The following is a 115343-nucleotide window of genomic DNA, read 5'->3' on the forward strand; positions in this document are numbered from 1 at the left end:
GCAGTCGGTGATTAAGCTATTAAGCGCCCGGTTCATCGAGCACGAATCGATCTACTCGCAACCGCCCCCGGACCCGCGTCGGCAGAATCAGCCCGGACCGGTGGCGCCGCCGTACAGCGGGTGGGCCGGTACATCGGTGCCGGCGGCCTACGGCGGCGGGCCGCCCAGCGGTCCCCCGCCCGGCCCGCCCGCCCCGCCGCGGCAGGGTGGTCCCGGCGAACCCCGTCGGCGGACCCCCGGCGCCGTCCTCGTCACCAGGATCGTCGCCGTCGCGCTGGCCGCCATCGTGCTGATCGGCTGCGGTGTCGGCTGGGCACTGACCGGCAGGTTGCAGTCGAACAGCGGGACGTCCGACGCCGCCGGCAACGCCGGCAACGGCGGGGTGATCTCCGAGGAGGGCATGACGTTCCTCCTCGTCGGCTCGGACGCCAGGACCGACGCCGACGGCAACCCGCTCAGCGCTGAGGAACTGCGTCAGGTCGGCACCGAGGACGACGGCGGCGGCATCAACACCGACACGATCATGCTGGTGCACATCCCGCAGGGCGGCGGCAAGGCGACCGCTGTCTCGCTGCCGCGGGACACCTGGATCGGCCCGGCGGTGATGGACAAGGTCGTCGGGCCGTACGCCGACGGCACCGAGGGCGCCTACAACCCCAACAAGATCAACTCCTTCTACTCGACCGCCAAGGCCTACACCGAGGAGAAGCTCGTCAACCAGGGCGTCAGCGACCGCGCGCAGATCGAGCGGGAGTCCAACGAGGCCGGCCGGACGATGCTGATCCGGGTGGTCCAGGCCTTCACCGGGATGAAGATCGACCACTACGCCGAGGTCAACCTGCTGGGCTTCTACCTGCTGTCCAACGCCATCGGCGGAGTCCCGGTGTGCCTGAACGCCGCCGTCAACGACCCGTGGTCGGGGGCGAACTTCGCCGCCGGCCAGCAGGAGGTCCAGGGCACCGCTGCGTTGGCCTTCGTCCGCCAGCGGCACGGCCTGCCGCAGGGCGACCTGGACCGGGTGCGGCGTCAGCAGGCCTTCCTGGCCGGTGCCGCCGACAAGATCCTGTCGGTGGGAACGCTGACCAACCCGTCCACGCTCAACGATCTGGTCGGGGCCATCGACCGGTCGGTGATCTTCGACAAGGGGTTCTCGGTGCTCAGCTTCGCCGAGCAGCTCACCAACCTGTCGTCGGGCAACATCAACTTCGAGACGCTGCCGACCACCGGTCCGGAGACCTCGACGAATGCCGATGCGCTGGCCACCGATCCGGAGCAGGTCAAGGCCTTCTTCGCCGCGATCGCCGGCGGTTCCGGGGCGTCGGCGCCGGGCACGACGGCGCCGGCCACCACGGTCGATCCGGCCTCGATCACGGTTGACGTGCAGGACGGCACCGTGGCAGACGGAGTGACCGCCCGCGCCGCGGACATCATCAACAGCGCCGGTTTCGCCCTCGGCTCGCTGGGTGTCGTCGCCGGGACGTCGTCCGGCAACGAGACCCAGACGACGGAGGTGCGCTACCCCGCCGATGCGCTGGGTGCGGCGCAGCAGGTCAAGAAGGCCTTCGGCGTGGGGACGCTGGTACCCGACGACGCCATCGACAGCGGGCACGTGCTGGTGGTGGTGGGCAAGGATCTGGACGTCCCGTCCGGGTTGCGGGCGCCCGGCGCAGCGCTGGCTCCGGCCGCCGCTCAGGCTCCGGCCGCCGCTCTGGCTCAGGCCGGCGCTGCTGTGGCCCCGGCCGGTGTGGGTGTCGCCGCGCAGGCGCCGGATGTGCAGCAGTCGTCGACCGTCGCTGCGTGCGTGAACTGATGACGACTCCATCCCCGGCCGGCGGGATCACCGCGGCCGTGCTCGGTCCGCTGCTGGCCGGAGACCCGCATCGGCCGCGGCTGATCTGGCACGGCGCCGGTCGCACCGAGCTGTCCACGGCGACGTTGGCGAACTGGTCGGCCAAGACGGCCGGCTTCCTGATCGACGAGCTCGGCGCTCACCCGAGCGACACCGTCGTCTGGCGGGTGCGGCGCTCCTGGCAGGGCGTGCCGTTGCTGCTCGGTTCGTGGTGGGCGGGCATGGTCGTCACCGACCTGTACGACCGGGCCGCCGAGTCGGAAGCCGCAGCGGCGTTCATCGACGAGGACGACGAGTCCGGCGCCGACGAGGTGATCGTCGCGTCGTCGCACCCGTTCGGGGTGGGCAAGGGCGCACTGCCGGAGTTCTACCGGCACGTCTCGGACGCGATCCTGCCCCAGGCCGACCGCTTCATCCCGCACCGGCCGGGCGCCGACGCCGATTCCGTCGCGGTTGTGACGAACGACGGCAGCGTCACCATCACGGAGTTGCTCGACCGCACCGCCCGGGCCGCGGAGGCGATCGGGCCGGCGGGGCGGGTGCTGAGCACCGTCGACCTCACGCTCCCGGACCGGGTGTGCAGTGCACTGCTGGGAGCGCTGGCAGCGGACGGCTCGCTGATCCAGGTCACCCACGAGGCCGCCGCGGATGCAGACGCGCTGGCCCGGATCGCCGCCGACGAGGGTGCCACCGTCACCTTCGGGGTTGACGTGGCCGGACTCCCCCGGCTGGGCTGATCCCCGCTGGGATCGTTCCTGCTGGGCTCAGTCCTGCTGGGCTGATTCCCCCGGGGCGCCCCCGCGCTCTGCCCGGCCAGCGCCCAGTGCCACTCCAGCAGGGAAAATCCGCCGCCAGGACGCGGTTTGCCCTGCACAAACGTCACTCGACCGCGTCACTCGGCCGCCGCCACTCGAGCGCGTCACTCGAGCCGTTCTACCGCGGCCACTCGAACGCCGGGACGCCACAGACGGCCGAGGCGTCAGCGCAGCAGGGAGCGCGCCATCACGAGCCGCTGGACCTGGTTGGTGCCCTCGTAGATCTGGGTGATCTTCGCGTCGCGCATCATGCGCTCCACCGGGAAGTCGCGGGTGTAGCCGGCGCCGCCCAGCAGCTGCACGGCATCGACGGTCACCTTCATCGCGACATCGGACGCCTGGCACTTGGCGGCGGCGGACAGGAAGGTCTTGTTCGCGTCACCGCGCTCGGTGGCGGCGGCCGCCTGGTAGACCAGCGTGCGCGCACCCTCGATCGCCATCGCCATGTCGGCGATCATGAACTGCAGGCCCTGGAATTCGGCGAGCTTCTTGCCGAACTGCTTGCGCTCCTTGACGTATGACACCGCGACGTCGAGCGCGCCCTGCGCGATACCGACCGCCTGCGCGCCGATCGTCGGTCGGGTGTGGTCCAGTGTCGCCATCGCGGTGCGGAATCCGGTTCCCGGTTCGCCGATGATGCGGTTGCCGGGGATCCGGCAGTTCTCGAAGTGGATCTCCCGGGTCGGTGACCCCTTGATGCCGAGCTTGCGTTCCTTAGTGCCCACCACGAAGCCCGGGTCGTCGGCATGGACGACGAAGGCGGAGATCCCGTCGGCGGGCCGCCGCGCTGCCGGGTCGGTGACGGCCATGACGGTGTACCACTTGGACACTCCGCCGTTCGTGATCCAGCTCTTGGAACCGTTCAGCACAAACTCGTCGCCGTCTGCGACCGCTTTGGTGCGCATCGCGGCGGCGTCCGAACCGGCCTCCCGCTCGGACAGTGCGTAGGAAATCATCGCCTCGCCGGACGCCACCGACGGCAGCACGAGCCGCTTGAGCTCGTCGGACCCGGACAGGATGATCGGCATCGACCCCAGCTTGTTCACGGCGGGAATCAGCGACGACGACGCGCAGACCCGCGCAACCTCTTCGATGACGATCACCGTGGCGACGGCATCCGCGCCCGCCCCGTCGTACTGCTCGGAGATGTGCACGGCCTGGAACCCGGAGGCGTTCAACGCCTTCAGCGCTTCCACCGGGAATCGCTCGTTCTCGTCGACATCGGCTGCGTGCGGGGCGATCTCGGCCTCGGCGATCTCCCTGATCGCCTCCCGTACCGCCTGGTGGTCTTCGGTGAGGGTGAACAGGTTGGTCGTCACGGCAGATCCTTTGAAGCTCGGGCGGGCGCGGTCCGCGGTGGTGGAACGTGCGATACAGGGGGCTGCGTCGCACTGTGCCGTCGAGCACAGGCGGTCCGGTCAAGCCCGTGCAGTGATGCGACAGCGGGTGATGCAACAGCGGGTGATGCAACAGCGGGTGATGCAACTGCGGTGTGCACGAGCGGGTGATGCCTGTGCGGTGATGCAACTCGACGCCGCCCGGCGTCAGCGCCCGCCGGACACCGGGCGAGTGTTACCCGCGAGTAACAAGTTGATCGTAGCCCCGACCGCAACAGAACGGCCGCCCCGGACGGGCCGGTGTGCAGACCCGGCTGATGGCCGGTTCGCTCGAGAGGGGCCGGCGTGCACACCGCGGCTAATGGCCGGTTCGCTCCCGGAGGCCGTCGTGCTTGGCCAGCACGGCGGCCTGCAGGTCGCCGGCGAAATCGGTCAATTGCCGAGTCAGTTTCTGCCCCAGCGCATCCGGTGAACTGGCCAATACCCGCACGGCCAGCAGACCGGCGTTCCGGGCGCCGCCGATCGACACGCAGGCGACCGGGATCCCGGCCGGCATCTGCACGATCGACAGCAATGAATCCATTCCGTCGAGGGTGGCCAACGGAACAGGCACGCCGATCACCGGCAGCACCGTCGCCGATGCGACCATCCCCGGCAAGTGCGCGGCGCCGCCGGCTCCGGCGATGATCACCCGCAGACCGCGAACGGCGGCCGACGCCGCGTAATCCAGCATCCGTTGCGGCGTCCGGTGCGCCGACACCACACCGACCTCGTACCGAACGCCGAACTCGTCCAGCAGGCCGCCCGCCGCCGACATCACCGGCCAGTCGGAATCGGAACCCATGATCAGACCGACGACCGGAGATTCGCCTCCGGCCGGCGCTGAACCTTGTGACGTCACGGCGAGGACTCTCCCACGACCGCCGGCTCGGCAACGCCACCCGCGCCAACACCACCCGCGCCAACACCATCCGAGTCGACGCTGTCCACACCGGCGTTGTTCACGCCCGAACGATCGTCACCCTGATCGGTGTCCCGCCCGGGACCGCCGGGCAGGTCGGCATCCGCGACCAGCACCTCGACGCGGTCCGGCTCACCGTGGATGGAGTAGCCGTCCTGCCACCTCCCGTCACCCAACCAGGCCGCCGCGAGCCGGGCCTTGCGGCGCAGTTCGCCCAGATCCGAGCCGATGACGTTGACGTGGCCCAGCTTGCGACCCGGCCGGAAGGCCTTGCCGTACAGGTGCACCTTGACCTCAGGGAACCGGGCGGCCAGATGGTGGACCCGCTCGTCCATCCCCATCGCCGGTCGACTGTCCGCCGAGGGATCCCCGGTGGGCGGGTCGATCGACGAGCCTCCCAGCACGTTTCCCATCACGGTGAACGGCGCGATCTTGTCGGTGCGGCCCAGTGGGTAGTCCAGAACGGCCCGCAGATGCTGTTCGAACTGGCTGGTCACCGATCCGTCCATCGTCCAGTGACCGGAATTGTGCGGGCGCATGGCAAGTTCGTTGACCATCAGGCCGTCCGGCGCCGACGGGGTGGGTGCCACCTGGAACAGCTCGACCGCCAGCACACCGACCACTCCCAGGTCGGCGGCGATCCGCAGCGCCAGTCCGGTCGCCGCGGCGGCGGTGTCGTCGTCCAAGCCCGCCGCGGGAGCGATCACCTCGACGCAGATCCCCTGCTGCTGAACCGTTTCCACCACCGGCCAGGCAGCTGCCTGGCCGAACGGCGAGCGGGCGATCACTGCCGCCAGTTCCCGCTGGAGCGGCACGAACGCCTCCAGCAGCAGGGTGCCGGTGGTGGGCAACGACTCGCCGGCGATGCTCTCCGCGGAGTCGACGACCCAGACGCCCCGGCCGTCGTACCCGCCGCGGGCGGTTTTCACGACCACCGGCCAGCCCTGGTCCGCGCCGAAGGCGGTGACGGCATCGCGGACTGCGTCGGCCGATCCGTCCGGCTCCACCACGACAAAAGCGGGAACCGGGATGCCGAGTTCGGCCAGCTTCGCGCGCATCAGGGCCTTGTCCTGCGCGTACTGGAGCGCGTCCGCCCCCGGGTACACCGCATGACCATCGGCCGCGAGCGCCCGGATGTGCTCGCCGGGCACGTGTTCGTGATCGAAGGTGACGACGTCGCAGTCCTGGGCGAACGCCCGCAGGGCTTCGAGGTCGGTGTGCTCGCCGAGCATCACGTCCGGGGTGACCAACGCAGCGCAGTCGTCCGCCGAGACCGACAGCACGCGCAACGACTGGCCGAGCGGGATCGCCGCCTGATGCGTCATCCGCGCCAGTTGCCCGCCGCCCACCATTCCGACTCTGGGCATTCCAGTCCGCGGGTCCACGACGACGAATGGTAATCGGCCCGCGGCGCCGGTCGATCCGCCCGGCGGCTCAGCCCGCGGCGCCGGTCGATCCGCTTGGCGGCCGGGCGGGTGGTCAGCGGGTCAGCAGCAGATGAGTGGCCGCTGGGTAGCGGGGGCAGCCGAGTGGTCGCAGAAGGTCCTCCGAGCGCCGGTTTGGCGCCGCGGTGATCATTCCGGTCCGCGGGCCGGAAAACCGGCCCACTCGGTGCGGAACGATCACCGCGGCGGCTACAGGCGCCCATCCCCGACGCCTGATCACCCTCCCCGGGTTCTCCCCACGGCGTCCCCTCTTACGCCGTGGGTAGTCCTGTCAGTGCGGCGCTGCCCTGAGTGCCGCGCGCCGCGTCATCGGCCTAGCTCCTGGATCAACGCCACCCCGGGCGACTGGGCATCCGGCAGGCTCTCGATCCAGACCCGCGGCACCGGGCCGAGGAACGGTTCGGTCTTGGCCAGCCGATCGCCGATCATCCCGGCCAGCAGTTGCGACTTGCGGGCGAGCATCGGCTCCCGCTCGGTCAGCACGACCGCCATGTGGTCGGCCAGCCGCGCGAGGGTCTGCTCACCGTCGAAAACCGTCCGCATCGCATCGCCGGCGAGCAGCAACGGGGTCACCCTGTCCCAGCCGATCCGGCCGGTCAGGTCGACGCTCACCACGACGAGCGCGTGGCTGGTGGAGACGGAGGTGCCGGCGACGTCGGCGCCGCGGTAGACCTCGCCGAGCCGGATTCTGAGGTAATCCATGGAAACGAGCCCGGTCAGCGGGTCGAACACCGAGGGTGTCGGCGCCATCATCCGATCGGCCCAACCGAGCGAGGTCGCACGCTGCAGCACATCCGCAGCGGCGCCCTGCATCACCAGGATCAGGCCGTCGATATCCGCCAAGGTCTCGCCGAGCGAGATGCCCGCGGAGGCCCGCGCCGCGCCCAGTCGCTCGGCGGCCGGCCACAGGAACTCACCGCGGACGCAGGCGTCGCACAGTGCCTCGACCGCCGGGTCGAACCAGTCGGAGGCGAAGCTCCAGCCCGCACTGCTCGACTGTTCGAACCACCTGCGCTGCAGATCAGGGCTGGTCATCGGGGTTGTGCTCGGGATGAAGTCCATCGCCGGGAGCCTCCCCCTTCTACTGGTCGGACAGTGCAAGAACGTCTCTCGAACGCAGCACGGGCGAGGCCACCGGCGCGTTCTGTAGATGAGACGTCGCTCTTCCGTGTCCATCACGCGGTTGTCCAAAAGAAATTCTCCGACTTTGCGTGACGGCGGTCCGCCCGTCGGAGGTGGGCACCCACCATTAGGCCGTTCAGGGCATAGCGGCGAAGACTGTGGGACCAGGTGGGGGCCTGAAGGCCGGGTTGTGGTCCACAATGACCGGGCGACGTTCTGTGACGACGACGCGGCGATGTCGGCATGACGGAGGTTCACACCGCGGGCGGCCGAACAACAGTGTCGTCAGCGGCGGAACTGCAGCAACCGGGGTGGCGTGACGGCGCGGGGGCCGTGTCGTCAACCAAGGGGCAGAGCAGTGCAGTTGACGGCACCACCGGCGCCTGAACCAGCGAGACGACGCAGCGACACGGAACCAGGCAAGTTCAGGAAGAACCGACAGGGGAGAGTGCAGTGCCGGATCAGGACGCTGACGAGTACGTCGTCAGCGACCCCGAACTGATCACCCGGGTCCGCACCGGGGACAGGGAGGCGTTCGGCGAGCTGTACCGCCGGCACTCGGGTCCGGCCACTGTGTTGTCCCGCCAGTTCGCCCGCTCCCCCTCCGAGTCCGACGACCTGGTGTCCGAGTCGTTCGCCCGGGTGCTCGACAATCTGCTGGCCGGCAAGGGCCCCGACACCGCGTTCCGGGCGTACCTGTTCACCACCATCCGCAACACCGCGTACGACAAGACGCGCAAGGACAAGCGGCTCCACTTCACCGACGACATGAGCACGCATGACGTCGCCGTCCTGGGAGCCGACCCGGTGTTGGCCAGGATGGAGAACGGGCTGGTGGCCACGGCGTTCGCCCAGTTGCCGGAGCGCTGGCAGGCGGTGCTCTGGCACACCCAGGTGGAGGGCGAATCACCGGCGACGGTCGGCGCGATGCTGGGGATGGCGCCGGGCGCGGTGTCGTCGTTGGCGTTCCGGGCACGGGAGGGACTCCGCGAGGCCTACCTCCAGGCTCACCTGGCCGAGACGGCGGCCGATCGGTGCCGGTCCACTGTGGAGCGGCTCGGCGCCTGGACCCGCGGTGGCCTGTCGAAGCGCGAGAAGGCCCAGGTGGACGCGCATCTCGAGGAGTGCGATCGCTGCCGGGCGCTCGGCGTCGAGCTCAACGAGGTCAACCACGGGCTGCGCGGACTGCTCGCGCCGCTGCTGCTGGGCGGAGCCGCGGCCGGCTATGTCGCCACTCTGGGCCCGGTCGCCCCGCTGGCCGCGCCCGGTGCGCTGCTGGCCGGCGGCGCCGGCTCGGTGGCAACCGCCAGCGGGGCGGCGGGCGGAACCTCGGTCGCCGGTACCGGCGCGGGAGCAGGGGCCGGAGCGGCAGCAGGGACTGGTGTCGCGGGGAGTGTCGGTTCGGTCGGCGCGGGGGCAGGAGCGGCCGGGGCCGGAGCAGCGGGAGCGGCCGGAGGCGGCACAGCGGTCGGTGCGGGCGCCGCAGGAACAGCGGGAGCCGCCGCCGCCAGTGGCGTCGCGGCGTCTGCTGCGGGCACGACTGCCGCCGGCGCTGCCGCGGCAGCGGCTGCCGCGGGCGCAACGACCGTCGGGATGTCCGCGGTCGCGCACGCATCGGGGACCGGGACTGCCACCGGAACCGGAGCCGGCATCGCTGCCGGAACCGGCGGGGCAGCAGGAACCGGAAGCGTCGCCGGCGGTGCCGTCGGCGTCGGCGCGGGAGCGGGCGGAGCGGGTGCGGCAGGCGCCGGCGTGGCCGGCGCAGGTGCGGCCGGGGCCGGGGCGACTGCGGCCGGGGCAACAGCAGTCGGAGCAACAGCAGTCGGAGCAACAGCAGTCGGAGCAACGGCAGCCACCGGCGCGGCCGCGGTCGGCGGTGCGGCCGCGGTCGGCGGTGCGGCGGCGGTCGGCGGTGCGGCGGCGGCGGCCGGTGGAGCAGCAGCGGTCGGCGGCGCGGCCGCAGTAGGAGGCGCGGCCGCACTGGGCGGTGTCGCAGCCGTGGGAGGCGCGGCCGCGTTGGGCGGCGCGGCCGCAGTCGGCGGTATCTCGGGTGTGCTGGCAGGCGTCAGCGTCGGCGGACTGGTGGCGGCAGGGGCCGCTGTGGTCGTCGCCGGCGTCACCGCCGTCGCCCTGATTGCGAACTCGCCCACGAACACCACCGACACGGCGGCGGGCACCAGCGAGTCCAGCGTCACGGAATCGAGCGCAGCGGGGACGACCGGCGGCACTCCCGCCGGCGAGTTCCAGCTCCCCCCGACTCAGGGCGGAACGATCTTCATCCCAGGCGGCGACGTCCTGACGAACGCGCCGTCGGAGACGAGCCAGGCGGGCATCGTCGAGAACCTGCTGACCACCGCCGTCCCGACTCTGGCCGCCCAGACGACCGCCGACCTGATCGCACCCGTCCTGACCACCGAGCCGCCTGTCCCCGAGGTTCCGGTTCCGCCCGTGGAGATTGCGCCGCTCACCGAGGCGCCGATCGAACCGCCGGCGCCCCCCAGCACCGAGTCGTTACCCGCGCCGACCACTGATCTGCCGATCGTTCTGCCGACCGACCCACCGGTGGTTCCCAGCTCGGATACGCCGGTCGAGCCGACCACCCCGGAACCGACCACGCAGGAGCCGACCACTCCGGAACCGACCACGCAGGAGCCGACCACCCCGGAACCGACCACGCAGGAGCCGACCACCCCGGAACCGACCACGCAGGAGCCGACCACCCCGGAACCGCCGCCGCCTCCCAACCTCTCGCTCTCGGAGCTGACCGCTTCCCCGTTGACCGCCGGCGAGGTGGGATCAGCGACGGTGACGATCGCGAACACCGGTGGTCAGCCGTCCGATCCGCAGACGATCGACCTCCGGCCGCCGGCCGGTGTGCAGGTCACCGACGCGAACGTCACGCTTCAGTCGCCGGGTCTGCGTCGCGCGACCGCCGGGCTGCTCCGGGCCGGCTCGGTGGCCTGCGCAGAAGGTCTCTGCACCGTCGGGCTTCCGGCCGTTCCGACCGGCGGCACGGTCACAGTGACACTCACCATCAGCGTGCCGGTCACGGGCAGCAACGGAGACCTCGTCATCACCGTGGGTGGTCAGGACAGGACACTGGCGCTCGCTGTGCCGGCTGCTCCCGCGGACGTCCGGATCGCCGGTCCCAACCGCTCGGCTGCGACGGCCGGTGGTGCGGGCGGGTTCGTGGTGACCGTACGCAACGTCGGCGGAACAGCGGCCACCGCCCAGGATGTGCGGGTCGCGACGCCCGAGGGCGTCACCGTCACGGGGATCGAGGCCGAGGGTTGGCCGGCCTGTGCGGCCGTCGCGGACTGCACCCTGGAGAGCGTCGATCCGGGCGACAGCTTCCGGATGACCGTCAGGGTGGCCGTGGCGTTCGACGCCGTCGAGGTGCCCGACGGCGTCACCGTTGCCGTCGGCGGCAGTTCGTTGTCGTTCACGCTCCCGATCAAGCAACCCATCACGGCATTCACCACGGCGAGCGGGCCACTGGTCGCGGACGGCAGCAGCCAACAGTTGTCCCTCGGCGCCACCACCATCGCAGAGGTGAGCGGTGCGGAGATCACCTTCACCGCAGAACCGGGCACGGTGACGCTCGCCGGCGACGGCTGCTCCGGCGGCGGGCAAACACTGACCTGCACGCTGGACGACAGTCCGATCCCGCTGATCGTGTTGGTCCCGTCCGGACTCCGGTCCGGTGACCTGCCGGTGACGGCGACGGATTCCGTGGGGCGGGAGATCCCCGTCCGGGGCTCCGGCGGCGCCGTTCGGATCGTCCAGCCGGCCAAGGTCACGGTGTCCGAGCTCACCGTCGCCGACCCGCTCGTCGCCGGCGGGCAGGGCCGGCTGACGGCCTCGGTCACCAATTCCGGCGGAGTGGATGCCCGGGACCAAACCGTGGACATCGGCCTGCCGCGCGGGGTCGGCGTCGAACGCGTGCTGGCCGGCGGCACCCAGATCTGCGGTCCAGGCAGCTGCTCCCTCGACGTGGTGCCGGCCGGAAAGACCGTGCCCCTGGAGATCCTCGTTCGGGTATCTCCGACGGCCGACCCCGGAACCGCCCGGCTAGAGGTCGGCGGATCCGCCGATGCGCTGGCTGTTGCCATCGATGCCGGGGTGGACGCCCTGCTGGGATCATCAGCCGGTCCGTTGATCGCCGACGGCGAGCCCAGGCAGGTCACGTTCCGCCAGCGGACCGTGAACGGTGACCCGGACCCGGGGACGCTGACGCTGACGGCCGGCGGGGACGTCACCTTCGGTGCAGGAGGCGACTGCGCACCCTCCGGACCGCAGGTCATCACGTGCGAGGGTCGCACCTTCACCGTGCCCGTCATCGTGGGCGTCGGTCAGGCCGCGGGTCAGCTTCCGGTGACCGTCGCCGACTACTACCAGAACAACGTCCCCCTCGTCGGCGCCGCTGAGGGCGATCTGACGGTGCAGACCCGACCGGCGCGGCTGCAATTCTCCGAGGTCGACAACGTGGACCCGGTCCCGGCCGCCGGCAGCGGAGCCGTCCGCTTCTCCGTTCGCAACACCGGCGGAACCGCCTCGGCCGCACAGGATCTCGCCGTCGTACCGTCGGCCGGACTCACGGTCGCCGCTGTCGCCGTGGCCGGGTCATCGCCCTGCGCCGGGAACGGCAGCTGCCCGTTACCGGAGATCCCGCCGGCCGGCTCGCTCGATGTGGAGATCCAGTTCGCCGTCTCGCCCACCGCAGGACCGGGCCCGCTGACCATCGCGATCAGCGCGGGCGACGCCGAACTCACCGCCACCATCGGGGTCCGCAGCGGCATCGCATCGGTCAGCGCGCAGTACTCCGCGGCCCTCGTCCCCGGCGCAACCACCACCGTTCCGGTGACCGTCGGACCGGTGGACGGGGTGACGGATACCGGGCCGATCGCCATCACCGCGCCCGACGGCGGGCTCAGCTTCGAGTCGACCGCGGGCTGCTCCCCGGCACCGGCCGGAGCCGTGTGCACCGGGTCGTCGTTCGACCTGGCGATTGCGGTGCCCCTGGATCAGCGCCCCGGTGCAATCAGGTTGACCGCCGCCGACGTCGGAGGGCGCACCGTCGACGTGACGGGCCCGTCCGGCAAGCCCCTGCAGGTGGCAGCCCGTCGCCTGGTGCTCTCAGAGATCGACGTGCAGCAGCCGTACGGGAGCCCCACGGTGCTGCGGGTGGCGGTGCACAACCCGGCACCGGTCGCGTCCGCGGACATGCCGATCGATGTCACGGTGAGCGCCGGGGTCCGGCTGCTCGGCGTCAGGTCGACCGGGCAGGACCGTTGCTCGCCCCTGCTGACCACGTGCTGGCTCGCAGCCGTGCCCGCCGGTGGGTCGACGACCGTCGACCTCCTGCTGGGCGCCCGCCGCGACACCCAGGCGACCGTCGACGTCACGATCGACGACAGCACCCGGTCCGTGACCTACGAAGCCCGCGGGGACCACCGGCCGGACGCGGTCCCGGCAACGGATTCGACCACGGAACCGGCCGCTCCCGCCCCGGATCCACTCCCGGACGCGGTGCTGCCAACGGACCTGATCGAGCCCGCGATTCCTGCCGATGACGGGCTGCCGGCCGATGAAGCGCCCGCCGGCGACACCCCGCCCGGCACCGTTCCGGACACCACCGACCCCGACACCTCCGTGCTGGCGGGATCGCCGGACGAGGCGACGCCGACCACCACCCCCGGCAACCAGTCGGCGGACGTCACGAGCGACGACCCGGGTGCCCCGGCAGAGGGCGCCGGCACGACGGACCCGTCGGTGGCCGACACGAGCCCGGCCACGACCGGCACGACGGACACGACCGGTCCGGTCGAGCCGACACCGACAGAGCCCACGTTGACGGACGTCCCGACGGCGGACGTCCCGACGACAGAAGCCCCGCCGACCGATCCCGAAGCCGGAACGCCGACCGATCCGGCCAGCACCGACAGCGAGAGCACGACAACAGCACCGGAGCCGTCTGCAAACGAGGGCGACGTCGCCGGGACGGTCGAGTCTCCGAGCCCGACACCGACCGAGGACAGCCCGACCGCGGACAGCCCGACCGCGGACAGCCCGACCGAACCGAGCTCGACCGAGCCGACGTCAACCGAAACCACGCCGGCAACCGAAACCACGCCGGCGGCCGAGCCGGCCGTGGCCGATCTCGTGCTGTCCGAACCGTGGGTCACCCAGAGCCTGGTGCCGGGTGGCGACTCCGGTGAGATCCGGTTCACGGTGTTCAACGCGGGTGATGGGTCCTCGCCGGAACAGCCGCTGACCCCGGTGCTGCCGTCGGGCGTCACCGTGCTCGAGTTCCGCGTGGACGGCGAGCCCGGCGGGCAGCCGGTGTCCCAGCTGCCGCCGATCGCACCGGGCAGTGCGGTCACGGTGGTGCTCACCCTTGCGGTCGAGAGTGACGCCGTTGCCGGCCCGGCGACGCTGTCGCTGGACGGCCGGGACCAGTTCTGGACCGTGCCGGTCGAGGCACTGCCGGCCCCGACCCGTTCCACCGGCTGAGCGTCGACCGGACCACGACGCGCGCCGCACCGCCGGGTTGCTCGGCGGAGAGTATTGCCACGGTGAACGACGTGTTACGCCGACAGCGGGCAACGCGCCCCTAGAATCGATCAGGTGAGTCTGATCGACACCGTCCGCCGGTACCTGCCGGTCAAGTACCGCGAGCTGGCCAAGTTCCTCGTGGTCGGCGGCACGGCCTATGTGGTCGACGTCGGGCTGTTCACGGTGCTGTCGCACACCGTGCTGTCGAACAAGGTCATCACCGCGAAGGCGATCTCCGTCATCATCGCGACGATCCTGAGCTACATCCTCAACCGCGAATGGTCCTTCAGCCGGCGCGGCGGTCGCGAGAAGCACCACGAAGCCATGCTGTTCTTCCTGGTCAACGGCATCGCGATGGCCCTGAACCTGGTGCCGCTGGCGCTGTCCCAGTACGTCTTCGGCTTCAACACCACCAACTACTCCTCGCTGACGGTCTCGATCACGAACTTCATCTCGGCGAACGTCATCGGAACGATCCTGGGGATGGCGTTCCGCTTCTGGGCGTACCGCAAGTGGGTGTTCCCGGAGGAACTCGCCGAGCATCCCGGTCTGCTGGACGAGGCCGAGGTGCTGGCGGAGATGCATGTGGAGGCAGAGAGGCGGCAGCACGCCGAAGCCGGCGGCACGCACCCGCAGTCGACACCCCCGGTGCCCGCGGCCGGGCCGGAAGGTCCGAACACGATCGCCTCGAGACCGGTCGTCTCACAGCCTGTTCATTCCCAGCCTGTGATCTCACAGCCTGTGATCTCACAGCCCGTCGGCTCACAGGCGGTCGAAGCGCAGGCGACAGCCGAGCTACCGACCAACCGCCGGAGCGCCTGACCGCGACGTGTCGTTCGGTGCGCCGTCCCCCGCGCCTGTTGCGCCGTCCCCCGCGCCTGGTGCGCCGTCCCCCGCGCCTGGTGCGCCGTCCCCCGGCCCTGGTGCGCCGTCCCCCGTTCCCGGAGCGCCGTCCCCCGTTTCCGGTACGGTTCCTGAGCCCGTGCCGGTGGTCCCCGGTGAGGCCGTCGCAGCATCGGTCCCGGCAGGCGCCGCCGGGCGCTGACCGACCGCGAGGAAGATCGCGAAGATCGGTGGGGCGGCCCTGCGCAGCTCGAGCCGGCCGCCGTCCGCTTCGATGAAGGCCCTGGCAAGGCCCAGACCGATGCCCGTGGACGACGCCGTCGAGACCCCGCGGTCGAAGACGTGTGCGACGAGCGCCTCCGGAATGCCGTCGCCCTCGTCGCTCACCTCCAGCACCACCATTGCGCCGGTCCCCCGAGCCGTCGACCGCACGGTGATCCCCACGGCGCCGGCGCCGTGCAGCAGGGAGTTCTCGACGAGCACACCGATGGCCTCGCGCAGCCGACCCGGCGTCGCGTGCACGACGACGTCCCGTGGGCAGCGCACCGCGAGCGTCCGGTTCGCCGCCGCGAGGCGCGGCCCCCACTCGGCGTCGATCTCGGCCAGCTCGTCGAACAGCATCACCTCGCCGGCCCCCGCCGCACGCTCCGAACGGGCGTTCGCCAGCAAGTCGTCGACGACGGCCACCAGCCGGTCGGTCTGCTCGAGGGCCTCGCCGACCTCCTCGACGACCAACGGGTCCGGGTGTTCGGCAAGCTCCTCCAGGCGCAGCCGCAGACCCGTCAGCCGGGTCCTGAGCTGGTGCGAGATGTCGCCGGCCAGGTCGCGTTCGCGGGAGATCAACGCGGCGATGTCCTGGGCCGACGAGTCGAGCACGTCGGCCACCCGGTCCAGCTCCGGGACGCCGTAGCGGCGTCGGAACGTCCGGAAATCTCCCGAACCGAGCCGCGCCGCGCGCCTGGCGACGTCGGTGAGCGGGGTGACCAGCCGCCCCGCGGTCAGCACTGCGACTCCGGTGCCGACCACCACCGACAGCAACACCGCGAGCGCGACCAGCGCCAACGCCGTCCACTGCTCACCGCGCAGGTACGTCTCGGGCACCGACAGCCGCAGCGATCCCCCACCCGCCATCGCCAACTGCTCGCTGTAGACCTCGTCGGTCTGCAGCGTGCCGATGGATTGATCGATCCGGCCGGTCATCCTGATCTCCAGCCGGCCACCTTCCGGGACGGCCGCCGCGAGCTGCCCCAGGTCGACCTCGGAGGAGCCCGACTGGTTGGCGATGGACGCGGCGATGGACTGCAACCTGCTCGAGAGCTCGCGGTGCGACAGGTCGTCCACCACCCGCCAGGAGACGATCGAGAGCGGCACCCCCAGGGTCAGCACCGTCGCGGCGATCACCAGCAGGATGGAGACCAGCACGCGCCTGCGCATCCCGGGACCTCAGTCCGTTTCGAAGCGGAAGCCGATGCCGCGCACGGTGGAGATGCGCTGCTCAGCGAGATGCGCCGAACCGCCGGATCCCGGCTCCTGACCGGAGAGCTTCCGGCGCAGCCAGGACATGTGCATGTCGAGCGTCTTCGACGTCTTCATCGAGGGGTCGTTCCACACCTCGGAGAGGATCTCTTCGCGGGTCACCACCTGCCCGGCACGGCTCATCATGACCCGGAGCAGTTCGTACTCCTTGTTCGACAGCGTGACCTCGACGCCGTCGACCTCCACCCGCCGCGAACCGGTCTCCACCCGAACGCCGCCGATGTCCATCAGGGCCGGGATCCGCCGCCGCTGCAGGGCCCGCACCCTGGCCAGCAATTCGGCCATCCGGAACGGCTTGGCGACATAGTCGTCGGCGCCCGCGTCGAGCCCGACGACGAAGTCCGCCTCATCGGTTCTGGCGGTCAACATCAGGACGGGCACATCCCGGCCCGACGATCTGATCCGGCGGCACACCTCGAGCCCGTCGAGGTCCGGCAGACCGAGGTCGAGGATCACCAGGGTGATGTCGCTGCCCGAGCCGCTGAAGGCGGCGATGGCGGCGGCGCCGGTCTGGACGGGCTGAACCCGGTAGCCCTCGCGGTGCAACGCCCGCGCCAGGGGGTGCGCGATCGCCGGATCGTCCTCGACCAGCAGCACCATCGTCACCCGGACCACCTTACGGGCGGAGCCGACGCCGAGAGGTCAGCACCCGCAACGGGGACTGACTACAGAAACGGGGTATACAGTCACGTTCAGTAACCTTCGGTTCAAGACAGGATGTGGATCATGAAGAGATCGGTCCGGAGATCGATGGTCGTCCTGCTGGCCATGATCGCCCTCCTGGCGACGTCCACACCGGCCAGCGCGGGTACCTTCACCGACGGATATTTCTTCGGTCCCAAGTACCATTTCGGTGACGTGAACAAGGGCTTCATCTTCAACGACATCGGCGTCGAACTCCGCTACGACGACACGACCTTCAAATACAATGGCGCGAGCGGCTTCGGATCCATTGAAAGGGGAACCAAAGCGGTTCGCGTACAAATTGATTTCGTCAGACTCGGTCGAGTTTCCGGCGGCGTCCTGGCCGAGAATTTGCGGGCCGTCAATTCAGGGACAGGCACGACCGCAATTTCGTCGACAGTGAAATACACGCCGGTGACGAATTCAGGGTGCGCACAACCCACCCGTCTGTGGACGCGCGTCGGGTATTCGGTTCGATGGTCGGACGGCAAATTGAGTAAATGGACCGAACTCGGCCCACCGAGCGACACGCTTGTCTGCACAGGCTGACCGCACCGACCGCTCCATCCCGGGCTCCCTGCCCGTTCCACGACCATCCTCTTTACCTGGCGGGAGGGTGACCGGAAACACCCGACTGCCGGCTGGCGATCGCATCGGCGGGGAGCGCCGCCCGGCACGGTATCCGGCCGACCCCTGTCATGGCCGGACTGGGGTCCGGAAAGAACCGGTTCCTCCGCGCCGATCCGCGGGCAAGGAATGCGGCGACCGAACCCGAACCGACCCGACCGCAGTTCGGTCGGCGCGGCGGCCCAACAGGGTCCGGGCACGCAAAAGCCGGCAGGCCGTGGCCTGCCGGCTGTCGCGACAGCTCAGTCCCAGTCGCTGTTCTCGTCGATCGGGATGACGTCCCGGTGCACGGTCAGCGCCCAGATCAGGTATCCGTCGAGCGCGATCGTCACAACGCTCAGGACGGGGTAGTAGGGCATCCAGAACACATTCAGTAGGGCACTGACTGCCAGAACGGCAACACCGATTGCCCGCGCCCAAACAGAACCGGTAAATAGCAGGGCACCGGTGGCCACGATGATGACGGCGCCGACCAGATGAATCCAGCCCCAGGTCGCCACATCAAGGTGCACGATCCAGCCCTGGCCGGCATTGAAAATGGAGTCCGAGAACAGGGCACTGAAACCCTGGATTGCGTGAAACAATCCGATGACGATCATGGCCACCCCGGCGGCCGTCATGCCTACGGCGGCATTTGGGCTGACCGTTGCATTGCTGCGATGGGCATCGGCGAACTGACCGTGATCAGTCCGTTGATCGGTACTCATGGGGAACCGTCCTTCTGTGGGTGGACCACCCTTGAGAGCAATCATCCTCTCCGGCCGCGCAAATGCCACATCCAGTTCGTATGACTTTCCCGGAACCCGGAACGTCATCCGCGCGGCCGGAAATGATGACGGTGAGGCTGCCCTCACCCGTGCACCACCGACAGTCGCACGTCCGAGAGAAAACGTCAGACACGATTTCCGGGCCCATGCCGTCATAACATTGAAGGCGAAAATCGTCGTTCTACCGTGTGGAATGAAAGAAATGAATTCATCGGATATCGATCCAGATGCCACGCACGGAACCGCCCGCGGCGCCATGGACCCCGGACATCATCGATCGCGAAAGGGGCCGGACGTCCCAGTGCAATGGTGTCGCCGGCCCTCGCAATGACAGGCAGCGGGGGTCGCGCGTCAGCCGTCAAGGAGATTCAGATCAGGTTCAACTCACGCGCGCGATCCACTGCGTCACGGCGGGTCCGCACATCGAGTTTGCGGTAGATCGCTTGTTGATGACTCTTCACGGTGTTGACCGTCACGTAGAGATCGGATGCGATTTCTGCGGCCTTGAACATTGTCGGCAAGTACCGCAGGACGGCCAATTCGCGCTCGATCAGAGCTTCGACCGAAGGGCGCGGAGGCGCGCCGACGGCTGGGTCACCCGTGATGCGGTGCAGCAGTCCCGCCGTGAAGCCGAGATGGTCGGCGACCACATGCCGGTGCCGGGCGAGCAGACCTGTCACCCGCGAGCCGGCGATCAGGAAGGGTCGCACGACGCCGGCCTCCTGCGCGAGATCGACCGCCTCGACGATGGCCGCCATTGCAGCGGTGTCCCGGTGCAGGCTGTCCGCTGCCAGGGCGGACAGCAACGCCGCTTCGGCCCGCAAGACGCGGAACGGTGGGGCGGACCGGCGTACCGGTTCGAGCAGGTCGAGCACCGGACCGGGTTCGTTCCGGGCCAGCCGGGCGCGGGCGAGAACCAGGCGTTCGAGCACGTCGGCGTAACCCGCGGCCCCACGAGGGGTGCCGATCCGACCCAACGCGGTGCCGGGATCACCGTGCAGCACGTCGATGTCCGCTCGCGCCACGGCGCACCAGCGGGCGAGCAGACCGGGCAAGGCGCCCACCTCGTGTTCCGCGACAGCCAATCGGTAGGCGGCGGCCCGGCCCGCTTCCGGGTTCTGCAGAACGACGGCCAGCCCGACATCGGCGATGGCCAGCGTCAGCCGGCAGGGCGCGTCCCAGTTGTCGTGGCCGACTGCCAGCCCGGCATCCAACTGCCGTGCGGCCGCGTCCAGGTCGCCCCACTCCAGGTGGGTCAGGGCAAGGGCGGCGTGCGCACCGAGAGCCTGCGGCTCCGACGACCAGCCGCGCCGGGACGCCGTCTCCAGTGCCCCGGTGGCCCCGCTGAATGCCGTGGACAGTCGACCGTGAATGACGTCGAGGAGCGCGAAACAGCCCTGGGCGTTGAGCTCCACCAGACTCAGCCCCAGCTGGTGGGTCCTGCTGCCAACGGTGGACAGCGTCGCCTCGGCGGCCCCAAGTTCGCCGTCCCACATCAGGCCGACCGCCAGGTTGTTCATCCCGATGGCCTGGTAACTCTCCAGCGCGGGCAGTTGTTGCCGGGGAATCGCGTCCAGGAGTTCCAGCAGCCGCCGCGCATTGACCGTGGCGGTGGCGGGGTTGCGGCCTCTGGAGTAGGCCACCCGGATACAACTGATCAGGACGTCGATCCGCAGACGATCCGCTTCCGGAACGTGCTCGGTGAGCTTCGAGGCGTCCTCGGCGTCCCTGATCATGGGTTCGTACTCGCGGCGCTGGAAGTGGCAGACGGCGGAGGCCAGCAGTGTGCTCGCCCGCGGGTCGGTCGCCGCCCGTGCAGCTGCCGGCGCGAGCGCCGCGGTCAGCGCGGGCGCGTCGGCGGAGAGGACGTGCGGCAGGGCGAGACCCGCGAGCAGCCGCGCCACCTCGTCCCAGGCCTGCGCATCGCTCGCCTGCCGGATCGCCGCGATCGCCTCACCCTGCTCGGCGAACCAGTGGGCCGCGCGAAGCCGCAGTTCCGCGACGACCTTCGGCCCGCCGAGGCTCAGCCGGTGCAGCAGCAGCTCCCGCAGGAGCGGGTGCACGCTGAACCAGTCGCTTCGTCCGGCGAGCCCGACCACCAGAGCATTCTGTTCCGCCAACCGCTCCAGGACCGATTGCGCGTCGTCGCGGCCGGTCAACTCGTTGGCAAGGCCGGCACTCAACCGCTCGGCGACACTGGTCGCGATCAGGAACTCCCGGTCCTGCTCCGGCAGCCAGTCCGTGACCTCCTCGACCAGATACTCGGCGACCAGCCGGTCGCTGCCGGTGAAACTGGCCAGCGAGCCGTCGACGTCCTCTTTGTCCAGGCACATGATGGCCAGCCGCAGGCCGGCGGCCCAGCCCTGGGTGCGGGCCAGCAGACCGTCCAGCTGCTCGCCGGTGAGCTCGACGGCGTTCGCGGCGAACAGTTCGGCGGTCTCAGCGGGCGTGAAGGCAAGGTCGGCCGCGCGGATATCGGTGACATCACCGTTCACCCGATGCCGGTGCAGCCGCAGCGCCGGATCGGACCTGGCGGCGATCACGACATGGAGCTGAGGCGGCTGCCGATCCAGCAGATGCCCGAACGACTCGAGTACGCCCTGATCCCGGATCTGCTGGAAGTCGTCGAGAACCAGGATGACGTCGTGCGGCAGGTCTGCCAGTCCGGCCCTGACCAGGAGTGCCTCCCCGGCGCCGAAGCCGGCACCGGGCGCGACGTCGCGCAAAGCACTGTCCGCGGGCAGGGCATCACTGATCACCAGGGCACCGAGCAGGTCTGACCAGAAGGCCTGCTGGTCGTTGTCGGTGTCGTCGAGCGTGAGCCAGGCGACCGTGGCGGCCGAACCCTGCACATCGGCGGAGCGCACCCAGGATGCGAGGGTGAGCGTCTTGCCGTACCCCGCGCCCGCGCTGATCAGCGTGACCGGTCCCCGCACGCCCGCTGCGAGGCGGGCTTCCAACCGGGGGCGCCGGACGAATCCGCGCGGCACCACCGGCGGGCCCGCTCGCAGGCGCAGCTGGCTGATGAACCTGTCACGCACCGACATTCTCCCTGCGGGTATCCGATCCGGGTGAACCGTTCGGCTAACGCACGTCCGTCTCCCCAGCCTGCCCGCCAATCCGACCCATCGTTAAGGGCTTAGGTCCCTATCCCGGCGACCGCGCGACGGGGATGGAACGCCCGTCCATACGGAACGAATGATTCGCAGCGGTCCGTGCCATGGCATCGTCGGTGGCCGAAGACGAGGACGAACAGGCCGGGTCGGAGCGTCGAACATGACAGAGCTGCACATCGAGGTCCGGGTGACCGGGCCGGTCGCCGACAGCGTGCTGGTCGAGCTGGGTGACCTGCGCGTGGTCAGCGAGCGGGTGGAGACCGTGCTCCGCGGACCGGTTCCGGACCAGGCCGCCCTGGTGGGCATGATCAACCGGCTGCAGATCTGGGGGGTGGAGCTCAAGAGCTTCCGGCAACTCGTCCCGGACGTGTTCACCCCCGACGCCGGCGTCCCCAGCGGTGACGCCCCGAGAGCGGTCACCCCACCCGACGGCCGGCCGGCGTCCCGGAAGGGACTGCCCGGCGCAGCTGATCCGCGTCATGCCTGATTACGAGATCGAGATCGACGGCGCCATCGGTCCGGTCGTCCAATCGTGCCTGCCAGGGTTCCGGGCGGTCGCCGTGCCGGTCGTCACCGTGCTTGCCGGCACCGTCGCAGATCAGGCCGACGTCGCAGCGCTGCTGCAGAAGCTGGCCACGATGGGACTCGCCCCGATCGACGTGCAGATCACCTCGTCGGAGCCCACACCGGTCTGACGCTCAGACCGGTGTGACCCCGTGCCGGCGACGGGAGAACGTGCGGTCCTTACCTGCGGCGGCCGTCAGTCGCGCGATGAGCTCCGACCGCAACCGCTCCGGCTCCACGATGGCGTCGACCACCAGTTCCGCGGCCAGGTGGACGAGATCGATGTCGCGCTCGTACTCGTCCCGGCGCGCCCGGACGAAGGCGGCTCGCTCCTCCGGGTCCTCGATGGCGGCGATCTTGTTCGCGTACACGGCGTTGACTGCGGGCTCAGCACCCATCACGGCGATCTTCGCCGTCGGGAGTGCCAGCGTGGCGTCCGGCTCGAACCCGGGGCCGGCCATCGCGTACAGGCCGGCGCCATAGGCCTTCCGCACCACCACGCAGATCTTCGGGACCGTGGCCTCGGAGATCGCGGTGATCATCTTGGCGCCGTGCCGGATGATCCCCTGGCGCTCCACGACAGCGCCCACCATGAAGCCGGGCACGTCGGCCAGGAAGATCAGCGGGATGTTGAATGCGTCGCAGAGCTGGACGAAATGCGTTGCCTTGTCGGCGGAGTCGACGAACAGGACGCCGCCCCGGAACATCGAGTTGTTACCGACGACGCCGACCACCCGACCGTTCAGGCGGCCCAGGCAGACCAGCACCTCCCGCGCCCAGCCGGGATGGATCTCGAAGATCGACCCCTCGTCGAGCAGCGCCCTGGCGTACCGGCGCATGTCGAAGGCCTGCCGCTCGGACGCCGGGACGAGCGCGCGCAGGTCGCCCTTGCCGCGCGGGCCGGGGTCCGCGACGGGCGGGTCCTGCGTCCAGTTGTCCGGGAAGTACGACAGGTGACGCTTCACCGCATCGATGGCCGCGGCGTCACTGTCCACCAGCAGGTGCCCGACGCCGGACACCGTGGTGTGCATCTTCGCCCCACCCATCTCCTCCAGGGTGGTCTTCTCGCCGGTCACCATCTCGACCATCCGGTCACTGCCGAGGTACATCGAGGCGTTGCCGTCCACCATCACGACGATGTCGCAGAACGCCGGGATGTAGGCGCCACCGGCGGCCGATGGTCCGAACAGCGCGCAGACCTGGGGGATCGAACCCGAGGCGCGGACCTGGGTATGGAAGATCTTTCCAGCGCCGCGCCGGCCCGGGAAGAGTTCGACCTGATCGGTGATCCTGGCCCCGGCCGAGTCGACCAGGTAGACCATCGGGACACCCGTCGCGTACGCGCGCTCGATGATCCTGATGATCTTCTCGACCGTGCGCGCCCCCCACGATCCGGCCTTCACCGTGGAGTCGTTCGCCATCAGGCACACCCGCCGGCCGGCCACCGTGGCCAGGCCGGTGACCACACCGTCAGCGGGCAGGCCGTCGGCGAGCGCGTTCGCGTACAGCGCGTCCTCGACGAACGAGCCGTCGTCCACCAGCAGGTCGATGCGGTCGCGGGCGAACAGCTTGCCCTTGGCCGCGTTCGCCGCGTGATACTTCGCAGCGCCGCCCGCCCGGATCTGTTCCGCGAGCGCGCTGCCTTCGCCGACCCCCGACTGGCCGGTCAAGACTGCTGCGCCGGACGGCCCTCGCCCTGGGCGGTGCCCTGCGGTGGTTGATACGCCTGTGGTGGCTGGTACCCCTGCGGTGCGTAGGGCTGGCCCGGGTACTGCTGCGTCGGGGTCTGCTCCTGGCTGGAGTACTGGGTCGGGTGCTGCTGGCTGTACTGCTGCGCGGGCGGACCCTGGTAGTCACCCTGCGGGTACCCCTGCGAGGGCGGGCCGGCCTGGTAGCTCGGACCGCCGTGGTGGGTGCGTTCACGCTCGTCGCGGATCAGCTGGTTCAGCTGTGCCTGGACCTTGGAGAGCGACGCCACATTGCGAAACTTCAACGGCTGATCCGCCGACGATTCGACGATCAGCGAGCCGTACCCCATCAGCCGGCCCCAGAACGTCACCTCGGTCTCCATGTTCGCGATCTGGCCGAGCGGGATCTGGTGCTCCCGCCGGGACAACAGGCCGGTCCGGAAGAACACGTGATGGTTGGTGATGACGAAGTGCTCGGTGCGCCAACGGACGAACGGCACCACGACGAGGATGACCAGGGCGACGACGGCCACCGCCACGATCGCCCAGTAGACCCATGTCGCGTTCTCCATGTCGCGGCTGTTGATCCAGGCCCCCAGGGCAGCGCCGGCGCCGATGATGACGATGAACAGGATCGTCGGAAGGATCAGCACCTTCCAATGCGGCCGCTTGTTCACGATGACCCGCTCGCCGGTCACCAGCAGGTTGTCGGGGTAGGCCATGACGCCCCTCCTTCGCATCGAGCCGGCAGGCCCGGCCTTGCGGCGCTGCGTGCGCCGGATTTGTCGATCACGCTACCTCCGCAGCCGCCGATCGGACGGATCAACCCTAATCGGGCATCGGGATCCAGAGCCGTGTCGTGCCCGGCCGCGTCGAGCTCATCCGACCGAGCGGTCCGCCGGGCTCGTGGGGCTGCTCCCGGTCCGGCTACCCGGCCGCCGGCCGCCGGCCGAAGATCGCGGAGCCGACCCGCACGATCGTTGCCCCCTCGGCGATCGCTGCCGCGAAATCGCCGCTCATTCCCATCGAGAGCTCCATCGCCGCAGCCGCTCCCGGCACTCCGTCGGCCATGGCCGAGTCCCGCAGCCGCGCGAGCAGCCGGTAGCCGGCACGGACGGCGCCCAGATCGTCCGAGTTCAGCCCGATGGTCATGTACCCGCGGACCGTCAGGCGTGGGCAGGTGGCAACGGCGGCCAGCAGGTCCACGGCGGCCTCCGGTGGGACGCCGCTCTTGGACTGCTCGCCGGAGACGTTGACCTGGATCAGGACGTCCAGATCCCGGTCCCGGGCGTCCAACCGCTGGTCCAGCTTCCGCGCGAGTTCCGGGCTGTCCAGCGTCTCGAGACAGCTGATGTGGTCGAGCAGCTGGTTGATCTTGTTGGCCTGCAGATGACCGATGAAGTGCGTCTCGTGCGGGATCGAGGCGAGATCCGCGGCTTTACCGACGACCTCCTGCACCCTGTTCTCACCAATCAGGGTGAAGCCGGCGCGCAGCGCCGTGCTGATCCGATCGGCGGATTGTGTCTTCGTCGCGAGCAGCAGCCGCACCTCCGACGGCCCGCGCCCGGCCGCGACGGCGGCGTCGTCAATCTGCGAACGGACCCGGTGCAACCGCTCGAGCATGGGATCGCCGTCGGGCACCGTCATACTCCGACCCTAACCAGCCGCCCACCCGGCTCCGGCCAGCCGTCCACCCAGCTCCGGCCACCCGTCCACCCGGCTCCGGCCAGCCGTCCACCCGCGGGGTTCGGGCTGGGCGCCACGGTTCCGCCCCTCCACGTCCGACCGCGCTGCGATCCGCAGTTCCGCGCTCCCGCCGCGTCCAGTGACATGGCTGCAGGGAAAACTTCTGTCCCACCGGCGATTTTCCCTGCTGATATGGCAGTGGACCAACCTGGCGCGGCGGGCGGATCCGGGTGCCCTCCCGACCCGACTCGGTCGCCCAAAAAAGTCGCGACTTGTCCCCGTGGCGACCCGATGAGCCCCAGATACCACCGAAAGCGCTTCGGTTCCGGTCATAGGAGAATGGCAGGACCAGGCCCTCGAGTGCTGGGGGCCCTTCCCTCACCTCGTTGGTTCACTGAGTTAATGGCACGTGTCAGCGCGGCCCGGATCGAGTGAGGTGGATGGGATCGTGAAGGTGGACGAACACTCACCGGGTGACCCCGAAATGGCGACGGGCGAGGCGGTCCCGTTGGGTATACAGGTGCCAGAGAGGGCCGACGGCGATCACGAAGAGCTGACCGACAGTTTGATGGCACTGTCCCGGTTGTCGGCGGCCCGGTTGAGCCTCGAAGACCTGTTGACCCGGGTCGCGTCATACGCGGTGCACGCCATTCCGGGGGCGGACGGTGCCGGCTTGACGTTGCTCGAGCCCGATCGCGCGGACACCATCGTGAAAAGTGCTCCGTTCGTCCAGCAGGTCGACGACATCCAATACGGCATCAAAGAAGGTCCGTGCATCACCGCAGCGGAGACCGGCGAGGCGGTGCGCTCCGGGTCGTTGAGTGCCGACCCGCGGTGGCCCAGGTTCGGACCGCGGGTCGGCCGGCTCGGCGTGCACAGTGTGTTGTCACTGCCGCTGGTGACCGGGGACGAAGTCGTCGGCGCGATGAACGTGTACGCGCACGCCAGGGAGGCCTTCGACGACCGCGCCGAGAACATCGGCCGGCTGTTCTCCGTCCCGGCGGCGATTGCGGTGCAGAACGCGCAGATCCTTGCCCAAACCCAACGACTGGCCGCGAATCTGCAGCAGGCGCTGGTGAACCGCGCGGTCATCGATCAAGCCATCGGCATCATCATCAGCCGCACGGGTAGCACCCCCGACGGGGCGTTCAACAGGTTGAAGACGTTGAGCCAGAAGGAGCACATCAAGGTGGCCGAGGTCGCCGAGCGCATCGTGGAGGCCGCCGCCCGACGCGCCCGGGGCCGGGCAAGATCCGGCGACGCTTAGCAGATCAGGGCTCCCCGTCCTGTCTGCTCGTCCTGCCGACGGGATGCGAACAATCCCTCCCGGCACGCGGGAATGACCGTTCGACTGGGGGACGCGTTCGACTGGGCGCGACGTGCGGTGCCGTCAGGCGCCGACTTTGTCGGCCGTCACGAGTTCACGCTCGTCCGTGCTCGGCGCGGGCAGCCCGTCGCCGTTGCTGCCGCGGTAACGCTCGTTGTCCAGGATCCCCTGCCGCTTCGCCACGATGACCGGGACGAGCGCCTGACCGGCGACGTTGGTCGCGGTGCGAATCATGTCCAGGATCGGGTCGATGGCCAGCAGCAGCCCGACGCCGGCCAGCGGCAGTCCGAGGGTGGAGAGGGTGAGCGTCAGCATGACGACCGCGCCGGTGAGCCCGGCGGTCGCTGCCGAGCCGACCACGGAGACAAAGGCGATCAGCAGGTAGTCCGTGATGGACAACGGGACGCCGAAGACCTGCGCCACGAAGATGGCCGCCAGGGCCGGGTAGATGGCCGCGCAACCGTCCATCTTGGTGGTCGAACCGAGCGGCACCGCGAAACTGGCGTACTCGCGGGGAACCCCGAGATTGTCGATCGTCACCTGCTGGGTGACCGGCATGGTCCCGACCGAGGAACGCGACACGAACGCGAGCGTGATGGCGGGCCATGCCCCGGCCAGGAACGCCTTCGGCGACAGGCCGTGGAACTTCAGCAGCAGCGGGTACACGGCGAACAACACGATCAGGCAGCCGAAATAGACATCGGCGGTGAACACGGCCAGCGGTGCCACCAGGTCCCAGCCGTAGGCCGATACGGCGTGCCCGATCAGCGCACCGGAGCCGATCGGCGCCAGCCGGATGATCCACCAGAGCACCGTCTGGACGACCGACAGGCCGGAGTCGGCGAACCGGATCAGCGGCTCTGCCTTGCTCCCGGTCTTCAGGGCGGCCGCGCCGAGAACGATGCCGATGACCACGAGTTGCAGCACGTTGAACGACACCGATGTGGTCGCCCCACTGTCGCTGACGGTGGTCGAGGCCTGCAGGCCCAGGAAGTTGGCCGGGATGAGGCCGGTGAGGAAGTCGGTCCAGCCCCCGGTGCGCCCGGCGAACTGCGCACCCTCGGTGGAAAGGCCGGTCCCGGTGCCCGGATTGGTGAGCGTGCCGAGGGTCAGGCCGATGGCCACGGCGATCAACGCGGTGATCGCGAACCAGACCACCGTCTGGACGGCCAGCCGAGCGGCGTTCGCGACCGCTCCCAGGCGCGAGATCGACACGATCAGGGCCAGCAGGATCAGCGGGACGACGACCGCCCGCAGCAGCGTGACGAAGATCGAACCGACCTGGTTGAGCAGCCCGTCCAGCCAACCGACCCCGAACCACCGGGCAACCAGCCCGAGGCCCACGCCCACCACCAGACCGATGATGGTCTGCGCCCAGAACGGAGTGCGGCGAACTGAGCGCCCCACCCTTTGCAAGCCTAACGATTCGGACAAAATGATCTACCCTTCCGGGGAAGCTGACGATTCTCAGCCGCCGGCTTCACCGGCGGGAACGCTCGTTGTTGAACGGGTACGGCCGCCCTGCACTCAGGTCACGGCCACCGGTAGTGGAAACGGCGCCGACACGGGGGGCATTCCTCGACCGCTGCCGTGCGGAGTGTGCTCTCGGACACTGGCATGCAAGCAGACGCAGACATACGTCGCCAGGGTGGGCCGACCGCCGTCGGGTGGGTTCGGTCGCGCCCAGTGCCACGCCAGCAGGGAGAATCTACGTCCCCGGGCTGATTCTCACTGCTGATGTGGCACTGGACCCGCATGCGGCCGCAGATGGACGACATCGGCCGCGCTGTAGGCGGTCACCCGGCCCTGTCCGTCCTCGACCAGCAGGGCACCGTCCGCGGCAACATCCACCGCCCGGGCGAGCAGCTGCCGGCCGCCCGGAAGCATGAGCCGCACGTCGGAACCGATCGTGGCGCAGGAGCTCCGGTAGTCGGACCGCAGGCCGCTGACGTCGATGTCACCGTCAGCGGCGACCCAACGATCGAGGAGATCACCGAACGCGTCGAGGATTCCGGCGAGCAGCACAGCGCGGTCGAGTGCGGCGGGCAGCGGGTGCGCGCCGATCAGCAGCAGCGAGGTGGCATCCGGTCGCGGCAACTCGTCGGCACCGAGCGAGACATTGATCCCCGCACCGACAACCACGGCGTCGTCGACCATCTCGCCCAGGATGCCGGCGCACTTACGGCCGTCGACGAGCACGTCGTTGGGCCACTTCACGCCGGCCCGGACGCCGCACACCCGTCCGATGCCGGTGACGATGGCGAGCCCGAGCAGGGCACCGGTCCACCCGCGCCGGTCCACCGGTACCTGCGGCAGCCGCACGAGCACCGAGAACATCAACCCCGCGCCCGCGGGACAGAACCAGTCACGGCCGGAGCGACCGCGGCCGGACAGTTGCTCCTCGGTGGTCAGCACCTGCCCGGACTCCGCGGTCGTCACCCGCGCCGAGAGGTCGGCATTCGTCGAGCCGGTGACGACGGTGTGCTCGATCCGCCAGCGCTGCGGTGCGGTGAGGGCCCGCTCGACGGCGGCGACGTCGATGGGTGTCCGCGACGACCGCACGACCTCCAGCGCATCGGCGTCCGGATGCGAGCCACCGGCGCCCGGGTGCGAACCACCAGCGCCCGGGTGGGAGCCGGCGGCGTCCGGCGGCGCGCCAGCGGCGTCCGGCGGCGCGCCAGCGTCCGGCTGATCGGGTTCGGTCATCCGGGCAACCGTACTGAGCCCGACGACCCTCTCCCGCACCGCCGATCCCTGCTTGGGTGGTTTATCCTGATCGCTCCGAATGGCCCAATTGGTGAACTGCGCCTCACAATGCGCCTTCGGACCCCTTCACCTGAGTAACCTCCAGAGCGTGAGTCGGTCCGCGGGCGCCCAGCACATCACCACTGCATCGACCCCGAACGGGGGTATACCCGTGCGCAAGAACGCACCGCACACAACGGCCGGCAAGCTGGCCGATCTCGAGCGGCGAATGGATGCGCACATCCACGCCGCCTCCGCCAGCGCAGTGGAAAGACAGCACGCCCGCGGCAGACTCACCGCCCGCGAGCGCATCGACCTGTTGCTGGACGAGGGATCCTTCGTCGAGTTCGACGCGTTCGCCCGGCATCGCTCGACGAACTTCGGACTGGCCGAGAAGCGTCCCTACGGCGACGGTGTCGTCACCGGCTACGGCACCGTCGGCGGCCGCAACATCTGCGTGTTCTCGCAGGACGTCGGCGTCTTCGGGGGATCTCTCGGTGAGGTGTACGGCGAGAAGATCGTCAAGATCCTCGATTTCGCGCTCCGTACCGGCCGGCCGATCGTCGGCATCAACGAGGGCGGTGGCGCACGGATCCAGGAGGGCGTCGTCTCGCTGGGTCTGTACGCCGAGATCTTCAAACGGAACGTCCACCTGTCCGGTGTCGTCCCGCAGATCTCGCTCATCATGGGCGCCAACGCCGGCGGGCACGTCTACTCCCCCGCGCTGACCGATTTCGTGGTGATGGTCGACCTCAAGTCGCAGATGTTCATCACCGGCCCCGATGTGGTCCGCTCGGTGACCGGCGAGGTCGTCACGCTCGAGGAACTCGGCGGCGCCCGGACGCACAACACCCGCTCCGGTGTCGCGCACTACCTGGCCCGGGACGAGCAGGACGCCATCTCCTATGTGCAGGACCTGCTCAGCTTCCTGCCGTCGAACAACCTCACCATGCCGCCCGCGATCGTCGAGGATGCGCAGCCCGACATCGAGTTGAACGACACCGATCTCGCGCTGGACACGCTGATCCCGGACGCACCGAACCAGCCGTACGACATGAACGACGTCATCGCCGCCGTCATGGACGAGGGCGATTTCCTGCAGGTGCACGAACTCTTCGCGCAGAACGTCATCGTCGGCTTCGGACGGGTGGCCGGGAAGCCGGTCGGCGTCGTCGCGAACCAGCCGATGCACCTGGCCGGCACGCTGGACATCGACGCCGCGGAGAAGGCGGCCCGGTTCGTCCGGACCTGCGATGCGTTCAACGTTCCGGTGCTGACCTTCGTCGACGTCCCCGGCTTCCTGCCCGGCACCGACCAGGAGTGGAACGGCATCATCCGCCGCGGCGCGAAGCTGATCTACGCCTACTCCGAGGCCACCGTCCCGTTGGTCACGATCATCGTGCGGAAGGCCTACGGCGGTGCGTACGACGTGATGGGCTCCAAGCACCTGGGAGCGGACGTCAACCTGGCGTGGCCGACCGCCCAGATCGCCGTGATGGGGTCGGCGGGCGCGGTGAACGTGTTGTACCGCAAGGAGTTGCAGGCACAGGCGGAGCTGACCGGCGAGTTCAGTCCCGAGGTCGCCGCACTGCGCGCGCGGCTGGAGACCGAGTACGAGGACACCCTGGTCAATCCGTACATGGCCGCCGAGCGCGGGTACGTCGACCAGGTGATCAAGCCGTCCGCGACCAGGGCGATGGTGACCAACGCGCTGCAGGTGCTGGCCGACAAGCGGGCGTCCCTGCCGCCGAAGAAGCACGGGAACATCCCACTGTGAGCGAGCGAAACAGCATCGGCACTGTGAGCGAGCGCAACGGCGTCGGCACAGTGAGCGAGCGAAACAGCATCGGCACTGTGAGCGAGCGAAACAGCATCGGCACTGTGAGCGAGCGACGCACCGCTGACGTCATCCGGGAGCGCAACGACCACGACGCGGCAACGGTGCTCGCCATCGTGCTCGCGCTCGCCGCCCAGGACGTCACCGAGGCCACCGAGGCATCCGGTCACAGGACGATCTGGAGCGACCCCGCGTACCGGCTCCGTACCCCGCAGCCGTCGCCGACCGGTTGGTGGGCGTCGGCGATGCCGCGATGACGACCCTGCTGCTCGCCTCGGCCTCCCCTGCCCGGCTCGACGTGCTCCGCACCGCCGGCCTGGACCCGTTGGTCACCGTGTCCGGCGTCGACGAGGACGCCGTCCTGGCCGCACGTGGCGGCGACAGCGCAGAGGGTCAGATCCTGGCCCTCGCCGAGGCGAAGGCCGATGCCGTGGCCGAACGGGTCTCACTCGGGCAGCTGCCGGAGGTCGCCCCCGACGACGTCGTCGTGGTCGGCTGCGACTCGATGCTGCTGATCGACGGCGAACTCCAGGGCAAACCGGCGGACGCCGACCAGGCCAGGTCGCGCTGGCGGCAGATGGCCGGCCGTGACGGCGTGCTGATCACCGGCCATGCCGTCCGGCGGGTGCGCGACGGCCGGTTGGGCGCGGGCGCCGCGGACACCCGGTCGACCGTCGTCCGGATGGGCCGGCCCACCGATGCCGAACTCGACGCCTACATCGCCACCGGCGAGCCGCTCGAGGTGGCGGGCGCGCTGACCATCGACGGCTTCGGCGGTTGGTTCGTCGAGGGCGTCGACGGCGATCCGTCGAACGTGCTGGGCATCTCCCTCCCGCTGACCCGCGACCTGCTCCGCCGGGTCGGCGTCGCCGTCACCGACCTGTGGCGGGCCACCGCACGCCACGACCAGAACCTCGAAGTCCCTACCCGTCGCTCTACCTGAAGGGGTGCCCGTGCACACCGTCCTGATCGCCAACCGCGGCGAGATCGCCGTCCGGGTCGCTCGTGCCTGCCGCGATGCGGGCCTCACCTCGGTGGCGGTCTACGCCGACCCCGACCGCGATGCACTGCACGTCCGCGTGGCGGACGAAGCGTATGCACTCGGTGGCTCGACACCCGGTGAGTCCTACCTGAACGCCGCGAAGCTGCTCGACGTCGCCGCCAGAGCGGGCGCCGATGCGGTGCATCCCGGCTACGGCTTCCTCTCCGAGAACGCCGAGTTCGCCCAGAAGGTCATCGACGCCGGCCTGATCTGGATCGGCCCGACACCGCAGGCCATCAGGGATCTCGGCGACAAGGTGACCGCTCGGCACATCGCCATGCGGGTCGGTGCGCCACTCGTTCCCGGCACCTCGGAACCGGTCTCCGGATACCCGGAGGTGATCGCCTTCGCCCGGCAGCACGGCCTGCCGGTCGCGATCAAGGCCGCGTTCGGCGGTGGCGGCCGCGGGCTCAAGGTGGCCCGCACCATTGAGGAGATCCCGCACCTGTACGAGTCCGCGGTCCGCGAGGCGGTCACCGCCTTCGGCCGTGGCGAGTGCTTCGTCGAGCGGTACCTCGACCGGCCCCGGCACGTCGAGGCGCAGGTGCTGGCCGATCAGCACGGCACCGTGATCGTGGTGGGCACCCGGGACTGCTCGCTGCAGCGCCGCTACCAGAAACTGGTGGAGGAAGCGCCGGCACCGTTCCTCAGCGACGAGCAACGCACCAAGATCCATTCCGCCGCCCGGGCCATCTGTGTGGAGGCCGGCTACCACGGTGCTGGCACCGTGGAATTCCTCGTCGGGCAGGACGGCTCGGTCTCCTTCCTCGAGGTGAACACCAGACTGCAGGTGGAGCATCCGATCTCGGAGGAGACCTCGGGAATCGACCTGGTCCGCGAGCAGTTCCGGATCGCCGACGGCGAGAAGCTGCGCTGGACGCACGATGTCCGGCCGCGCGGTCACTCGATCGAGTTCCGGATCAACGGTGAGGATCCGGGCCGCGGTTTCCTCCCGGCCCCGGGCACGGTCACCCGGTTCGTCCCGCCGTCCGGCCCCGGGGTGCGGGTGGATGCCGGCGTCGAGACCGGATCGGTCATCTCCGGCGACTTCGACTCGCTGCTCGCCAAGATCATCGTCACCGGCGCGGACCGGCAGGAGGCGCTGGAGCGATCCCGACGCGCGCTGGCCGAGATGCAGGTGGAGGGCATGGCAACGGTGCTGCCGTTCCACCGGGTCGTCCTTGACGATCCCGCGTTCACCGCCGAGAACGGGGTGTTCGACGTGCACACCCGCTGGATCGAGACGGAGTTCGTCAACACCATCGAGATGTTCCCGACGCCGGTCGCCGTGGAGACCCCCGCGCCGGCCGGGCCGCTGCGTGAGTTCGTCGCCGAGGTGAACGGTCGCCGGGTCCGGGTCGGGCTTCCCCCCGACCTGGTGTCGGTCGGGGCCGCACGACCGGCGACGGCGGGCCGCAGCAAGCGCGCGCGCGTGGCGCACACTGTCCCACTGCCGACTAAGGGCGCCATCGTCGCGCCGATGCAGGGCACGGTTGTGAAGGTGGCTGTGGAAGTCGGTGACGCGGTCCGCGCCGGGGACGTCATCGCCGTCATCGAGGCGATGAAGATGGAGAACCCGATCACCGCCCACCACGACGGAAAGATCATGGCGGTCAACGTCGAGGTCGGCGGCAAGGTCACCGCCGGGGCGGTCGTCGCCGAGATGACCGAGATCGAGACCGAGCCGATCCCGGAAGAGACCGTCGTCGACGTCGAATGATGGACGCCCCCGCCCAGGTCAAGGCAGGTCGCGATCCCGATTGCCCGGCACACTCGAGAGACGGGCCGAACGCGGACCTTCCGGTCGCATAGGTCGACCGGAGGTTCCGCAAGCACCCCTGTCCGGCGCGCGTGCAGCTGCCCGGCAACCGGACGCGGAACTCGTGGTCGCATAGATCGACCGGAGGTTCCGCAAGCACCCCTGTCCGGCACGCGTGCAGCTGCCCGGCAACCGGACGCGGAACATCCAGCCACATAGGACAACCGGACGTTCCGCAAACACCCCTGTCCGGCGCGTGGGCAGCTGCCCGGCAACCGGAGGTTCCGCAAGCACCCAGTCCCGCGCGCGTGCAGCTGCCCGGCAACCGGGCGCGGAACGTCCGGTCTCACAGGACGACTAAATGCTCCGCAACCACGTACCGCGCTGGGCTCGAATGATCAGCGACCGGTCGGCGCACCGGCAGCGCTGCCGTCGGCTTACAGTCGAGGGGTGAGTACAGCAGGGTTCTCAGGGTCCGACCCGTCCAAGCTCCGGATCGGTGACGCGGAGCGCAACTCCGCCATGGATGCCCTCGGCGAGCACCTCTCGTCGGGGCGGATCGACCTGGACGAGTTCGGCACCCGCAGCGCGCAGGTCAGTCAGGCGCGCACAGTCGGCGATCTCCGGGAACTGTTCGTCGACCTGCCCGCGCCGCACCCGACGTTGCCCGGACCACCCGCTCCGGCCGCCGACCGCCTGCCTGTCGGTCGACCGGCCGCGCCACCCGCGCGACAGGACGATCCCCGGACCCCTGCGCAGCGCATGGCGTCGTTCGCGCTGGCAGCGTCCGGGATCCTCGCCGCGGTGCTGTTCTTCGCACTCCACCTGCCCTGGTACATCTTCCTGCTGCCTGCCGTCGTCGGCGTGCTCACCAGCGCTGCCTGGGGCGGGGACTGGAAGGACGGCAACCGCCGGCGCTGAACGTCGTCGGGACCGTCTCATAGCTTCCCGTCAGCGGAGCCGCTGAGCATCTGCCGCCCGCACCGGCCTTTCGCCGAGTCTGCACCGGCCGTCGAAGAACGCACCGGCCGTTCGCAGAACGCACCGGCCGTTCGCTGAACGCACCGGCCGTTCGCAAAATCGACACCGCCGTTCGGAGAACGCACCGCCGTTCGCAGTCCGCACGGGACCTTCGTCGACGTGCAGCAGACATTCGCCGGGGTGCGTGCCCGGAGCGCGTCCGCACCTGCCCCTCGAGGTTCCAGCGGCGTCGCGAGGCGTCCCTGACCCAGCACGGCATGAGCAAAGGCACGGGACTCGACGCGACGCGCTCGGCTCGGTTCTGCTCGGCTCGGCTCCGACTGGCGACTTTCCCTCGCCCTTACCCCCGTTCGATGTCGAAGCATCGATGCCCGAACCGATTCCGTGACCGGCTTGGCCCGTTTTGGAACAAATTGATCACTCAGTCAACAATCACGCACTCTCGGTCACATTCTTTGCGACGTGCTCGTATCTTTCGAGGTACGTCGACAGGGTGATGCTTTTCTTGAGCACTTTCTGTGACAATTTGGGGGTGCGCGGGGCGGTGCGCACACTCGCCCGGGGGGCTGCGTCATCCGGTTGTGTTTCACACACCGCAGCGGGTGACACCACTTCTCTCCAGTCGTTCTTCGGCACCGCGCCGCACCACCAACAGCGTGAGCAGCACCTCCGCCCGGGATCACCGCGCGGTTTTTCACCACTCCTAGCGCGGAAATGTTGTGGACCTGACATGAGTGCACTGCTGAAAAGGACCCGCACCGTTGTGGCCGCCGTTGCGGTCCTGGCCTCCACGCTGACCGCGACAGCGGTGTCGACAGCGTCGGCGGCCGTCGCGGACACGGGCCAAGCCACATCGGCAACCTCGGCAGCGGCGGCAGTGCCGACCACCGGCAACGTCAGCTCCTCCACATCCGCGTCCAAAGTGACCACCCAGTCGTTCAGCACCGCTGCCGCCGCCGAAAGCTACTGGACGGCAAGCAGAATGGCCAGTGCGGTCGCACCCAAGGTGACCGCCACGGCGGCGAAGTTCACCGCCGGCAGCGCGGCACCGACGCAGAAGCTGGCGGCCGCCGTGCGCATGACCGACGTTCATTCCACCGCAGGAACATTGGCGGCTCCCAAGGCGGAACCGTTGCGAGCCAAGGTGACCCGGCCGTACACCAATCGTCCCGATCGGATGAATGGCAAGGTCTTCTTCAGTGAGGGCGGGGTCGACTACGTCTGCTCCGGCACCATCGTGAACAGCACCAACAAGGACATGATCGACACCGCCGGGCACTGCGTCAGCGACGGCGCGGGTCATTTCGTGTCCAAATGGGTCTTCGTTCCCGGCTATGCGTCCAACCCGTCCGGTGGGAAGGCGGGGATCTACCCGTACGGAATCTGGACCGCACGTCAGCTGACCACCACGGTTCAGTGGCATTACTACGGCAACATCAAGCAGGACCTGGCCTACGGGGTGGTTTCCAAGTTGAGCAACCGGCACATCGCCGCATATCTCGGTGGGCAGGGAACGTATTTCAACGTCAGCCGCACGCAGAAATTCAGTGCTTTCGGTTATCCGCAGGCGTTCCCGTTCAACGGACAGGATCAGCGGGTTTCGGTCTCCAACCGCGTCGGTGACGACCTCCTGCTCGGCGGCCTGCCCGGACCGCTGCCAATGCGGATCGTCTCGAACCAGACCGGCGGGACGAGCGGCGGCGGCTGGATCGTGGGCATGTCGGCGTCAACCGGACTCGGGCACGTCAACGGCCACAACAGCTACCGGTACCTGAGCGGACCCACGGCCAGCGCGGACCGCCTGTACAGCCCGTACTACGGCAACGAGGCATTGTCGCTGTACAACTTCACCCGGGTCCTCTGAGCGACACTGCCCGGCGAACTGCCCCGGCGAACTGCCCCGGCGAACTGCTGGAGCGGCCCGCCCCGGCGGCGTCTGGCCGCCACCTGCCCCGGCGACCCACCCCGGCGACCCGCTGCCGAGACGCACCACAAGCCCATCCGGACGGCGACTTGACGGGGGACCCGCTCGCACGGTCATCTTGGCGGGTGGACTCCCTCCGGACCAGCGTCCCCACCACCCAGCCCCGCCCTGGTGGAACGGGGACCAGTGCCGCCCCGATCGCCGCCACCCCGAGTGCCGGCGTGACGATCGCCGAGGCCGCACGGCGGTGCGGCCTGACCGCCCACACGCTCCGGTATTACGAGCGCGACGGCCTCCTGCTCGAGCAGGTCGGGCGGGCCTCCACCGGCCACCGTCGTTACACCGACCGCGATCTCGCCTGGATCACCATGATCACCCGGCTTCGCGCGACCGGGATGCCGATCCGCGACATCAGGGCCTACGCCGCACTGTGCCGGGCCGGCGAGGGCAACGAGCGGGAGCGGCTCGCCCTGCTGCTCGAGCATCGGGAACGGGTGCTCGCCGAGCTCGCGGCCACCTCGGAGAACCTGCGTGCCATCGACGGGAAGATCGGCGTCTACCGCGATCGGCTGCAGCGTTCCAAATCGGCCTGACGACCGGGGCTTGACTTCGAGCGCGCTCGAAGGTCAAGGGTGGACTGCATGACCACTTCACATGACACCGCGTCGACCCCTGACACGTCCGCTCCGGCCGATGCGGTCCTCGGCACCCGCACACTCGGATCGGCGGCTCTCGCGAGCGACCTGACGGTTTCCACCATGGGCCTGGGATGCATGGGGATGTCGGAGTTCTACGGCGCCGCCGACGAGTCGGAGGCGCTCCAGACGATCGGCCGGGCGTTGGATCTGGGCGTCAGCCTGCTCGACACCGCGGACATGTACGGCCCGTTCACCAACGAGCGACTCGTCGGCCGGGCGATCGCCGGCCGGCGGGACGAGGTCGTCCTGGCGACCAAATTCGGCAACGTCCGCGACGCGACCGACCCATCGCGCAGGCGGGTCGACGGCAGCCCGGAGTACGTCCGGGCCGCCTGCGACGCGAGCCTGCAGCGGCTGGGCGTCGACCACATCGACCTGTACTACCAGCACCGGGTCGACAAGTCCGTCCCCATCGAGGACACCGTCGGCGCGATGGCCGAACTGGTCGCGGCCGGCAAGGTGCGCCGACTCGGCCTGTCGGAGGCGTCGGCCGCGACGATCCGGCGGGCGGCGGCGGTGCACCCGATCACCGCACTGCAGACCGAGTACTCGCTGTGGACCAGGCACATCGAGGGCGAGATCCTGCCCGCCATCAGGGAACTCGGCATCGGTCTCGTGCCGTATTCGCCGCTGGGCCGGGGATTCCTGACGGGTGCCATCACCTCGACCGAGACCCTGGCCGCCGACGATTTCCGCCGGATGAGCCCGCGATTCGCCGGAGACGCCTTGCAGGCCAATCTCGCGCTGGTGCAGCGGGTGCGGCAGATCGCCGACCGCAAGGGCGTCACGCCGGGCCAGTTGGCACTCACCTGGGTGCTCGCCCAGGGCCAGGACGTCGTGCCGATCCCCGGCACCAAGCGGATCAGCTACCTCGAGGAGAACGTCGCCGCAGCACAGCTGGTGCTCGACGCCGACGATCTCGCCGAACTGGAGCAGGCGTTCCCGGCGGACGCGGTCGTCGGCGCCCGCTACCCCGACATGTCGACGATCGACACCGCCAACTGAGACACCGCCAACTGAGACACCGCCAACTGAGACGAGCCATCTGAGACCCAGCCGACCGAGACCCAGCGAACTGAGACCCAGCCACCTCAGACCGAGCTACCGAGACCCAGCCGGCCGACATCGCCAACCGACCCGCCGCCGGCAACCGCGGGACCAGGTCTTAGGTCAGGCGACCGGCGACGCGACGAGGTCGCGCACCTCCGGCGCCTCGAGCCGGACCTTCTCGGCCGAGGCGTCGTCCGGTTCGGTCTGCGAACGCCGCTCGGCGTCGACCCTGGCCTGGTACACCTCGACCTCGCGGGCCGTCTCCTCGGCCGTCCAGCCGAGCACCGGAGCCATGATCTCGGCGACCCGCTGCATCGACTCGGTGCCGCGGTGGGCGTACTCGATCGAGATCCTGGTCCGGCGGGCGAGCACGTCCTCCAGATGCAGCGCGCCCTCGTGGGTCACCGCGAACAGCGCCTCCGCCTGGATGTAGTCGGCGGCCCCCGGGATCGGCTGCAGAAGTGCGGGATCGGCAGCGGCGGGGGCCAGAATGTCGTGGATCTCCGAGCCGTACCGGTCCAGCAGGTGGCGGATCCGGTACGGGTGGATGGCGTGCTGCTCACCGAGCCGGTCCGCCTGGTTGACCAGCGCCTGGTAGCCGGGGGCGCCGATCAGCGGCACGTCCTCGGTGCACGAGGGGTTGATCCGGCCGGGGAGGTCCTCCGCGGCGGCGTCCACCGCATCGGCACCCATCACCCGGTAGGTCGTGTACTTGCCGCCCGCGATGCCGACGAGCCCGGGCGCCACCCTGGCCACCGCGTGCTCCCTGGACAGTTTCGACGACTGCTCGCTCTCACCGGCCAGCAGCGGCCGGAGGCCCGCGTACACGCCCTCGATGTCGTCGTGTGTCAGCGGAACGGCCAGCACCTTGTTCACGTGATCAAGGATGTAATCGATGTCGGCCTTGGTCGCGGCGGGATGCGCGAGGTCGAGATTCCAGTCGGTGTCGGTGGTCCCGATGATCCAGTGCGACTTCCACGGGATGACGAACAGCACCGACTTCTCGGTCTTCAGGATGATGCCGCTCTCCGAGGTGATCCGGTCCCTGGCGACGACCAGGTGCACGCCCTTGGAGGCACGGACCTTGAACCGGCCACGCCCGCCGGACAGCCGCTGCAGCTCGTCGGTCCACACACCTGTGGAGTTGATGACGACCCGGGCGCGAACGTCGGTCTCTCGCCCCGTTTCGACGTCACGCACCCGCACCCCGGCGATCCGGTCGGACTCCTTGAGGAAGCCGACGACCTGGGTGGACGAGCGGACCACGGCGCCGTACGACGCCGCCGTCCGGGCGACGGCGAGGGTGTGCCTGGCGTCGTCGACCTGGCCGTCGTAGTACTTGATGCCCCCGACGAGCGCGTCCCGCCTTAGGCCGGGGACCAGGCGCAGGGCGCCGGCCCTGGTGAGGTGCTGGTGTCCCGGGACCGACCGGGCTCCGCCCATCGTGTCGTACATGATCAGGCCGGCCCCGACATACGGGCGCTCGACGAGGTGCTTGGACAGCGGGTAGAGGAAGGACACCGGTTTGGCCAGGTGCGGGCAGATCTTGGTCAGCATCAGCTCCCGCTCGCGCAGTGCCTCCCGGACCAGCCCGAACTCGAACATCTCCAGGTACCGCAGGCCGCCGTGGAAGAGCTTTGACGACCGGGACGAGGTGCCCGAGGCGATGTCCCTGGCCTCGACGAGAGCGACCGACAGTCCCCTGGTCACCGCGTCCAGGGCGGCACCTGCACCGACCACACCGCCGCCGATCACCACGACGTCGAAGGTCTGACTGCCGAGCCGGTCGAAGCTGGCCGCCCGTTCGGCGGGGCCCAGTCGAGCACTGGATTCCGTCACCGGTTTGCTCGCGCCGTTGCTCGCCGTCGTTGGCTGGGTCATCACTCGGCCGCCCTCCTGCTCGGTGGCGGCCCTGCCGGTGCTGGTGGGACACCGCAATCCACGCTACCGGCGCATCCGATCGGCGCAACCGCGGCGATGACGGGCAGTCACCGGCGGCGAGCGGTCAGATGCCTTCGGGGTTGCTGTGCATCATCCGGCGGCCGAGCTCGGTGATCGAGCCGGACAACGACGGGTAGACGCTGAACGTGTACGCCAGATCCTTGACGGTCAGCCGGTTCTGGACGGCGACTGCGATGGGCAGGATCAGCTCCGATGCCTCCGGGGCGACGACGACACCGCCGATCACGATCCCGGTCAGCTGCCGGGCGATGATCTTGATGAAGCCCTCCTCCAGCCCCAGCATCTTGGCCCGCGCATTGGTGGCCAGCGGGATCGTCATCACCTGCGCGAGCGCCGGCCCGGTTTCCGCCTCCACCTGCGAGTAGCCGACGGTGGCGATCTCGGGATGGGTGAAGACGTTGGAGCACACCGTCTTCAACCGCAGCGGCGCCACGCCCTCGCCCAGTGCGTGCCACATCGCGATGCGGCCCTGCATGGCGGCGACGGAGGCGAGCATCAGTACGCCGGTGCAGTCCCCGGCGGCATAGATGCCGGGAACGGAGGTCCGGGAGACCCGGTCGACCTCGACGAAGCCGCCTTTGTTGACCTGGACTCCGAGGGTCTCCAGGCCGAGGTCGGAGGTGTTCGGCACGGCACCGACCGTCATCAGCGCGTGCGACCCGTGGACCTCGCGGCCGTCCTCGAGGGTGACGACGACGCCGTCGCCCTCCCGCGTGACCGACTTGGCCCTTGCCCGCTTCACCAGCGTGCTGCCGCGCGAGGAGAACACCTTTTCGATGACCTTGGCCGCGTCGGCGTCCTCGCTGGGCAGCACCAGGTCACGGCTGGACACCAGCGTCACCTTGACGCCCATCTCGGTGTACGCAGAGGCGAACTCGGCGCCGGTGACGCCGGACCCGATGACGACGAGGTGCTCGGGCAGTTCCGGCAGCGAATAGACCTGTCGCCAGGTCAGGATGCGCTCGCCGTCGGGCACGGCGTCGGGCAGGATCCGCGGGGTTGCGCCGGTGGCCAGCAGCACGACATCGGTGGTGTATTCGCTGACCTCGCCGTCCGCGGTCGTGACGGACACGCAATGGGACGCGAGCCCGGGCTGCGGGTCGGAGAGCACCGCCGTGCCGTTGACCAGCTTCACGCCGTTGGCCTGCAGGGTGGTGCGGATGTCGGCGGACTGGGCGAGCGCCAGCTCGGCGACCCGGCCCTGGACGACCGAGACGTCGACCGCCACCTTGTCCGGATCGACCATCACACCGAGGCTGCCGGCGGCCCGGACGGAGGTCCGGCCACCGGCCGAGGCGATGAACGTCTTGGACGGCACACAGTCGGACAGCACGCAGGCGCCGCCGATGCCGTCGCGCTCGATCAGCGTCACGTCGGCGCCGTACTGCATCGCCACCAGCGCCGCCTCGTAGCCGGCCGGGCCTCCACCGATGATCACGATCCTGGTCACGGAGCAACCCTAGTCCGGTCTCCCGGGCCGGGTCGGCGGCCGTCCGACGACCGCGTCCGGTTGTGTCGGAATGCCCGGCGATGCCCGCTACAGTCTGCTGCCATGGCGTTGTACGCGGCATACGGGTCCAACATGGACCCTGCCCACATGCTGGCGCGGTGCCCTTCCTCGCCGGTCGCCGGCACCGGTTGGTTGCCGGGATGGCGGCTGACGTTCGGCGGCGAGGACCTGAGCTGGAACGGAGCGCTGGCGACCGTCGTCGAGGACCCGGAGTCGTCGGTCTTCGTGGTGCTGTACGACATGGCCGACTCCGACGAGCGGACGCTGGATTCCTGGGAAGGCGCCGATCTCGGCCTGTACACCAAGATCCGGCTGCGGGTGCACACGCTGGACGGTGACGTGCTCGCCTGGCTCTACGCACTGCAGGCCTTCGAGGGCGGCCTGCCGTCGGCGCGGTACCTCGGGGTGATCGCGGACGCTGCCGAAGCCGCGAACGCACCCGCCGAATACGTGAACGACATCCGCAGCCGCCCGCACGGCGGGCTCTGAGCGTCGGGCCGGCACCGTTGGACCGGACGGACGATCTCGCGGCACGGTTCGACGAGAGCCGCGGTCATCTCTTCTCGGTGGCGTACCGGATGCTCGGGTCGACCGGTGATGCGGAGGACGCCGTCCAGGAGGCCTGGATCCGGCTCACCCGCGCCGATCACGACCAGGTCCGAAACCTCACCGGCTGGCTGACCACGGTCGTCGCCAGGGTGTGCCTGGACATGCTGCGGTCCCGGACCTCGCGTCGGGAGCAGCCCTGGGAGGACCACCCGATCGAGCAGCCCACCCAGGCTCCGGGCCCGGAGGACGAGGCGGTGGTGGCCGATTCGGTCGGCGCCGCGCTGCTGTTGGTGCTCGACACCCTCAGTCCCGCAGAAAGACTCGCCTTCGTGCTGCACGATCTGTTCGCCGTTCCGTTCGACGAGATCGCACCCATCGTCGGCACGTCACCCGCGGCCGCACGCCAGCTGGCGTCCCGCGCCCGGCGGAGAGTGCAGGGCGCGCCGGCAGCGCCGACCGACCGCGACCGGAAGCGGGAGATCGTCGAGGCGTTCCTGGCGGCGTCCCGGGGCGGGGACTTCGGCGCCCTGCTCGCCCTGCTCGATCCGGCAGCGGTGCTGCGCTCCGACGCCGCGGCGGTCGAGATGGGCTCCGATCCGGAGGTCAACGGCGCGGAGGCCGTGGCCCGGACGTTCGCCGGCCGCGCCCGCGCCGCCCGCCTCGCGGACATCGACGGCGAGCCGGGAGCACTCTGGTCGGCGGGTGGCGTGCCGCGGGTGGCGTTCGCGTTCACCATCACCGACGGGCGCATCACCGCGATCGACCTGCTCGCCGATCCCTCGCGGCTGGAGACCTTCCTCAACCGGCCGACAGAGGACTGACGACCGAAACGCTCTGCAGTACAACGCACACGGCCGAAAGGCTCTGCAGTACAACGTACCCAGTCGCAGCGTCAGTGCTGCAGCGCCGCCACGGCGGTGTGCGCCAGCAGCCGGACCCCGGCGGCGATGGCCCGCTCGTCCACCCGGAACGAGGACGAATGCAGGTCGACCCGCTGGCTGACGCCGTCCCATACGCCCAGCCGGGCCAGGGATCCCGGGACCTGTTCGAGGAACACCGCGAAATCCTCGGCGCCGGTGGACTGCTCGGCCAGCCTGATGGCGTCCTCGCCGAGCGCCCGTTGGGCGGCGGCCGTCATCAGCTCGGTGGAGAACAGTTCGTTGTTCACCGGCGGCACGCCGCGGTGATAGGTCAGCTCGAAGTCGCATTCGGTCGGCGCCAGCAGCTCCGCGACAAGCTCCCGGACCAGCGGTTCGGCGGTGTCCCAGGAATTGCGGTCCATCATCCGCAAGGTGCCGCGCAGCTCGCCGGACTGCGGGATGGCGTTCGCGGCCTCGCCCGAACGGACGGCACCCCAGACCAGCACGGCGGCCGCCCGTGGGTCGAGCCGGCGGGTCAGCAGCGCCGGCAGCCCGGTGATCACCGTGCCGAGGGCGAACACGAGGTCGGCGGTCAGGTGCGGCCGGGAGGTGTGGCCGCCGGGTCCGGACACCCGCAGCTCGACCACGTCCGAGGTCGAGGTGATCGCGCCGGCCTTGAGCCCGACCAGGCCGGCCTCCAGTCGCGGATCGCAGTGCAGCGCGAACAGCCTGCTCAGCCCGTCGAGTCCGCCGGCGGCGATCACATCATGTGATCCACCGGGGAAGACCTCCTCGGCAGGCTGGAAGATCAGCCGCACCCGGCCACCGAGGTCGCCGGCCCTGGCCAGCGCCATCGCGGCACCGAGCAGCACGGTGAGGTGCACGTCATGCCCGCAGGCATGCGACACATCGGGCAGCGTGGACGAGAACGGCAGCCCGGTGCGCTCCGCGATCGGCAGCGCATCGATGTCCGCGCGGAGCCCGACAAGCTTGCTGCCCGAACCCATTTCGGCGATGACGCCGGTGCCCGACGGGATCAGCCTGGCCTTGATGCCGGTCTCTTCGAGGGTCCGCATGATCAGCGCCGTGGTGGCGGATTCCTGGTGCCCGAGTTCGGGATGGGCGTGCACCCGCCGGCGCAACCTGACCAGCTCGGGCAGGTCGGTGCGCACCGACCGGTCGAGCCACTCCGGGCCGCAGCCCGCGCCGAGATCGCCGACGTCCTGCGGGGCCGGCACGTGCAGGGACGCCGCGGGAATGGTGAGTTGCGGCCCGCGGGACTCCGGGCGCGCGCCATCGAGATGTGCCGATTGAGGATGTGCGGTGTCGAGATGTGCCGATTCGCGATGTGCCGATTCGAGATGTGCGGCGTCGAGGCGCGCTGATTCGAGGGGCGCGCGGCCGACGCGTCCGGTGCGATGTGCCATTTCCGCGATCCTCCGTCCACGCCCGACCGGGCCGTCACCTCCGGGTTGTACCGGCATGCCAAAGCCCCGCACGGCGGCGTGGGGGATCGCAGATAGCTTAGTCCGCCGCAGGTCGTGAATCCGCCTCCAGCGGGACACCGCCCGCCCCGGCGCGCAGCCGGCCCGCAGGAGCGCACCGCGCGGCCGGACACCGGTGTCGTGTGGTTGGGTGTGGGCTGATTGGGTGTGGGCGAGAGGGTGAGCAGCGGCCGGGGTCCGCCGGCGATCACCGTCACGCCCATGGGCGACCGGGCAGCACCTGCGCAGGAGGTACCCGATGGGCGACGACATCGCGACGACGACCTACACCCGCGAGCAGCGGCAGGCCTACCGGGCGAAGGTCCGCCGGTGCCTGGACGTGTTCGAACGGATGCTCGTCGAGCACTCCTTCGACTTCGGCAAGCCGATGACGGGCCTGGAGATCGAACTCAACCTCGTTGATGACAAGTGGCTGCCGGCCATGGCCAACGCCGAGGTCCTCGAGGTGATCGCCGACCCCGACTTCCAGACCGAGCTCGGCCGCTACAACATCGAGTTCAACGTCCAACCGCGGTCGCTGTCCGGCGAATTGATGCTGGACCTGGAGAAGTCGCTGCGCGCGTCGCTGGATCACGCGGAGGAGCGGGCCAACGGGATCGGCTCCGAGATCATCATGGTCGGGATCCTGCCGACCCTGCAGAAGGAACACCTGGACGGCGAGTGGATGAGTGCCAATCCCCGCTACCAGGCACTGGACGAGGCGGTGTTCGCGGCCCGCCGCGAAGACCTCGAGCTGGACATCAGCGGCGAGGAACACCTGCAGATGTTCGCCGACACCATCGCGCCCGAGTCGGCGTGCACATCGGTGCAGCTGCACCTGCAGGTCTCCCCCGCGGACTTCGCAGCCTGCTGGAACGCCGCCCAGGCGCTGGCCGGGCCGCAGTTGGCGCTCGGCGCGAATTCGCCGTTCCTGTTCGGCAAGCGGCTGTGGGCCGAAACCAGGACCGAGCTCTTCCTGCAGGCCACGGACACCCGCTCGCCGGAGCTGCGGAACCAGGGCGTGCGCCCACCGGTCTTCTTCGGCGAGCGCTGGATCACCTCGATCTTCGACCTGTTCGAGGAGAACGTCCGCTATTTCCCGGCCCTGCTGCCGGAGACCACGGACGAGAACCCGGAGGAGGTACTCGCCTCCGGCAAAGCTCCCCGGCTGCAGGAGCTGCGGTTGCACAACGGGACGGTGTACCGCTGGAACCGCCCGGTGTACGACGTGGTCGACGGACGCCCGCACCTGCGGGTGGAGAACCGGGTGCTGCCGGCCGGTCCCAGCGTGGTGGACGTCCTGGCAAACGCGGCGTTCTACTACGGCGCGCTGACGGTGCTCGCCTCCGAGGACCGCCCGGTGTGGACGAAGATGTCGTTCGACGCGGCGAAGGCGAACTTCGATTCCGGCGCCCGGTACGGCACCGAGGCTGTCTTCTACTGGCCCGGGTTCGGCGAGGTCACCTGGGACGAACTCCTGCTGCGGCACCTGCTGCCGAAGGCAGACGAGGGGCTCAGCCGATGGGGGGTGACCCAGGAGGCCAGGGACCGGTACCTGGGCATCGTCCGGGACAGGTGCAAGACCCGCCGCAACGGCGCCTGGTGGCAGTCCGAGACGGTGGCCGCGTTCGAGGCGCGCGGCCTCTCCCGGGAGGCGGCGCTGACCGAGATGCTCAAGCTGTACTCGCAGGGGATGCACGCCAACGAGCCGGTGCACACCTGGGACGTTCCGAGCTGACTCGCAGGACGACCGCCGGACGGTGGCGGCGGCAGTCGACTCACGGGCAGCAGATCGAAGGGGTGCGAATGGCAGGGGCGACGACGACCGGGGCCGACCCGCACCGGCTCGCCGATGAGGTGCTGTCCGGTTCGCGGACTGCGTTGTCCCGCGCGATCACCGTGGTCGAATCGACCCGTCCCGATCACCGCGCCGCCGCCAGGGTCTTGCTGACCGCGTTGGCTCCCCGCGCGGGCGGGGCGGTCCGGGTCGGCATCTCCGGGGTGCCGGGCGTCGGGAAGTCAACCTTCGTCGAGGCCCTCGGCACGGCACTGACCTCGAGCGGGCACCGGGTAGGGGTGCTCGCTGTCGACCCGTCCAGCGCCCGGACAGGCGGGTCCGTGCTGGGCGACAAGACCCGGATGCCGACGCTCGCCGCCAACCCGAACGCCTACATCCGGCCGTCGCCGACGGCCGGGACGCTCGGCGGGGTGGCCAGGGCGACGGCCCAGACGATCACCGTGCTGGAGGGCGGCGGCTATGACGTCGTGCTCGTCGAGACCGTCGGCGTCGGCCAGTCCGAGACAACGGTCGCCGGGATGGTGGACACCTTCCTGCTGCTCGGGCTGGCCCGCTCCGGCGACCAGTTGCAGGGCATCAAGAAGGGTGTGCTGGAGATCGCCGACGTGGTGGCGATCAACAAGGCGGACGGTGACCGGGTGGTCGAGGCCAAAGGCGCCGCAAGGGATCTCGCCGGTGCGTTGCGGCTGGTGCGCGGCGGCGACGGTGCCTGGCGGCCTCCCGTGCTGACCTGCTCGGGACTGACCGGCGACGGAGTCGGCGAGGTATGGAAGGCCGTTCTCAAGCACCGCGACTTCCTCGGCACGGACGGCCTGGCGGACAAGCGCGCGGCGCAGCGTTGGGAACTGACCTGGGCTCTGGTGCGGGACGAGTTGGACCAGCGGCTCCGCCGCTCCCCCGCGGTGGTCGCCGCCGCGGACCGGCTGCGTACCGAGGTCCTCGCGGACGCCACCCCGGCGCCGGGTGCGGCCGACGCCATTCTCCGCGCGTTCGACTCGGGCTGACCGACGCGCCTTCCAGGCTGTGCTCGTGGCCGATTCCGCACACTCAAGAGAACGCTCAGGCGAAGGCGTCCCGCGCGAATCCGCTGGTCGCCGGATCGATGTCCAGCAATGCTTCCAGCAGCAGCATCGTCCTGGCGTCCTCCGAGCTGATCGACCGACCGTACGGGCCGCGGGCCGTGCACAGCATCCGGGCCACATCGAGCAGCGCCGCGACGAACGGCCCGCTGACCAGCGGGTCCAGCCGCGCCAGGATCGCGGTGACGTCCCACAAGCCGGTCACCACGGACCGCGACTCGTCGGCATGCTCCTGGAGCCGTGCGGAGAAGTCGTCGCTGAGCGCCAGCAGCGACACGTGGGCCAGCCCGACCTCACCCGCGGCCACCCCGTCGACGGCACGCCAGAATGCTGCCAGCTCCTCCGGCTCGAATCGGTTCTGCCGGCCCGCCACTGCGGTGAGGATCCAGATCGGCGCACTCTCCAGCGTTCGCCGGTCGTCGGCACTGAGCTCCGGGCCCGCTGCTCGCTGTTCCATCGCCGGCACACCCTTCGGCTCCGCGCTCCGCTGTGACGTCATTGTTCGCCGTGCCGCCCCCTCCGCACAACGGCACCGGGGCGCTCCTCACCCTGGAAGGCGCTCACTCGACTCCTTGACCGGTGATACCGCCGGATCCGCCGGCCGCCCGGCGGGTGGCCCGGCGGTGCCGCGCCGGGACACGTGGATCAGCAACGCACCGGCGAGCGCCGTGACCACGGTGATCATCCAGCCGGCGGCGGGTAGACCGGCGGAGTTCGCGACCCAGCCGATGGCCAGCGCGAACGGCAGGAAGCCGAGCCAGGAGATGGTGCTGACCCCCGACGCCACCCCGGCGCGGATGGTCGATGGCACTGCGTCGTGCAGCAGCGCGCTGACATGGATCCCCACCACGGCCATCACCAGCAGGAGCAGGACCTGGACGACGACGACCGCCGCGATGCTGCCGGTCACGCTGAGAACCACGCTCGACGCCACCATCGCCACCACCAGGAGCAGGACCACCGCCGGGTGGTCGATCCGGAGCCGCCCGGCGATCAGGCCGCCGATGCCCAGGGTCGAGACCAGGGCGGCCCAGTACGGGCCGAACAGCACGGCGGGTGCGGCGAGCGCGACCAGCCACAGCGGCCCGAACTCGAACAGGATCTGGGTGATCAGCGCGATCACCGCACCGAGCAGCACGATCGGCAGCAGCGCCCCGCGCCCGGTGATCGTCCGGTAGGTGAGCGCGATGTGCGCCCGTAGCGCCGTTCGCTCGCCGGCACGGTGCAGGCGCGGTTCGTCGAACCGGGCGAAAGCCAGGATGGCCAGGACGGTGAACGGGATGGTGGCGAAGTACGTCACCCGCGGGCCGGCAAGCTGGGCCAGCCACCCCCCGAGCAACGAGCTGACCACCAGGGCGGCACTTTCCAGGAAACGGACGGCGCCGAGCCGGGTCTCGTATTGATCTCCCGAGCCGGTCGTCTCCAGCACCGTGTCGTAGACCACCGATTCGACCGTGCCCGAGTACATCGCGAAATAGACGCCCAGGATCATCGCGGAAACGATGTACATCGGGACGCCGGTGCTCAGGCCACCGATGACGGTGCACAACGACAGCGCGACAGCCGAGAGAATCAGCACGCCTTTCCGGCTCCACCGGTCGGCGAGGATGCCGGACGGCACCTCCAGGACGGGCGTCACTGCGGCATAGGCGGCCGCCATCACACCGACACTGGCTGCGGTGAAACCGATCTCGTTCAGGAAGAGCTTCTCCACCGACACCCAGAGCAGGCTGCCCTGCAGCGTTACGCCGATGTGCAGCGGGAGCAGCCGACGGCGCAACGCCGGTGGGGTGCGGGGGCTGTTCTCCTTCATGGAGGGTCAGAGTCGGCGCGCCCGCCAGGCGTTACACGGATTCAGCGACGGGTTTCCCGGAACTTCTGGAGGAGTTCGGCGCGCAGGGCTGCGTCCACCGGCTGCGGGGTCATCTCCTGCAGGCCGCGGACGGTGTCCCCGTACTGGTCGAGGTACCGCCGGCAGCCCTCACAGAGCGCCAGATGATGCTGGACCTGCCCCTTCCCGGCGTCATCCAGATCGCCCTCGACGAACGCGGTGACCAGTTCCACGAACTCACGGCACTCCATGCGATCACCCTCCTCCTGCCGGCGCAGGGCCGTCCGTCGTGCCGAAATACCGCTCCAGGTTGGCGCGGACCGCCGCCCTGCCGCGATGCAGCAGTACCCGCTGGTTCGCGACGGTGATGTCCAGAATCGCGCAGACCTCGTGCGACGCGTAGCCCTCCACGTCACGCAGCAGCACGACGATCCGCTGCCGGGCCGGGAGACCGTCGACGGCGCCGTTCAGCACCGCACGCAGTTCCGTTGCCATCGCCTGCCGCTCCGGGAACGGAGGCCACGGCCGGGGCCAGTCCCGCCAATGACCCGGGAACTGCTCCTCCGCGGACTGGAAGCGGTCCGGATCAACCGTCGGACCGTGATTGTCGGCAGGATCGTCCGCCCAACTGCTCCACGGGACGGTTCTGCTCTCCCGCTCGGCACACCTCTTCGCCGTGTTCACCAGGATGCGGTACACCCAGGTCCGCAGGGACGAACGACCCTCGAACGACCCGACTCCCGTCATCACCGCGAGCCAGGTGTCCTGCAGCACCTCCTCCGCGGACGCATCGGTGCTGACGAAGGTACCGGCCAGCCGCACCATGCCCGGCGACCAGGCATCGAGGATGACGGCGAACGCGCCTGAGTCCCGCTCCCGCAACCGTTGCAGCAGCTCTGCGTCGTCCATCGCGCTGGGTCGTCCATCGCGGCGGGACTCACCCACTCAGTCGCCCCGGCGCGGACGCTCCTCGAGCCGTCGATCCTTGTAGACCTCCTCGAGGGTCATGTCCCCGTACCGGAAGTTCTTCATGCTCCAGCCCAACAGGCCGAGAGCGAGCAGTCCGGACGCGATGAGGAACGCACCCGTGCCCCAGCCACCGAACAGCCACCACTTCTCGGCCAGCGGCCACCAGGAGGGCGGCGGCGGGCGGACGCCCCACACCACGCCGATCCCGATGAGGGCGAGGGCGAACAGGGTCGACAGGATGATCCGCGGCCACGACGTCACGCTCTCGGCGGCCCCTCGGTACGCGGCCCGTTTGACCGGATCGAGCAGCCGGTCGGCCCACCGATAGTTCTTCGCGAGCACCCACAGCCCCAGGGCCAGCAACAGCAGGCCGGGGCCGGGAAGCACGATCGCGGCCACCCCGGCGGCGATCAGCAGCCAACCGAGGATCTCCAGCCCGATACGGGCGGCCTTCGAGGTCCTGCCGTTGTCACTCATCCGCACAGCATGTCAAACGGCGCAGGCACTGTGGCATCGATCGGCGCCACCTCCGCCCGGTCGGCCGATCGTGGCGGCCCCGACCCCGCAGCCGGAACCGCGTGGAACGCCGCACAATCAGCGACGCCGCGGCGGCCACTTTGGCAGGATGGCGGGGTGCCACCGCCCGCACCACCGCAACCGCCGGACCGGCGCGGCGGCGACGGCATTCCGGTCCGGGGGCCGTCACCGGCCGACCACCCGCGGGTGCTCGCAGGGCGGTACCGACTGGATTCGGTGATCGGCAAGGGCTCGATGGGAACGGTCTGGGCGGCGACCGACGAGATCCTGCACCGGCAGGTGGCCATCAAGGAGATCGATTTCCCGCCGGGCACCCCCGCGGCGGAACGGGCCCAACTCGAGCACCGCACGTTGCGCGAAGCACGCGCGATCGCGGCGCTGTCCAATCCTTACGTCATCACGCTGTTCGACATCCTGACCCTGGAGCAGGGGCCGGTGATCGTGATGGAGCTGCTGCGTGCCCGGTCGCTCGCCGAGATCCTGCGCAAGGTCGGCCGGCTGCCGGATGGCCAGGCCGCGACCATCGGCGTCGCCGTCGCCTCCGGCCTGCTCGCCGCGCATGCCGCCGGCATCACGCACCGCGACGTCAAACCCGGCAACGTGCTGATCTGTGACGACGGGCGGATCAAGCTGACCGACTTCGGGATCGCCCGCAGCACCGCGGAACAGACGATGACCGCGACCGGCCTGCTGCTCGGCTCCCCCGCCTACATCGCGCCGGAAGTGGCCAGTGGTGTTCCGGTCGGCCCGATCTCGGACGCCTGGAGCCTGGGTGGGCTGCTCTTCGCCACGGTCGAGGGCCGCCCGCCGTTCGACCAGGGAACCGCCATCGCGACCCTGACGTCTGTGGTCAAGGACCCCGTCCCGCCGCACCCGCACTCCGGCCGGCTGGGCGCCGTGGTGTCCGGCCTGCTGGTCAAGACCCCGGCGCTGCGCATGCGGATCGACCGGGCGCTGGTCATCATGCGCGGCATCGCCGACGACCCGTCCGGGATGAACCTTGCTGCGGTGCAACGCATCCCGCGCGACGAGGACACCGCTCCAGCGTTGCCGACGGCCTCCGGCGCAACCGGCGGGACCAGCAGCGGCCCGGGGGTCGGGGGCCCGGCCGGCGCTTCGGGTGTCGGTGACCGGACGGGCGCTTCGGGTGTCGGTGACCGGACGGGCGCTTCGGGTACCGGTAACCGGAGCGGCGCCTCGGGCGCCGGTGACCGGACCGGCGGCTCCCCCGGCGTCGACCGAGGGCGTCCAGGGATCCTGCCCGGCAGCGACCGCGGGCAGACCAGCGGACGAGCGGTCGGCTCCGGGTCGACGCCGTACCCACCGGCTCGCTACCCGGCCGATCAACCACCGCGCCACCGACCGGGCTCGCCGCCGCCGGGCGCCTACCGCACCGGGTCGACACCGGGGTACGCCACCGGATCGACACCGGGGTCCACTGGTTCGACGCCATGGTCAACCGGGTCCACACCTCGGTATCCCGGCGGATCGTCGCCTTCCTATCGCACCGGTTCCACACCGCCGCCCGGGCTCGGCCCGGTTCCACCGCGGGCCGCCGCACCGCGCCCGGCAGTACCGCCACTCCCCCCGCCGCCTTGGGCACAGTCGGAATCGGCGGCCCTCCCGCCGTTGCCGGCGGACGACCCGGATCGAAGTGGTGCCGACAGCGACCGCACGACCGGGAAGCCGACCGGCAGGCAGGGGAACGCCCCGGCGCAGGACCGCTCCAGGGTGTACCGGGTGCTCGCGGCGGTCCTGGTCGGAATCGTGGCAGCCGCCGCCGGCTACTTCGGCGTGCGCATCATCGCGGACCTGGCCACCGAATCGGCGGCGCCCATATCGGCGGCGGTGCAGTCGGTTTCCGCGGCCGCATGGACAAACCGACCACCCGCGTGACGATCAGGCTGTTGGTGTATTACCGAGGAGTATCACTCTGTCGAACAGCGCTGCACCCATTCGTGTCCTAGCACCCGTTTGCCGCAGGTATCTACACTCGTTGTGATAACCCGGCTGCGACAAGGCGCCACATCCGTCCCGCCGGAGCGTATTGAGAGCCGAGCCGCGGTCTCCGCCACGTTTTCGCGCTCGCAACTGGTTCGGCTCGAAGGGGATCCACCATGCGCAACGCCGCGAACGGTCAACACTGGGACAAGCAGTCGCCCGGCATGTGGTGGGCGGCGTTCACCGTCGTCGCGCTGTTTGTCACCAGTTGCAGTGCTGGCCAGAGCGGCAACCCGGCCGTTCCGGCGGCATCCGCGGCACCGACGAGCGCCTCCACCTCGACGACACCTCAGTCACTCGAGCGCCAGCGGGGATCGGTGAGCGGTGATGTCGCCGCCATCCGCGTGTTCGACGACCCGGCATCGCAAATTCGCTCCAACGCGGACCTGACCGAGTATCTCCTGCCCGGCATGTCCGGGAACGGCGCCGACTGCGCAGAGCGGGCACTCGACCCCGAGGTCATCCTCGAATCGCCGATTGATGAAGGATCGAACACCGTCGCGGACATCATCCTGGCCTGTGTCGACCGAGGTGACGTCGGCAGCATCGTGGCGATGTACGCAGTTGGCTTCAGTGCCGACGGTGCCGAGTTGTATCGGTCCGTCGGTCCCTGCGCCGCCGCTGCAGTAGCACCCGATTCCACGAAGGCGCTGCGCGACGGGCTCGAGTCGATCTTCCGGGCCAGGCTCGACCTGCTGTCGCCGCCCACTTCCCCGGACATCGCGAAGAACCTCCTGACGGAGATCTCCGACTGCCTGGACCCGGCTGTGTCCGCATCGCCGTCCCCATCGGCGTCACCGTCACCGTCGCCGTCGCTAGTGCTCCCGACCACCGCTTCGACACCCGCTGTGTCGGCCGCCGTGCCGGCGAACTCCCGCTCCATCAAATGGAATCTGCTGGCAAAGGGAGACTGCCTGGCGGCGATCCCGCAGGGGTCGGTCACGACGGTCACTGTGACGAACTGCGACATCCCACACATGACCGAAGTGGTGGGTGCCTCGTTCCTCACCAGTGCCGAGGCGGAGAAAGGCTGCCAGAATCTGTTCAAGAACTACACCGGTCAAGAGCTCGACCCGAGCAGCTGGACACTGGACATTCTCGAAGCGACTTCCGCGTTGAGCAGCGGTCGGGTCATCTGCCTCGCCAGCGCGAGCGACGGCCGACCGGTCACGGGTTCGTTGAGGGCGAGCTGACTGCTGCCCCCTCTCGGTGAACGACGCGATCCTCGCCACTGAGGCTTCGCTCAGACCGCTGCATAGGACAAGCGGTCCGGGACACGGCGGGGGCCGTAGGGTCTTCGCATGCCTGCGGACCCAGCGACCGAAACCCGAGCCACGGCCGACGAGGCCGCCGCTGCCATCGCCAGGGCGACCGGCGTGCTGCACCACGACGTCGCCCTGATCATGGGCTCGGGCTGGGTGCCCGCGGCTGACCGGCTGGGCACCGCGACCGCCGATCTCGATGTGTCGACGCTGCCCGGGTTCGCCGCGCCGGTGGTCGCCGGGCACGCCGGCCGGATCAGGTCCATCCCGATCGGCGACAAGCGCGCCCTGGTGATGCTCGGCCGGACACACCTGTACGAGGGCCGCGGCGTCGCGCAGGTCGTGCATGGCGTCCGCACCGCCGTCGCCGCCGGAGCGCGCCTGGTCGTCCTGACCAACGCCGCCGGCGGACTACGCGAAGCGATGACACCGGGTGACCCGGTGCTCATCTCCGACCACCTGAACCTGACCGCGACGTCGCCGATCGAGGGCGCGAACTTCGTCGACCTGACCGACCTGTACTCGCCCCGGCTGCGCGCGCTCGCCACCCGGATCGATCCGAACCTGACCGAGGGCGTCTACGCACAGCTCCCCGGCCCGCACTACGAGACACCGGCCGAGATCCGGATGCTCCGCACACTCGGCGCCGATCTGGTCGGCATGTCCACCGTGCTCGAGGCGATCGCGGCTCGGGAGGCGGGCGCGGAGGTCTTCGGGCTGTCGCTGGTCACCAACCTCGCCGCCGGGATGACCGGCGAGCCACTGGACCACGAGGAGGTGCTCGCGACCGGGCGCGCTGCGGCCGTCGCGATGGGCGACTTGCTGGCCGAGTTGGTCGCCGGCGCATGACGTCACCGGCCACCGATCCCGCTCCCCGGCTGACTCCTGCACTGCGGGACGCCACGATTCGCTGGATCGCCGACGACCCGTCGCAATCCGACCGGAACGAGCTGCAGGCCGTGCTCGCCGCTGCGATGGCCGGTCGGCCCGACGCGGTGATCGACCTGCAGGCGCGGATGAGTGCACCGCTCACGTTCGGCACCGCCGGCCTGCGGGGGCCACTACGGGCGGGGCCGTCGGGGATGAATCTCGCCGTGGTCCGGCGGGCCGCTGCCGGGATCGCCCATCACCTCAGCGCGCACGGCGATCGCGGCGGCACGGTGATCGTCGGCTTCGACGGGCGTCACCGATCGGCGGAGTTCGCCGCCGACGCTGCCGCTGTTCTGGCCTCCGCGGGTTTCCAGGTGCTGCTCGCTCCCGGCCCGCTCCCGACCCCGATCCTGGCGTTCGCGACCCGATCACTGAACGCTGCGGCGGGCCTCCAGGTCACTGCGTCGCACAACCCGCCCCAGGACAACGGGCTGAAGGTCTACCTGGCCCAGGGTGCCCAGCTGGTGAACCCCGAGGACGGCCAGATCGAGCGGGCGATCGCCGCGGCCCGACCGGCGCGGTCCATCGACGTCGACGGCACCGCCGGCAGGGTGCAGCCGTGGCCGGAGGAGATCGTCCAGGGCTACCTCGACCGGGTCGGGACACTGTCCAAGGCGTCATCCGCGGGGCCGCCCGTCCGGGTCGCGATCACCCCGATGCACGGCGTCGGGGGCGAGACCGCCATCAAGGCATTGCGTCTCGCCGGATTCACCGACGTGCATGTGGTGTCGGAGCAGGCGGTGCCGGACGGCGACTTCCCCACCGTCCCGTTCCCGAACCCCGAGGAGCCGGGCGCCACCGACCTGTTGCTCGCGCTCGCCGACAGCGTTGACGCGAGCATCGCCATCGCGCTCGACCCGGACGCCGACCGATGTGCCGTCGGCATCCCCGTGCCGGGCGGCGGCTGGCGGATGCTGACCGGTGACGAGACGGGCTCGCTGCTCGGCGACCACCTGCTGCGTGGTCTCGACCGCACCGCCCACCCCGACCCGCTGGTGGCCACCACGATCGTCTCCGGCGAACTGCTCAAGTCGATCGCGGCCGGGTATGACGCCCGCTACGCGGAGACCCTGACCGGGTTCAAGTGGATCGTGCGTGCCGGTGACGGCGCTGGTATCGGGCTGGTCTTCGGCTACGAGGAGGCTCTCGGGCTGTGTGTCGACCCGGACCGGGTGCGGGACAAGGACGGCATCTCAGCGTCCGTCGTCGCCTGTGACCTGGTGGCCACCCTGCACGCGGCCGGGCAGAGCGTGCAGGACAGGCTCGACGAACTCGCCCGCCGTCACGGGCTGCTGGTGACGGGCCAGCTGTCCATCCGGGTCGACGACCTGAGCCAGATCGGCGCGGCGATGGCACGGCTGCGCAGGGCCGCTCCCGGCACGTTACTCGGCGAGCCGGTCACCGAGGTCACCGACCTGCTGCCGCTGACCGACGGCATCCGGCTGCGCACCGGCCGGGTCAGGGTCGTTGTCCGGCCGTCCGGCACGGAGCCGAAACTCAAGTGCTACCTGCAGGTCTCGTCCCCGGTGGCGGGATCGGCAGACCTTGTTGGGCTCCGCGAGGCGGCGACTGCCGACCTCGACGCACTTCGCGCCGAGATGGCGGGGGTGGTCGGCCTGTCCGGCTGACTGCTGACCTCTGCCCGCCGACCTGCTGACCGCCGACCTGCTGACCGCTGACCTGCTGACCGCTGACCGGGGTCGATCAGCCGCCCGACGACGGCGCCGGTGATGCCACCGCTGACGACACCTCGGACGACACCGCTCCGCTCGGGAAGGCGTCGGCTCCGACCTTCGGGTCGGCGATGAACTGCAGCCCGGTGGCGCCGTCCTCGGCCATGATCGTCAGCACCCCGCCCGACGGGTCCGAGCCGACCGTGTAGGACGCGGTCCCCTGCAGGACGGCGTTCATCGCCGCCTCGGTCTCACCCGCGGCTCCCTCGCAGGCGATCAGGGTGCTTCGGAGGGGTCCGAAAACCATTGTGCTGTCGGCAATCTCAACCGGGCCGCCGCCGCTGTTGCAGGAATTGTCGAACGCGATCTCGCCCGCGTTGAACCGCACCCAGGCGGTCACCGTCGGGGCAACAGCGGAGACCGTGCTGCCGGATTGAGTGATCAGGCCATCGAGCTTCCACCCGGTGCCCTCCAGTGCGGCCGCGCCGCTGGGCGCCGGTCCGAGCACCAGGGTGTCGGTGCCGTCGGTGAGCGTCAGGGTGTCACCTTCCAGGGTCCAGGTCGGCCCGGCGGCGAGGAATGTGGTGAGCCAACTGTCCTGCGCCATCAGATCGTCCTGGCAGGCCATCATCGTGGACGCCATTTGCGGCGCGGTCAGCACGTCACCGGTCACCGTGAAGGGGCCGGACATGTTGTTGCAGCCGGCCTTGGCAGCGAGCCTGCCGTTCTCGAACGTCAGGGTGATGGTCGAGTTCGGCACGATCGTGTACGAGCCCGTCACCTCCGTGGCGGTGAAGGTCCGGCCGTCCAGTGCCGCGGCACCTGACGCGGCCGACGATCCCGCTGGAACGGAGCCCGACGACCCGGACCCGGTGGCGGGCGAGCTGGACCCCGTGGCGGGCGAGCTGCTCTGCGTCGAGTCGGGGGTCGAGCCGGTGGAGGACGAACTCGCGCCCGGAGAGCTGTTGCTGGCGCAGCCCGCGAGCGCGAGTACCGCGACCACCGCCAGTCCGGCACCGAACGCCGTGCTGGCGCGCGACTTCGAAAAGCGCTGGGTCGAGGTGCGTCGGGTCGAGGTGCGCTGTGTCGTGGCGCGCAGGGTCGCTCTCATGGTCACGTCCTCCTGCCGCCGAAGCGGCCGATACCTCCCGCCCCGCCGATGGGAACGGAAGCCGCTCGGGCCCGGACGTCACACACTTTGCAACGCCTTGAAGAAGGACGTATCGCCCCAACAGGATGGTTGCATGCCGAGCGCCGTCAATCGACGCATCGCGGGCCGAACCGCCGCGAGCCCGCCGCCGGCGACGAATCCGCAGGCGCCGCAGCCATCACCGCCACCGTCGCACGACAGTCCTCGAGGGTCTGCCCACCGCCCAGGGTCCCTCGGGCCGTGCAACATCGAGTGACGTCCCAGCAGGGTTTCACCGCCCCCGGAACGCCGATTGCCCTGCACACGTGGCGCTCGACGGAGAAGCGGGACCAAGAAGCAGCGGGTTGCGCCGACCCACCGACGTGCCGGAGGGGTGGAGTTGACCGGAGGGCGGAGGTCACCCGGCGGCGGAAGGGGCCGGGAGGGGGGCGGCACCGGATGAACGAAAGGCGAGGCGGTGAGGAACGACCCCCGTCAGACAGCCCCGAACTGCCGGTCGCCGGCGTCACCTAACCCGGGAACGATGTAGCCGGAATCGTTCAGCCGTTCGTCGACCGACGCGGTGACCACCCGCACCGGGAGCTTCGCGGCGGCCAGGGTCAGCAGCCCCTCGGGTGCGGCCAGCGCGCAGATCGCCGTGACGTCGGTCGCCCCGCGGCCGGTCAGCAGCTCGATGGTGTGCACCATCGAGCCGCCGGTCGCCAGCATCGGATCCAGCACATACACCGGACGGCCGGCCAGCGATTCCGGCAGCGACTCCATGTACGGGGTTGGCAGCAGGGTCGTCTCGTCCCTCGCCAGCCCGACGAATCCCATCTGCGCCTCCGGGATCAGGGCATGGGCCTGGTCCGCCATCCCGAGCCCCGCGCGCAGCACCGGGACCAGCAGCGGAGGGTTCGAGAGCCGGGTGGCCGTGGTCCTGGCCACCGGGGTGTGGATCGGCACCTGCACGGTCGACAGCGTGCGGGTCGCCTCGTAGATCAGCATCAGCGTCAGCTCGCGCAGTGCGGCGCGGAACGTCGCGTTGTCCGTCCGTGCGTCCCGCATCGTTGACAGCCGTGACGCCGCCAGCGGGTGATCGACCACCGTCACGTCGAGGTCGTCGGGAATGTTGCTCGGCACCGGGGACTGCACTGGCATGGCACGGCTCTTTTCTCGATCGCGCACGATTCTCGACGGGGCGTGGCGGGCCGGCGGGAGCACCGGCCGGGCGGTGATGGCACCGTAGCTGGCCATGCGTCCGGCCGGCCCACCAGCCGCCTCGGGGGCATCTTCACGAAGGCGGACAAAGGCGTCGTAACCGGGCGTTCGACGGTCGTCGCGACCGTCAACGAGCGCGGAACGACCCACCGTCGGGGTGGCATGACGGCCCTAGGATGGCCGTCATGAGCACAGCAACGCCGCAACGACCGGTGGACGGTGCCGTGGCTCCCGGGTTGCCGCCGCACCTGCGGGACGTGGCGACCGACGAAACCTCGCTCCGCCGGTTCCTGCACGGATTACCCGGGGTCGATGCGGTCGGTGTCGAACAGCGCTCGGCGGGCCTGGCCACCCGGTCGATCAAGAAAGCGTCCAAGCTGGCCGCCATCGATCTGGCGATCTCGATGGTCGACCTCACCACGCTGGAAGGCTCGGACACGCCGGGCAAAGTGCGGGCGCTCGCCGCCAAGGCACGCCGACCCGATCCGGACAACCCGGACACGCCGCATGTCGCCGCGGTGTGCATCTACCCCGACATGGTGGGCGTCGCGGTCGAGGCACTGGCCGGTAGCGCGGTCGGGATTGCCTCTGTCGCAACCGCTTTCCCGACGGGACGAACCAGCCTGGCGGTGCGACTGGCGGACACCGACGTCGCGGTCCGGGCGGGTGCCACCGAGATCGACATGGTCATCGACCGTGGTGCGTTCCTGGCCGGGCATTACGGCAAGGTCTACGACGACATCGTCGCGGTCAAGCAGGCTTGCGGTGGCGCCCGGCTGAAGGTGATCCTCGAGACCGGCGAACTCGCCACCTACGACAACGTCCGGCGGGCGTCCTGGCTGGCGCTGCTCGCGGGTGGCGACTTCATCAAGACGTCGACCGGGAAGATCTCCCCTGCCGCCACCCTGCCGGTCACGGCCGTGATGTTGCAGGCCGTTCGGGACTGGTACGAGCAGACCGGCGAGCGGCGGGCGGTCAAGCCGGCCGGTGGCATCCGCACGTCCAAGGACGCCATCCGTCACCTGGTCGCCGTCAAGGAAATCGCCGGCCCGGAATGGTTGGACCCGTTCCTGTTCCGATTCGGCGCGTCCAGCCTGCTGAACGACCTGCTGATGCAGCGCCGCAGCCAACTCCAGGGCCACTACTCCGGCCCCGACTACGTAACCGTCGACTGAGAACGGTTGCCAGTGAGGACATCTCGATGACGAGCACCCGACGATTCGCGCCCACGGGCGGTCTGGACTGGGAGTACGCACCCGCGCCCGAATCGGCGGCGATCGGGCGGCTGCGCGATCGCTACCAGATGTATGTCGGCGGCAGGTTCGTCGACGGCCGCGGTGATGACGTCAAGACGGTCAACCCGGCCACCGAGGAGATGCTGGCCACGGTCAGCACGGCGAGCATCGGCGACGTGGACACCGCCGTCGCCGCCGCCCGGGCCGCGTACGACGGAGTCTGGTCACGCATCTCGCCCGCCGAGCGCGGCAAGTACCTGTACCGCATCGCCCGTGGGATCGCCGAGCGCTCCCGGGAGCTCGCCGTCGTCGAGACCCTGGACAACGGCAAGCCGATCAAGGAGTCCAGGGACGTCGACGTCCCCACCGCCGCAGCGCATTTCTTCTACCACGCAGGCTGGGCCGACAAGCTGGAGCACGCCGGCTACGGCGCCGCGCCGGCACCGCTGGGCGTGGCAGGCCAGGTGATCCCGTGGAACTTCCCGCTGCTGATGGCAGCGTGGAAGATCGCGCCGGCGCTCGCCGCCGGGAACACCGTCGTCATCAAACCCGCCGAGACCACGCCGCTGTCGATCCTGGTGCTCGCCGAGATCTTCGCCGACGCCGATCTGCCGCCCGGCGTTGTCAACATCATCACCGGGGCCGGCGACATCGGCGCCGCGCTGGTCAACCACCCGGGCATCGACAAGGTCGCCTTCACCGGCTCCACCGAGGTCGGCCGGCAGATCCAGGCGTCGCTCGCCGGCACCGGCCGGAAGATCACCCTCGAACTCGGCGGGAAGGCCGCGAACGTCGTGTTCGACGACGCGCCGATCGACCAGGCCGTCGAAGGGATCGTCAACGGCATCTTCTTCAACCAGGGGCACGTATGCTGCGCCGGCTCCCGGCTGCTGGTGCAGGAGTCGGTGGCCGACGAGGTCAACGAGAAGCTCCGCGCCCGGATCGCCACGCTGCGGATGGGCGACCCGATGGACAAGAACACCGACATCGGCGCCATCAACTCGGCCACCCAGCTGGCCACCATCCGGTCGCTGACCGACACCGGTGAGGCGGAGGGCGCGGAGCGCTGGACCTCGCCGTGCCCGGTGCCCGACCGCGGCTTCTTCTTCCCGCCGACCGTCTTCACCCGGGTCTCCCAGTCGATGCGCATCGCGCGCGACGAGATCTTCGGGCCGGTGCTGTCCGTGCTGACCTTCCGCACCCCGGACGAGGCGATCGCGAAGGCGAACAACACCCCGTACGGGCTCTCGGCCGGCGTCTGGACCGAGAAGGGATCGCGCATCCTCGGCATGGCGTCGGCGCTGCGGGCCGGCGTGGTCTGGGCCAACACCTTCAACCGGTTCGACCCCGCCGCGGCCTTCGGCGGCTACAAGGAGTCCGGCTTCGGCCGGGAGGGCGGCCGGTCCGGGCTGTCGGCCTACCTCGACACCGAGGACGACGGTCCCGTCCGCGCTGCGACCGACGGCGCCGCAGTCCCCATCCCTCGCTCGCCGGTGGGATCCGTGGACGGCGGCAGTGCGGTCGCGGCCGGTGCGGACGCGCTCTCGGACGCGGAGGCGCTGGCCGACGCGACGGCGGTCGTCGCAGGTGCAGTGCCCGGTCAGGTCGGACGTGATGCCCAGTCCACCAAGAGCACGACTGGACAGTCTGTGCAGTCCGCTGACTGGGATGACGACAGGTCGACCAGCGTTCCGCGCATCACCGTCAGCAAGACCTACAAGTTGTACGTCGGCGGCGCTTTTCCCCGCTCGGAATCCGGGCGGACCTACCAGGCCACCGGCGGACCAGCCGGATCGATCGTTGCCAACGTGGCACTGGGATCGCGGAAGGACGCCCGGGACGCCGTCGGCGCGGCGCGCAAGGCGTTCAAGCCGTGGTCCTCAGCCACCGCCTACAACCGCGGCCAGGTGATCTACCGGATCGCGGAGATGCTGGAGGGTCGGCGGGCTCAGTTCGTCGACCTGCTCGGCGGGCGCCCCGAGGACGCCGTCGCGGTGGACGCCTCGATCGACCGGCTCGTGCACTACGCGGGCTGGACGGACAAGCTCGCCTCGGTGTTCGGCAGCGCGAATCCGGTCGCCGGGCCGTACTTCTCCTTCTCCACACCGGAACCGACGGGGGTGGTGGCGGCCGTCGCGCCGCAGCAGGATCCGCTGCTCGGGCTGGTCAGCGTGCTGGCGCCGATCATCACCTCCGGCAACACGGCGATCGTCATCGCTGCGCAGCACCAGCCGTTGGCGGCGGTGACGTTGGCCGAGGTGCTGGCAACCTCGGACGTCCCGGGCGGCGTGGTCAACATCCTCACCGGGGATCCCGCAGAGATCGCACCGCACCTGGCCGCGCACGGGGACGTCAACGCGCTGGACCTGACCGGAACCGATGGCGCGCTGCGCACCGAGCTCGAGAAGGCGGCGTCCGGGACCATCAAGCGGGTGTACGCCCCGCGCAACCTCGACTTCGGCCGGCCGCCCGGGACCGCCAGGATGCGGGCGTTCCTGGAGATCAAGTCCGTCTGGCACCCGACCGGCTCCGTCTCGCTGGCCGGTGGCGGCGGGTACTGACCCGTAGTGCGCCGCTGACCGGTACTCGCGGTGGGCCCCGACGCCGGGTCCGATCGAGCCCCACAGGACCGTCGGGAACGTCACAATCGCGGCGCGAGCACCGTGCGAGCTTGATCACGATGGCGTCGAGCAGGGGTTGACACTCCCTAGCCTTGAAGGGTTGCCTAACTTCCCGGGAGTTCGAATGTCCCTGCCCCTGCGGGTTGCCGTCATCGGCGCCGGACCGGCCGGTATCTATGCTGCCGACATCCTGACGACGAAGGATCCCTCGGCAACCGTCGACATCTTCGATCGGCTGCCGACGCCCTACGGCCTCATCCGGTACGGCGTAGCGCCCGACCACCCGCGGATCAAGGCCATCATCGTGGCCCTGCACCGGGTCATGGAGAACGAGCGGATCCGCTTCATCGGCAACGTGCACGTCGGTGTCGATCTCAAGCTCGACGAGCTTCGCCAGTTCTACGACGCCATCATCTTCGCCACCGGCGCGGAGCGGGACCGCTCGATGGGCATCCCGGGTGAGGACCTGAAGCGCTCCTACGGCGCGGCCGATTTCGTCGCGTTCTACGACTCGCACCCCGACCGCGAGCAGACCTGGGACCTGTCCCAGCAGCGTTCCGTGGCGATCGTCGGCGTGGGGAACGTCGGCCTGGACGTGGCCCGCATGCTCGGCCGCAGCGCAGCGGAACTGCTGAGCACCGACATCCCGCCGCACGTCCACGCGGCACTCGCCGACTCCGCCGTCACCGACATCCACATGTTCGCCCGGCGCGGCCCCGCGCAGGCCAAGTTCACCCCGGTGGAACTCCGCGAACTGGACCACTCCCCCAACGTCCAGGTGGTCGTCGCCGCCGAGGGCATGGAATTCGACGACGCCTCCGAGGCTGCACTCGCCAAGAGCAAGTCGCTGCGGATGGTCGTCGACGTGCTCAGCGACTGGGCCATGCGTGACCCGAAGCCCGGCCCGCACCGCCGCATCCACCTCCATTTCCTGGAGAACCCGGTCGAGATCCTCGGTTCCGACGGAGCAGTCGTCGGGCTCCGCACCGAACGCCAGGAACTCACCGGGGACGGGACCGTCCGCGGCACCGGCGAGTTCACCGACTGGGACGTGCAGGCCGTGTACCGCGCCGTCGGCTACCGGTCCGAGGCGATCGAGGACCTGCCGTTCGACACCCGCCGGTTCGTGCTGCCCAACGACGGCGGCCGGATGCTGGACCTCGAGGGCCGGCCACTGACCGGTCTCTACGCGACGGGATGGGTCAAGCGCGGGCCGGTGGGCCTCATCGGCCACACCAAGTCCGATGCGGCCGAGACCATCGCGCATCTGCTCGACGATCTGCCCGGACTGCCGCCGGCTCCCACCCGGGACCGGGAGGCGGTCGACGCGCTGCTCACGGCCAAGGGCCTGCTCGTCACGGACTTCACCGGCTGGGACCGGCTGGACGCGCACGAACTGGCCGCCGGCGAGCCGCACGGCCGGGCCAGGATCAAGGTCATCTCGCGCTCGTCGATGACGGAGATCGCCGCCCGGGGCTGACCGCCGCCGCGACCCCGGTCCGCCGGTTACCCTCCCAGGGGCACTCTCCGGGAGCACCCGGCAGTCACGGCGGTCACGGCAAAGGAGCACGGCATGCATGAGGTTCAGGGCGTCATCTCCCGTAGCAAGGATGCCCCGGTCGAGCTGACCACGATTCTCGTGCCCGACCCCGGGCCTGGCGAGGCACTCGTCCGGGTGCAGGCCTGCGGCGTCTGCCACACCGACCTGCACTACAAGCAGGGCGGCATCGGAAACGACTACCCCTACCTGCTCGGGCACGAGGCGGCCGGCATCGTCGAGGCCGTCGGGGATGACGTCACCGACGTCGCGCCCGGCGACTACGTGGTGCTCAATTGGCGGGCCGTCTGCGGCTCGTGTCGTGCCTGTAAGCGCGGCCGGCCCTGGTACTGCTTCGCCACCCACAACGCCCGGCAGAAGATGACGCTCGCCGACGGCACGGTGCTCTCCCCCGCGCTCGGCATCGGTGCGTTCGTCGAGAAGACCCTGGTCGCCGCCGGGCAGTGCACGAAGGTCAACCCCGCGGTACCGCCCGCGGTGGCCGGGCTGCTCGGCTGCGGCGTGATGGCGGGCATCGGCGCGGCGATCAACACCGGCGCCGTCACCCGCAACGACTCGGTTGCCGTCATCGGCTGCGGCGGCGTCGGCGATGCCGCGATCGCCGGATCATCGCTCGTCGGGGCGCACACGATCATCGCCGTCGACACCGACGCCCGGAAGCTGGAGCTGGCCAAGCAGTTCGGCGCCACCCACACGGTGTTGGTTTCCGACGGGGACGTTGTCGAGCAGATCCAGGCGCTGACCGATGGCTTCGGGGTGGACGTGGCGATCGACGCGGTCGGCCGCCCGGAAACCTGGAAGCAGGCGTTCTACGGCCGCGACCTGGCGGGAACCGTTGTGCTGGTCGGCGTCCCGACCCCGACGATGACGCTGGAGATGCCGCTGCTGGACTTCTTCGGTCGCGGCGGATCGCTCAAGTCCTCCTGGTACGGCGACTGCCTGCCCGAGCGGGATTTCCCCGTGTTGAGCAACCTTTTCCTGCAGGGCCGGTTGCCGCTGGACAAGTTCGTCTCCGAACAGATCGCCATCACCGACATCGAGGCGGCCTTCGAGAAGATGCACCGCGGGGAGGTGCTCCGCTCGGTCGTGGTGATGTAGTTCCACTCCGGCTGATCGGTCCCCGCGCCGGCGCAACGGTCCTACGGCGGATCACCGGTCCGATACGGCTGATCTCCCGCTCCGGCTCCGGCGCGGCTCAGCAGCCCTGCGCCCGCAGCGCCGACCAGGTGGCCGCGTCCACCTGCCGGGACTGGGGCAGGTTGCTGTCGGCCTGGAAACGGCCGACTGCCGCGGCGGTCTCGTCGGTGTAGATGCCCCACCGGCCGGCATCCCCGGCCGCCGGGTCGGCGTTGATCTCACCGACGTCGTAGTCGAGCTTGGCGCCCAGGACCCGCTGCAGCTCACCCACCCAGACGTCGCGCTGGCCGACCGTCGTGATCTTCGGCAGCGAGTTCGGGTCGGCCGGGCACACGCATGAGATCACCGTCGTCACATCGGGAGTCGTGCTCTTGATGAACGCGTCGGCCGGACTGAGCAGCCTGGCGGGGCACGCGTCGGCCGGGCTGGCGAACGGCCCCGCGTACAGCACCAGCACATTGACCTGCGCGGTGAAGATCTTGCAGGACGAGCTGGTCTCGGCCCACTTGACGCCGGCCGGGAGTTGGCCCGCCGTGCGAAGGTCCGTGATCCGGCGGTCGAAGGCGGGCCGGTCGAGTTCCGACGCCACCTGGACGATGTAGCCCTCGTCGCAGCCGATGTCCTGCCGGGTCGGGGCGACCGCCGCGGCTGTGGTCGCGGGACCGGCCGACGATGCCGGCCCATTCGAGCCGGTCCCCGCGCCTTCGGACGTCTGCACGTACGCCTTCGACTGCCGGGGCGGCGCGACCGCCCGCGTCTCGGCGGATCCCGCGGCGGTCGGCGGCACCGCCTGCACGCTGGACGCGGCGGTGGTCGAGTCCCGATCCGGCGAGCCCGTGCTCACCAGCACGACCGCCACCACCGCGGCGGCCGCGACCAGCACTGCGACCACAGCAGCAACCGCCCACGCCCGGCCCGACGACCGCCGGGGTGGCTGCGAGCCCGGGGGCACGGGGCCGTAGGGCGGGGTGCCGGTCGGCGGTGGACCCGGCGGCAGCCCGCCGGGCGGCGTCGCAGTCGGCGGCAGCCCGCCCGGATACCCGGCCTGTCCCGAATGACCGGGCTGTCCCGGATACCCGGCCACGTACGGAAAGGGCGCGACGCCGGTCGGGTCGTCCTTCTGCAGCGAGACGGTCGGCGGTGCCGGGCGGTTGGGCACCCGCTCGACCGTCGTCCCGGTCGGCGTCACCAGCTCCGGCGGTTCGGCCAGCACCGACCGCCCGCAGTTGCCGCAGAATCTGCCGGGCTGGTCGGTTGCTCCGCAGTGCACGCACGAGGCCACGCGAGCTGCCGTCAGCCGGACTTGCGCCGGAACGTCCTTGTCGCCTTGTGGCTCGCCGTCGCGCCGCCGACCCCACCGTGACCGTCCAGGTGGGCGCTGCGCGCCTGACCGGCCGCCTTCTTCTTCTCGAGTGCGGCCGCGAAGACCTCCTTCGCCGAGGCCGTCACCGGGCCTTCCGACTCCTCGCTGTCATTCGGGACGGCGTCCGGGGTTGCGGTTGTCGTGGCGTCGGCCGCACCGTCACCGGCAACCGCGGCCGAGTCTGCTGAACGCTTCGGTGCTGGGCTGTCTGGCATGAAGTGCCTCCTGGTGTCGCGACGTGTGCTCGTGCTGTCCCGATTCTGACTGTCCTGATTCCCAGGGGGACGCGCACCCCTGATTCCCAGGGGGACGCGCACCCCTGATTCCCGGGGGGACGCCCACCATCATCGCCCGTCGCGACAGCGCCGAGCCACTTCATTCACTCCCTCATCCCATCCGCACCCGCTGACGGCCGGTTTCGGGCGGGCACCCCAGGAACACCCATTAGGCTTGCGCCGCGCGATCGACCGACCCGGGGGCCGCGCCCAATCGGACGAGGAAGCACTGAGAGGACCATTTCGGTGGCAGCGGACATCATTCCCATTGAGCTCGGGCTGACGGCGGGCAACGGGCTGACCCTGTGGGCACCGAGCTGGCGGGAGGACGGCGAGGACTGGGAGGCGTTCCTCGGTCACGAGGAAGACCTGTACATCTTCCCGACAGCGGCTCACCTTGCGGCCTTCATCCGAACCTCGACCGAGCACGACCTGCTGGATCACCCCGAGTGGGAGGCGGCTGCCGATCTGCTGGTGGACGAGCTCTCCCCCGACGACGATCACCGGTTCGACATCGTCGGCGTACCAGAACTCGTCTCGGAGCCGGCGGACATCTGGACGCTCGCGGAACTGACCGACACCGTCGCCATCCTGCGCTCACTCGCCGAGGTCTGCGGCCTTGATGCCGTCGACGACGTCCTGGACTCCGCCGACGGGTTCGCGCTGCTGCCGATGGGTCAGCAGGCGTTCGTCGGGCGCAACGGCGAGAAGCTGTGGAACGAGATCGGTGCGGTGGTGGCGGCCCGCTGGGACGAGGTTCTCGATGCGCTGGACGGCATCGTCAGCACCCCGGAAGTCGATCCGGCGTCGCTCGAGGTCGCGGTGGAGGAGGCGGCGGCGATCAGTGCCGTCGAGAAGCGCCCGGAACCCGAGCCCGGCGTGCCGGTCGACGTCGAGGCGGAACTGGACGACGTGCAGGTCGACGAGAGCAGGGACGAGGACCTCGAGTTCTGGGACGAGACGGGGGTCGACTGCCTCGAGATCACCGTCAACGACCGCACCGGGTACACCCTGCGGTGCTACCTCGGCGACGACCCGGTGTTCCTCTCCCGCGGCGGCCGGATCCAGATCTATTCGTCCGCCGACGATCTCGAGAACTACCTGATGGAAATCGATCCCAAACACGCACTTGCCTCGCTCGCGGTGTGGCCGGACATCCGCAAGGCCGTCACCGACGGCGATGCCGCGGTGCTGGCCGGTCCGGAGAACACCTATGTGCTGGACGGGCTCGACAGGGGCCTGCTGGAGGGACCGGCAGCGGTCGACCGCAAGCAACTCGAGCTCGGCGTCGAACTGCTCGCCGATGCGGCCCTCGAACGAGGTGACGCCGAGACGATCGACGCACTCGGGACCGCCAGCCCGCTGGGCAACCTGATCGGCGCCGCCGTGCGTCCCGATCCGGCACGCCAGGCCCCCGCGCCGCCGTACGACGACGAGGTGGCGGCCTGGAGCGTGCTGGTCGACCGGTTCAGCGCGACTCTCGATTGGGACGGCGACCGCGGCTGACGGGCACGGTCAGAACCTCTTGCCGGCGTCCCTCGCGGCGGCGTGCGCGGCCTGCCGGCCGGTCTCGGCGTCAGCGGTGGCGAGGTTCGGCCGGAACTCCACTTCGGTGACGTCCTCGATCCCGGCCCAGCGCAGCCAATCCCGCAGGTACGGCGCCTGGAAGTCGGAGCCGAACGACGGTGGTCGACCCGCTCCGTAGACGGCGCTGGTGTAGACCACCGCGGCCTTCCGACCGGTCACGAGCCCGGTGTAGCCGCTCGCTGGATCGAACCCGAAGACCATCCCCGGTTGGCTCACCACGTCGATGAACTGCTTGAGGATGTACGGGATCCCGGCATTCCACATCGGAACGCTGAACAGGTACGCGTCCGCCGCGGCGAAGCGCTCGAACGCCTGCCGCGCCGACCGCCACGCTGCGGCCTGGTCGCCCTCCGGGTCCGCGCCCGCAAAGACTGCCATCTTCGCCGCCGCGGCCGCCGGCCCGAACTCCGGCAGTGTTCCGTCCCACAGGTCCCAGGTCTCGATCTCGACATCCGGATGGGTCTCCCGGTACGCCGACAGGAAGGTCTCCGCGATCGCCAGTGATTCCGATGCCGCCCCGCGGGGAGAGGCGGATACGTGCAGCAGTGTGGTCATGTCGACTCCCTCGAGCGATTTAAGTGCGTGCGCACACACTACTATTTACGTGCGGACGCACGCAAGTAGTAGGCTCGGACGATGTCGAAAGCGCGCTCCACGCCGCGGGTGGACCCAGCCGTCGGCGACCGCGCCGTCGAGGACGCCTGGGGCGCACTTCTCCGGGTGCACGCGGCGCTGGTCCCGATCCTGGATCGCGAACTCCAGGCCGCGCATCGCCTGTCACTGGCCTGGTACGACATCCTGCTGGAGCTGAACAGCGCCCCGGACCGACGGCTGCGGATGAGCGAACTGGGCGAGCGGGTGACTTTGAGCCGGACCAGGGTCAGCCGCTTGGTGGACGAGCTGACCGCTGCGGGACTCGTTGCGCGTCAAGCGAATTCGGACGATCGGCGGTCCTCCTACGCAGCGCTGACCGCCTCCGGCCGCACACTGTTCCGACAGGCCGCGCCCACCTACCAGCGGGGCATCCGGGAGCACTTCGGCGCCGCGCTGACGGGCAGCGAACTGACGGCCATCCGGGACGGGCTCGGCAGGGTGGTCAGCCGCGCAACCGGTCGTACCCCGGCTTGATGATCCGCTCGATGATCTCCAGCCGTTCCGCGAACGGCAGGAACGCCGACTTCATCGCGTTGACGGTGAACCACTGCAGGGTGTCCCAGCCGTAGCCGAAAGCTTCACTGAGCGCCGTCATCTCGCTGCTCATGGTGCACCCCGACATCAGCCTGTTGTCGGTGTTGACGGTGACCCGGAACTTCAGCGCGGCGAGCAGCCCGATCGGGTGGTCGGCGATCGACGTCGCGGCTCCGGTCTGCACGTTCGACGTCGGCGCCATCTCCAGCGGGATCCGCTTGTCCCGGACGTACGCCGCCAGCCGGCCGAGGTGCGCCGTACCGTCGCGATCCACGGTGATGTCGTCGACGATCCGCACCCCATGCCCGAGCCGGTCGGCGCCGCACCACTGGATCGCCTCCCAGATGGACGGCAACCCGAACGCCTCACCGGCATGAATGGTGAAGTGCGCGTTTTCCCGGCGCAGGTACTCGAACGCGTCCAGATGCCGGGTGGGAGGGAAACCCGCTTCCGCACCGGCGATATCGAACCCGGCCACCTCGCGGTCACGGAACTTGATGCTCAACTCCGCGATCTCCGTGGACCGGGCAGCGTGCCGCATCGCGGTCAGCAGCAGCCGGACCCGGATGCGGTGACCCGCGGCCTCCGCGGCCGTCGTCCCCGCCGCCACACCATCCAGGACCGCCTGCACCACCTGGTCGAGGGAGAGGTCGTGCTCGGTGTGCAATTCGGGGGCGAACCGCACCTCCGCGTACACCACTCCGTCAGCTGCGAGGTCCTGGACGCATTCGGATGCCACCCGCACCAGAGCTTCTCGGGTCTGCATGACGGCCGTGGTGTGGGTGAAGGTTTCCAGGTACCGCTCCAGCGAGCCCGAGAATGCCGACTCGGCGAACCACCGCGCGAGGTCGGGGACCACGGTGGTCGGCAGCTGGCGGTAGCCGGCCTGCTCGGCGAGTTCGACCAGCGTCGCGGGGCGCAGACCGCCGTCGAGGTGATCGTGGAGCAGCACCTTCGGGGCGGTGACGATGGTGTCGGCGGTCAACGGTGTCGGCATCCGGCGGACGTTACCCGGCCGGCATGAACGTCGGCGAACCAAGCCTGTCCGTGCCGGCGGGTTCACCCAGCGCCGCCCGCACGGTCGCCGTGACGGTCCCGATCGCAACCCGGCCGACGGCGTTGGCCTGCAACGCCAGGCCGTCCTGCTGTCCGAGGCTGTAGTCGTCCGGTGCGGCGGCACTGAGCACCACGACGATCCGCTCGTCGGTGAATCCGATCGAGTGCACGCCGAGCACACCGCTGAGGCAGCAGCCCCACCCCTGTTTGGACCCGGCGCCGGGCACGACGCGCATCCCGAAACGCTGATCGACGCCGTCAGCGGCCAACGCGGTGGCCGACCGCATGGCGGGGCCGATCACCGCCGCTGCAACCGGGTCCGCCAGCAGCTGGTCCAGCAGGCTGGCCATGTCCGCCGCCGAGGTCTGCACGTTGCCCCACCACCGGCCGTCCGGCGTCGGCGTCGTCCCGCTCAGCCCGAAGCCGTCGGCGACCCTGCGCACCATCTCATCCGCACCCGTCGCCTGATACAGGTCCGAGCCGGCGACATCGTCGGACGCGGCGATCATCTCCTCGAACTGCGCCCTGGTGGTCGCATCCAGCGGTCGGCCGCCGGCCAGCAGGTCCGCGGCGACAAGCATCTTCATGAGGCTGAGCGCCGGGTACAGCTCGTCCGGGTCGTTCTCGGCCAGGATGGCACCGGTCACCCTGTCCATGATCACGACGGACTGCCGCACGCCCCGCTGCGCCGCGGCTGCGACGGCCGCGGCCACGGCGGCCGTCGGGTCGGCCGGGGGCCGTGGCCAGGGGTTGGCGATGGCCATCGTCGGGGCGGCGCTGTCCTGTGCGGTGCTGTTCGGTGCGGTGTTCGCCGGCGCGGATCTGCCGTTTGTGGTCTCCAACGGTGGAGCGGCAACGGTCATCGTGACGGTGACATCGCCATCCGCCGAGGACCGGTCGGCGCCGCAGCCCGCAACGGCCACGAGCAGAACGGTCACGAGCACAACGGCCACGAGCAGAACGGCCAGGCGCGGGACTGACCCGGCTGCGACGCCGGACGACTGCCGGGCTCGTGTCATCCGCTGTCCCATCCCGCCGGACAACGCGTTCGCTGCCAGCGCGCTCAGGGCCGCCGAAGGATCACGAGCGGCGCATCCGGTGCGATGTGCGTCCTGTACCCCTTTGATTGTGCGCGCAACAATCTGCGAGTATCGATCGTCGAGCGAAATGTCCGGTTGCCGTACACAGCTGAGAAGCCCGTCACCCCAGGGTGTCTGGACGCACGACGGAAGACGTCGCTACGGTGACGGAAGGCGACGTCGACCCGATCCGTTGCGCCACAGGGATGATCACGAATCACCCGTCGAGACAGCTGGTCCCCTAACGGGTCGGCTCAACCGCTCCGGATCACATCGAGGACCAGCGGCGGCCGCTGGACCGCCGTGCCCGCCGGGGCGATGGTCACCGCACCGGCCAGTTCGTCGAGCGCCGCGGCGAACCGCTCGGGGGTGTCTGTGTGCAGTTCGAACAGCGGCGATCCCACCGTGACGGTGTCACCGGGTTTCGCCAGGCAGAGCACGCCGGCCGCCTGCTGCACCGCGTGTTCCCGCCGGGCCCGGCCCGCGCCGAGCCGCCAGGCCGCGACACCGACGTCCAGTGCGTTCAGTCCGGTGACGACACCTGCCGTCCGGGCCACCACGGTCTCCCGGTACCGCGGGGTGGGCAGCGGGGCATCCGGATCGCCGCCCTGCGCCGCGACCATCCGCCGCCAGCTGTCCATCGCCCGGCCCGAGGCGAGCACGAGCGCGGGATCGACGTGCAGACCGGCCAGCTCGACCATCTCCCTGGCCAGGGCGACGGTGAGCTCCACGACGTCGGCGGGACCGCCGCCGGACAGCACCTCGACCGATTCGGCCACCTCGACGGCGTTGCCGACGGCGACGCCCAGCGGCGTCGACATGTCGGTGAGCAGTGCCGATGTCCGTACCCCGGCGCCCGCACCGAGTTCGACCATCGTCCTGGCCAATTCGGCCGCGTGGCTGGGCTGCTTCATGAAGGCGCCGGAGCCGACCTTGACGTCCAGCACAAGCGCCGAGGTGCCCTCGGCGATCTTCTTGCTCATGATCGACGCCGCGATCATCGGAATGGATTCGACGGTGCCGGTGACGTCCCGCAGGGCGTACAGCTTGCGGTCGGCCGGTGCGAGATCGGCCGAGGCGGCGCAGATCACGGCGCCGACGGAGGCCAGCTGTTCGGTCATCTCGTCCAGGCTGACCGCGGCCCGCCAGCCCTCGATGGACTCCATCTTGTCCAGCGTGCCGCCGGTGTGCCCGAGGCCGCGGCCGGACAGCTGCGGCACCGCCGCCCCGCACGCCGCGACCAGCGGCGCGAGCGGCAGCGAGATCTTGTCCCCCACGCCGCCCGTGGAGTGCTTGTCCACCGTCGGGCGGCCCACGCCGGACAGGTCCATCCGGATGCCGGACGCGATCATCGCCGCGGTCCAGGCGGCGATCTCAGCGCGGTTCATGCCGTTGAGCAGGATCGCCATCAGCAGCGCGGACATCTGCTCCTCGGCGACGTCCCCGCGGGTGTAGGCGTCGATCACCCAGTCGATCTGCGCCGTACTGAGTTCGTGCCCGTCCCGTTTGGCGATGATCACGTCGACCGCGGCGAAGGCGCTCACCCTGGTGCACCGGGAAGGTCTGCCGGGCCGAAAGCCGCCGGCAGCACCCACATCATCGCCTCCGGACCGGTCGGCGTGTCCACCAGCAGCTCCGGACCGCCGAACTCGTAGATCACCTGCCGGCAGCGGCCGCACGGCATCAGCAGCTCACCGTCGCCCGACCGGCAGGCCAGTGCCACCAACCGGCCGCCTCCGGTGAGCCGGAGCTGACCGACCAGGGTGCACTCGGCACACAGACCCAGCCCGTACGAGGCGTTCTCGACATTGCACCCGGTGATCACCCGCCCGTCGTCGACCAAGGCGGCGGCGCCCACCTGGAGGTGGGAGTACGGGCAGTACGCGGCGGCGGCCGCCTCGACCGCCATCGACCGGAGAGCGTCCCAGTCGATGGTCATGCGCATCCGATCGGTGACAGGCGATTATTTGACATAGGGAATTCCCTCCGCAGCGGGCGGCCGGACCCGGCCGACCAACCCGGCGACCGCGAAAATGGTGGCCAGGTAGGGCGTCATTAACATGAACTGACTGGGAATGGGCGTGCCGATGATGCCGAGCCTCGTCTGCAGGCTCGCGGCGAACCCGAACAGCAACGCCGCGACGAAGGCGCCACGCGGGCTCCAGCGTCCGAGGATCATCGCCGCCAGCGCGATGAACCCCTGGCCCCCGGTCATCTCCTTGGCGAAGGCCAGGCCAGAGGCGATCGTGAAGAATGCACCGCCCAGGCCCGCGATCGCGCCGCCCAGCACGGTGTTGCGCAGCCGGGTCCTGTTGACCGGGATCCCCACGGTGTCCGCCGCCTTCGGGTGCTCGCCGCAGGCCCGCATCCGCAGCCCCCAACGGCTCCGGAAGATCAGGATCTGCAGGCCGATCACCAGCGCGAACATCAGGTACACCAGCAGCGTCTGCTGGAACAGCACCGGGCCGATGACGGGAATGTCGGCCAGCAGCGGAATCTCGATCACCGGCAACCGCGGCGGCGAGTTCAGCGACGAGGAATTGTCGGTCAGCACCGTGGAGAACAGGTAGCTGGTCAGGCCGATCACCAGCACATTCAGCACGACGCCGACGATGATCTGGTCCACCCGGTAGGAGATCGCGAACCAGGCCAGCAGCAGGCCGACCAGAGCGCCCGCGAACGGGGCGGCGACCAAGCCGACATACGGATTGCCCGCCAGCGTGGCGGCCACCGCGCCGAGGAATGCTCCGGCCAGCAATTGACCCTCGATGGCGATGTTCACGATGCCGACGCGCTCGCACACCAGGCCGGCCATCGATCCGAACACCAGCGGGATCGACAGGAACAACGCACCCTGCAGCAGCCCGGTGACCGTCAGCGGTAGGTCCTTGCCGGCGACTGCCCAGGTCAGGAACGCCGTCAGGATCAGCGCCGAGAAGACGATCGGCAGCCAGAGGCCCACCTTGCGCCGAGCCCGCGCGTTGATGAACGAGTACACCGCCAGGCCGAGCGCCAGCAGGCTTAACACCAGTGCAGTGGACTTCGACGGCACCGTCAGCGGTTGGATCTGGAAGAAGTCGGAGTCGGTCGCGAACGTGAAGGTCGTCTGCTGGCCGGACGCCGGCAGGATTCCGAAGACCAGCAGCCCGATGACCGCGATGATGCCGTATGCGATCGGGGCCTGGTAGCTGGGCGGCTTCAGGGAAGCCAGAAAGTCGTCGTCCGCCGGCTTGGGAGCCACCACGGTTGATGCGCTGCTCATCGGTCCGCTCCCGGCTCGTTCCGCACCTCGGTGCCACGGTGCCGCCGAGACACTTGGGTGCCACGGTGCCGCCGAGGCGCGCTCGGCTTCGTCTCGTTCACACCTTCACCTCCTGGGGTTTGCGCTGCCGGCGGCTGGACTTCGTCCGGCCGGGCAGGAAGAACACCCGTCTGACCAGTGGCGGGGCCGCGATGAGCAGCACGATCAGCGATTGCAGCACGAGCACGACATCGATCGGGGTCCCGGTCAGCGACTGCATCGTGTAGCCACCGGCCTGTAAGGCGCCGAACAGCAGCCCGGCAAGCACCGTGCCGAAGGGTTTGGACCGGCCGAGTAGCGCGACCGTGATGGCGTCGAAGCCGTAGCTGGCGGCAACGCCCGCGGTCAACCCGTCCGACACCGGGCCGAGAATCTGCGCGGACCCGGCCAGCCCGGCAAGCGCACCGGCGGTCACCATGACCCAGAAATAGGAGGCACTGACCGAGATGCCGGCCGTCCTGGCTGCTTCGGGGTTGGCGCCGACGGCCCGAAACGCGAACCCGATGGTCGAGCGGTCCATCAGCCACCACACCGCCACGGCGGCGACCAGCGCCAGGATGAACCCCCAGTGCAGCCGCCATCCCGGCAGATCGAGCAGCTTGGGATACAGCGCGCTGGCCTCCATCGGCGGGCTCTTCGGGTTGATCGACCCCGGACGGAGGAAGGCGCTGGTTGACAGCAAATACGCGATCAGATAGACGGCGATGTAGTTGAGCATGATCGTGACGATCACCTCGTTGGCGCCCGTCCTGGCCTTGAGCAGGCCGGCGATACCGGCCCAGATCGCGCCGCCGAGGGCAGCGCCGACGATGGCCAGCAGCAGGTGCACCCCGGGTGGCAACTGGAAGGCGAATCCGATGTAGCCGGCGAAGATCGCACCGAGAATGATCTGCCCCTGCGCGCCGATGTTGAACATCCCCGCACGAAATCCGATGCCGATCCCCAAACCGGCGAAGATCAGCGGCACCGAGGCAGTCATCGTGTCGGACAGCGACTTCAGCCCGCCGGCCAACGTCTCGGCCTGGGTGTTGTAGATCGCGCCCTGGAACAACGCGATGTAAGCGCTGGACACCGACTCCCAGACTGCCGAGACCAGATCGGCCGGGCGGGCGAAGAAGTAACCGGCGGCCGCCTGCACGTCTGGGTCGGCGGCCGCGATCAGCACCCCGCCGATGATCAGCGCGAGCACCACCGCCAGAACCGAGATCAACGCCGAGGAGTTGAGTAACTGGCTCAACACCGACGGCGGATTCTGCTGGTTGGCGGACCCCGGGGCCTCGACTACGCCGTGGCCGGTCAGGTCGGCGGCCGGCTCCGAGGCGGGCTGTGGTGCCGGGAGTTCCTGCGACGTCACGGCTTCTCCTCCTGGAGGCGGGCGGCGGGCGGTGCCGCTGCGCCCTGGGAACCAGGTGCGGCCGCCCGCTCTGCGACTGCCGGGCCTGCGGCTACCCGGTCCGCGGGTGCCGGGTCTGCAGCTGCCGGGTCTACAGCTGTGGCTGCGCCGGCCTCACTCAGTACGTCGGCCTCGCCGAGCACGGTGCGATGGGCGGCGGCCTGCTCGATCGCCTCGAGGTGCGGGACGCCCGCCATCATCAGGCCGAGGACGTCGCGGTCGGTATCGCCCTCGACGATGCCGACGATGCGTCCCCGGTACATCACCGCGATCCGGTCGGCCAGCGCCACCACCTCGTCCAGTTCGGTGGACACGATCAGCACCGGGGTGCCGATGTCGCGTTCGGCCACGATCCGCGAATGGATGAACTCGATCGAGCCGACGTCCACGCCGCGGGTCGGCTGGGAGGCGATCAGCAGCCGCAGCTCGCGCGACATCTCGCGCGCGACAACAACTTTCTGTTGATTGCCACCAGACAACGTGCCGGCCGGTGCGGTGGCCGAGCCTGCCCGGACGTCAAACTCCTTCATCCGGTTGTCGGCGTTCGTTGCGACCGCTGCGAGGTTCAGCGCGATGCCGCGTGAGAAGGGTGGGCGGGTGAAGCTGTCCAGCACCAGGTTCTCGGCCACCGAGAAGGAGGAGATGACGCCGTCGGTACTGCGGTCCTCCGGGACGAAACCCACCCCAGCGGCCAGCACATCACGCACCGATCGACCGACGAGTTCGACCCCATCCAGCCTCACCGAGCCTCTGACCGGGGAACGAACGCCGAGGATGGTCTCGGTGAGTTCGGTCTGGCCGTTGCCCTGCACGCCGGCGATCGCCAGGATCTCGCCACGGGCGATGTCGAAGCTGAGGTCGTCGATCTGCCGGACCCCCGCTGCGTCGATGACCGTCAGGCCCGACACCACGAATGTGCGATCGCCCGGTTGTGCCGGTTCCTTGGCCACCCGCAGGTCCACGGCGCGGCCCACCATCATCGAGGCGAGCTCGGGTTCACTGGCCTCGGGGCTTGCGGCGCCGACCACCTTGCCGCGGCGGATGACCGTGATCTGGTCAGCAATCGCCCTGACCTCGCGGAGTTTGTGGGTGATGAAGACGATGGAGGTCCCCGACTCCTTGAGTTGCCGCATGATCTGGATCAGTTCGTCGGTCTCCTGCGGGGTGAGCACGGCGGTCGGTTCGTCTAGGATGAGCACCTCGGCGTCGCGGGAGAGCGCCTTGATGATCTCCACCCGCTGCTGCACGCCGACCGGCAGGTCTTCGACCATCGCGTCTGGATCGACGGCGAAACCGAACCGGTCGGAGATCTGCTTCACCCTGGCCCTGGCGTCCTTGGTGGAAATCATCCGCAAACCCGTGGTCGGCTCGTACCCGAGCACCACGTTCTCTGCCACGGAGAACACCGGGACCAGCATGAAGTGCTGATGCACCATGCCGATCCCACTGCCGATCGCGTCGCCGGGATCGGCGAACCGGACCGGTTTGTCGTCGATGAGGATCTGGCCGTCGTCCGGGTCGTACAGCCCGTACAGGACATTCATCAGGGTGCTCTTGCCGGCGCCGTTCTCCCCCAGCAGGGCATGAATCTCTCCCGGTTCGATCACCAGATCGATGGCGTCGTTGGCCACCAGGGTGCCGAACCTTTTCGTGATCCCGCGGAGCTCAAGCTTCACGTGACTCACACCTCCGCAGCGGGCCATGTCGGGCTATCGGGACTCGGTGGGCAACATGCGCCCATTGATCAGACCATCCAGCCGATCATCACGCTGCCCGACCGGCAGAAGAGATACGACAGGGCGACGGGTCAGGCGAGATTCTCGCCCGACCCGTCGCCCTTCACTTCTTCAACCGGCCTGAGATCAGGGGGAACTGACCGATTCCACCGTGAGATCGCCGGCGATGATCTGCTCCTGCAGCGCCTGAACCTGGCTTTCCAACTCCGGGGTGACCTTGACGTTGTGGAACGGCGCCAACGCAACACCCTCGTTGGCCAGGGTGCCGACGTAGGGCTCGTTGCTGAAGTTGCCGGCAGAGGCGTTGCCGACAGCGTCGAACACCGCGACGTCCATGTTCTTGAGCACCGAGGTCAGGATGATGTCCTTGAAATCGGGTGCCGTTTCGAACCAGTCGGCGTCGACGCCGATGATGACGACGTCACCCGCGGCTTTGGCTGCTGTCGCCGCACCCAGGCCCACCGGGCCTGCCACCGGCATGATCACATCGGCACCCTGGTCGATGAAGCCCTGCGCGAGGTCCTGTCCCTTGGACTGATTCTCGAAGTCACCGGTGAAGGAGCCGTTCTGCGCGGCCTTGTCCCAGCCGAGCACCTTTACCTTCGCGCCGTTGTCCTCGTTGTACTTGGCGACCCCGTCGACGAACCCGTCCATGAAGATCGTCACCGGCGGGATCGGCGCGCCGCCGAAGGTGGCGACCGTGCCGGACGTGGAGTACCCGGCCGCGGTGTAGCCGGCCAGGTAGGCGGCCTGGGCGGTGTCGAACAGCAGCGGCTTGACGTTGGGCAGGTCGATGGACCCGTCGTCGATGATGGCGAACTCGGTCTCCGTGTTCGCGGTCGCCGCGGCCTTGGTCGCGTCGGCCAGCAGGAAGCCGACCGTCACGATCATGTCGCAGTTCTGCGCGACGAGACCGTCGATGTTTGGCGCGTAGGCGTTCCCGTCCGCGGACTCGACCTTGACCTCCTGCACACCGATCTCCTCGGCGGCCTGGTCCAGGCCCGCGGCACCGATCTGGTTGAAGGACTTGTCGTCGAACCCGCCCGCATCGGAGACCATGCAGGCCTTGAAATCGGCGTTCTGCGGAAATGTGCTGGGCGCAACCGCTGCGCCGGACGAGCCCGATGCGGCAGCACCCGAGGAAGCTGCGCTGGATGCGGCGCTGGATTCGCCTCCGGACGCAGCGCTGGATGCTGCCGACGAAGCGCTGGTGGCTGCCGCCGCCGTTGAACTGGTTTCGCTGCTCGGAGCGCTTCCGCAGGCCGCGAGAGCGAGGCCGGCAACGGCCAACCCGGCGACAACCCTCAGGCTGTGAACTCGACGCACGTTGTTTTCTCCTGTTCGTCACTGCATGCCGCCCAGTCGGGCGACGTGCGCCGTCGGCGAGAGCGCCGACGGTTTGGCCCGCTGGACGTTACCTGCCGGTAGTCGCCCCGGCGAGGGGCGACGCCGCTCTGTAACCGAATTGTTCCTGGAGACTCATGTATTGACCCGGATGGCCGCAATTTGTCCGGCTTCGACTGCTGTCAACCAGGAATTTTGCGGCCAAATGGCACCCACGGTCCACCTGCCGTTGCCGAACGTCACCGTGACGGCCGTGAGGGACGGACCGGGCAGCCGAATCACCTCCACTCGGCCGAACGTGACCCATCACCATCGTCGCTGGTCGGGGGTGTGCGCCAACACACCCCCCTGTCGATCACGTCACACACCCTCGGGGTCGCTCCCGATGTGAAGTCAGGGTTAGCCTTGCTGCAAGATCGCTGTGTGGTGGCCGGGCGGTCGCACCGTTGAAACAAACGCACTGTTGCACTGCTGTCCCACAGGTCCCGTCCAGGCGCGTCCGCCGTTGATGCCGGAGGTCGAAACACGATCATGTCCACCCCCACCACTTACGCGACCGGCGAGCGGGCTCCCCTGCCGCGTCGCGGGTCGGTCTACCGCGGCGATGCCGGCATGTGGTCCTGGGTCGCGCACCGGATCACCGGCGTCCTGACCTTCTTCTTCCTGTTCGCTCACGTGCTGGACACCGCCCTCGTGCGAGTCTCCCCCGAGGCCTACAACCAGATCATCGAGACCTACAAGAACCCGATCGTCAACCTCATGGAGGTCGGTCTGGTCGGCGCGGTGCTCTATCACGCGCTGAACGGCATCCGGATCATGCTGGTGGACTTCTGGTCCAAGGGCCCCCGCTTCCAGCGGACGATGCTCTGGGTCATCCTCGGCATCTGGTTCGTGCTGATGATCCCCGGCGTCTACTTCATGTTGCAGCGCACCGTGAGTGACCTGTTCGGCGGTGCCTCGTGACCGCCGCCTTCGACCCTCCCGCAACTCGCGGCATCGTCGCCCCCCGCGCGCCGCGGCGCCGGGTGACCGGCCGGCGCAGCAACGTCGAGATGTACTCGTGGATGTTCATGCGGTTGTCCGGGATCGTGCTGGTGGTGCTGGTTCTCGGCCATCTGCTGATCATGAACGTGCTCGACGGCGGGGTGCACCGGATCAACTGGGGCTTCGTCGCCGGGCGCTGGGCGAGCCCGTTCTGGCAGGTCTGGGACCTGCTGATGCTGTGGCTGGCCGAGATCCACGGCGCCAACGGGCTCCGGGTGATCATCAACGACTACGCCCGCAAGGATTCCACCCGGTTCTGGCTGCAGCTCATGCTCGCTGCCTCTGTCGTGCTGATCCTCGGCGTCGGCACCCTTGTCATCTTCACCTTCGATCCCAACATGGGCTGACAGGAGCGCGACGTATGAACAGCCAGCCCGGCGCAGCCGGTCTCCCCCGTCCTGGGAAGGACTGATCATGCAGGCTCAGCCCCGCGAAGCGGGTCTCCCCCGTCCTGGGAAGGACTGATCATGCAGGCTCAGCCCCGCGAAGCGGGTCTCCCCCGTCCTGGGAAGGACTGATATGCAGTTCCACCGTTACGACGTGGTGATCGTGGGTGCCGGCGGCGCCGGCATGCGTGCCGCGATCGAGTCCGGCAAGCGTTCCAGGACCGCCGTGCTGACCAAGCTCTACCCGACCCGGTCACACACCGGCGCCGCGCAGGGCGGGATGTGCGCCGCGCTGGCCAATGTCGAGGACGACAACTGGGAGTGGCACACCTTCGACACCGTCAAGGGCGGCGACTACCTCGTCGACCAGGACGCCGCCGAGGTGATGTGCAAGGAGGCCATCGACGCGGTCCTCGACCTGGAGAAGATGGGCCTGCCGTTCAACCGGACCCCGGAGGGCCGCATCGACCAGCGCCGTTTCGGTGGCCACACCCGTAACCACGGTGAGGCCGCCGTCCGCCGTGCGTGTTACGCCGCGGACCGCACCGGACACATGATCCTGCAGACGCTGTACCAGAACTGCGTCAAGCTGGGGATCGAGTTCTACAACGAGTTCTACGTTCTTGACCTGCTGCTCACCAAGACCGACGAGGGCGAGACCTGCACCGGCGCGGTCGCCTACGAGCTCGCCACCGGTGAAATCCATGTCTTCCAGGCGAAGTCGGTGGTGCTCGCCACCGGCGGCGCCGGCAAGATCTTCAAGACCACCTCGAACGCGCACACGCTGACCGGCGACGGCCTCGGCATCGTGTTCCGCAAGGGACTGCCGCTGGAGGACATGGAGTTCTTCCAGTTCCACCCGACAGGCCTTGCCGGGCTGGGCATCCTGATCTCCGAGGCGGTCCGTGGCGAGGGTGGCATCCTGCGCAACGGTGACGGCGAGCGCTTCATGGAGCGTTACGCGCCGACCATCAAGGACCTCGCGCCACGCGACATCGTCGCCCGCTCGATGGTCCAGGAGGTCCGCGACGGTCGCGGTGCCGGCCCGAACAAGGACTACGTGCTGCTCGACGTCACCCACCTCGGCAAGGAGGTGCTGGAGACGAAACTGCCTGACATCGCGGAGTTCTCGCGTACCTACCTCGGTGTCGAGCCGCTCGAGGAACCGGTCCCGGTGTTCCCCACCTGCCATTACGTGATGGGCGGCATCCCGACCAACATCCAGGGTCAGGTCCTCGCGAACAACACCGATGTCGTGCCGGGCCTGTTCGCGGCCGGTGAGTGCGCCTGCGTGTCCGTCCACGGGTCCAACCGGCTGGGCACCAACTCCCTGCTCGACATCAACGTCTTCGGCCGGCGGGCCGGCATCGCCGCCGCCGAGTACGCCAACGGCAGCGAGTTCGCGCCGTTGCCGGACAGCCCGCAGGCCACGGTCGACGAGATGGTCAAGCGTCTGCGGGATTCCACCGGGACCGAGCGGGTCGCTGACATCAGGTCCGCCATGCAGGAGACGATGGATCTCAACGCCGCCGTCTACCGCACCGAGGCCACCCTGAAGGAAGCCCTGAACGATCTGCGACTGCTCAAGGAGCGGTACGCCCGGGTCTCCATCCAGGACAAGGGTCTGCGGTACAACACCGACCTGCTCGAGGCCGTTGAACTGGGCTTCCTGCTGGAGCTGGCCGAGGTGCTGGTCGTCGGTGCGCTGGTCCGTACCGAATCCCGCGGCGGCCACGCCCGGGAGGACTACCCGAACCGGGACGACACGAACTGGATGCGCCACACCATGGCGTACAAGCAGGGTGCGGAGCTGACCTCCGACATCCGTCTGGACTACAAGCCGGTCGTCCAGACCCGTTACCAGCCGATGGAGCGCAAGTACTGATGACGACGTTCGCGCCGGAACTCGACCGCGAGGGCGGACCGGGCGGGGCCGCAGGGCTGCCGCCGGTGCCTGACGGTGCGGTCATGCTGACCGTGCACATCCAGCGGTACAACCCCGAGGTCGACGAGCTGCCGCACACCGAGTCGTACCGGGTGCCGGCGATGCCCGGTGACCGGTTGCTCAACGTGCTCCACTACATCAAGTGGTACATCGACGGCACCCTCACCTTCCGCCGGTCGTGTGCGCACGGCGTCTGCGGTTCGGACGCGATGCGGATCAACGGCCGGAACCGGCTGTGTTGCAAGGTGCTGGTGAAGGACCTGATCGGCGACAAGAAGAACGAGGTCACGGTAGAGCCGATCAAGGGCCTGCCTCTGCTCAAGGACCTGATCGTCGACATGGAGCCGTTCTTCGACGCGTACCGCGCCGTGAAGCCGTTCCTGATCACGCACAGCCCCGAGCCGACCCGCGAGTACGTGCAGTCCCCCAAGGACCGCCAGCGCTTCGACGACACCACCAAGTGCATCCTGTGCGCGGCGTGCACGTCGTCGTGCCCGGTGTACTGGTCGGACGACGCCTATGTCGGGCCGGCGGCGATCGTCAACGCGCACAGGTTCATCTTCGACTCGCGTGACGAGGGCGGGCAGGAGCGGCTGGAGATCCTCTCCGACGCCGAGGGTGTCTGGCGCTGCCGGACCACCTTCAACTGCACCGAGGTCTGCCCCCGCGGCATCCAGGTCACCAAGGCGATCCAGGAAGTCAAGCGCGCGTTGATGTTCCGCCGCATCTGACAGCGCGATCCCGCTGTTGATCATGGCGTAACTTGCGCGATTTCGGTGTTTTCGTCGGTGTGTCGTGCCAGCTTTGCCATGATCAACAGCGGTGGGGGCGCCACGGCCTCCGAATGTTGTTGATCATGCAGCCCGGCACACGATGTCGGGCGTGTCGTCAGCGTGTCGCGTGCTGGGCCACATGATCATCGCGCCGGTCTGTCTCTGCTGGTCGGACGGGGTCCGCGGGGTGCGGGAATCAGCCGGGGTGTTCCGGTGGTTGGAACGGGTGACAATCCCGAACCGATCGAGAGGTTTCCGCATGGCCACGCAGGCTTTGACCAAGACGACATTCGAACCGACGGTGTCCGGCGACGGCATCGTGCTGGTCGACTTCTGGGCCGCCTGGTGTGGCCCGTGTCAGCGTTTCGCCCCCACCTTCGAGAAGGCCTCTGAGCAGCACCCGGACGTCGTTTTCGGCAAGGTGGACACCGAGGCTGAGCAGGAACTGGCCGGTGCCGCCGGCATTCGCTCCATCCCGACGCTGATGGCGTTCCGCGACGGCATCCTGGTCTTCTCGCAGCCCGGCGCACTCCCGCCCAGCGCCCTCGAGCAGGTCATCACCGGTGTCAAGGAGCTCGACATGGATGACGTCCGCGCCCAGGTCGCGGCAGCCCAGGCCAACGCCTGACCCCTGCTCTCCCGGTTTGAACACCGAACTGAAGAGCGCGCCATACCGTATCAGTGCCGTGACGCCCGCCGGCGGAACGCCGATGTTGGATTTGGGTTAAAGCACGCCCTCGAGCTCGAACCAGAGTGAAACTCCGAGGTGGCCCACGGTCCGTCGCGCAACGTCGTGTTGACGGGGCGCACCGAAGCCATCACGGACCGTTCGAGTCCGAAACGCTACGGTTGCCGCAATGACCGTTCTCCAGCGTTCCGCCCTCTCTCCGCGCCCCCTGGACCGCGCAGTATCACGGGCGTCGTTTGTCGTGTCCGCCCTGCTGGTCGCGGTGTTGCTCGCTGGCATCGCACCGCCCGCATCGGCGGCTGTTGAGCCGGTCGGCGGTCACGTGGGAATGGGCTCCGCGGTTGACGGTGCGCACCTTGCCGCGTCGATCCCCAACACCGATCCGTTCGTGCCGCCCAGCGAGACGGTGGTGCCGCCGTCCACCGACGACTGCGGGCAGCGCGCGAAGCCGCCGCCGCCGGTCGACACCTCTGAGGACGTCCCACCTGGTTCCCCTGCCGTCAAGCCGCTCCCCGTTCCGGAGCAGCCGGTGGGCGGCGGTCGGCTGGGCGAGTGCGGTCTGATCGTGCCGAAGGGCGCACCACCGTTGCCGTCGGATATCTCGGCGGCCGCCTGGTTGATCGCGGATCTCGACACCGGTGAGGTGCTGGCCGCAAAGGACCCGCACGGGAGATACCGGCCCGCGAGCACGCTGAAACTGCTGACCGCGCAGGTCATGCTGAAGAACTTGCGCAAGCTGGACAAGGTCGTCAAGGGCACCAGCACGGACGCCGGCCAGGACGGCACCAGGGTCGGGATCGAGGACGGCGGGAAGTACACGATCCGCCAACTGCTGACATACCTGATCATCATCTCCGGTAACGACGCCGCCAACGCACTGGCCCGGGAGAACGGCGGGTACGACGAGACCATCGCCGACATGAACGCCACGGCAAAGGCTCTCGGCGCGTTGGACACCCGCGCGGCGACGGTGTCCGGGCTTGACGGGCCGGGCCAGTCGACGTCGGCATACGACCTGGCGTTGTTCGCAAAAGCCGACATGGCCACGCCGCCGTTCCCGGAGATTGTGTCCAGCGTGGACGTCCGGGTGCCGTCGGCGAGCGGCGAGGGTTACATCGCGGCGAACGACAACCAGCTGCTCTACCAGTACAAGGGGGCGCTCGGCGGAAAGACAGGCTTCACCGACGACGCTGGGAACACCTACGTCGGGATGGCCGAGCGGGACGGCCGCCGGCTGGTCGTGACGATGCTCAACGGCACCCAGCAGCCGCGCAGGCAGTGGATGCAGGCTGCGTCGCTGCTCGACTGGGGATTCGCGCTGCCGCCCACGACGCAGCCGGTCGGCAAGCTCGTCGGGTCCTTGGCGGAGGCGACCGCGGTCTCTGCGGCGCCGACGCCGAGCACAGGTCCGCCGCCGAGCCCGTCCGCCGAGAGCACCACCGCGTCCTCAGTTGCCGCCCCCACCGACTCGACGTCGGTCAATGGCGATCCGCAGCCCGCCGCCAGTACGTCGAGCGGTGTGTCCACGGCCCTGGTGCTCGCCGGGATCGGCGTGTTGGTGGTGCTGGCCGGCCTCCTGCTGCTGCTCCGTCGCCGGCGGCTGAACAAGCGTGCGGTCCTGGCCGGGGACGCCGCCCCGGCGCCCGGAGAACCGGCTGTCGAGGATCCTGCACCGCCGGCCGGAGCACCCACTGTCGATGAGGCGCCGCCACCGCCGGCCGGGGAGGGGGCCGAGGCCGCTGCCTCACCAGGTGACGCCCCCGCACCGGGCGGTGCTTCCCCAGCCGAAGCCCCGCGCGCCGAGATTCCTCCCGCCGATGACGCCCCGCCGCCCACCGAACCGCCACCGACCGAGGCACCGGCCACCGAACCGCCACCCACCGACCCGCCCAACCGGTGACCGCGGAACGTCCAGCCGCGTAGAGCACCCCGATGTTCCGCAACAAAAGCGACCCGCCACCCATCGACCCGGACAACCGGTGACCGCGGAGCATCCAGCCGCGTAGACCACCCGGAGGTTCCGCACCAACCAGGAACACGACCCGCCCGAGAACCGGTTCACCCGAAGCCCGACTGTCACCGGCGCAGACGGGCGGCTCCCCAACCGACAGCGGCACCGACTCCGACCAGCGCCGCCGCCTTGGACGTCGACGAGTCCTTCCGGACCATGAGCGTCGCCTCCGGGACCTCGGGCAGTGGCCCGTCATCAATCTCGGGACCGCCGTCGGCGGTCGCGATCCACGCGGCCACGAAGAGCACCAGCTGCGCCACGAGGTTGAAGAAGAACAGCAGCGCGATGACGGGTCCGAAGATGGCCGCCGTCCGGGACGTCGTCGCGACGCCGGGGAGCAGGACGATCAGCGCGTACTTGAGGATCTCGAACCCAACGGCGGCCAGGATCGAGCCGCGCAGCCTTGCCTTCAACGGGGACCGCAGCTGCTTGCCGGGCAGCACGGTGTAGACCCACATGAAGATCAGCACATCGGCGGCCATCGCGATCAGGATGGTGATCACGGTGACGACCGGCCCCAGCCATGGCTGGTCACTCAGACCCACCCAATCGAGGATCTGGGTGGCGAACTGGGCCCCGAAGGTGCTCAGCCCCAACGACACCACGATCGCCACGCCCAGCCCGGCGAGCGAGCCAAGGTCCTTGACCGTGGCCACCACGATGTTGTCGGTGTTGGCCTTCTGGTCGTCGAACGCCGGACGCCAGATCGCGGTGGTCGCCTTGCGCAGGTTCCCCATCCAGCCGATTCCGGAATACAGCGCGATCAGCAGACCGACGATGCCGACGCCGAGCGGATTGGCGACAACGCTGTCGATCAGCGCGGTGATCGGCTCGGCCAGATCTGCCGGCAGCAGCTCGGCCACCTGGTTCTCGAGCTCGGTCAGCAGTTCCTGGTTGTTGGCCAGCACGATGCCGCCGATGGCGAATCCGACCATCAGGATGGGCACCAGGGACAGGAACGAGAAGTAGGTCATCGCCCCGGCGAACTGACTGCCCAGCCGCTCGCCGTACCGTTCGATCGCCCTGATGAGGTGCTTGACGCTCTTGTGCGCGGCGATCCGCTTGCCGCGCAGGATCACTTGCCCGACGAATGACGGGTCGGGCGGAACCGGGGGCGGCGGCGTCCCGTTACGCGCGGCGGTGCTGGTCGAACCGTTCGTCGCGGCCATCGGGCCTCCTGTGTCGAAACTGCACGAGCCTGTCCCGGTGATTCGTCGGCACTGCCACTTCCGGTTGGTGCGGGGCGAAGCTCGTGCGGCTCAACCGCGCAGCAGACCAACCCGGTCGTACACGGCGGCGACCGTGGCGTCGGCGACCTCCCTGGCCCGCACTGCCCCCGTCGCCAGTATCCGGTCCAACTCCGGTTCATCGTCGAGGTACCCGGCGACCTGCTGTTGAAGCGGCGTCACGAACCCGGCGAAGACGTCGGCCAGGTCACGCTTCAGATCGCCGTAACCCTTTCCCTCGTACTCCTTCTCGAGCGTCGCGATCGAGGTGCCGGTGAAGACCGACAGCAGCGAGAGCAGATTGGAGACACCGGGCTTGGCGGCCTCGTCATAACGGATTTCGCGGTCGGTGTCCGTCACCGCGGACTTGATCTTCTTCACCGAGGCGTTGACGGGGGCCAGCAGATCGAGGGAGCCGCCCGGCGAGGACTTGCTCATCTTGGCCGTCGGCTCGGTGAGGTCGTAGATCTTCGCCGTCTGCTTGAGGATGTACGGCTCCGGGACCGTCAGAGTGGCACCGAATCTCGCGTTGAACCGCTGCGCGAGATTGCGGGTCAGCTCGAGGTGCTGACGCTGGTCCTCGCCGACCGGGACGGCGTCCGCCTGGTAGGCCAGGATGTCCGCGGCCTGCAGGATCGGGTAGGTGAACAGGCCAACGCTGGACCGCTCGGCGCCGCCCTTCTGCGACTTGTCCTTGAACTGCGTCATCCGGCCGGCCTCGCCGAACCCCGTCATGCACTCCATCACCCACGACAGCTGGGTGTGCGCGGGCACGTGCGACTGCACGAACAGGGTCGAGCGTTCCGGGTCGATACCGAGCGCCAGCAGCTGCGCAGCGGCGATCCGGGTCCGCCCGCGCAGCACCCCCGGGTCCTGTTCGACGGTGATCGCGTGCAGATCGACGATGGAGTAGAACGTCTCGTGCGTCGCCTGCAGGTCCACCCATTGCCGCAGGGCGCCGAGGTAGTTGCCGACGTGGAAGGAATCGGCGGTCGGCTGAATCCCGGAGAGCACCCTGGCCCGGGCGGGCTGCGAAGATTCCGTTGGCGAACTCATGACGGCGATCTTGCCATCCGGCCGGGCCCCCTCCGGGCCACGGGAGCCCGCCCACCTCCTCGAGCGCGGGGGGACGCCCGTCAGGCCATGTCGTCCAGCGGCCGCAACTCGTCGGCGTACGACACCGATCGGCGGCGCAGCTGGCCACCCGCGCCCAGCGTGTACTGCCCCATCCGCCACAGCGGCGGCGAATAGGCGTGCACCGAGACGCTGCCGGGGTCGCGACCGGTCAGTCGGTGGATGTGGTCGGGCCCGAAGCTGAACGCCGACCCGGCCTCGATCCCGGTCTCCAGACTGGGCGTGCCGATCGCCAGGTTGTGCTCGGTGAGCCCGCCGCGCAGCACCGCGACGGCACCGGAGGAGATGTCGTGATCGTGCCACCCGGTGTCGTTCTGCGGCGTCCAGCAAAGCAGCCAGACGTCGACGTGGGTGTCCCGGTGCAGGCTCACGTAGTGCCGCTTGTCGTCGCTGAACGCGATGTGCTCCTCGAGCAGCTGCGGATTCGAGGCGACCGATGACGCCAGCGCCAGCAGCTCCTGCTGATCGAGGTCGCGGCCGGGCAGGTTGTCCAGCGACAGCTCCGGCCGGCTATCGGCGGCAACGTCGAGGTCGACGGCGGCCCGGGCCGGGACCGACTCGTCGGCAACCCTGCCGGCGATCGCGGCCGCCTCGGCCTGCCCTGCGTTGGTGGCAGGCGCCGGGTCATCGGCCCGGATCGGCGCGGCACCGGGTGCGGGTGCGGGTGCGGGTGCGGGTGGGGGTGGGGACAGCGTCTCTGCGGTGATGGTCATGAGGAGGTTCCTTCCAAGAAGGCAAGCGGATTGGTGTGGCGGATCGCGGTCGACGCGGCCGCACCGAGGTCGATGTCCAGCGGTTCGGCGTAGGGCCGGTCGCTGCCGAGGACGAGCAGGTCGATACCGAGCACCCGGATCAGGCTGTCGATGCCCTGCCTCCCGTACGAGGAGGTGTCGACGTAGGTGCTCCGGTCGACCACCAGCGGTCGACCGGAGCGGGCCAGGAAGCGCTCGTGGTGCACCGGGGCAAGGCCGGCACCTGCGGCGAAGCAGATCCGCAGCTGCGGGAACAGTGCGCGACCCGCTACGTACCAGGACCACCAGGCGGTCAGCAGCTGCCCGGGGTAGTCGACCAGCGCCGGCCACCACGGCGGGCGCTGATCGGCAGCGCCTGCGGGCGTGACGGGAGTGGCCGGCACCGGACCGGGGTGGACGAACACCGGCCGGTTCGCCGCGGCGACCACGGCGAACACCTCGGCGAGGTCCTCGACGGCACGCGGCGCGGCCAGCCAGGTCGCGGGTATCTGCAGCCCGACGAACCCGCCGGCGAGCCGCCCGGCCAGATCCTCGAGATCGGGATCCTGCCGGCCGACCGCCGCCCACGCCTCGAACGACGGCCAGAGCGCCGCCGCGCCGTCGTGCCAGGCGGCCAGCAACGGCAGCGCCTCGGTGCCGGGCAGGTCCTCGATACCCAATGGGCTGGAGAGCCCGAGCACGATGCGCCCCTCGTCGAGTGCCCGACGACCCGCCGGATCATGATCCACCGGCTCCACCCGGTACGGCGGTTCGCCGTCCAGCAACAGGTCCCAGCCGTCGAGCCGGGGCGCGCGGGAACGCGACCGGAGCACGTCGATCAGCTGCGGTGGCCAGAGGTGCTGGTGGATGTCGATCGCCGGGGACGGCGTCATGAGGATCCGTTCGGGCAGGCTCACCGGAATCGGTGGCCGTGTCGGGCACGTGGTGGGCGCGAACGCTCGCGCGGACGAACCCGGCCTGCTTCCCGGGCGCCCGCGATCAGCGGTTCAGCTGCAACACAACGCGCTCGCCACCCGCTGCAGGTCGACATGCCTGCGCCGGTGGTTGAGCCGCACGCGACGCCGAGCAGCCGCCAATGTGGCGGTGGTCTCGGCGGTCGTCATTCCAGGAAACCTAGGGACTCCCCGCGGGGCTGTCAACGACACGCGCACGACCCCGCGTCCACCCCGTCATCGAGTCGCCGAAAACGGGCCCTTCCGGGCATCTGAACGGCCCGGAAGTGGCGACTCGATTCGGCCGTGTCCGTGCACGGGTCAGCCGAGCCGGGTAGCCAGGTTCTCGTCGAGCGCCTTGAGGAAGTCCTGGGTGGTCAGCCACTCCTGGTCGGGACCGACCAACGCGGCCAGGTCCTTGGTCATCTTGCCGGTCTCGACGGTTTTGATGACGACGTCCTCCAGCGCCTCGGCAAAGCCGATCACCTCGGGCGTCGAGTCCAGCTTGCCGCGGTGCTTGAGCCCGCCGGTCCACGCGTAGATCGACGCGATCGGATTCGTCGACGTCGGCTTGCCGGCCTGATGCTGGCGGTAGTGCCTGGTCACCGTTCCGTGCGCGGCCTCGGCCTCGACGACGCTGCCGTCGGGGGTGGACAGCACCGATGTCATCAGCCCGAGGGAACCGAAACCCTGTGCGACGGTGTCGGATTGGACGTCGCCGTCGTAGTTCTTGCACGCCCAGACGTAGCCGCCCTCCCACTTCAGGGCGGAGGCGACCATGTCGTCGATGAGCCGGTGCTCGTACGTCAGCCCCGCCGCCTTGTACTGATCGGCGAACTCGGTGTCGTAGACCTCCTGGAAGATGTCCTTGAACCGGCCGTCGTAGGTCTTGAGGATGGTGTTCTTCGTCGAGAGGTAGACCGGGTAGTTGCGCGCCAGCCCGTAGTTGAGCGACGCCTTCGCGAAGTCCCGGATCGAATCGTCGAGGTTGTACATGGCGAGCGCGACACCGTCGCCCGGCGCGTCGTAGACCAGCGCCTCGATCGGTGCCGATCCGTCCTCCGGGATGAAGGTCATCATCAGCTTGCCCTTGCCGGGGAAGCGGAAATCGGTGGCGCGGTACTGGTCTCCGAATGCATGGCGGCCGACGATGATCGGCTTCGTCCAGCCCGGTACCAGTCGCGGGATGTTGGAGATGATGATCGGCTCGCGGAAGATCACGCCGCCGAGGATGTTGCGGATCGTGCCGTTCGGCGACCGCCACATCTTCTTGAGGCCGAATTCCTCGACCCGGGCCTCGTCGGGGGTGATCGTCGCGCACTTGACCCCGACCCCGTGCTTCTGGATCGCGTGGGCGGCGTCGATGGTGATCTGGTCGTTGCTGTCGTCGCGGCTCTCGATGCCGAGGTCGTAGTACTCGAGGTTGACGTCCAGGTACGGCAGGATCAGCTTGTCCTTGATGAACTGCCAGATGATGCGCGTCATCTCGTCGCCGTCGAGTTCGACGACCGTGCCCGTCACCTTGATCTTCGACATGCGCTGCCGTCTCCCTTTCGAATGCTCTCCCGTACCGCCCAAAGCTCTTTATCACTGAGCCGCACGGGTTACCGGTGGTGCAGGAACCCCGGGCAGACCGTACCGTCAGTCGTCGAACGTGGGACGCATCGGGTCGCGGCCTGATGTGTGGGGATCCGCACGGCGCATCAGGGGGACGGGTCATGGGGCCTTCGCGAACCAACGGCAGCAGGGGGCTCTCCGGCGATCGAAAGACCGCCTGGGAGGGTTTCCTGCACTGTCAGGCGAAACTGACCCAGCAACTGGCACGCGAGCTGGACGACGCGGGTGAGATACCTCTCAGCACCTACGACATCCTCGTGCAACTGGCCGAGAGTGGCGGCCGTTTGCGACTGCGCGACCTGGTCGATCGGGTGGTGCTCTCTCAACCCGGTCTGTCCCGCAAGGTCGCCAGACTCGAGGAGGAGGGCCTGCTCGACCGGCTCCCCGACCCACGCGACGGGCGCGGTGTGCTGGTGAAGATCAGCAGATCCGGCCGGGCCGCCCTGCGCAGCGCCTCGGTGGTGCACATGTCCGGGATCGAGCGGCTCTTCTCGTCGCAGATCGACGACGCGGAGGCCGCGACGCTGGCCCGGGTCTTCAGCCGATTGTTGGCCGACGGCCAGGAGCGTGACGACGCCGAGCACGTCGGTGCCGGCGTGCAGGCAGCGGCGGCCACCTCGGCGCGGACGGCGCGCGGGCGGAGCGGTAGATCAGGCGGATCGGCGAACCGCGGCTCCGCGGCCGACGCCATCCCGCGGCAGACCGCCAAGGACAGCACACCGCGGCGCCGCGCGCGATCGTGAGCCCGGCCGGGCCGAAGGTTCAGGTCGGCCGAAGGTTCAGGTGATCCCGATGGTGAGCGCGATCATGAACAGCCCGATGACGTAGTAGAACGTCACATCGAAGCCCCGGCCGCGGACCGCCAGTACGCCGATCGTCCGCTCACTGAGCACCACCCGCAGCGTGCCGGCGAGCAGCATCGCCAGGCCCAGTCCGAACGTCCCGCGCCGCCAATAGGCGAACGCGATCAGCACCAGTGCGGCGACCACGATGAGCATCACCAGGGTGATCGGCACGGCGCGCAGGACCCGCGGGTTGACCGTCACCGCTCGACCCGCATTCGCATCATCGGGCGGCGCCGGCCTCCGCGGCCGCGACCACGTTGGACAGCAACATGGCGCGCGTCATCGGACCGACACCACCCGGGTTGGGTGCGACGAAACCCGCCACCCCGGCAACGTCCGGATCGACATCTCCGACGATCCGGCCGTCCACCCGGCTGACGCCGACGTCGAGCACGGCCGCCCCGGGCTTGACCATCCCGGGCGTGATCAGCCCGGGCACCCCCGCAGCGGCGACGACGATGTCTCCCTGCGCGACGAAATCCCGGAGGTTACGGGTTCCGGTGTGGCACAACGTCACGGTCGCGTTCTCGGTGCGCCTGGTGAGCAGCAGTCCGAGCGGCCTGCCGACCGTCAGGCCGCGACCGACCACCACGGCATGCGCCCCGTTGATCGGGACGCCGTACCTGCGCAGGAGTTCGACGATGCCCAGCGGCGTGCAGGGCAGCGGCGCGGGCCGGCCGAGGACGAGCGCGCCGAGGTTCAGCGGGTGCAGCCCGTCGACGTCCTTGACGGGGTCGACCCGGCTCAGGATCGAGTACTCGTCGAGGCCCGTCGGCTGCTGGACGAGGAAGGCGGTGCAGGTCGGGTCGGCGTTCAGCTCGTCCACAACCGCCTCGACCTCGGACTGGCCGGTGCCGGCCGGGAGCTCCCGTTGGATGCTGGCGATGCCCAGCTCCGCGCAATCCCGGTGCTTGGCCGCGACGTACCAGCGGCTCGCCGGATCGTCGCCGACCAGGACGGTGCCGAGCCCGGGGACGATCCCCCGCTCGGCCAGCGCCTGCACCCTGGACCGGAGTTCGGACTTGATCACCGCGAGCGTCGCTCGGCCGTCCAGCAGGGTCGCGGTCACGAGAGGTCATGATGCCATCCCGGCGTGGCCCGACCGTTCCGACCGCGACGAGTCGCCCGCCGAACCGCGCTGCCGGTGCCGCCGCTTGCCGAATCGGGATGAACCCGACGATCCCGCCCGAAGCCCGCGGCGGTCGGCGAACGCCGCTTACCGTGGATGGATGTCTGCTCCCTCGGAACTGCTCGCGCCCGCCCGATCCGCCGCTGCGGCCGAGGGCGGCGATCCACCGGACCTGATGTCGGCCGACCTCTTCGGGTACGAGGCGATGCTGACCCCGGACGAGTGGCAGGTGGTGCAGCGCACCCGCGACTTCCTCACCACGCACGTCGCGCCCGTCGCCCAGGACTGTTGGGCGCGGGCGGAGTTCCCGTTCCAGATCATCGAGCCGCTGGCCGAGGTCGGCATCATCGGGCGGGCGTACGGGCTGGACGGGTCGACGCCGCACAGCCAGCTGCTGACCGGTTTCGTCGGGCTGGAGATCTCCAGGGTCGACCCGTCGATCGCCACCTTCGTCGGGGTACACAGCGGGCTCGCGATGGGCACCATCGCGCTCTGCGCCTCCGAGGAGCAACAGCGACGCTGGTTGCCCGCGATGCAGCGGATGGAGCTGATCGGGGCGTTCGGGCTGACCGAACCCGACGGGGGCTCGGACGTGGCCGGCGGGATGCGGACGACGGCGAAACGCACCGGCGATCACTGGGTGCTGAACGGCGCGAAGCGGTGGATCGGCAACGCGACGTTCGCCGACCTGACGATCATCTGGGCAAGGGACGTCGACGACGACCAGGTCAAGGGATTCGTCGTGGAAAAGGACTCCCCCGGTTTCGCCGCGACCAAGATCGAGAACAAGGCGTCGCTGCGCACCGTCCAGAACGCGGACATCATGCTGACCGACTGCAGGGTCAGCGAGGACAACCGACTGCAGAACGCGAACTCGTTCAAGGACACCGCCCGCGTTCTGCGGACCACTCGCGGCGGGGTGACCTGGTCCGCGGTCGGCTGCCAGATCGGCGCCTACGACGCCGCGGTCCAGTACGCCAAGGAGCGCGTGCAGTTCGGAAAGCCGATCGGGCACTTCCAGCTGATCCAGGATCTGCTGGCGAAGATGCTGGGCAACATCACCGCGTCGCTCGGGATGGCCGTGCGGGTCTCCCAGCTGCAGCAGGACGGCATCTTCCGCGACGAGCAGGCGGCGCTCGCCAAGTGGTACTCGACGACGCGGCTGCGCGAGACCGCGGCCTGGGCGCGAGAAATCCTGGGCGGCAACGGGATCCTGCTCGACCGCGACGCCGTCCGGTTCTTCGCCGACGCCGAGGCGCTGTACTCCTACGAGGGCACCGCGCAGATCAACGCGCTGATCGTCGGCCGGTCGATCACCGGCAAGTCGGCGTTCGTCTGAGCTCCGGATTCCCTGGCTCACGCCATTCGCCTGACAGTGGTTCAGGTGGCGGCGGTGTCAGGTCGCGGCGGTGTTCAGGTCGCGGCGGTGTTCAGGTCGCAGCGGTGTTCAGGTCGCAGCGGTGTTCAGGTCGCAGCGGTGTTCACGTGACCGCGGTGTTCAGGTGACGGCGGTGTGCGTGACTGTCGCGCGCAGTGCTGCAGCGAGCACGGTGGACGCCCAGGTCCGAGCACTGGTCGGCGTCACACCGAGCCGTTCCCAGGTCGGCTCGGCGCGCGGTGTCATCAGCGGGTTCGGACCCTCCGGCATCGAGGCGTAGACGCTCCCGACGGCGTCCGCCGCTCCACCCATGAAGGGCCGCAACAGGTCTGCGTACTGTGCCGGTGACACCCTCTGGAACGCAAGGTCCCGCCCCAGTCCCAGGGCGAGTTCGCGGGCCAGGTCGTCGAACGTCAGCCGCTGTGGGCCGGCGAGGACCAACAATTCGCCGGCGATGTCCGAACTCAGCGCGGCAACCGCCGCGGTTCCCAGATCCGCGGCAGCGATCCACGCGACGGTGTCACCCGAGGGACGTGGATACGGCAGCTCGCCGCGGCTGATCGGATCCAGAGCCCATGGCGCCGCGTGGTTCTCGAGGTACGCCGTCGGACTCAGCGCCACCGCGCCGGTTTCCAGCACGGCCGCCGCCATGGCCCGGGCACCGAACGGGTCAGGAACGCCCGGCGGCGGTACCGGCGAACCGAGGTTGACCGAGACCGGCAGGCCGGCCTCCCGCAGTGCGCCGATCGAGGCGATCACCGCCTCGACGGTTGCGGGACCACCGAGGCCCAATGGGACGTGCAGGGCTGCCGCTTCGACGCCGGACACCGGGTCCCCGCCGCGGACAAGATCGTCGACAGCCGTGCGGACCGTGTCGGGTTCGAGCAGATTAGCGACGACGGTGGCGACACCCTCGGATCGCCACCGGCGGGCCCGGTCCGGGTTGGTCGTGGCCCGCACCGCGGTGCCGCCGACCGCTGCAACGGCGGGTACGAGACCGGCTCCCTGCGCGCCGGTGGTGCCGAAGGTGAGGATGTTCTTTCCGTCGAGGTGCATGGTGTTCTCCCTGGTTATGATCAGTAACCAGGTCATCGTCAGTAACCAGTGAAGCGCCCGCAAGGAGGCTCTTTCATGGCACCAGGTCACAGCGAGGGAACCTTGCAGGTCCAGCGGCTGAGCGGCTGCCCGATCCAGGACGTCATCGCGCGGATCGGCGACAAGTGGTCGGTGATGATCGTCGTCCAACTCCAGCAGGGCCCTCTGCGGTTCTCGGCCCTGCTCAGGTCCACCACCGGGATCTCCCGCCGCATGCTGACCCGGACCCTGCGACTGCTGGAGCGCGACGGCCTGGTGGAGCGCACGGTTTTTCCGACGAAACCGCCCTCGGTCGAGTACTCACTTACCGATCTGGGTCACGGTCTCGTCGGCCCGCTGGACGCGGTCTCGCACTGGGCGCTCGCGCACCGGCTGGACGTCCAGCAGGCGCGGGAGCGTTTCGATCGGGCCGAGGCGACCGCGGGCTGAGCGGAAGGGAGACCGCGTGCCCGCTCGGCCCCTTGCTGCAGGGGTCGCGCTGGCCGCACACGTCGGGCGAGGTGATGTTGGCCGTGCGGCCGCGATCAGATCCAGTGCCACGTGAGCAGGGTCTGGGCGCCTCCGCAGCGCCAGAAACCCTGCTGACGTGGCACTCGACCGGCGGGGCCCCAGCCGTGCGGCTCGCCGCGCGCCGGCGAACGGCTCAGGCCACGGATGTCTCGCCCTCCGCCTGCAGCACCAGCCCGTGCGCCGCTGCGAACAGCACAGCCTGATCCACATCGACCACCGCACCGGTCAGCTTCGCGCCCACCCACAGCGCGGGATCGATCCGCGCGCCGCGCAGGTCGGCACCGGTGAGGTCGAGCCGGTCGGCCCGCACGCCGGTCAGGTCCGCACCACGCAGCGAGCAGCCGGACATCATCGCGCCGGTCAGGTTGGCCTCCCGCATTCGCAGCCCCGACAGGTCGACGCCGACCAGCTTCGCGCCGGCCAGCGACACCAGCGTCAGGTCGCAGTCCCGGATGGTCAGCGGAACCGTCCGGCAGTCGGTGAAGGTCGATCCGGTCAGCCGGCACCCGGTCAGCGTCGCACCGTGCAGGGCGACCCGTTCGAACGTGCAGGACACGAAGGAGCTGGACTGGTGCGTGCTGCCGTACATCTCGGTGCCGATGAACCGGCAGCGCTCGAACGTCACCCGGCGGGTCCGCGCATCGGCCAGCGAGGCGTCCGTGAAGTCGCAGTCCACGAAGGAGATGCCCTCCAGGGACTCCCCGATCAGGTCGACGTCACCGAAATCCTCGTCCGTGTAGGACGTCTGGGTCAGCTGGATCGGCACGTGCGGGACTCCGTCATTGCAGGATCGGCCATTGGGGTGGTCCTTCAGGCGGCGGCCAGGACGTTCGACCGGCGCGCTCAGTGGAAGAAGTGGCGGGTGCCGGTGACGTACATGCTGACCCCGGCGGCGTCGGCTGCGGCGATGACCTCCGGATCACGCACGGACCCGCCGGGCTGCACGATGGCCCGGACACCGGCGTCGATCAGGATCTGCGCCCCGTCGGCGAACGGGAAGAAGGCGTCCGACGCACCGACCGATCCCGCGGCCCGGTCCCCCGCGCGTTCGACGGCGAGCCGCGCGGAGTCGACCCGGTTGACCTGCCCCATTCCGACGCCCACGCTGGCAGCGTCCTTCGCGAGCAGGATCGCGTTCGACTTCACTGCCCGGCAGGCACGCCAGGCGAAGTCGAGGTCGTCCATCGTCGAGGCGTCCACAGCGGGTCCGGCCACCAGCGTCCAGCTCGCGGGGTCGTCCCCCGGCGCGTCGATGCGGTCGCGGGTCTGCACCAGCACGCCGCCGGAGATCGCCCTGAACTCTACCGGGTCCGGCGCCGAGTCGGTCGGCATCAACAGCAGCCGGATGTTCTTCTTGCGGGTCAGGACGGTCAGTGCTTCGTCCGAGAAGCCGGGCGCGGCAAGCACTTCGGTGAAGATGTCGGCAACCTGCTCGGCCATCTCCACGGTGACCGGCCGGTTCACCGCGATGACGCCGCCGAACGCCGAGACCGGGTCGCCGGCGTGCGCACGGCGATGCGCGAGCGCAACCGCGTCGTCCGCGCCGCCGGGCACGGTGGCGATCCCACACGGGTTGGCATGCTTGATGATGGCGACCGTCGGGCCGGCGAAGTCGTTCGCGGCGCGCCAGGCGGCGTCGGTGTCGACGTAGTTGTTGTAGCTCATCTCTTTGCCGTGCAGCTGCTGCGCCGACGCCAGCCCCGGACGCCAGTGCCGGTAGAGAGCCGCGGCCTGATGCGGGTTCTCCCCGTACCGCAGGCCAGCCACCTTCTCCCAGGTGGCGCCGGTCCAGGCCGGCCAATCGTCGTCCGAGCCGACCTCGGCGTTCAGGTAGGAGGCGACCGCGACGTCGTAGGCCGCGGTGTGCGAGAACGCGGCGGCGGCCAGCGCCGTCCGCTCGCGCAGGCTGAAACCGCCTGCCTGCAGGGCTTTTTCGACATCGGGATAGCTGGCCGGATCGACCACCACGGCGACCGAGGGGTGGTTCTTCGCGGCCGCCCGCACCATTGCCGGGCCGCCGATGTCGATCTGCTCGACGCTGTCGTCGAAACCCGCTCCACTCGCGACGGTCTCCCGGAACGGGTACAGGTTGACCACGACCAGCTCGAACGCCTCGATGCCCAGCTCGGCGATCTGCGCCAGGTGGGACGGCAGCCGGGTGTCGGCGAGCAGGCCGCCGTGGATCGACGGGTGCAGCGTTTTCACCCTCCCGTCGAGGCACTCGGGAAACCCGGTGACCTCCTCGACCGGCGTCACCGGGATGCCCGCGTCCTGGATCGCCCTGGCCGACCCGCCGGTGGAGACCAGCGCGACACCGGCCGCATGCAGGGTGCTCGCCAGCTCGATCAGCCCGGTCTTGTCGGACACCGACAGCAGCGCCCTCCGGATGGGCCGCCGACCGTCCGCCTCCGCCGTCGTGATGGGACCGTCCTGTGCCGTCATCCGATGCTCACCTTTCGTCCGGTCACCGTGTAGGGCTTGCTGGTCAGGGCGGTGACGACCTCCGGAAGCAGCGAGCGCTCGGCAATCTTGATCCGCTCGTGCAGGGCGGTCGCGTCGTCGTCGTCGTGCACGGGGACGGCGCGTTGCGCGACGATCGGGCCGGCGTCGACGCCGCCGTCGACCAGGAACACCGTGCAGCCGGTGAGTTTGACGCCGTGCGCGAGCGCGTCGGCCGGCGCGTTCATCCCGGGGAACGCCGGCAGCAGCGACGGGTGCGCGTTGATCACCCGGTCCGGGAACGCGTTCAGGAAGACCGGCCCGACGAGCTTCATGAACCCGGCCAGGACCACCAGATCCGCGTTGAAGGACGCAGTCAGCACCGCGAGCCCGCGATTCCACGCCTCCCGGTCCGGGTGGTCGGCGAGCCGGCACACGAACGACGGCACACCCGCCGCCTCCGCGCGGTCCAGGGCAGCACAGCGCGACCGGTCAGAACCCACCGCCGCGACCCGGTACGGCTTCGGTTCGGGGTCGTCCAGCACGGCCTGCAGCAGTGTCCCGGACCCGGAGGCGAGAACCACGATGTTCTTGACGTCCGCGGTCCCCGAGGCGGCGGCCGGCGTGGCCGGATCGTCGTCCACGTCTCACCCGTCTCTGCTCGGCGGTCGGTCGAAGGTGGCGCCATCGGATTCTGCGGCGCGGACCGGTCGCTGTGGGCAGAACCGGGCGGGCCCAGGGTAGTCGCCGGTGCCGCATGGCCCGACGGTGGCCTCACACCGGTGCGGACTGTCGGACCCCCCTGGGATGCTCTGCCGGTGGCGCCGTTGACACCCGATGGGGAGACAGGAAACTCGTGGACGTGGGATCCGTCGCTGTACGCCGGCAGCGCCGGGCACTACCCGGTGGGCCGTGTCGCCTACCCCGGCCGGGTGGCCGACGAGCTCGTCGGGGCGCGGCTGCTGGACGGCTCGGGAGTGCTGCTGGATGTCGGCTGCGGACCGGGTTCGTTGACGCTGCTGCTGGCGCCGCACGTCGCGGAGGCCATCGGCGTCGACGCGGACCCGGACATGCTGACCGAAGCGGCACGGCTGGCCGCAGTGCAACAGATCGGGAACGTGACCTGGCGTCATCTGCGGGGCGAGGACCTCCCGGCCGATCTCCCCCCGCCCAAGTTGGTGACCTTCGCGCAGTCCTTCCATTGGATGGACCGGCCCAAAGTCGCGGCGACTGTGCGCAGGCTGCTCGCGCCCGATGGTGCCGCCGTGCATCTGGGTGGAACGACGCACGAGGGCATGGCCACCGACGACGTACTGCCTCATCCGCAGCCGCCACGTCAGGCGATCTCCGCGGTGATTCAGAGTTTTCTCGGGGCCGACAGACGTGCGGGGCAGGGCGTTCTCGCGGCCGGGACACCCGGGGACGAGGACGAGGTCTTCCGGGCCGCAGGGTTCCGGGGACCCCAGCGCCTCGAAATACCGGGAGGGGTGGTCGAGCGCTCAGTGGAAGAGATCGTGGCCTCGGTGTACTCGTTGTCGAGCTCCGCGCCCCATCTGTTCGGTGAGCGCCTGGACGCGTTCGACAGCACACTGAGGCAGCTCCTCGCCGGTACCGGTGACGACGGTCGGTTCAGCGAGCAGATGGGTCCGATCGGGCTGAGTATCTGGCGCTGACAGGTTCTTCGGCACCACCCGCGGCGATCGACCGGACGACACCTCGAGGGCGGGCGGGTGTTGGGCGCCAATCGGGGAAACCAATCGGTAGCGTCCGACGGCCGTCCGATGATCGACTGCCACCGCCCTGTGAGGAGTGACCTGTGAGTGAGCTTCCGGGAGGACCGGCCGGCGGTCCGGCGTCGGGCCCGCGCGCATCACAGCCGGCGACGTCACCCTCACCGCCCCGGCACGGCAGGCACCGCGACCACACCCGCCGCAACCGCGCGCTCGTTGCGGTCGGGGTGGCGGTGGCGGTCGTTGCTGCCGGTGTCGTCGTGTGGTGGGTGCGGGCCGCAGGCAGTGACGACCCGGCGCTGACGTCCGCGGCGGGTGGCGCCTCGGCAGCCTCCTCTTCCGCGACTCCCTCTGCATCGTCGGCCTCTTCGGCGGTGACAGGAGCTGCGGGCTCTGCTGGTTCTTCGGTTCCGACGGGTTCGTCGGGCTCGGCGTCGGGTCAGCCCGGGGCACCGGCGGGCAACCAGGGGCCGTGCGTCCTGCCGGACGGCGAGCTGACCGTCGCGGCCGCTCCGGAGATCGCCGATGTCGTCACCGCTCTCACCCGCTCGGGCGGGGCCGGCTGCAAGGTCACCGTCGACTTGGTGGATCCGGCGGCAGTGATTGCCGCCAAGGCGGCGGGCGCCGACGTGTGGATCCCGGATTCGTCGATGTGGCTGGACCGGGCGACGGCGGCGGGCATTCAGGTATCGCCCACCCATCCCGTCGTCGCGACGAGCCCGGTGGTCCTTGCCTTGTCGAGCACAGCGGCAGCGCAACTGACCGCCGCCGACGGCACACCGGAGACGGTCCGCATCCTGGAATCGAGGCGGACCGCGACGCCGATCCGGGTCGGCCTTCCCGACCCTCAACGATCCGCGGCGTCGGTGGGCGCGATCCTCGCAGCGCGGGCCGCCGTCGCCGGTACACCCGACGCCAGAGCGGCACTGACCTGGGCGGTCAGATCAAGTCCCCCGCAACTGCCCGTCGACGGCGGCGAGCTGCTCGATCGGCTCAGCGCCGATCCGGGCACCGCGGTTCCGGTCAGCGAGCAGGAGGTCGTCAAGCACAACCAGGCGCACCCGGGGGCGTCGGTGCAGGCCGTCTATCAGGTCGCCGGCGGAGTCGCTCTCGACTATCCGGTCGTCGTGCTGGCTAGCGGGGACGCGGAAGCGGCGGCGGCCGCGCTGGTCGGCGTCCTCACCGATGAACCGGCGTCCACGGCGTTCCTGGATGCCGGCTTCCGCTCCCCTGACGGGCGTCCAGGGGACGCGCTGCGCTCCGTCGACGGGATCGATCCCGGCGTCCGGGTGACGTCGGCGCTGCCGGGCGGTGCTGCCGTCGACGACGCCATCCGCACCGCCCAACTGACCAACGAACCGTCCCGCATGCTGGCGGTGATGGACATCTCCGGGTCGATGGAATCCCAGGTGCCCGGGGCGGACGGTGCCAGTCGGATGGACCTGGCGAAGGCGGCGGCCACCCGTGGTCTGGGGCTGTACGGCGCGGACAGCGACATCGGCCTGTGGGTGTTCTCCCGGAAGCTCGACGGGGCCAGTGATCATCGCGAGCTCATCCCGGTCAGCACACTCGGCGATGACGGTTCCGGCAGCACCGGCGCGGAGCGGCTGGCCCAGGCACTCGGTGGCATCCAGGCCGTCCCGGCAGGCGGGACCGGGCTGTACGACACCGTTCTCGACGCGGTGCGGGCCATGCGCGCCGGCTGGGATCCGTCGAAGGTGAACGCGGTGCTGGTGCTCTCCGACGGGGTGAACGACGACGAGGGCAGCATCTCGCTCGACCAGCTGCTCGGCACGCTGGCTGCGGAGCAGGACCGGGCCCGGCCGGTGACGGTGATCTCGATCGCCTTCGGGCCGGAGAGCGATGTCGAGGCGCTGAGCAAGATCAGTGCGGCGACCGGCGGGGTCGCCTACCAGTCACGGGACCCCAACCAGATCGGCGAGATCTTCCTGGATGCGGTCGGTCAGCGGCTCTGCCGCCCGGGCTGCTGACGCCAGGGTCGGTGCCGTTCCGGCCCCGTCAGCGTTGCTGTTCGGCGGGGTCGGTGTGCTGCTCGCGGACGGGGTGCTCCGCGGTGTCGGCGGTGTGGTCGGGGACGTCGGCTGTGTGGTCGGCGACGGCAACCTCGGCTCGCGGCTCGTCCACGGCCTCCGGCTCTGCCTCAGCAATGCCTGTCTGATCAAGGACTGTTACGTCAGGCGCTGCGTCGTCATGCCGAGTGTCGTCCAGCCCGGTGTCGTCGAGCCCGGTGTCGTCGAGCCCGGTGTCGTCGAGTCCGGTGTCGTCGAGTTCGGCGTCGGCGAGCCCGGTGTCGTCGAGTCCGGTGTCGTCGAGCCCGGTGTCGTCGAGTTCGGCGTCGGCGAGCCCGGTGTCGACGGGTGTCGAGTCCTGGACATCGTTCGCGGCGGTGCCTTCGGGGTCGCCGCGGTCGGCGTCCTGATCACCGTCGGGTGATGAACCGGGATCAGACTCCGCCATGTCGTCGAGGGTTTCGTCGTCGGCGAGGTCGCCCTGGTCGTCATCGGCGTCGGCAAGCACCGCGATGGGACGGTCCGGGCGCCACGGCACCGAACGGCCACCGGTCAACGAGGCCACGGCCACCGCCACGACGCCCACCTCGACCGCGACCACCGCGCCCACCAGCAGCGGCGGCGCGCCGATCGTCGACCAACGACCGTCCCCGATCCTGCCCCGGGCGACCGCCGTCAGGGCGGCCAGCACGACGCCCGCCAGCACGGCACCCGACCCCGCCGCTACGACCCGTTCCGAGCGGGTGGCCAGTCCGCGGATCGCCGGCCGGGCCATCAGGTAGCCGGCCAGCACCGGCACAGCCAGGAACGCCAGGCCGACCACGGACCGGCCCGCATGATCGGGCGCCGCCGCGAACAGCGGGAGCGCCGGAAGATCGACCGTCGATGAGGCGAACGGGCTGTACGTGCCTGGCCCGATCTCGAAACCGACCCCGGTGACGTAGCCCGTCGCGGCGATGACGGCGTTGGGGACGTAGGCGACACCGAGCAGGGCCAGACCGAGACCGTCCATCCATGACGGGGCGGCAAGGGCGCTGACCGCCACGGCGGAGCCGAAATGCGCGACCAGCGCGGCGGTCAGCGCCAGACCACCCCCGCCAATCAGGACGCCAACACCGATTCCGGCGCTCCGCGCGGCCACCTTGACCCAGCGCACGACGGTCGATGACCACCACCCGTGCCACGCGGACCCACGGGCCAGCATGCCGCCCGACGTCGCGACGAGCGCGAGAACGGTTGCGGTCCACACCCGCCCGGCGGGAACGACGCCCTCCGGCCCCAGCCCGCGGGTGAGCGTGGCGACCAGCAGCCCGTACACCCCGGCGGTGACGAGCACGGCCAGCGCCTCGTGCTGACGGCCGATCGGGAGGAAGCGGCCTCGCCGAGCGGTGGTCGCCAGCAGTGCCGCCAGGGCGAGAGTGAACAGCAGCGGAGGGATGGTCAGCACCGTGCTGCCGATGGTCACCGGGATCAGGTTGGCCGCGGCGAATCCGGCCACCCCGGCCCGCAGCGCAGAACCGGCATCAGCGCCCGACGCCGGGGTCAACGCCCAGATCAGGACGGATAAACCAGCGGCGAAGGTCACTCCGGACAGCGCCACCGCGGCGCCGCGCACCGCGGCTGCACCGGCCACCCAGCCGATCGAACTGCCCGCCACCTCCGGCTGGACGGCGGTCGGGCGCTCGGGAGCCAACTGGCGGATCACCCCGCCACTGTCACATGACGAGCGCCGGGTCGTCGCCAGGCACGCCGCCGGAGCGCTGGACAACGCGCGGCGGTCAGTCCTGGGCGTTCCCCTGGGGCCGGTCGGCGCTGGGCATTCCCCTGGGGCGGTCAGTCCTGGGCGTTCCCCCGGGGCTTGTCGGCCGCGGCAGGGCCGCGCTCCGGATCGGCGGGCCGGGCCGGCGCATCGGGACCGGCCTTCGACGATGAAGCGGCTTCGTCCGTCGACGGATCGCTTGCGGCGGTCCCTGGGTCAGCAGCGGGGCTTGCTCGAAGTGGGTTCCTGTCGGTCTCGGTCCCGACGATGAACTGCGGTCCGGTCGCCGGCTCGTCTGCCGACCGATCGGTCGCCGGTGGCGGCTGGTAGGCCGCAGCCGCGTATCCACCGGATTGGCCAAAAGAGCCGTACGCGGCGGTCGGAGCGCCCCAGGTCGCGGGCCCGGACGGACCGGTGTAGCCGCCTTGTTGGCCCGGCGACCACACACCCGCCTGAGCTGCCGGGCCGGCCGGCTGATCGGATCGGCTGACCGGGTTCCCCAACGCCGCCGATGGCCCCGCTGAGGGCGACCCACCGGCCACGCCCGTGGTGGCCGCTGCGGACCCGCTCCCGCGCAGCCAGGGCGGGACGTCAGCGCCGACGACGTAGGCGCCGATGGCGACGACCGCCTGGATGATGCCGAAGATGACCAGCAGGATGGCGCCCATTCCCTTGCTGGCCTGGCTGCCGAAGGCGATCTGGACCGAGCTCTCGGTGCCCAGCGACACGATCGCTCCCGCGGCGCCGCCGACCGAGACGGCCGCGACCGCGAGCCGGGATACCTCACTGCCCGGAAGGAACGCCGCGAGGGCGAGCAGACCGGCGATCAGCAGGAGTACAGGGACATAGGCGGGGCCGACCGCGAACACGGACAACGACTCGTCGGAGCGGCTGACCGAGATCTCCGGTAGGAAGCCCCAGAGGAAGTTCAGGGCGCCGAGGACAGCGACGGCCAAGCCGAGAAGTCTTGCCGGATCGAGGGTTCGCGCGGCGGCGGAGCCGCGGCCACCCCGCGAAGCGCCGGCGCCGGGTCGCCCGATGACGTGCACCGGCCCGGTGTCGCGTTGAGCGTCCGCCGGCGTCCAGGCGGCCGGCCCGGGCACCGCGGGGCCACCGCCGTAACCCGCCGCTGTCGGGGCGGCTTGCCGTTCATGGCCCGGTTGGTATGCCGCCTGGGAGACGCCGACCTGCTGGTAGGCAGCCTGCGGATAACCAGTCTGCGGATAACCAGCCTGCGGATAACCAGCCTGGGGGTCCGCGGCCTGGGCGTAGGCACCCTGTGTGTTCACGGCCTGCGGGGAACCACTTTGCGCGGAGCCACTCGGTGAAAAGGCACCTTGTTGGTACCCGGTCACCGGATATCCGGCGGGCTGCTGCGGCGCGGCCGACCGATACGGTGCGGCCGGCGGGTCGCCGGTCGGCTGCTGGTCGTTGCCGGTCATGGTCGTCTCCTCAGGTCACGCCAACGACAGACCGCCGACAACGCGCTCACCCGTCGACACAGGTGAGTGTCCGGTCGGCGCAGCCGGTATGGCGGTGACGACCACAGGACTGGACCTGATGATCGGCACGTTCGACAGCGTCGTGTTCGAACGTACCGACCTGTCTGCACAGACCGCGCCAGGCAACGGTCGCGTCCCCGCAATTCATCGACGACCCGCAGGTGAACAAGCGCGCCCGGATCAGGCACCTCGAATCGCGCGCACCGGGTCACGCGGCCTGGACCACGCGCCGGGATCACTCCGCCTGGAGCGTGCGGCCCCGGGATACCCGCGTCGCGGTACACGCGTCGCGGGATCCAAGCGCCGCCAATCACGCGGCTACGTCAGGCGATGGCGGCGCGCAGCAGGCGTGCGGTTTCGGACGGGGTCTTGCCGACCTTGACGCCGACCGCCTCGAGGGCTTCCTTCTTCGCCTGCGCGGTGCCGGCCGATCCGGAGACGATCGCACCGGCGTGCCCCATGGTCTTGCCCTCGGGCGCGGTGAACCCAGCGACGTAGCCGACCACGGGCTTACGGACGTTGTCGGCGATGAAGGCGGCGGCGCGTTCTTCGGCGTCGCCGCCGATCTCACCGATCATCACGATGGCGTCGGTCTCGTCGTCGGCCTCGAAGGCTTCCAGCGCATCGATGTGGGTGGTCCCGATGATCGGGTCGCCGCCGATACCGATGGCCGTGGAGAACCCGAGATCCCGCAGCTCGTACATCATCTGGTAGGTCAGGGTGCCGGACTTGGAGACCAGGCCCACCCGACCCGGGCCCGTGATGTTGGCCGGGATGATGCCCGCGTTCGACTTCCCGGGGGAGATGATGCCCGGGCAGTTCGGGCCGATGATGCGGGTCTTGTTGCCGGTGGCCACCGCGTGCGCCCAGGCCTTCGCGGAGTCGTGCACCGGGACACCCTCGGTGATGACGACGGCGAGCCCGATCCCGGCGTCGATCGCCTCGATGATCGCGTCCTTGGTGAAGGCCGGCGGCACGAACAGCACGCTGACGTCCGCGCCGGTCTCCTTCATCGCCTCTTCGACGGAACCGAAGACGGGCTGCGGCGTGCCGTCGACATCGACGGTGGTACCGGCCTTTCGGGCGTTCACGCCGCCGACGATGGTGGTGCCGGAGGCGAGCATCCGGCGGGTGTGCTTCATGCCCTCGGACCCCGTCATGCCCTGCACGATGACGCGGGAGGTTTCGTTCAGGAAGATCGCCATCGTCAGACTCCCGTGCTCTTCAGTGCCGCTGCCGCAAGTTCCGCGGCCTTGTCGGCGCCCTCGTCCATGGTCTGTGCCTGCGTCACCAGGGGGTGCGCCGCGTCGTTCAGGATTCGCCGGCCCTCCTCGACGTTGTTGCCGTCGAGTCGTACGACCAGCGGCTTCGTCGCGTGGTCGCCGAGGATCTCGAGCGCGGAGACGATGCCGTTCGCGACGGCGTCGCAGGAGGTGATGCCGCCGAACACATTGACGAAGACGGCCTGGACGTCCGGGTCGGACAGGATGATGTCCAGGCCGTTCGCCATCACCTCGGCGCTCGCGCCGCCGCCGATGTCCAAGAAGTTCGCCGGGGACATTCCGCCATGGGCTTCACCGGCGTAGGCGACGACGTCGAGCGTCGACATCACCAGTCCCGCACCGTTTCCGATGACGCCGACCTGGCCGTCGAGCTTGACGTAGTTGAGACCCTTTTCCTTCGCCCGGACTTCGAGCTGGTTCTCGGCCGCGTTGTCCTCGAGGGCAGCGTGGTCGGGGTGGCGGAAGCCGGCGTTCTCGTCGAGCGAGACCTTGCCGTCCAGCGCCAGGACGGTGCCGTCGGGGGTCTTGACGAGCGGGTTCACCTCGACGAGGGTCGCGTCCTCGGCGACGAACGTCTCCCACAGATGCTGCAGGATGTCGATCACCTGATCGCGGACCTCGGCGGGAAACCTTCCGGCGTCGGTGATCTCGGTTGCCTTCGCGAGGTCGACGCCGGTCAGCGCGTCGACCGGGATCTTCGCCAGCGCGTCCGGCCGCTCCACGGCGAGCTGCTCGATCTCCATGCCGCCCTCGTGCGTCGCCATCGCCAGGAAGGTCCGATTGGAGCGGTCGAGCAGGAAGGAGACGTAGTACTCCTCGGCGATGTCGCTTGCCGGGCTGATCAGCACCTGCCGAGTGATGTGGCCCTTGATGTCCAGGCCCAGGATGTTGCCCGCGTGCTTGCGGACGTCGTCGAGGGTGGCGGCGAACTTCACCCCGCCGGCCTTGCCGCGGCCGCCGATCTTCACCTGGGACTTCACCATCACCGGTGTCCCGAGCTGGGAGGCAGCCTCGACCGCGTCGTCGACCGTCGTCACCACGACACCGGTCGGGGCAGGGACACCATGTGCGGCGAACAGTTCCTTCGCCTGGTACTCGTACAGATCCACGTCTTCTCCCTCGCAGGACTGCGGGTGCCGGAAAACGAGTCCGGCGCAACCGAAGCCCGGGCGCCGAAGACCGTCGTCGTTACCCTAGCGACCTATGGACGGCCGGACTTGACGGGGAGCTGAGACCTCCCACACGTTGGGCCGGACGGGTAACACACCTGCCCGCCGGGGACCGGGTCGACCGGCGCGCACCCTCCCTGCTCCACCGGCAGGGACCGGTGTGACCGCAACAGGTGTCAGCGCCGTCCGCTCATTCCTGCGCGAGCCTCGGTGCCACCTGAGCGCGCAGCCAGTCGACGATGGTGCTGGTCGGCGCGCCGGGGGTGAAGATCCCGGTGACCCCGATCTCGGCCAGTTCCTTGATGTCCTGCGCCGGGATGATGCCCCCTCCGAAGACCACGATGTCCTGGGCGTCGGCCTCGGCGAGCAGGGTCACCACCCGGCGGAACTGGGTCATGTGAGCCCCCGACAGCACCGAGAGGCCAACCGCATCGGCGTCCTCGGCCAGTGCCGCGGCGACGATCTGTTCGGGCGTCTGGTGCAGGCCCGTGTAGATCACCTCCATGCCGGCGTCGCGGAGCGCCCGGGCGACCACCTTGACGCCGCGGTCGTGACCGTCGAGGCCGGGTTTCGCGACCACCACCCTGATCGGCCGGGTGGGGTCGGTCGGAAGGGCCTCGGTCGCCGAATTTGCGCCGGTCGGCGAATTGGCGGTGATCGGCGAATCGGGGATTGCAGCTGCATCAGCGCCGGTCGGTGCATTTGCGGTGCTCGGTGGATTAGCGGTGCCCGGTGATCCAGCGACCGGTGAACGGGGAACCGACATCATCTGCCTTTCGAGGTGGTGCCCGCCGGAGCGGAGCCCTTGGGCGGCGTGGTGGTGCGGCGGGCGGCGGTGATCCCGGCCAGCGGCGCGGGGGTGTCGATCCGTACCCGCTGGGCAATCTTCGCGAAGAACGGCGCGGCGACCAAGAGGGCCAGCACGGCCAGCACAGCCGCCCAGAGCCCCGCGCCCCAACCGAAACCTGCGACCGCGCGCACCGCGGGCGGAACGATCAACGACTGTCCGACGACTGCCGCCGAAGCCACCAACCACGCGGCGGCGGCGCCGGCCCGGTGTGTGAGAGCCGCAGCCCACACGCCGATGACGCCGCCGATGGCGAGCGCCCAGATCCCCCAGGTGTCCAGGTCGTAGCCGTGCCACAGACCCGGTCCAGACCCGGTCAGGTCACTGTGGGCCGGCAAAGACAGGCCGACGACGATCAGCGCCGTCAGCCCGACCGCGGGCCAGACCCGGGCCGAACGCGCGGCGGCGAGGGTGTCGTCATCGACGATCGCCGGTGAGGCCTGCTCGACGCGTCGCATCGTCAGCACCCCGAGCACAGCGGCCGCGATGGCGCAGAGCGTGCCGAGCACCGAGAACCATTGACCGGGACCGGTTGTCCAGAAGTGTTCCGTTCCGGTCGAGTCACCCGTGGTGGACAGCACGAGGGATCGGGCCAGCAACGCCTGGCCGAACGCGTACACCGCACCTGCCCAGACGACCGTCGCGGCAGCTCGGCCGAGGACGGCGAGCGAGGGCACCAGCGCCAGCACCCCGGCCCCCGTGAGCGGGGCCGCAGCCACCAACTGCGGCAGTGCTGCGGGAAGCAGCGCGCCACCGGCGACATCGTCCGGTGCGGCACCGTCGAGGTACAGCAAAGGCATGCTGCCCGCGCCGACGAGGGCGGCCGCTGCCAGCAGGGCCAGCACGCCGGTTCCGATCGTCATCCATCCCGGTGGGGGGGATCCGTCCGGATCCCGCGCACCGGCGGGGTCGGCCGTTCTTCGGCTGAGCAGTCCGGCAAGGGCCAGTACCAGCGCACCCAGCAACCCGCACCAGACGACCGGGGAAAGACTCGTCGGGGCTCCGAAGAGAACCGCGAGCACGGCTGTCAGGCCGGGCACGGCGGCGGCGAGCGCCGTTCCGCCGAGCAGCGCCCGACCGATGGAGGTCGGCAGCGCCGCCGCGATCACGACCACGACCGCGGCGACGAAGCCCAGCAGGGCGGCCCCGACGAGCCCGGTGAGACTCGACCCGAACGGAAGCACGCGCAGAGCCAGGTAGCCGCCCGAATACGGCGTTCCGAGCGCGCCGACCATCAGCAGGATGGCACCGAGGAATCCGACGAGGACCATCGGCATGTTGAGCGAGCGCCGACCGGGCGAGGCCCGACTCAGCGCGGCGGCCACCTGGGTTCCGTCAAAGATCTCCACGTCGCCGATCGCCCCAGCACTGACGTCCGCATCTGGCGGTATTGGATCGACCGGATCAGGGTTCGGGCCCGAGAAGATTCGCTCGTCGGGCTCATCCCGACCCGGCGCCACCTGAGTCGCCAGCCGCATCGCGGCCAACACTCCGACCGTCAGCCAGAGCACGTCCGCCAGCACCAGAACCCAGCCGCCGGCTGCGGCGGTGAAGGGCCTGGCCCGCTCGGTGGTTTCGGCGAACAGTTCGGGGCGGGTGACCCGGTCGGGTTCGGAGAGGACAGCCACGTCGGTCAGCAGCCGCACCACCCCGATGACGCCGGCACCCGCGGTCGCGGCAAGCCCGAGAACCGGCCGGCGCACCGCCAACCCGACGGCCAGCAGACCCGGCAGCACCGCGGCCAGCGCCGCAGCCGCGACGGCGGTCGTCGGCGACCCGTCGGCCGTGCCGACGACGCCGAGCAGCGGGCTGACGCCAACCAGGACGCCGGCCAGCAGCAGCAGCGTCGACAGCGCCAGAGCGGCCCGCCGCTCGTCGGGATCGACGGCCTGACCGCCGGGGTCGGGCGTGATTGCGGTCACGGTGTCCGCCGGGCCGGGCATGAACCCAGCAGCCGCCCACCGGGAGGCAGAGTGGCACGGCGGGCTGATTGCACGGTTCCGACCGTAGCAACCCAGGGCGACAACGCCGGCCGTTCGAGCGCGGCTTCGGTGCGCAGGTGCAGCTACACCGGTGAGCGCCGGCGATCAGCGATGATCGATGCATGATTCAGCCTCTGGCCATCGGCGTGATCGTCGCCGGCCTGCTGCTCGCCGCGTGGACAGGCTTCCAGGCCTGGCGGCGCCGGCCGACCACCGAGGCCCAGATGGTCGGCGCGATCGTCGTCGAGGTGGCACTGCTGGTGCAGACGGTGATCGCGATCGTCCGACTGACCGGCGGCCAGGAGCTCACCGAGCCGGTGACCTTCGTCGCCTATTCGATCGGGATCCTGTTGCCGCTGCCGTTGGGCTTCCAGCTTGCTCGTCTCGAGCGGACCCGATGGGGGTCGCTGTCGCTGTGCTTCACTGCAGTGGTGGTGGCGGTGATGACCCTCCGGTTGATACAGCTCTGGCAGGCCCCCGTTGGCTGACCAGTCGCCGCTCGGCGCGGATGCCACGGCACCGGACGACGACGGCCCGCCCACCGGACCGCGCCGCGTCCTGATCGCCCTGTACGCGGTTTTCGCGCTGGCCGCCACCGCTCGCGGGGTCGTCCAGATCATCACCAAATACGACGAAGCGCCTGTGGCGTACCTGCTTTCGTTGTTCTCCGGCCTGGTGTACATCGCCGCGACCGTCGGCCTGGTCACTCACCGGCGGTGGTCGCGACCGCTGGCCTGGGCCGCGGTCGGTACAGAGATGGTCGGCGTCATCACGATCGGCATCGCCTCGATCATCGACTCCGAGGCGTTCCCGAAGGACACCGTCTGGTCGCGCTTCGGCGCCGGCTACGGCTACGTGCCGATCATCCTGCCGGTGCTGGGGCTGATGTGGCTCTGGCAGACCAGGGAGTCCGCGCGGTCGGAGGGTTCGTCGGCGGATTAGCCGTGTGGACAACCCGCCCGTTCGGTTGCACTGATCTGTCACTCTGCGCTCGTGTTCAGCGATGACAGCCCGGACGAAGGAGCGGATCATGACGGCCATGACGGTGATGCCCCGCGGAGTGGCCGACTGGACCGTGGACGATCTGGACGCGTTGCCCGATGACGGGCTGCGCTACGAAATGCTCGACGGGATTCTGCTGGTGAGCCCGGCTCCGACCCGGCGTCATCAGCGGGCGGTGGTGCAGCTCGGTCTGTTGCTGGCAGCGGCGTGCCCGCGCGACATGGAGGCGCTGGTTGCCCCGCTCGACTGGCGCCCGGACATCCGAACATCGCTGCAACCGGACGTGCTCGTGCTGAAGAACCGGGACCTCTCGGCGCCCGTCAACGAGTCGATGATCCTTGCGGTCGAGGTGCTGTCGCCGTCGACGCGTCGCAAGGACTCGATCTACAAGCGGTCGAAGTATGAGGACGCAGGCGTTCAGAACTACTGGATCGTCGACCCCGAGGAGCCGTCGATCCTGGCCCTGGAGCTGGTCGACGGTTCGTACGTGACTGTCGGTGCGGCCACCGGCGACGATCCGGTCACGCTCGACAAGCCTTTCCCCGTCACAATTGTGCCCGCTGATCTGCTGCGCTGACCGCCCTGGCAACCGTGAGCAGGTCGCCCGCGACCACAGCTCGGATCGCCAAAGTTCGGAACCAGCGACACCTTAGAGCTTGGTCATCGGCACGCCGCCGATCAGCATCAGCCGGACCTTCCCGGCCGTCCCGAAGTCGATGGTCGCGGTTGCCCGCTGTCCGACGCCGTCGACAGCGACAACGGTGCCCAGCCCGTACTTGTCGTGCGACACCCGGTTACCCACAGCAAGTTCCAGCACCGGCCCGGAACCGAGCGGACGCCGACCGGTCGAGGACGACGATTTCTCCCCGAACCGGCTCGCCGTCATCGGCGCCGAGCGCGAACCCCACCCGGCACCGGATGAGCCGCCGCCGGACGAGTTGCCGAAGCCGCGGCCACCCCGGCCGCCGAACGTCCGACCGTTGATGTTGCCCTCGAACGAGCTGTCCCCGATGAATCCGCCCGACCTGGCGTCCTCATCGGTGCGCCTCCACTCGACGAGGTCCTTGGGGATGTCGTCGAGGAACCGGGACGCTGGGTTGGCGCCGGGCTGACCCCAGGCGGACCGCATCATCGCGCGCGACACGTACAGCCGCTGCTTCGCCCGGGTGATCCCGACGTAGGCGAGCCGACGCTCCTCGGCGAGTTCGACCTCGTCGCCCAACGATCGCTGATGCGGGAAGATGCCGTCCTCCCACCCGGTCACGAACACCACCGGGAACTCCAGGCCCTTCGCTGTGTGCAGCGTCATCAGGGTGACGACACCGTCCGCCGAATCAGGCACCGCATCGGCGTCCGCGACCAGCGACAGCTGCTCCATGACGGCGATCAACAGGTCACCGGCGTCCGGCGGGACGTCCTCGTCCGCCTCCGGGTCGGCCTCCCGCTGATCGACGGCGTCGGCGTCACCGGCGACCGCAGCGACCCCGAGAGCCGCTGTGGCCACGAGTG

98 protein-coding genes and 2 pseudogenes (1 of these 100 running past the window's edge) are annotated in these 115343 nt (G+C 69.7%); 47 read left to right on the forward strand and 53 right to left on the reverse strand.

Annotation, left to right across the window (positions count from 1 at the left end):
* Positions 1-1810: LCP family protein (locus tag ACVBEQ_RS14155; protein WP_447153951.1), on the forward strand; the 1810-nt coding region annotated here is incomplete at its 5' end.
* A complete protein-coding gene (locus ACVBEQ_RS14160; RefSeq protein WP_447153952.1) occupies positions 1810-2586 on the forward strand; it encodes a TIGR03089 family protein in 777 nt (258 codons plus the stop codon). The genes ACVBEQ_RS14155 and ACVBEQ_RS14160, both read left to right, overlap by 1 nt.
* Before the next feature lie 242 nt (positions 2587-2828).
* Here the strand turns inward: ACVBEQ_RS14160 and ACVBEQ_RS14165 are convergent, their stop codons facing one another.
* From ACVBEQ_RS14165 to ACVBEQ_RS14180, 4 genes and pseudogenes are all read right to left on the reverse strand, one after another.
* On the reverse strand, positions 2829-3983 hold the full coding sequence (locus ACVBEQ_RS14165; RefSeq protein WP_447153953.1) for an acyl-CoA dehydrogenase family protein: 1155 nt from the start codon (positions 3981-3983) through the stop codon (positions 2829-2831).
* A 376-nt stretch (positions 3984-4359) separates the two neighbouring features.
* Entirely contained in the window at positions 4360-4845 is a 486-nt protein-coding gene (gene purE / locus ACVBEQ_RS14170) for a 5-(carboxyamino)imidazole ribonucleotide mutase (protein WP_447153954.1), read from the reverse strand.
* Between the two features lie 254 nt (positions 4846-5099).
* Positions 5100-6347 (reverse strand): annotated as a pseudogene (locus tag ACVBEQ_RS14175) (5-(carboxyamino)imidazole ribonucleotide synthase); the annotation flags it as partial.
* A gap of 366 nt (positions 6348-6713) precedes the next feature.
* Complete coding sequence (locus ACVBEQ_RS14180; protein WP_473163180.1) at positions 6714-7469, reverse strand: hypothetical protein; 756 nt, start codon at positions 7467-7469, stop codon at positions 6714-6716.
* A 303-nt stretch (positions 7470-7772) separates the two neighbouring features.
* Between ACVBEQ_RS14180 and ACVBEQ_RS14185 the strand changes: the two genes are divergently transcribed.
* The 3 genes from ACVBEQ_RS14185 (at position 7773) to ACVBEQ_RS14195 (ending at position 14906) form a co-directional block, all read left to right on the forward strand.
* Complete coding sequence (locus ACVBEQ_RS14185; protein WP_447153956.1) at positions 7773-7916, forward strand: hypothetical protein; 144 nt, start codon at positions 7773-7775, stop codon at positions 7914-7916.
* Between the two features lie 66 nt (positions 7917-7982).
* A complete protein-coding gene (locus ACVBEQ_RS14190) occupies positions 7983-14042 on the forward strand; it encodes a sigma-70 family RNA polymerase sigma factor (protein ID WP_447153957.1) in 6060 nt (2019 codons plus the stop codon).
* Between the two features lie 114 nt (positions 14043-14156).
* The gene (locus tag ACVBEQ_RS14195; RefSeq protein ID WP_447153958.1) at positions 14157-14906 is read left to right on the forward strand and encodes a GtrA family protein; all 750 of its coding nucleotides are present in this window, start codon (positions 14157-14159) and stop codon (positions 14904-14906) included.
* Here the strand turns inward: ACVBEQ_RS14195 and ACVBEQ_RS14200 are convergent.
* Both ACVBEQ_RS14200 and ACVBEQ_RS14205 read right to left on the reverse strand, forming a co-directional pair.
* Positions 14880-16361 (reverse strand): ATP-binding protein, encoded by a 1482-nt coding sequence (locus ACVBEQ_RS14200; protein WP_447153959.1) that lies wholly within the window; start codon positions 16359-16361, stop codon positions 14880-14882. The two genes, ACVBEQ_RS14195 and ACVBEQ_RS14200, sit on opposite strands and share 27 nt — an antisense overlap.
* Positions 16362-16370: 9 nt before the next feature.
* On the reverse strand, positions 16371-17069 hold the full coding sequence (locus ACVBEQ_RS14205; protein ID WP_447153960.1) for a response regulator transcription factor: 699 nt from the start codon (positions 17067-17069) through the stop codon (positions 16371-16373).
* Positions 17070-17213: 144 nt separating this feature from the next.
* Between ACVBEQ_RS14205 and ACVBEQ_RS14210 the strand changes: the two genes are divergently transcribed.
* Positions 17214-17696: a hypothetical protein gene (locus ACVBEQ_RS14210; protein WP_447153961.1), complete on the forward strand. Its 483-nt coding sequence runs from the start codon at positions 17214-17216 to the stop codon at positions 17694-17696.
* Positions 17697-18016: 320 nt separating this feature from the next.
* Here ACVBEQ_RS14210 and ACVBEQ_RS14215 read toward each other — a convergent pair whose 3' ends face one another.
* Both ACVBEQ_RS14215 and ACVBEQ_RS14220 read right to left on the reverse strand, forming a co-directional pair.
* Positions 18017-18589 (reverse strand): DUF7144 family membrane protein, encoded by a 573-nt coding sequence (locus ACVBEQ_RS14215; protein WP_447153962.1) that lies wholly within the window; start codon positions 18587-18589, stop codon positions 18017-18019.
* A gap of 320 nt (positions 18590-18909) precedes the next feature.
* Complete coding sequence (locus ACVBEQ_RS14220; protein WP_447153963.1) at positions 18910-21582, reverse strand: helix-turn-helix transcriptional regulator; 2673 nt, start codon at positions 21580-21582, stop codon at positions 18910-18912.
* 235 nt (positions 21583-21817) lie between these two features.
* Between ACVBEQ_RS14220 and ACVBEQ_RS14225 the strand changes: the two genes are divergently transcribed.
* The gene (locus tag ACVBEQ_RS14225; protein ID WP_447153964.1) at positions 21818-22144 is read left to right on the forward strand and encodes a hypothetical protein; all 327 of its coding nucleotides are present in this window, start codon (positions 21818-21820) and stop codon (positions 22142-22144) included.
* A complete protein-coding gene (locus tag ACVBEQ_RS14230) occupies positions 22137-22352 on the forward strand; it encodes a hypothetical protein (protein ID WP_447153965.1) in 216 nt (71 codons plus the stop codon). The genes ACVBEQ_RS14225 and ACVBEQ_RS14230 overlap by 8 nt, the downstream gene beginning before the upstream one ends.
* Before the next feature lie 3 nt (positions 22353-22355).
* On the opposite strand, the gene ACVBEQ_RS14235 is transcribed toward ACVBEQ_RS14230, so the two are convergent.
* From ACVBEQ_RS14235 to ACVBEQ_RS14245, 3 genes are all read right to left on the reverse strand, one after another.
* The gene (locus ACVBEQ_RS14235) at positions 22356-23891 is read right to left on the reverse strand and encodes an acyl-CoA carboxylase subunit beta (protein WP_447153966.1); all 1536 of its coding nucleotides are present in this window, start codon (positions 23889-23891) and stop codon (positions 22356-22358) included.
* Positions 23888-24631 carry a PH domain-containing protein gene (locus ACVBEQ_RS14240; RefSeq protein ID WP_447153967.1) on the reverse strand — a complete coding sequence of 248 codons (744 nt, stop codon included), beginning with the start codon at positions 24629-24631 and terminating at the stop codon, positions 23888-23890. The genes ACVBEQ_RS14235 and ACVBEQ_RS14240 overlap by 4 nt, the downstream gene beginning before the upstream one ends.
* 205 nt (positions 24632-24836) lie before the next feature.
* Positions 24837-25556, reverse strand: a complete 720-nt coding sequence (locus ACVBEQ_RS14245; RefSeq protein ID WP_447153968.1) for a YggS family pyridoxal phosphate-dependent enzyme — start codon at positions 25554-25556, stop codon at positions 24837-24839.
* Positions 25557-26043: 487 nt separating this feature from the next.
* Between ACVBEQ_RS14245 and ACVBEQ_RS14250 the strand changes: the two genes are divergently transcribed.
* The gene (locus tag ACVBEQ_RS14250; RefSeq protein ID WP_447153969.1) at positions 26044-26862 is read left to right on the forward strand and encodes a GAF and ANTAR domain-containing protein; all 819 of its coding nucleotides are present in this window, start codon (positions 26044-26046) and stop codon (positions 26860-26862) included.
* Between the two features lie 123 nt (positions 26863-26985).
* On the opposite strand, the gene ACVBEQ_RS14255 is transcribed toward ACVBEQ_RS14250, so the two are convergent.
* Both ACVBEQ_RS14255 and ACVBEQ_RS14260 read right to left on the reverse strand, forming a co-directional pair.
* Complete coding sequence (locus ACVBEQ_RS14255; protein ID WP_447153970.1) at positions 26986-28338, reverse strand: dicarboxylate/amino acid:cation symporter; 1353 nt, start codon at positions 28336-28338, stop codon at positions 26986-26988.
* Between the two features lie 312 nt (positions 28339-28650).
* The gene (locus ACVBEQ_RS14260) at positions 28651-29628 is read right to left on the reverse strand and encodes a biotin--[acetyl-CoA-carboxylase] ligase (protein WP_447153971.1); all 978 of its coding nucleotides are present in this window, start codon (positions 29626-29628) and stop codon (positions 28651-28653) included.
* A gap of 175 nt (positions 29629-29803) precedes the next feature.
* Between ACVBEQ_RS14260 and ACVBEQ_RS14265 the strand changes: the two genes are divergently transcribed.
* From ACVBEQ_RS14265 to ACVBEQ_RS14300, 8 genes are all read left to right on the forward strand, one after another.
* Complete coding sequence (locus ACVBEQ_RS14265) at positions 29804-31444, forward strand: acyl-CoA carboxylase subunit beta (RefSeq protein ID WP_447154082.1); 1641 nt, start codon at positions 29804-29806, stop codon at positions 31442-31444.
* 104 nt (positions 31445-31548) lie between these two features.
* Positions 31549-31761, forward strand: a complete 213-nt coding sequence (locus tag ACVBEQ_RS14270; RefSeq protein WP_447153972.1) for an acyl-CoA carboxylase epsilon subunit — start codon at positions 31549-31551, stop codon at positions 31759-31761.
* A complete protein-coding gene (locus ACVBEQ_RS14275; protein ID WP_447153973.1) occupies positions 31758-32447 on the forward strand; it encodes a Maf family protein in 690 nt (229 codons plus the stop codon). Before ACVBEQ_RS14270 ends, ACVBEQ_RS14275 begins: the two co-directional genes overlap by 4 nt.
* Positions 32448-32451: 4 nt before the next feature.
* The gene (locus ACVBEQ_RS14280; RefSeq protein WP_447153974.1) at positions 32452-34266 is read left to right on the forward strand and encodes an acetyl/propionyl/methylcrotonyl-CoA carboxylase subunit alpha; all 1815 of its coding nucleotides are present in this window, start codon (positions 32452-32454) and stop codon (positions 34264-34266) included.
* A 489-nt stretch (positions 34267-34755) separates the two neighbouring features.
* Positions 34756-35226 (forward strand): DUF1707 SHOCT-like domain-containing protein, encoded by a 471-nt coding sequence (locus ACVBEQ_RS14285; RefSeq protein WP_447153975.1) that lies wholly within the window; start codon positions 34756-34758, stop codon positions 35224-35226.
* Positions 35227-36016: 790 nt separating this feature from the next.
* Positions 36017-37150, forward strand: a complete 1134-nt coding sequence (locus tag ACVBEQ_RS14290) for a trypsin-like serine peptidase (protein WP_447153976.1) — start codon at positions 36017-36019, stop codon at positions 37148-37150.
* A 257-nt stretch (positions 37151-37407) separates the two neighbouring features.
* Positions 37408-37803, forward strand: a complete 396-nt coding sequence (locus tag ACVBEQ_RS14295; RefSeq protein WP_447154083.1) for a MerR family transcriptional regulator — start codon at positions 37408-37410, stop codon at positions 37801-37803.
* Positions 37804-37851: 48 nt separating this feature from the next.
* Positions 37852-38913 carry an aldo/keto reductase gene (locus tag ACVBEQ_RS14300; protein ID WP_447153977.1) on the forward strand — a complete coding sequence of 354 codons (1062 nt, stop codon included), beginning with the start codon at positions 37852-37854 and terminating at the stop codon, positions 38911-38913.
* A gap of 165 nt (positions 38914-39078) precedes the next feature.
* Here ACVBEQ_RS14300 and ACVBEQ_RS14305 read toward each other — a convergent pair whose 3' ends face one another.
* Positions 39079-40839 carry a glycerol-3-phosphate dehydrogenase/oxidase gene (locus tag ACVBEQ_RS14305; protein ID WP_447153978.1) on the reverse strand — a complete coding sequence of 587 codons (1761 nt, stop codon included), beginning with the start codon at positions 40837-40839 and terminating at the stop codon, positions 39079-39081.
* 124 nt (positions 40840-40963) lie between these two features.
* Positions 40964-42370, reverse strand: coding sequence for an NAD(P)H-quinone dehydrogenase (locus tag ACVBEQ_RS14310; RefSeq protein ID WP_447153979.1), 1407 nt, complete (start codon positions 42368-42370; stop codon positions 40964-40966).
* Positions 42371-42472: 102 nt separating this feature from the next.
* On the opposite strand from ACVBEQ_RS14310, the gene ACVBEQ_RS14315 reads away from it, so the two are divergent.
* Together ACVBEQ_RS14315 and ACVBEQ_RS14320 are read left to right on the forward strand one after the other, a co-directional pair.
* The gene (locus ACVBEQ_RS14315) at positions 42473-42919 is read left to right on the forward strand and encodes a gamma-glutamylcyclotransferase family protein (protein WP_447153980.1); all 447 of its coding nucleotides are present in this window, start codon (positions 42473-42475) and stop codon (positions 42917-42919) included.
* A 17-nt stretch (positions 42920-42936) separates the two neighbouring features.
* The gene (locus ACVBEQ_RS14320) at positions 42937-43800 is read left to right on the forward strand and encodes a sigma-70 family RNA polymerase sigma factor (RefSeq protein ID WP_447153981.1); all 864 of its coding nucleotides are present in this window, start codon (positions 42937-42939) and stop codon (positions 43798-43800) included.
* Between the two features lie 71 nt (positions 43801-43871).
* On the opposite strand, the gene ACVBEQ_RS14325 is transcribed toward ACVBEQ_RS14320, so the two are convergent.
* Entirely contained in the window at positions 43872-45266 is a 1395-nt protein-coding gene (locus tag ACVBEQ_RS14325; RefSeq protein WP_447153982.1) for an amidohydrolase, read from the reverse strand.
* Between the two features lie 316 nt (positions 45267-45582).
* On the opposite strand from ACVBEQ_RS14325, the gene ACVBEQ_RS14330 reads away from it, so the two are divergent.
* Together ACVBEQ_RS14330 and meaB are read left to right on the forward strand one after the other, a co-directional pair.
* Positions 45583-47061, forward strand: a complete 1479-nt coding sequence (locus ACVBEQ_RS14330) for a glutamate-cysteine ligase family protein (RefSeq protein ID WP_447153983.1) — start codon at positions 45583-45585, stop codon at positions 47059-47061.
* A 68-nt stretch (positions 47062-47129) separates the two neighbouring features.
* Positions 47130-48125, forward strand: coding sequence for a methylmalonyl Co-A mutase-associated GTPase MeaB (gene meaB / locus ACVBEQ_RS14335; protein ID WP_447153984.1), 996 nt, complete (start codon positions 47130-47132; stop codon positions 48123-48125).
* A 55-nt stretch (positions 48126-48180) separates the two neighbouring features.
* On the opposite strand, the gene ACVBEQ_RS14340 is transcribed toward meaB, so the two are convergent.
* The 5 genes from ACVBEQ_RS14340 to ACVBEQ_RS14360 form a co-directional block, all read right to left on the reverse strand.
* A complete protein-coding gene (locus ACVBEQ_RS14340) occupies positions 48181-48657 on the reverse strand; it encodes a hypothetical protein (RefSeq protein WP_447153985.1) in 477 nt (158 codons plus the stop codon).
* 87 nt (positions 48658-48744) lie between these two features.
* Positions 48745-50013 (reverse strand): MFS transporter, encoded by a 1269-nt coding sequence (locus ACVBEQ_RS14345; protein WP_447153986.1) that lies wholly within the window; start codon positions 50011-50013, stop codon positions 48745-48747.
* A gap of 41 nt (positions 50014-50054) precedes the next feature.
* Positions 50055-50282, reverse strand: a complete 228-nt coding sequence (locus ACVBEQ_RS14350) for an anti-sigma factor family protein (RefSeq protein ID WP_447153987.1) — start codon at positions 50280-50282, stop codon at positions 50055-50057.
* Between the two features lie 4 nt (positions 50283-50286).
* Entirely contained in the window at positions 50287-50940 is a 654-nt protein-coding gene (locus tag ACVBEQ_RS14355) for an RNA polymerase sigma factor (RefSeq protein WP_447153988.1), read from the reverse strand.
* A 36-nt stretch (positions 50941-50976) separates the two neighbouring features.
* Positions 50977-51477 carry a PGPGW domain-containing protein gene (locus tag ACVBEQ_RS14360; RefSeq protein WP_447153989.1) on the reverse strand — a complete coding sequence of 167 codons (501 nt, stop codon included), beginning with the start codon at positions 51475-51477 and terminating at the stop codon, positions 50977-50979.
* A gap of 156 nt (positions 51478-51633) precedes the next feature.
* Between ACVBEQ_RS14360 and ACVBEQ_RS14365 the strand changes: the two genes are divergently transcribed.
* The 4 genes from ACVBEQ_RS14365 to ACVBEQ_RS14380 all read left to right on the forward strand — a co-directional run bounded on the left by ACVBEQ_RS14365 (position 51634) and on the right by ACVBEQ_RS14380 (position 57358).
* Complete coding sequence (locus ACVBEQ_RS14365; RefSeq protein ID WP_447153990.1) at positions 51634-53433, forward strand: serine/threonine-protein kinase; 1800 nt, start codon at positions 51634-51636, stop codon at positions 53431-53433.
* Positions 53434-53654: 221 nt separating this feature from the next.
* Positions 53655-54731, forward strand: a complete 1077-nt coding sequence (locus tag ACVBEQ_RS14370) for a hypothetical protein (RefSeq protein WP_447153991.1) — start codon at positions 53655-53657, stop codon at positions 54729-54731.
* Between the two features lie 108 nt (positions 54732-54839).
* Entirely contained in the window at positions 54840-55649 is an 810-nt protein-coding gene (locus ACVBEQ_RS14375) for a purine-nucleoside phosphorylase (protein ID WP_447153992.1), read from the forward strand.
* Positions 55646-57358, forward strand: coding sequence for a phospho-sugar mutase (locus tag ACVBEQ_RS14380; RefSeq protein ID WP_447153993.1), 1713 nt, complete (start codon positions 55646-55648; stop codon positions 57356-57358). Before ACVBEQ_RS14375 ends, ACVBEQ_RS14380 begins: the two co-directional genes overlap by 4 nt.
* Before the next feature lie 76 nt (positions 57359-57434).
* On the opposite strand, the gene ACVBEQ_RS14385 is transcribed toward ACVBEQ_RS14380, so the two are convergent.
* The gene (locus ACVBEQ_RS14385; protein WP_447153994.1) at positions 57435-58514 is read right to left on the reverse strand and encodes an META domain-containing protein; all 1080 of its coding nucleotides are present in this window, start codon (positions 58512-58514) and stop codon (positions 57435-57437) included.
* A gap of 513 nt (positions 58515-59027) precedes the next feature.
* Positions 59028-59693, reverse strand: a complete 666-nt coding sequence (upp, locus tag ACVBEQ_RS14390; protein ID WP_447153995.1) for a uracil phosphoribosyltransferase — start codon at positions 59691-59693, stop codon at positions 59028-59030.
* 245 nt (positions 59694-59938) lie between these two features.
* Between upp and deoC the strand changes: the two genes are divergently transcribed.
* The 5 genes and pseudogenes from deoC (at position 59939) to ACVBEQ_RS14415 (ending at position 66265) form a co-directional block, all read left to right on the forward strand.
* Positions 59939-60928, forward strand: coding sequence for a deoxyribose-phosphate aldolase (gene deoC / locus ACVBEQ_RS14395; RefSeq protein ID WP_447153996.1), 990 nt, complete (start codon positions 59939-59941; stop codon positions 60926-60928).
* Between the two features lie 26 nt (positions 60929-60954).
* Positions 60955-62415: pseudogene (locus tag ACVBEQ_RS14400) on the forward strand (aldehyde dehydrogenase family protein); the annotation flags it as partial.
* Positions 62416-62637: 222 nt separating this feature from the next.
* On the forward strand, positions 62638-63549 hold the full coding sequence (locus ACVBEQ_RS14405; protein ID WP_447154084.1) for an aldehyde dehydrogenase family protein: 912 nt from the start codon (positions 62638-62640) through the stop codon (positions 63547-63549).
* Positions 63550-63733: 184 nt separating this feature from the next.
* The gene (locus ACVBEQ_RS14410) at positions 63734-65089 is read left to right on the forward strand and encodes an FAD-dependent oxidoreductase (protein ID WP_447153997.1); all 1356 of its coding nucleotides are present in this window, start codon (positions 63734-63736) and stop codon (positions 65087-65089) included.
* Between the two features lie 93 nt (positions 65090-65182).
* Positions 65183-66265 (forward strand): S-(hydroxymethyl)mycothiol dehydrogenase, encoded by a 1083-nt coding sequence (locus tag ACVBEQ_RS14415; RefSeq protein WP_447153998.1) that lies wholly within the window; start codon positions 65183-65185, stop codon positions 66263-66265.
* 97 nt (positions 66266-66362) lie between these two features.
* Here ACVBEQ_RS14415 and ACVBEQ_RS14420 read toward each other — a convergent pair whose 3' ends face one another.
* Together ACVBEQ_RS14420 and ACVBEQ_RS14425 are read right to left on the reverse strand one after the other, a co-directional pair.
* Positions 66363-67517, reverse strand: coding sequence for a peptidoglycan-binding domain-containing protein (locus tag ACVBEQ_RS14420; RefSeq protein WP_447153999.1), 1155 nt, complete (start codon positions 67515-67517; stop codon positions 66363-66365).
* Positions 67518-67597: 80 nt separating this feature from the next.
* The gene (locus ACVBEQ_RS14425; RefSeq protein WP_447154000.1) at positions 67598-67882 is read right to left on the reverse strand and encodes a DUF5302 family protein; all 285 of its coding nucleotides are present in this window, start codon (positions 67880-67882) and stop codon (positions 67598-67600) included.
* 306 nt (positions 67883-68188) lie between these two features.
* Between ACVBEQ_RS14425 and ACVBEQ_RS14430 the strand changes: the two genes are divergently transcribed.
* Entirely contained in the window at positions 68189-69448 is a 1260-nt protein-coding gene (locus ACVBEQ_RS14430) for a primosomal protein (protein WP_447154001.1), read from the forward strand.
* A 9-nt stretch (positions 69449-69457) separates the two neighbouring features.
* Here ACVBEQ_RS14430 and ACVBEQ_RS14435 read toward each other — a convergent pair whose 3' ends face one another.
* Positions 69458-70084 carry an FMN-dependent NADH-azoreductase gene (locus ACVBEQ_RS14435; RefSeq protein ID WP_447154002.1) on the reverse strand — a complete coding sequence of 209 codons (627 nt, stop codon included), beginning with the start codon at positions 70082-70084 and terminating at the stop codon, positions 69458-69460.
* 81 nt (positions 70085-70165) lie between these two features.
* Between ACVBEQ_RS14435 and ACVBEQ_RS14440 the strand changes: the two genes are divergently transcribed.
* Complete coding sequence (locus ACVBEQ_RS14440; protein ID WP_447154003.1) at positions 70166-70657, forward strand: MarR family winged helix-turn-helix transcriptional regulator; 492 nt, start codon at positions 70166-70168, stop codon at positions 70655-70657.
* Here ACVBEQ_RS14440 and ACVBEQ_RS14445 read toward each other — a convergent pair.
* The 8 genes from ACVBEQ_RS14445 to ACVBEQ_RS14480 form a co-directional block, all read right to left on the reverse strand.
* Positions 70626-71714, reverse strand: coding sequence for an adenosine deaminase (locus ACVBEQ_RS14445; RefSeq protein WP_447154004.1), 1089 nt, complete (start codon positions 71712-71714; stop codon positions 70626-70628). The two genes, ACVBEQ_RS14440 and ACVBEQ_RS14445, sit on opposite strands and share 32 nt — an antisense overlap.
* A gap of 10 nt (positions 71715-71724) precedes the next feature.
* A complete protein-coding gene (locus ACVBEQ_RS14450) occupies positions 71725-72792 on the reverse strand; it encodes a hypothetical protein (RefSeq protein WP_447154005.1) in 1068 nt (355 codons plus the stop codon).
* A 314-nt stretch (positions 72793-73106) separates the two neighbouring features.
* Positions 73107-74396 carry a thymidine phosphorylase gene (locus ACVBEQ_RS14455; protein ID WP_447154006.1) on the reverse strand — a complete coding sequence of 430 codons (1290 nt, stop codon included), beginning with the start codon at positions 74394-74396 and terminating at the stop codon, positions 73107-73109.
* Positions 74393-74791: a cytidine deaminase gene (locus ACVBEQ_RS14460; RefSeq protein ID WP_447154007.1), complete on the reverse strand. Its 399-nt coding sequence runs from the start codon at positions 74789-74791 to the stop codon at positions 74393-74395. Before ACVBEQ_RS14460 ends, ACVBEQ_RS14455 begins: the two co-directional genes overlap by 4 nt.
* 24 nt (positions 74792-74815) lie before the next feature.
* Positions 74816-76114, reverse strand: coding sequence for an ABC transporter permease (locus tag ACVBEQ_RS14465; protein WP_447154008.1), 1299 nt, complete (start codon positions 76112-76114; stop codon positions 74816-74818).
* Positions 76115-76211: 97 nt separating this feature from the next.
* On the reverse strand, positions 76212-77507 hold the full coding sequence (locus ACVBEQ_RS14470; RefSeq protein WP_447154009.1) for an ABC transporter permease: 1296 nt from the start codon (positions 77505-77507) through the stop codon (positions 76212-76214).
* On the reverse strand, positions 77504-79222 hold the full coding sequence (locus tag ACVBEQ_RS14475; RefSeq protein WP_447154010.1) for an ABC transporter ATP-binding protein: 1719 nt from the start codon (positions 79220-79222) through the stop codon (positions 77504-77506). The genes ACVBEQ_RS14470 and ACVBEQ_RS14475 overlap by 4 nt, the downstream gene beginning before the upstream one ends.
* 186 nt (positions 79223-79408) lie before the next feature.
* A complete protein-coding gene (locus ACVBEQ_RS14480; protein ID WP_447154011.1) occupies positions 79409-80341 on the reverse strand; it encodes a BMP family lipoprotein in 933 nt (310 codons plus the stop codon).
* Here ACVBEQ_RS14480 and ACVBEQ_RS14485 point away from each other — a divergent pair.
* From ACVBEQ_RS14485 to ACVBEQ_RS14515, 7 genes are all read left to right on the forward strand, one after another.
* Positions 80340-80597, forward strand: coding sequence for a hypothetical protein (locus ACVBEQ_RS14485; protein ID WP_447154012.1), 258 nt, complete (start codon positions 80340-80342; stop codon positions 80595-80597). The genes ACVBEQ_RS14480 and ACVBEQ_RS14485 overlap by 2 nt on opposite strands.
* Positions 80598-81157: 560 nt before the next feature.
* A complete protein-coding gene (gene sdhC / locus ACVBEQ_RS14490) occupies positions 81158-81589 on the forward strand; it encodes a succinate dehydrogenase, cytochrome b556 subunit (RefSeq protein ID WP_447154013.1) in 432 nt (143 codons plus the stop codon).
* Positions 81586-82017 carry a succinate dehydrogenase/fumarate reductase transmembrane subunit gene (locus ACVBEQ_RS14495; protein ID WP_447154014.1) on the forward strand — a complete coding sequence of 144 codons (432 nt, stop codon included), beginning with the start codon at positions 81586-81588 and terminating at the stop codon, positions 82015-82017. Before sdhC ends, ACVBEQ_RS14495 begins: the two co-directional genes overlap by 4 nt.
* Before the next feature lie 172 nt (positions 82018-82189).
* Entirely contained in the window at positions 82190-83941 is a 1752-nt protein-coding gene (gene sdhA, locus ACVBEQ_RS14500; RefSeq protein WP_447154015.1) for a succinate dehydrogenase flavoprotein subunit, read from the forward strand.
* Positions 83941-84732: a succinate dehydrogenase iron-sulfur subunit gene (locus ACVBEQ_RS14505; RefSeq protein WP_447154016.1), complete on the forward strand. Its 792-nt coding sequence runs from the start codon at positions 83941-83943 to the stop codon at positions 84730-84732. Before sdhA ends, ACVBEQ_RS14505 begins: the two co-directional genes overlap by 1 nt.
* Before the next feature lie 301 nt (positions 84733-85033).
* Entirely contained in the window at positions 85034-85402 is a 369-nt protein-coding gene (gene trxA, locus ACVBEQ_RS14510) for a thioredoxin (protein WP_447154017.1), read from the forward strand.
* A 229-nt stretch (positions 85403-85631) separates the two neighbouring features.
* Complete coding sequence (locus tag ACVBEQ_RS14515; RefSeq protein WP_447154018.1) at positions 85632-87362, forward strand: D-alanyl-D-alanine carboxypeptidase family protein; 1731 nt, start codon at positions 85632-85634, stop codon at positions 87360-87362.
* A 176-nt stretch (positions 87363-87538) separates the two neighbouring features.
* Here ACVBEQ_RS14515 and yhjD read toward each other — a convergent pair whose 3' ends face one another.
* From yhjD to ACVBEQ_RS14545, 6 genes are all read right to left on the reverse strand, one after another.
* Positions 87539-88642: an inner membrane protein YhjD gene (gene yhjD / locus ACVBEQ_RS14520; protein WP_447154019.1), complete on the reverse strand. Its 1104-nt coding sequence runs from the start codon at positions 88640-88642 to the stop codon at positions 87539-87541.
* Between the two features lie 90 nt (positions 88643-88732).
* Positions 88733-89755: a tryptophan--tRNA ligase gene (gene trpS, locus ACVBEQ_RS14525; protein WP_447154020.1), complete on the reverse strand. Its 1023-nt coding sequence runs from the start codon at positions 89753-89755 to the stop codon at positions 88733-88735.
* An 80-nt stretch (positions 89756-89835) separates the two neighbouring features.
* Positions 89836-90333: a cysteine dioxygenase gene (locus tag ACVBEQ_RS14530; RefSeq protein ID WP_447154085.1), complete on the reverse strand. Its 498-nt coding sequence runs from the start codon at positions 90331-90333 to the stop codon at positions 89836-89838.
* A gap of 209 nt (positions 90334-90542) precedes the next feature.
* On the reverse strand, positions 90543-91457 hold the full coding sequence (locus ACVBEQ_RS14535; protein WP_447154021.1) for an amidohydrolase family protein: 915 nt from the start codon (positions 91455-91457) through the stop codon (positions 90543-90545).
* 114 nt (positions 91458-91571) lie between these two features.
* Positions 91572-91688 carry a putative leader peptide gene (locus tag ACVBEQ_RS14540; protein WP_447154022.1) on the reverse strand — a complete coding sequence of 39 codons (117 nt, stop codon included), beginning with the start codon at positions 91686-91688 and terminating at the stop codon, positions 91572-91574.
* Between the two features lie 150 nt (positions 91689-91838).
* Positions 91839-93053, reverse strand: coding sequence for an NADP-dependent isocitrate dehydrogenase (locus ACVBEQ_RS14545; protein WP_447154023.1), 1215 nt, complete (start codon positions 93051-93053; stop codon positions 91839-91841).
* Positions 93054-93235: 182 nt separating this feature from the next.
* Here ACVBEQ_RS14545 and ACVBEQ_RS14550 point away from each other — a divergent pair, with 182 nt between their 5' ends.
* The gene (locus ACVBEQ_RS14550) at positions 93236-93877 is read left to right on the forward strand and encodes a MarR family winged helix-turn-helix transcriptional regulator (RefSeq protein WP_447154024.1); all 642 of its coding nucleotides are present in this window, start codon (positions 93236-93238) and stop codon (positions 93875-93877) included.
* Between the two features lie 36 nt (positions 93878-93913).
* On the opposite strand, the gene ACVBEQ_RS14555 is transcribed toward ACVBEQ_RS14550, so the two are convergent.
* Positions 93914-94180, reverse strand: a complete 267-nt coding sequence (locus ACVBEQ_RS14555) for a DUF3017 domain-containing protein (protein WP_447154025.1) — start codon at positions 94178-94180, stop codon at positions 93914-93916.
* Positions 94181-94199: 19 nt separating this feature from the next.
* The gene (locus tag ACVBEQ_RS14560) at positions 94200-95048 is read right to left on the reverse strand and encodes a bifunctional methylenetetrahydrofolate dehydrogenase/methenyltetrahydrofolate cyclohydrolase (RefSeq protein WP_447154026.1); all 849 of its coding nucleotides are present in this window, start codon (positions 95046-95048) and stop codon (positions 94200-94202) included.
* A 235-nt stretch (positions 95049-95283) separates the two neighbouring features.
* On the opposite strand from ACVBEQ_RS14560, the gene ACVBEQ_RS14565 reads away from it, so the two are divergent.
* The gene (locus tag ACVBEQ_RS14565; RefSeq protein ID WP_447154086.1) at positions 95284-96447 is read left to right on the forward strand and encodes an acyl-CoA dehydrogenase family protein; all 1164 of its coding nucleotides are present in this window, start codon (positions 95284-95286) and stop codon (positions 96445-96447) included.
* Positions 96448-96606: 159 nt separating this feature from the next.
* On the opposite strand, the gene ACVBEQ_RS14570 is transcribed toward ACVBEQ_RS14565, so the two are convergent.
* Entirely contained in the window at positions 96607-97542 is a 936-nt protein-coding gene (locus ACVBEQ_RS14570) for an SDR family oxidoreductase (protein ID WP_447154027.1), read from the reverse strand.
* A 75-nt stretch (positions 97543-97617) separates the two neighbouring features.
* On the opposite strand from ACVBEQ_RS14570, the gene ACVBEQ_RS14575 reads away from it, so the two are divergent.
* On the forward strand, positions 97618-98010 hold the full coding sequence (locus tag ACVBEQ_RS14575) for a winged helix-turn-helix transcriptional regulator (protein ID WP_447154028.1): 393 nt from the start codon (positions 97618-97620) through the stop codon (positions 98008-98010).
* Between the two features lie 214 nt (positions 98011-98224).
* Here the strand turns inward: ACVBEQ_RS14575 and ACVBEQ_RS14580 are convergent, their stop codons facing one another.
* The 3 genes from ACVBEQ_RS14580 to purN all read right to left on the reverse strand — a co-directional run bounded on the left by ACVBEQ_RS14580 (position 98225) and on the right by purN (position 101174).
* Positions 98225-98857, reverse strand: coding sequence for a pentapeptide repeat-containing protein (locus tag ACVBEQ_RS14580; RefSeq protein WP_447154029.1), 633 nt, complete (start codon positions 98855-98857; stop codon positions 98225-98227).
* A gap of 77 nt (positions 98858-98934) precedes the next feature.
* The gene (purH, locus tag ACVBEQ_RS14585; protein ID WP_447154030.1) at positions 98935-100533 is read right to left on the reverse strand and encodes a bifunctional phosphoribosylaminoimidazolecarboxamide formyltransferase/IMP cyclohydrolase; all 1599 of its coding nucleotides are present in this window, start codon (positions 100531-100533) and stop codon (positions 98935-98937) included.
* Positions 100530-101174: a phosphoribosylglycinamide formyltransferase gene (purN, locus tag ACVBEQ_RS14590; RefSeq protein WP_447154031.1), complete on the reverse strand. Its 645-nt coding sequence runs from the start codon at positions 101172-101174 to the stop codon at positions 100530-100532. Before purN ends, purH begins: the two co-directional genes overlap by 4 nt.
* 174 nt (positions 101175-101348) lie before the next feature.
* Between purN and ACVBEQ_RS14595 the strand changes: the two genes are divergently transcribed.
* The gene (locus ACVBEQ_RS14595) at positions 101349-102203 is read left to right on the forward strand and encodes a class I SAM-dependent methyltransferase (RefSeq protein ID WP_447154032.1); all 855 of its coding nucleotides are present in this window, start codon (positions 101349-101351) and stop codon (positions 102201-102203) included.
* Positions 102204-102346: 143 nt separating this feature from the next.
* Positions 102347-104251: a substrate-binding domain-containing protein gene (locus ACVBEQ_RS14600; protein WP_447154033.1), complete on the forward strand. Its 1905-nt coding sequence runs from the start codon at positions 102347-102349 to the stop codon at positions 104249-104251.
* Between the two features lie 28 nt (positions 104252-104279).
* Here ACVBEQ_RS14600 and ACVBEQ_RS14605 read toward each other — a convergent pair whose 3' ends face one another.
* The 6 genes from ACVBEQ_RS14605 to ACVBEQ_RS14630 all read right to left on the reverse strand — a co-directional run bounded on the left by ACVBEQ_RS14605 (position 104280) and on the right by ACVBEQ_RS14630 (position 112793).
* Positions 104280-105995 carry a cell division protein PerM gene (locus ACVBEQ_RS14605; protein WP_447154034.1) on the reverse strand — a complete coding sequence of 572 codons (1716 nt, stop codon included), beginning with the start codon at positions 105993-105995 and terminating at the stop codon, positions 104280-104282.
* A gap of 128 nt (positions 105996-106123) precedes the next feature.
* On the reverse strand, positions 106124-107491 hold the full coding sequence (locus ACVBEQ_RS14610) for a DUF5336 domain-containing protein (RefSeq protein WP_447154035.1): 1368 nt from the start codon (positions 107489-107491) through the stop codon (positions 106124-106126).
* Between the two features lie 383 nt (positions 107492-107874).
* A complete protein-coding gene (sucD, locus tag ACVBEQ_RS14615) occupies positions 107875-108756 on the reverse strand; it encodes a succinate--CoA ligase subunit alpha (protein WP_447154036.1) in 882 nt (293 codons plus the stop codon).
* A 2-nt stretch (positions 108757-108758) separates the two neighbouring features.
* Positions 108759-109943: an ADP-forming succinate--CoA ligase subunit beta gene (sucC, locus tag ACVBEQ_RS14620; RefSeq protein ID WP_447154037.1), complete on the reverse strand. Its 1185-nt coding sequence runs from the start codon at positions 109941-109943 to the stop codon at positions 108759-108761.
* 250 nt (positions 109944-110193) lie between these two features.
* Positions 110194-110592 (reverse strand): cobalamin B12-binding domain-containing protein, encoded by a 399-nt coding sequence (locus ACVBEQ_RS14625; RefSeq protein WP_447154087.1) that lies wholly within the window; start codon positions 110590-110592, stop codon positions 110194-110196.
* Positions 110593-110768: 176 nt separating this feature from the next.
* Positions 110769-112793 (reverse strand): hypothetical protein, encoded by a 2025-nt coding sequence (locus ACVBEQ_RS14630; RefSeq protein WP_447154038.1) that lies wholly within the window; start codon positions 112791-112793, stop codon positions 110769-110771.
* A gap of 161 nt (positions 112794-112954) precedes the next feature.
* On the opposite strand from ACVBEQ_RS14630, the gene ACVBEQ_RS14635 reads away from it, so the two are divergent.
* From ACVBEQ_RS14635 to ACVBEQ_RS14645, 3 genes are all read left to right on the forward strand, one after another.
* A complete protein-coding gene (locus ACVBEQ_RS14635; RefSeq protein ID WP_447154039.1) occupies positions 112955-113320 on the forward strand; it encodes a hypothetical protein in 366 nt (121 codons plus the stop codon).
* The gene (locus ACVBEQ_RS14640; protein WP_447154040.1) at positions 113313-113774 is read left to right on the forward strand and encodes a hypothetical protein; all 462 of its coding nucleotides are present in this window, start codon (positions 113313-113315) and stop codon (positions 113772-113774) included. Before ACVBEQ_RS14635 ends, ACVBEQ_RS14640 begins: the two co-directional genes overlap by 8 nt.
* Positions 113775-113862: 88 nt before the next feature.
* Positions 113863-114411, forward strand: a complete 549-nt coding sequence (locus ACVBEQ_RS14645; RefSeq protein ID WP_447154041.1) for a Uma2 family endonuclease — start codon at positions 113863-113865, stop codon at positions 114409-114411.
* A 72-nt stretch (positions 114412-114483) separates the two neighbouring features.
* On the opposite strand, the gene ACVBEQ_RS14650 is transcribed toward ACVBEQ_RS14645, so the two are convergent.
* Positions 114484-115343 carry the end of a UvrD-helicase domain-containing protein gene (locus ACVBEQ_RS14650; RefSeq protein WP_447154088.1) on the reverse strand. It continues 1771 nt past the right edge of the window, so 860 of the gene's 2631 nt are visible here — the last part of the coding sequence; its start codon lies beyond the right edge, outside the window; it ends in the stop codon at positions 114484-114486.

It is taken from the genome of Nakamurella sp. GG22 (assembly GCF_052976845.2).

Excerpts from the sequence above, each read along its gene's own strand:
- ACVBEQ_RS14160 (WP_447153952.1), top strand. The coding sequence starts at position 1,810 with ATGACGACTCCATCCCCGGCCGGCGGGATCACCGCGGCCGTGCTCGGT.
- purE (WP_447153954.1), bottom strand. The coding sequence starts at position 4,845 with ATGGGTTCCGATTCCGACTGGCCGGTGATGTCGGCGGCGGGCGGCCTG.
- ACVBEQ_RS14180 (WP_473163180.1), bottom strand. The coding sequence starts at position 7,469 with ATGGACTTCATCCCGAGCACAACCCCGATGACCAGCCCTGATCTGCAG.
- ACVBEQ_RS14185 (WP_447153956.1), top strand. The coding sequence starts at position 7,773 with ATGACGGAGGTTCACACCGCGGGCGGCCGAACAACAGTGTCGTCAGCG.
- ACVBEQ_RS14200 (WP_447153959.1), bottom strand. The coding sequence starts at position 16,361 with ATGCGCAGGCGCGTGCTGGTCTCCATCCTGCTGGTGATCGCCGCGACG.
- ACVBEQ_RS14210 (WP_447153961.1), top strand. The coding sequence starts at position 17,214 with ATGGTCGTCCTGCTGGCCATGATCGCCCTCCTGGCGACGTCCACACCG.
- ACVBEQ_RS14215 (WP_447153962.1), bottom strand. The coding sequence starts at position 18,589 with ATGACGTTCCGGGTTCCGGGAAAGTCATACGAACTGGATGTGGCATTT.
- ACVBEQ_RS14225 (WP_447153964.1), top strand. The coding sequence starts at position 21,818 with ATGACAGAGCTGCACATCGAGGTCCGGGTGACCGGGCCGGTCGCCGAC.
- ACVBEQ_RS14230 (WP_447153965.1), top strand. The coding sequence starts at position 22,137 with ATGCCTGATTACGAGATCGAGATCGACGGCGCCATCGGTCCGGTCGTC.
- ACVBEQ_RS14240 (WP_447153967.1), bottom strand. The coding sequence starts at position 24,631 with ATGGCCTACCCCGACAACCTGCTGGTGACCGGCGAGCGGGTCATCGTG.
- ACVBEQ_RS14245 (WP_447153968.1), bottom strand. The coding sequence starts at position 25,556 with ATGACGGTGCCCGACGGCGATCCCATGCTCGAGCGGTTGCACCGGGTC.
- ACVBEQ_RS14260 (WP_447153971.1), bottom strand. The coding sequence starts at position 29,628 with ATGACCGAACCCGATCAGCCGGACGCTGGCGCGCCGCCGGACGCCGCT.
- ACVBEQ_RS14275 (WP_447153973.1), top strand. The coding sequence starts at position 31,758 with ATGACGACCCTGCTGCTCGCCTCGGCCTCCCCTGCCCGGCTCGACGTG.
- ACVBEQ_RS14290 (WP_447153976.1), top strand. The coding sequence starts at position 36,017 with ATGAGTGCACTGCTGAAAAGGACCCGCACCGTTGTGGCCGCCGTTGCG.
- ACVBEQ_RS14300 (WP_447153977.1), top strand. The coding sequence starts at position 37,852 with ATGACCACTTCACATGACACCGCGTCGACCCCTGACACGTCCGCTCCG.
- ACVBEQ_RS14305 (WP_447153978.1), bottom strand. The coding sequence starts at position 40,839 with ATGACCCAGCCAACGACGGCGAGCAACGGCGCGAGCAAACCGGTGACG.
- ACVBEQ_RS14315 (WP_447153980.1), top strand. The coding sequence starts at position 42,473 with ATGGCGTTGTACGCGGCATACGGGTCCAACATGGACCCTGCCCACATG.
- ACVBEQ_RS14325 (WP_447153982.1), bottom strand. The coding sequence starts at position 45,266 with ATGGCACATCGCACCGGACGCGTCGGCCGCGCGCCCCTCGAATCAGCG.
- ACVBEQ_RS14330 (WP_447153983.1), top strand. The coding sequence starts at position 45,583 with ATGGGCGACGACATCGCGACGACGACCTACACCCGCGAGCAGCGGCAG.
- meaB (WP_447153984.1), top strand. The coding sequence starts at position 47,130 with ATGGCAGGGGCGACGACGACCGGGGCCGACCCGCACCGGCTCGCCGAT.
- ACVBEQ_RS14340 (WP_447153985.1), bottom strand. The coding sequence starts at position 48,657 with ATGGAACAGCGAGCAGCGGGCCCGGAGCTCAGTGCCGACGACCGGCGA.
- ACVBEQ_RS14345 (WP_447153986.1), bottom strand. The coding sequence starts at position 50,013 with ATGAAGGAGAACAGCCCCCGCACCCCACCGGCGTTGCGCCGTCGGCTG.
- ACVBEQ_RS14350 (WP_447153987.1), bottom strand. The coding sequence starts at position 50,282 with ATGGAGTGCCGTGAGTTCGTGGAACTGGTCACCGCGTTCGTCGAGGGC.
- ACVBEQ_RS14355 (WP_447153988.1), bottom strand. The coding sequence starts at position 50,940 with ATGGACGACGCAGAGCTGCTGCAACGGTTGCGGGAGCGGGACTCAGGC.
- ACVBEQ_RS14360 (WP_447153989.1), bottom strand. The coding sequence starts at position 51,477 with ATGAGTGACAACGGCAGGACCTCGAAGGCCGCCCGTATCGGGCTGGAG.
- ACVBEQ_RS14370 (WP_447153991.1), top strand. The coding sequence starts at position 53,655 with ATGCGCAACGCCGCGAACGGTCAACACTGGGACAAGCAGTCGCCCGGC.
- ACVBEQ_RS14375 (WP_447153992.1), top strand. The coding sequence starts at position 54,840 with ATGCCTGCGGACCCAGCGACCGAAACCCGAGCCACGGCCGACGAGGCC.
- ACVBEQ_RS14380 (WP_447153993.1), top strand. The coding sequence starts at position 55,646 with ATGACGTCACCGGCCACCGATCCCGCTCCCCGGCTGACTCCTGCACTG.
- ACVBEQ_RS14385 (WP_447153994.1), bottom strand. The coding sequence starts at position 58,514 with ATGAGAGCGACCCTGCGCGCCACGACACAGCGCACCTCGACCCGACGC.
- upp (WP_447153995.1), bottom strand. The coding sequence starts at position 59,693 with ATGCCAGTGCAGTCCCCGGTGCCGAGCAACATTCCCGACGACCTCGAC.
- deoC (WP_447153996.1), top strand. The coding sequence starts at position 59,939 with ATGAGCACAGCAACGCCGCAACGACCGGTGGACGGTGCCGTGGCTCCC.
- ACVBEQ_RS14410 (WP_447153997.1), top strand. The coding sequence starts at position 63,734 with ATGTCCCTGCCCCTGCGGGTTGCCGTCATCGGCGCCGGACCGGCCGGT.
- ACVBEQ_RS14415 (WP_447153998.1), top strand. The coding sequence starts at position 65,183 with ATGCATGAGGTTCAGGGCGTCATCTCCCGTAGCAAGGATGCCCCGGTC.
- ACVBEQ_RS14425 (WP_447154000.1), bottom strand. The coding sequence starts at position 67,882 with ATGCCAGACAGCCCAGCACCGAAGCGTTCAGCAGACTCGGCCGCGGTT.
- ACVBEQ_RS14435 (WP_447154002.1), bottom strand. The coding sequence starts at position 70,084 with ATGACCACACTGCTGCACGTATCCGCCTCTCCCCGCGGGGCGGCATCG.
- ACVBEQ_RS14440 (WP_447154003.1), top strand. The coding sequence starts at position 70,166 with ATGTCGAAAGCGCGCTCCACGCCGCGGGTGGACCCAGCCGTCGGCGAC.
- ACVBEQ_RS14445 (WP_447154004.1), bottom strand. The coding sequence starts at position 71,714 with ATGCCGACACCGTTGACCGCCGACACCATCGTCACCGCCCCGAAGGTG.
- ACVBEQ_RS14450 (WP_447154005.1), bottom strand. The coding sequence starts at position 72,792 with ATGACACGAGCCCGGCAGTCGTCCGGCGTCGCAGCCGGGTCAGTCCCG.
- ACVBEQ_RS14460 (WP_447154007.1), bottom strand. The coding sequence starts at position 74,791 with ATGACCATCGACTGGGACGCTCTCCGGTCGATGGCGGTCGAGGCGGCC.
- ACVBEQ_RS14465 (WP_447154008.1), bottom strand. The coding sequence starts at position 76,114 with ATGAGCAGCGCATCAACCGTGGTGGCTCCCAAGCCGGCGGACGACGAC.
- ACVBEQ_RS14485 (WP_447154012.1), top strand. The coding sequence starts at position 80,340 with ATGCAGGCCTTGAAATCGGCGTTCTGCGGAAATGTGCTGGGCGCAACC.
- ACVBEQ_RS14480 (WP_447154011.1), bottom strand. The coding sequence starts at position 80,341 with ATGGTCTCCGATGCGGGCGGGTTCGACGACAAGTCCTTCAACCAGATC.
- sdhC (WP_447154013.1), top strand. The coding sequence starts at position 81,158 with ATGTCCACCCCCACCACTTACGCGACCGGCGAGCGGGCTCCCCTGCCG.
- sdhA (WP_447154015.1), top strand. The coding sequence starts at position 82,190 with ATGCAGTTCCACCGTTACGACGTGGTGATCGTGGGTGCCGGCGGCGCC.
- ACVBEQ_RS14505 (WP_447154016.1), top strand. The coding sequence starts at position 83,941 with ATGACGACGTTCGCGCCGGAACTCGACCGCGAGGGCGGACCGGGCGGG.
- trxA (WP_447154017.1), top strand. The coding sequence starts at position 85,034 with ATGGCCACGCAGGCTTTGACCAAGACGACATTCGAACCGACGGTGTCC.
- ACVBEQ_RS14515 (WP_447154018.1), top strand. The coding sequence starts at position 85,632 with ATGACCGTTCTCCAGCGTTCCGCCCTCTCTCCGCGCCCCCTGGACCGC.
- yhjD (WP_447154019.1), bottom strand. The coding sequence starts at position 88,642 with ATGGCCGCGACGAACGGTTCGACCAGCACCGCCGCGCGTAACGGGACG.
- trpS (WP_447154020.1), bottom strand. The coding sequence starts at position 89,755 with ATGAGTTCGCCAACGGAATCTTCGCAGCCCGCCCGGGCCAGGGTGCTC.
- ACVBEQ_RS14535 (WP_447154021.1), bottom strand. The coding sequence starts at position 91,457 with ATGACGCCGTCCCCGGCGATCGACATCCACCAGCACCTCTGGCCACCG.
- ACVBEQ_RS14540 (WP_447154022.1), bottom strand. The coding sequence starts at position 91,688 with ATGACGACCGCCGAGACCACCGCCACATTGGCGGCTGCTCGGCGTCGC.
- ACVBEQ_RS14545 (WP_447154023.1), bottom strand. The coding sequence starts at position 93,053 with ATGTCGAAGATCAAGGTGACGGGCACGGTCGTCGAACTCGACGGCGAC.
- ACVBEQ_RS14550 (WP_447154024.1), top strand. The coding sequence starts at position 93,236 with ATGGGGCCTTCGCGAACCAACGGCAGCAGGGGGCTCTCCGGCGATCGA.
- ACVBEQ_RS14565 (WP_447154086.1), top strand. The coding sequence starts at position 95,284 with ATGTCGGCCGACCTCTTCGGGTACGAGGCGATGCTGACCCCGGACGAG.
- ACVBEQ_RS14570 (WP_447154027.1), bottom strand. The coding sequence starts at position 97,542 with ATGCACCTCGACGGAAAGAACATCCTCACCTTCGGCACCACCGGCGCG.
- ACVBEQ_RS14575 (WP_447154028.1), top strand. The coding sequence starts at position 97,618 with ATGGCACCAGGTCACAGCGAGGGAACCTTGCAGGTCCAGCGGCTGAGC.
- purH (WP_447154030.1), bottom strand. The coding sequence starts at position 100,533 with ATGACGGCACAGGACGGTCCCATCACGACGGCGGAGGCGGACGGTCGG.
- ACVBEQ_RS14610 (WP_447154035.1), bottom strand. The coding sequence starts at position 107,491 with ATGACCGGCAACGACCAGCAGCCGACCGGCGACCCGCCGGCCGCACCG.
- sucD (WP_447154036.1), bottom strand. The coding sequence starts at position 108,756 with ATGGCGATCTTCCTGAACGAAACCTCCCGCGTCATCGTGCAGGGCATG.
- ACVBEQ_RS14630 (WP_447154038.1), bottom strand. The coding sequence starts at position 112,793 with ATGCCCGGCCCGGCGGACACCGTGACCGCAATCACGCCCGACCCCGGC.
- ACVBEQ_RS14635 (WP_447154039.1), top strand. The coding sequence starts at position 112,955 with ATGATTCAGCCTCTGGCCATCGGCGTGATCGTCGCCGGCCTGCTGCTC.
- ACVBEQ_RS14645 (WP_447154041.1), top strand. The coding sequence starts at position 113,863 with ATGACGGCCATGACGGTGATGCCCCGCGGAGTGGCCGACTGGACCGTG.